Genomic DNA, 114,789 nt, shown 5'->3' on the forward strand with positions numbered 1-114,789 from the left:
TCCCTGGGACTTTGAGTCCCCTGAAGGGCCGTTGAAGACTACGACGTTGATAGGCTGGGTGTGGAAGCGTTGTGAGGCGTTGAGCTAACCAGTACTAATTGCCCGTGAGGCTTGACCATATAACTGATGCAACTGGATGTTGCGGATGGGTAAGCAATCGATAGAATACATACGATCATCAAATAACTTTACTTACCACCACCCTATTTAAGTCAATCAAGGCGCTCTTCAGATAAGAGGTAAGACCTTCGAACTTAAGCCAGTTTGGCTGACGACCATAGAGCTTTTGAACCACCTGATCCCATCCCGAACTCAGAAGTGAAAAGAAGCATCGCCGATGGTAGTGTGGGGTTTCCCCATGTGAGAGTAGGTCATCGTCAGCCTCCAAACAAAATCCCTCGGCACGAAGTGTCGGGGGATTTTTTTTTGGATACTAGGATCTAGTCTCTACTACAAAAGGGCCCATGTGACCTCCCCTGTATCGCAGGTACGGGGAGGGGGCGCCGAAGGGCGTCGCGAATCGATTGGAAGCGAAGCTTTCAACCCACTGTAGGTCATCGCCCGTGGTGTTCAAAAGTATACTATCCCGATCGTGGCGCACAGCCATGGGGGAGGCCCCTCCAGGACATGCACAAGTACATGGCCCAGGCCACCCTCTCTTCGAGCTGCGCTCGAATTCACCTTGTCCCTGTAGCTCTGCTGCGGCATCCATGCCGCAGACGGTCCTGGATGGGCCTCCCACACGTCTGTCCTTCAGTCCACAATCGGGTGTTTAAACCAAAGACAAACAAAAAGGGCGAGGTATTTCTACCTCGCCCTTTTGCATTCGTAGGTCCTACCGCCAAATGCTAAGCAAACGAAACTGCTTTTAGCACCCCTTCAAGTTCGGTGAGACTTGCAGGATCATCAATAGTGGAAGGAATCACATACTCTTCACCATTGGCAATCTGGCGCAGTGCTTTGCGGAGGATTTTACCAGAACGGGTTTTGGGCAGACGTTTGACCACCATTGCTGTTCTAAAGCTCGCTACCGCACCGATTTGATCTCGTACACTCTGGATCAATTCATGGCTGAGGTTCACTTCCTCAATGTCGACGTTGTCTTTCAGTACAACCAGACCAATAGGCTGTTGTCCCTTCAGCTCACAGTTAGCCCCGATAACGGCACATTCTGCAACCGCAGGATGGGCTGCCAGAACCTCCTCCATTTCGCCAGTGGAAAGACGATGCCCGGCGACATTAATCACATCGTCGGTACGCCCCATGATAAAGACATAGCCGTCTTCATCCTTGTAGCCTCCGTCACCGGACACGTAGTAGCCATCGAAGGTGCTCAAGTAGCTCTCCTTGAATCGCTCGATATCGCCCCAGACGGTTGGCAGACAGGCGGGTGGTAGCGGCAGTTTGATGGCAACGTGACCCTGCTCGTTAGGGCCCAGCTCAGTGCCGTCGTCAGAAAGGATTTGCACATCGAAGCCCGGGCTGGGTAACGTAGCGGATCCGGCTTTGCAGGGCTTGGGGTCCACACCCATCAGGTTACTGCAAATCCCCCAACCGGTTTCAGTTTGCCACCAGTGGTCAATAACGGGTCGGCCCAGAAGCTGTCTCACCCAATCGTAGGTGGGTGGGTCCAGGCGTTCACCCGCCATAAAGACAGTCTCAAGGGCGGAGAGGTCATAGTTACTGGCAGCAGTGCCCTCGGGATCTTCTTTCTTGATGGCACGGAATGCTGTCGGAGCGGCAAATAGTGCTTTTACTTTGTAATCCGCACAAACGCGCCAAAAGGCGCCGGCATCCGGAGTTTTAACTGGTTTGCCCTCATACAACACGGTGGACAGGCCACTGAGTAAAGGGGCGTAAACAATATAAGAGTGACCCACGACCCATCCGACGTCTGAAGCGGCCCAGAAAACTTCGCCTGGATTCATATCGTAGATCGCTTTCATTGAATAACGCATTGCCACTGCGTGACCGCCATTGTCCCGAACGACGCCTTTGGGTTTACCGGTGGTGCCAGACGTATAAAGGATATAAAGGGGGTCGGTAGCCTTTACGGCAATACAGTCAACCGCCTGGGCCTCTGAAGTGGCTTGCTCCCAGTCCAGATCTCTGTCTCCCTGCATGTCTGCCTGGGCTTGTTCGCGCTGGTAGACAATACAGCGTTCGGGTTTGTGGGCGGACAGTTCAATCGCCTTGTCCAGTAGCGGCTTGTATTCAATAACACGACTGATCTCAATGCCACAGGACGCGGACACAACCACCTTTGGTTCAGCATCCTCAATGCGCACGGCCAGTTCGTTGGCCGCAAAGCCTCCAAATACCACCGAGTGGACAGCGCCCAGGCGCGCGCAAGCCAGCATAGCGACAACAGCCTGCGGGATCATGGGCATGTAGATAAGGACCCGATCGCCTTTCGTCACCCCCTGCTGCTGCAGGGCACCGGCAAATACGGCGACCGTATCGGTGAGCGTCTGATAGCTCCAGGATTCCTGCGTGCCGGTGACTGGAGAATCGTAGTAGATGGCCACCTGATCACCCCGACCGGCTTTCACGTGGGCATCCAGTGCCATATGGCAGGTATTCATCTCACCATCCACAAACCAGCGGTCGATACCGTTTTCGTCCTTTTCCAGCACCTGGGTGGGGAATTGGAACCAGTCCAGTTGTTCGGCTTTGGTTAGCCAGAACTTTTCCGGTTGCTCGATGGAAGCCTGATATTCTTGTTCGTAAGTCATGCACGCCCTCCTGTTGCGCGATCTTGCAGACGCAGTGCGCTAGTTATTAAGTCTGTTTCTGAGACTAGCACCAATCAGAGCGTAGATAACTTCGACATTAGTCGCAGGCCGTCGCTGGTGTGTTCTAACGCTTGATGTGGCGCAGCATAAAACTCGGGATGATGGCGGCCAGAACCGCTATGCCCGCTATCAGAAAGGTATCCTGAAAACCCAATGACAGCGCCTGGCGATAGAGCTCCCGGCTCAGAATCCAGGCTGCGAGGGGCTCTTGCAGGGCTTGCTCGACCCCGGAATCGTGCAGTGCCGGGGTCAGTTGAGTCAGCATGCTGGTGGTCTGGGGGTTGGCAGCGTGCTGGGTGCTGGTAATGTAATCCATATGGTAGCTGGTGCTTCTGTCGAGATAGACCGAGGTCAAATTCACGCCCAGAGCACCGCCCATTTGCCGGATAAAGTTGCTGGTGGCGGAGGCTTGTGTGAGTTGATGTTGTGGCAGGGTGGAAAACGCCGCCACACTGAGAGCGGGCATTGCCATCGCCATCCCCACCCGGCTCAGCACCAGCCACCAGCAGATTAGTACAAATCCGGTAAATTGATCGGCCTGTACCATAACCCCGGTGCCGTACGCCATTAGCAACATGCCACTGATTAGCATCCAGTGCGGGGGCAGTCGGTCGCTCAGGCGTCCACTGATCGGGAAGGCAATAGTGAGTAACAGGCCCGCTGGCAGCATCGCCAGACCGGCTTTCGTGGCCGTCAGGCCCTGTATGGATTGCAGGAACAGAGGCACAATGTACATGCCGCTGAAGAGCGCCCCCCCAAACAGCGCTGACACATAGGCGGCAAGCCGGAAGTTACGATCCTTAAAGAGGGACAAATCCATCAATGGAGAGGCACTGCGTTGCTGCTGGTAGACAAATCCGAGACCAGCGATGGTTGCGACGGTCAGGCAAAATACGACCAGATCGGAGTTCCAGCCATACTTCTGACCATTGCTGAGACCCACCAGGAAGTGAATAATGCAGACAGACAGCCACCCAATTCCCACCCAGTCCAGATTCTGCTTCGGACTGTCTGCATCGCGACCGGGTAGGTACAGTAGTGCCAAAGGCAGGCTCAGCAATGCCATGGGCAAGGGGATATAGAAGACTGAGCGCCAACCGAGGGCATCTACCGCAAGTCCGCCAATGTAGGGTCCAATCGCTGGTCCCATGACCGCCAGAATACCGAAAATACCCATGCCCGTGCCCTGTTTGTCAGGTGGAAAAATACGAGCCATCAGATACATTGCCAGGGGCAGGAAAAACCCGTAACAGAATCCCTGCAGTGCCCGCGCCAGTATCAACAATTCATTGGTGTTGCTCATACCGGCGAGCAGGGAGGTAAGGATAAAAAAGAGGGTGGCACTGAAGAAGGTATTCTGAACACCAAAACGGGTGAGACACCAGGACGACATCAACATACTGACGGTGGAGCTGGCGAGATAGCCTGTGGACAACCACTGGGCCTCGTTCTGTCCTATGCCAAAGGAGCCCATGATTTCCGGGATGGCCACGTTCACAATCGTAGACATCAGCAGAACAGAAAAAGTACCCAGCCCGATGGTGGCCACAGCCAGCCAGCGGTAACCCTCGCCGTAGCGTTCAAACAATGATTGTACCGAAGGCTGGGAGGTATCGGCGCTTTTTGGCGGGGTCTTAGCTGCGGGTGTCAATAATCACCTCAACCATCATGCCCGGTTTTAACAGATCCTGCTGCTGATCAATCGACAGCTTGATTCTCAACCGCTGAGTGACTTTGGTGAAATTGCCACTGGGGTTGGGGTTGGGCAAAAGTGCAAATTCGCTGGTGGTGGCATGGTCAATGCTCGTGACCGATGCCTGAAACTCAAGATCGGGGTAAGCGTCCACACTGATCGATGCCTTCATGCCCGGACGCACGTGACGCAGCTCAGTTTCACGAATGTTGGCGTTGATCCATATATCCCTTGGGTTATGCAGCATCACCAGCCTGCGCCCCGGCGAGATAAACTCGCTGGCATGACCAAAGGTTTTGTCCACCACAGCATCAATCGGGCTGCGCAGTTGCCGGTCGTTGACATCCAGCCCCAATTGTTGCCTTTTGACTTTCAGGCGCTCCAGATCCTGCTGCATGATGGCGATTTTCCTCTCCAGCAGTTCTACGGAGATCATCTGCGCCTTGACCTTGCGCAGCTCTGACGTTTGCTGTTGCAGTTCAGACTTGGCCTGTTCGTGATTTTCCAGGGCTTGGGTCAGCTTGAGCTGATCCTCTTCCCACTGCCGCTTCGATACCAATTGCTTTTGAAGTAGCTGGTTGGTGCGACTGAAATTGCTCTGAGCCAGCTGCAGGGAAGATTCGGCTTTGTTGGCATTGGATCTGGCGCTGGCCAATCGGGCTTGTTGAGAAATCAGTCGGCTGGCCTGCTCTTCGCTGACCATGTTGCGTTCGCTGCGGGCACGCTCAATCTCCGCCGCTTTGGTCAGCACTTGAATGTCGACTTCCTGTATTGCCAGCTTGGCGGCGCGGTCGTCTATCTGCACGAGCAGGTCGCCGGCTTTGACCTGGCTGCCGCTGCCGACGGCGAAGCGTTCAATCCAGCCCGAACGGTTACTGCTGATCACAATCACATTACTGGCGATGCGAGCATCGTTGATCACCACCGTGTGGCTGCGGTGATAAACCCAGAGGCTGATTGAAAAGGTCGCCACCAACAGTAGGGTCCACTTCAGGTTGTCTCTGTGTAGACTCCGGCCATGCTCGGTATCCCGAAACAGAAAGGGAAAGAGGAAGTGGAGGAGCTTGTATGCAGTTTTAGCCACGGGGCGGCTCCTTTGGCGTTGAATCGGGCTGATCACCCAGAGGGGCGCGCAAGTCCTTGAGGTTATTGCGGATCTGGGCAAGCAGGCGATACAGGTCAGCTTGTTCTTCCGAACTGATGCCCCTGAAGGATTCTTCAGTGAGAGCGAGAGCCGTATCGTTGATCATTGGTAGCAGAGGTTCTGTGGCCGGGGTCAGGAACACGCGTTTGACACGGCGGTCTGTTGGATCCTGGCGCCTTTCCACCAGGCCGGCATCTTCCAGCTTGTCGATCAGGGTGCCTGTGGGGGCCTTTTCCATGAGCAGGCGATCGGCCAGTTCGGACTGCGTCAGGCCGTCCTTCATTTTCATGATCGCAATCATGCGCCACTGGGCACGGGTCAGGCAGATGCCCTCCGCCTTTAGCTGGCGATAGAAGCAGGTGCTGAACATTCTCTGGATGTCGGCCATCAGGCTGGCGAAATTCAATTCAACGGGTGGGGCACTCATCAGTCCAGCCATTTAATAATGTTAGTGAAGGTAATGTATGTTACTACTTTTCGGGTGTTGTGGAATAGGCCGTTTAGACCAATTCGGCGTCAAAGACCAAACTAACGCTGACTGCACAGTCGCAGAGGCTGCTGCCAGGGATTGAGGCGTCAATTAAAGGCGGCAGCAGCCTGGGTTTGGGAGATTCCTCCAAAAAAGGGTAAAATCGCCGTCCTTTTGCCGATCAATGAGTAATCCAGTTTGAACCCCAATGCTGCGACCTTTGAGCGCCGAGCCGTTCTTTCCCTGGCCAGTCTCTACGCCTTTCGAATGCTGGGCTTGTTTATGGTGCTTCCCGTGTTGGCGCTTTATGGCACCGAATATGAGGGCAGTACCCCTCTTCTGCTGGGGCTTGCTTTGGGGGCCTATGGTTTTACCCAGGCGATTCTGCAGATTCCCTTCGGTATGCTGTCGGATCGATGGGGCCGCAAACCGGTCATTGCGCTGGGATTGATTATCTTCGCGATAGGCTCTGCTGTGGCTGCTTATGCCGACACTATTTACGAGCTGATCCTAGGACGCTGCCTGCAGGGCGGCGGGGCGATTGCCAGTGCGATTATGGCGCTGGTTGCAGATTTGACCAGCGAGGAGGGCAGGACCAAAGCCATGGCGACCATTGGCGCCTCTATTGGCTTGTCTTTCTCCGTGGCACTGGTGCTTGGCCCGGCGTTGGTGGCGATCGGCGGCATGTCTTTGATTTTTTCCAGCACGGTTCTGTTGGCCCTCCTGGGCCTGGTTGTACTGGTGAAAGTAATTCCCACTCCCAGCGTTAGCGGTGTCCGGCACCGGGAGGCCGGGGCCGTACCTGAATTGCTATTGCAGACCCTCTTCAATCGTGAGTTGATTCGGCTCAACCTTGGAGTCTTTGTGTTGCACGCGGTCTTGATGGCTGCGTTTCTGGTGATGCCTGGAATTCTGGAACAGCAGCTGGGCATTGAGGGCACTAACCACTGGATGGTGTACCTGCCCTTGCTGGTACTGGCGTTTGCCACAATGATTCCGTTTATTATCGTGGCGGAGAAAAAACGACGGATCAAACCGGTATTCCTCGGGGCAATCGCTCTGTTGGGGCTGGCAACGCTGGCGATGTGGCACTGGCATCAAGGCAGTCTGTTTTTGCTTATGCTGTTCCTGTATTTTGTCGCCTTTAACCTGCTGGAGGCCACATTGCCTTCGTTGATGAGTAAGGTGGCTCCAGCTGGCGGCAAGGGTACCGCCTCGGGTGTCTATGCCACCTGCCAGTTCCTGGGAGCATTCCTCGGAGGAGTTGGAGGCGGATGGCTGTTGCAGGATTATGGGGTTGGAGGTGTATTTGCGGGAGCTGTCGGCCTGATTCTGTGTTGGTTGCTGTTTGCGTTTTCCATGGCGACTCCGCGTTTTCTGACCGGGGTGCAGATACCTCTGGGAGGTCAGGACATTGAACAGGTCAGGGGCCGACTCGCCGCTCTCCCCGGGGTCGAGGAAGTGGTCCTGATCGCGGAAGAGAAAACCGCTTACCTTAAAGTGGATCCTAACCTGTTTAGCCGCGAAGGCGTTCAAGACCTGGAGTTGGAATAAACCCCAATTTTGGTACTTTTTTCGGCTGGTTGTTCGTCCGGCGCTGGTGTAAGCTCGGTCCCCTGGCTGGTTTAAAATCCAGGTCTTTTGGCCGTATTCAGGCGACAGGCTACGGTAATTTACGGCAAGTTACGAATAGAATTGATCATATCAGCGGCTCTGCGCCCAAGAGGCAGAGTCAGCTGCAGACTATTAGGAGAAAAGGGTTATGGCGCGAGGCGTGAACAAAGTCATCCTGGTTGGCAATGTCGGTCAGGATCCGGAAATGAAGTATATGCCCAGCGGCAATGCCGTGACCAATCTGAGTGTCGCCACTTCGGAGAGCTGGAAAGACAAGCAGACCGGCCAACAGCAGGAGCGGACCGAGTGGCACCGGGTGGTGTTTTTCAATCGTCTGGGAGAAATTGCCGGGGAATATCTGCGCAAGGGCTCCAAGGTATATATCGAGGGGTCTCTGCGCACGCGTAAGTGGCAGGATCAAAGTGGTCAGGACCGCTACACCACTGAGATTGTCGCCAGTGAAATGCAGATGCTGGATAGCCGTGCCGACAGCGGTATGAATCAAGGCTATGGCCAACAGGCCAACCCGGGAATGGCGCCTCAGCAACCGGCGGCCATGCCCAATCAACCGATGGCTCCCCAGCAACCCGCGCCGATGGCTCCTCAGGCAGCCTCGGCACAGCCAATGACACAGCAGCCTCCCGCTCATCAGCCCCAACAGCCTCCCCAGCAGCCTCAAAGCGCCCCTCAGCCCGCTCCGGGCTTTGACAGTTTTGATGACGACATCCCATTTTAAGGGGTTGGCGGAATTGGTCGGATACACCGACCGGATATACCAAACACGGAGCAGATAGTTTTTAGTGGCCAGCAAGTTGTTGATTACTGATGCCTTCAACCCGATTGGGCAAGTCATCCACAGTGCATTTGAACAGGGCAGTCATTCCGTATTGACGCCCACCTCTCTCGACTGGAATCGTCCGGAAGATCTGCAGACCATCATTGAAGATCAGGGTGTGTCTGTAGTGATCAATACGGCCGGCTGGAGTGAACATCCAGACGTGGGGCAACAGTTGGAACTAGTGAGTGCCGCCCGTGCTGTGGCCAAAGCCTGTGCTGCAACGAACTGCGTGGCCATTCATTTGTCCTGCTATCGGGTCTTTGGTGGAGAAAACAAATCCTCCTACGACGAGCAGGATACTCCGCTCCCATTAGGTCCCGCAGGCAGGGCCTTTCTCGAGGCTGAGCGGGCTTTCGAGGCAAGTCTTGAGCACTACATATTACTTCGTGTCAGCTGGGTGCTGGATATTATCGGGGAGTCCGTATTTCGGCGTTTGCTGCAGGATCTGGTCACCGAAGGTCCCACTCTGGAAGTCACCCATCAGCGCCGAGGTTCTCCGATCAGCAGTCAGGAAATATCCAAAGTTATTTCAGCCATGGTAAACCAGGTGCTCTGTGGTGCTGACAACTGGGGTGTTTTTCATCTGGCTTCCGGCGATCCCTGTTCTTCAGCGGAATTTACAGAAGCGGTGGCAGAAATTCTGGATCGCGAAGGTGCACTGACCAGGCAATGGCGGGTAGAGTCTCTGACAGACGAAGAGTTGGCGGCGCAGGGCGAACCCGATAGTGCGGCGCTCACTGTGCGCCGCTGTCGTGACAACTTTGGTTATCAGGTCCGTAGTTGGCGCCAGGGTTTGACCAGTCTTATTCGCAATTGGCTGGAGACGCAGGACATCTCCCGCGGTGAAAGCCGAGATGTCAACCTGGAGGCGCACTAGAGTTCTAAGCGCTCTCCGTAAATGTACCGATATTCTTCAGCCGGTAGCTTGCTGCAGACTCGGCCAGCGTGTGCTGGTAGTTTCGCATCCAGTTGCCGGCTTCCAATCGGGACCTTACGCCCAACTTTTTATAAGCGGTGTATAAGTGGCTTTTAACCGTGTGCTCGCTCAGCGCAAGCTGGTGTGCGATTGCCTGATTACTGTGCCCAGCATAGAGCCCTTCCAGAACCTGATGTTCCCTTCGTGTTAAGTGGATTGGTGGCAGTAAAAAGCTGCTGTGCTTGGGAGGGTGTCGGCGTCGATTAAACAGCGGTTGCCATAGCTTTCGTGGCAGCTTCAGTTCACCCGATATGACTCGCTGCAGCCCGTCACCGAGCTCCGAAAGGCTGATGCCTTTATAAAAGATGCCTTGTAAGCTGGGCCACTCCACCAGCCGCTCGTGCAAACTTCCTTCACTGGTGTTGATCAAGCAAAATAAACGACCACATTTTCTCGACTGGAGATGCTGTAAGTTGAGATGTATTTTTTGTGCAGAGAGTTCCTGGCAGTCGTAGAGCACCAGGCTGTTGGGTGGCATCTGTTGCAGATTGGATCGGAGTTCGCAGCCAAGGTTCAGGCGCTTGGGAAGCTCCAGGGTGAGAATGGTGTTCTCTACGCTGCGAACGGGAGAGCAGAGCGCGAGTTTACGTATGGTGTTTTTCATCGTTATTCATCCTTGAAATTTGAGAGATGCCATTAACCAATCTGGCGGTCTGGTTGCGGCTTCAAGCATCCATTGCATTGCCGCAACCCCTAAAATGAAGAATAGTGGGATTCGGATGAAGAAATCAAGCTCTGTCTGTAATCTCATAATCCCCAATAGATTAAAGTGTGCGGGGATTGAACAAGCTTCAGACTTTATTGGGAAAGAGAGTGGTGGCCGGAGGGGTGGTCAGAGTAATGCAGTGCGCTCACCACCATCAGAGAGCGCGCCTGCATAACAGCACATTGAGTCGTTGTCAGTCGCCGTAGCGTTCAAACACCAAACTGGCATTGGTGCCGCCAAAACCGAAGCTGTTCGACATGACTCGGTTGAGGGTCACATCATCGCGGCGCTCTGTGACAATGTCCATTGCCGCTGCCTTCTCGTCCAGTTCTTCCACGTTGGCGGATGCGCAGATAAAGTCATTTTCCATCATCAGCAGGCTGTAAATAGCTTCCTGAACGCCGGTCGCCCCCAGGGAGTGGCCAGTGAGGGACTTGGTGGAACTGATGGCGGGAGACTTGTCGCCGAAGACTTCGGTAATCGCCTTCAGTTCAGCAACATCACCCACAGGAGTGCTGGTGCCATGAGCGTTGATGTAATCCAATTCACCCTCGATGTCTTGCAGCGCCTGACGCATGCATCGAGCAGCGCCTTCGCCGGACGGGGCAACCATATCGTAGCCGTCTGATGTGGCGCCGTAGCCGACCACTTCAGCGTAGATCTTGGCTCCACGAGCTTTGGCGTGTTCCAGTTCTTCAAGAACCAGGCAGCCACCACCACCGGCGATAACAAAGCCATCTCGGTTGGCGTCATAGGCTCGAGAGGCCTTCTCAGGCGTGTCGTTATATTTGGTCGACAGTGCACCCATGGCGTCGAATAAAGAGGTGAGGGTCCAGTGTTCTTCCTCGCCGCCACCGGCAAAGACGACGTCCTGTTTGCCCAGCTGGATAAGCTCCATGGCATTGCCCACGCAGTGGGCGCTGGTCGCACAAGCGGACGAAATGCTGTAGTTCACGCCCTTGATTTTGAATGGGGTGGCCAGACAGGCCGAAACCGTACTGCCCATGGTTTGCGTAACGCGGTAGGGGCCGACACGTTTGATACCTTTTTCACGCAGGATGTCAGCGGATTCCACCAGATTTTCTGAGGAGGCGCCGCCAGAGCCCATAATGATACCGGCACGCTCATTGGATACCTGGTCGTCGCTCAGGCCGGAGTCTTCAATAGCCTGCTTCATGGCTATATAGGCATAGGCAGCAGCGTTGCCCATGAAACGAAGGGTTTTACGGTCAATATGCTCCTTGAGATCTATATCGACACTGCCCGCCAAGTGGCTGCGGAAACCCATATCTTTGTAGGTTTCCTGGAATTTGATACCGGAGCGACCCTCCTTCAGGGCATCCAGCACAGTATTCTTGTCATTGCCCAGGCAGGAAACGATACCCATACCTGTCACTACAACGCGTTTCATAAGCTACCTCGAAGGTGTCGTTATTTGGGGATCAGAAGTTATCAGTGCTCTGGAACAGGCCTACACGCAAGTCCTTGGCGGTGTAGATCTCACGGCCGTCGACGCTGACACTGCCATCGGCAATACCCATCACCAGTTTGCGCTCGATCACTCGCTTGAGGTTAATCCGATAGGTAACCTTTTTCGCCGTCGGCAGAATCTGGCCTGTGAACTTCACTTCGCCGGCGCCGAGGGCGCGGCCCTTGCCTTTATTGCCCTTCCAGGCCAGGAAGAAGCCGACCAGCTGCCACATAGCATCAAGGCCCAGGCAGCCAGGCATAACCGGGTCACCCGGGAAGTGGCAATCAAAGAACCACAGATCGGGTCTGATATCCAGCTCCGCTACGATTTCACCCTTGTCAAATTCACCTCCCTCTGCACTGATGTGGCTGATTCTGTCCAGCATCAACATATTGGGTACCGGCAGCTGGGCATTGCCCTCGCCAAACATACGACCATGGCCGCATTCCAGTAATTCATCACGATTATAGGTGTTCTTTCTAGTGGTTAAATCCATAGGGGTGGCTCTGACTGACTCTAACTTCGGGCGGTTTCTTCGACCGACCCACAAAGGGAGCCCATTCTACCGGTTGCGGGGGGCATGTCCAGACTGGGCCTCCATCTTTGATGGGGTATAACGGCCAAACTGGGCTCTCCATATCGTCAGTATGGCAGAAATGGTCAGAAATGGTTGCGAAGCACACCTGTTTGGCCGGGAAATTGCTAACTTAAATATGCAATTAATGGTTTTAACCCGGAGTGGCTGATACTCCGGTGGTGCATTGCAATATTGCTGTAGTATCCTGCGGTGATTCTGCATAGAAGCATGAATACACAGAAAAATATCAAGGAAACCTCGATATGATCAAAAAATGTCTTTTCCCTGTTGCCGGCTACGGCACTCGCTTTCTCCCGGCTACCAAGGCCATGCCCAAGGAAATGCTGCCAATTGTCAATAAACCTCTGGTGCAGTACGGGGTGGAAGAGGCGATCGAGGCCGGACTGGTGGATATCGGTATGGTGACGGGCCGCGGCAAAAGGGCGATTGCCGATCACTTTGATATGAACTACGAGCTTGAGCACCAAATCTCCGGTAGCAGCAAAGAGCAGTATCTGGAATCCATTCGCAGTGTGATGGGCAATGCCCATTTTTCCTTTACCCGCCAGGTGGAAATGCGTGGGCTGGGTGATGCCATCCTCAATGGGCGCCGCTTGATTGGTGATGAGCCATTTGGTGTGGTGCTGTCCGATGATCTGTGTCTGTGCGAAGACGACGGAGTGATGTCGCAAATGGTGCAACTTTACAAGCAGTTCCGCTGCAGCATTGTTGCTATTCAGGAAGTGCCTGACGAGCTGATCCACAAGTTTGGGGTCATCAAGGGAGAGCAAATGAAAGACGGCATCTATTCGGTGACCGACATGGTTGAAAAGCCCAGTTTGGAAGAGGCTCCCAGTAATCTGGCAATCATTGGTCGCTATATCCTGACGCCGGACATCTTTTCCATCATCGAGAATACCCCACCGGGTAAAAACGGGGAAGTTCAGTTGACCGATGCTCTGCTGGCCCAGGCCAAGAACGGATGTGTGCTGGCCTACAAATTTAAAGGCCGTCGATTTGATTGCGGCAGCGTAGAGGGGTTTGTGGAGGCCACTAACTACGTCTACGAAAACATTTACAAACCGGAATAATTTACGCCACTTAAGGAAGCTCCATGAGCCAATCCCTGACCTGTTTTAAGGCATATGACATACGTGGGCGACTGCCCGATGAACTTAACGAAGATGTGGCCTACCGCGTAGGTCGCGCATATGCGCAATTTCTGCAGCCCAAGCGGGTAGTGGTTGGACATGATATCCGTCTGACCAGTGCAGATCTGACAACAGCCCTTGCCAACGGTCTACTGGATGCCGGTGTGGATGTGATCCACATTGGTCAATGCGGCACCGAGGAGGTTTATTTTGCCACCTTTCATCTGGGAGTGGACGGCGGTATCTGTGTAACGGCCAGTCACAATCCCAAGGACTACAACGGTATGAAGCTGGTGCGCGAGGGTTCTCGCCCCATCAGTGGCGATACGGGTTTGAATGAAATCAAACGTTTGGCCGAGGAGAATCAGTTCGGACCTGTAGGGCAGCGGGGAACGCTGATTCAGCAGGATACTCGTCCGGCCTTTGTTGAGCATTTGCTGGGCTATGTTGATCGAGATGCACTCAAGCCCCTGAAGGTGGTGGTCAATGCCGGCAATGGCGGCGCGGGTCTGGCTTTGGATGCCCTGGAGTCTCATCTCCCCTTCGAGCTGGTCAAGGTCCATCACCAGCCGGACGGCAATTTCCCCAATGGCGTACCCAATCCCCTGCTGGAGGAGAACCGAGGATCGACGATGGAGGCGATCAAGGCGTCTGGCGCGGATTTGGGGTTGGCTTGGGACGGTGATTTTGACCGCTGTTTCTTCTTTGATGCCAGTGGTCGTTTTATCGAAGGCTATTACTTGGTAGGTTTGCTGGCCGAAACCTTTTTGCTGAAGAATCCGGGGGCCAAAATCGTGCATGACCCGCGCCTGACCTGGAATACCCGGGCATTGGTGGCAAAGATGGGGGGTGAAGCGATTATGAGCAAAACCGGGCACGCCTTTATCAAGGAGCGTATGCGTTCCGAAGATGCCGTTTACGGTGGGGAAATGAGCGCACATCACTATTTCCGTGATTTTGCTTACTGCGATAGCGGCATGATTCCCTGGCTGCTGGTGACAGAATTGATGTGCCACAGTGGCAAATCTCTGGCCCAATTGGTGGATGAGTGTATGGCGGCTTATCCATGCAGCGGCGAAATCAACAGCAAGATCGAGGATCCTCAGGCGGCACTAAAAGCCGTCGAGCAACATTACTCGGATGCTGGGGCGGAACTGGACTATACAGATGGGCTCAGTATGAGCTTTGACAGCTGGCGTTTTAATCTGCGTATGTCCAATACTGAGCCGGTGGTGCGCCTGAATGTGGAAACCCGAGGAGATCAGGCATTGATGGAGGCCAAAAGGGACGAGCTCTTGGGGCTGTTAAGAGGTTGAGCCTGCACCTGGCAAAATAAAAAAGGCCGCTTAAGCGGCCTTTTTTGGGCTGGCCTGTGATGAGCAGGCCAGAGTTTATGCGCAGTTTTAGTGGCCTGCAGCGGTCGCCGGCAGATCACCCAGGCCGGCAAACACTGAGGAGGCGACCATGGCTTCATCGTAGCCGGCGCCAACCGCCATATCCTGTACCGCAGCGGCCAACATCGGGCGCTCGGCAACAACAGCCATGATCAGGTCATTAGCTGTGTCGGCATCTTTACCGTCCAAAACCTGGTCTAATTCGGCCAGCATTTGCATGTCGCTGACGCCATTAATGGTTTCGCTGGCACTGGCCAATGCAATGCTGACCTCGGCACTGGCAACGCTGGCAGCCAGCATATTGATGGCTTCCTGACCCTGGCCAAAGCGAATGGCATCGCCCGCATCTGCCAAGGCGATGCTCAGCTCGGCGCCGGCAATGCTGGCGGCCAGCATATTAACGGCCGCCTGGGCCTGTACGCCGCGAATGGCATGTTCAGCCTCTACCACGGAAAGTGTGAGCTCAGCGCTGGCAACACTGGCGTTCAGTGCATTGAGGGCGTCCTGTGCATCGTTCTTGGACTCGGCTTGGGCGCCTGCAAAGGGAAGTGCTAGGCCCAATCCCAGGGCTATCAGGGGGGTCTTGATGAACTTTTTCATACTTTCCACTCTTTGAACCGGATTATTCTGATTTAGCTATGCTTCAAATTCTGTAAGTTGGCCCAGTCTAATCGCAGGGCGAAAATGTTGCAATACGCGCCAACTGTTTATTTTGTCTACATTCTAATCATTATGCCTGAATTGAATAATTGCACCAGTCAATTGGCTCGTTCTGTGACAGGGTTCCAGAAAAAGTGTGACTGGGTTGGCGGTAGAGGTCTTGCGCGACCGAAATGCCAGTGATATTGGCGACATCGTGTCTTGAAACTCAAATTTGAGTGTGTATATCGCCTTCAGGGGGAGGCAGGTGCTGACGGCCATTGCTCCAACATACCCGCATCACGCAATGATGGAACAATCAGCTGCGAGCTGGCGTCGTTATCGAGGAGAAATACCGGTGGCTGACCCATTTCGGGTGTTCTCCTCAGGGTGACTGCCTGGTCGTAGACGCTGATGGATTCACCGCTCCACAGGTCAATCCAGGTGCCGGGTGGCAGGAATACACGCCTTGATACTTTCTCGTTACGAGGGGTCAGCATCGGCGCAACCATGATGCTGTCACCGAGCATAAACTGCAGTTCGTGGGGAGCCATTTGTTCAAAAACCGTCTGCTCCGGAAAATGCAGCAGAGGATGACGCACCAGTGGCCAGCCGCGAACGCTGGCTTCATCGATTAGGGTGCGGCGGTAGGGGAACAGAGCTTTGTGCAGTTGAGCAAATTTCGCGAAATGATCGCGCACTTCCTGGTCATAAACCTGTACGTTGATACCTGGAGACAGGCCCTCGTGGCTGCGAAAAACAGGCGTGAAGGCACTGACCTCAATCCATCGTTTCAGCAGGTTGCTTCTGCGATGTAGCGAAAACGCCGGAGAAGGTATACCGTTTGCACCGGGGATGCTTCGCTCGACAAACTCGTCAGGCATCACCCACGCCGCCAGTTGCGGAATTTGCTGGCGAATGGAAGTGTAGCCACCAATGTCCGCGTGATTTAACGTCATTCCACTGAGGCCGCTGTTGATAAGGCCAACCACTGCGCTCTGTAAGCCGTCGTGTATATCCCAGCTAGTGTTTTGGTCACCGAGCCAGAAAAGGGGAGTGATTGCGGGGCTGCGAGTGAAACCGGAGCGCATAAAGAACACGGCGTCTCCGCGCAAACCCAGTTCGCGCACAACCTCTGCATTAAGCCGCGCCCATTCCTGGGGGAACTGGTTGTGGAAAGAGAGAGCATCCTGACCACTGTGAAGCTCCACATCTGTCGGAAAGGCTTCACCAAAATCCGCCATCCAGCCGGAAAACTGATTGACGCTCACTTGTTCCTTGATGACGGACTTAAGCCAGTTAAAGGCTTTAGGGTTGCTTAAATCCACCAGCGAGGCACTAAAGTCGGTGTTCTTGACTTGATAAATGTCGCCTTGGGCATCGCGTATAAGGAATCCCTGGGATTTGGCTTCCTGGTATAGGTTTCTTTGTCTGCTGAGGTGCTCCGAGGTGTCCACCAAAAAAGGGTTGAAGTAGCCCATAATGCGAACGCCGTCTCGGTTGAGGCGGTTGACCATGTTGTGCCAGTCCGGATAGAGATCCTGATCCCGTTCCCAGTGCCACCACAGCTGGCGCCCATGGCCGTTCAGCGTGATGCGTTGTCCCACCCAGTCCTGGATCCACAGGGCGCTGATAGGGGTGTTGGCGGCTTTTAGTTGATCGTAAATCTCCATGACTCGTTGACCGCCACCCTGCAGGGCAACCACTGCTCCATTGTGAATCCACTCCGGCAATCTTCGCATCGGACCATTGATACGGGCATTGCTGGTAATGCAGTCGAGCAGTCGTTCGCAACTGGTGAAGCGCAACCTGAGCACCGGTGAGTATGCATGGATTTGTGTATTGTCAGGTTGCAGGAAGTCGAACTCGGAAAACTCAGGGTTTTCCAGGGCAATGCTGTAGCGGTGGCTGCTAAGGAATTGAGGCAGGGGCATATAGCTGCTCAGCTCGTGACCGGCTGCGCCCTGTGCCTGGCTGTTTACCAAAGTCGAAAGGGGTTCACGGCCGCGACCAACCCCCTGTTCCTGTACCCATACGGGAACCCGCTCAGACTTGAAGTTGAGTCGGCTGGTCTGGGCGCCAAAGCCCATTATTATTTCGTCCGATGGTGCGGAAAAGCCTAGGCTCAAATGGTTGAACTGCGGATTGGAAGTGGACGCAATTATTCTCAATCCGTCCTGATTGACCGATATCCGTATCGCAAAACGCAGCGCGCTGCACTCGCCCGGGCTGTCGAAATTTCCGGCAATGAGAAGCGAATGGCGTTGGGATTCCGCTTTGTCGATGAGGGGCTGAGTGCAGGTTTCATGAACCGTGATCTGATGTTGGTATGAGCCGTGGGACTCTGTGAATCGCAAATCAGTTCGATGTGCCTGCAGCAGTTGATTCATGGAGCTGTTCCAGATCAATATTCCCCGCTGGTGATCATATACTGAGAACTGACTGTCACTGACCTGAACCCGATAGCGGTCACTATCGAACGCGGCCGACATTGTAGCGAGAGAGTGCTCTTCACAACCTGACAGAGCAAGCCCGGCAAGAACCGTCAATACCCGCAAAACGCCGCTGGCGATCGACAGTGAGGGCATTTTGTCAAGACAGTGCGCTGAGTCTTTAGTGGGGCTCACCAATGCGAAATCCGTTGAAAGTGCTAACATGGCCGGGTTAATACGAACCATGGCATTAACCGGGGAGACGATCAACCGGATCTTGCCTGATTGCATGGGGAAATATATGCAAAACAATGTGATGAAAGCGTGCGTGTTCTGGCTTTGCTGGATGCTGGCCAATTGGACTCTTGCAGACACGGCACCCATTATCCGCTATGACAGCATTCACCATCCGCTGATTGGTGAGCAGGGCATGGTGGTTTCACAGCATCATCTTGCCTCGCAGGTCGGTGCGGAAATCCTGGAGCAGGGAGGCAATGCGGTGGACGCTGCGGTCGCTGTTGGCTTCTCTCTGGCGGTGGTGCTGCCAAGGGCCGGAAACCTCGGAGGCGGCGGATTTATGCTGGTCCACCTGGCCGAAGAAAACAAAACCCTGGCACTGGACTATCGCGAGATGGCCCCTGCTGCCGCGCATCGGGATATGTTCCTCAATGCCGAGGGCGCAGTGGATAAAAACCGCGTTCGTTTCAGCCATTCTGCCGCCGGTGTTCCGGGAACCGTTGCCGGTCTGGTGCATGCTCAACAGCGCTATGGCAAGTTGAAATTGAAGCAGGTCATGGCACCTGCCATCAAACTTGCCGACAAAGGGTTTGCAGTCACACATGATCTCGCGGACAAGCTGGCGGCGTACAAACACCTCAAACGCAATCCGGCGACGCTGAAAGCCTATTACAAGCCCGATGGCAACAGCTATGCCGCAGGGGAGGTGCTACGGCAAAAAGATTTGGCTTGGTCATTACGACAAATCCAGCGATATGGAGAGAGCGCTTTTTACCGGGGCAAAATCGCTGACAAAATCGTTGCGGAAATGGAGCGTGCGGGTGGCCTGATCACCCGTGAAGATCTTCTGGCCTACCGCGTGGTGGAGCGTCAACCGGTGGCGGGGAATTATCGCGGTTTGGGGGTGGTCTCAATGCCGCCGCCCAGCTCCGGCGGTGTACATCTATTACAGATGCTCAATACGCTGGAAACCTTCCCCATGGAAGAGGCCGGTGTCGGCAGCAGCCGTTCCATCCATTGGATGGTCGAGGCCATGAAGTGGGCCTACGCAGACCGCAGCAAATATCTGGGAGACCCCGACTTTGTGGACGTACCGGTCAAGGAGCTGATTGCCAAGGGTTATGGTCAGGCCATTGCCAGGCGCATTCATGGGGATCGGGCCACACCCTCTGCGCAAATTTCTCCGGGCCTTAAGGGGTCGGACGAAAGTCGTGATACTACGCATTACTCTGTTATGGACGCCGATGGCAATGCGGTCTCAAATACTTACACCTTGAATTTCTCCTTTGGTTCAGGGATCACCGTGCCGGGTACCGGGATCTTGCTCAACAATGAAATGGACGATTTCTCCGCCAAGCCGGGTGCGCCCAATGCCTACGGGCTAATAGGCGCCGAAGCCAACAGTATACAGCCGAAAAAACGCCCTTTGAGCTCTATGACCCCTACGATGGTGTTCAAGGATGGCAAACCGTTCCTGGTCACTGGGAGTCCTGGCGGGAGTCGTATCATAACCACAGTCTTACAGGTGTTGGTCAACGTTATGGACCACGGATTGAACGTGGCTGAGGCAGTGCATACGCCGCGGTTTCATCACCAGTGGCAACCCGACAAACTGTTTATGGAGCCGGGATTCAGTGTCGATACTCAGACGTTATTGACGCAAAAAGGACATGAAGTGCAGCGGGTACGCACTATGGGGAGCGCTCAATCGATTCTCTGGCAGAACGGCCTGTTTTATGGGGCGGCGGATCCGCGGCGACCCGATTCCGGTGCCGTGGCACCGAAGTAGCGAGGTCTAATGCTTGTGGTCCAGATGCAAATCGTAGTCACAAACGTGATGTTGGTATTCTGATGCGGGTGCCGGAGGGGTAAAGCCATATCGTTTCCCCTCCACGGCCAGGAAGCATTGGGCTTCGATAAACACTCGTACCACCTGTGAGTCCAGCATTCCGTCTTTGGCCTCAAATTCAAGAATGGACAGTGCTCGCTCTCTGGGCATGGCGGGTTTGTAGGGGCGGTCAGAGGCCGTCAGCGCATCGTAGATGTCACACACAGTCATGATGCGGGACTGGAAAGGAATCTGCTCGGCGGGTAATTGATTGGGATAACCCTTGCCATCCAGTTTTTCGTGGTGAGCACCGGCGATTAAGGGTACATGTTTGAGCGAATCTGTCCATGGAATCAACCGCAGGAAATCGATGGTGTGATTCACATGTGACTCGATTTCCTTGCGTTCTGCGGTACTGAGGCTGCCCTTGGGGATGCTGAGTGCCTGGAACTCTTCTTCGCTGATCAGCCCCCGCAGATTGCCATGACAGTCTTGAACCAGATGAGCCTTGATACGTTCGAGGTGTTCAAATGTGCCTTCGGCCAGCATGGTAGGTTCGTTGGCGGTCAGAATGGCTTCCAGATATTCATCCAGCTGACCACACTCAGTATCCCGCTCGCGTTCAATCTGACTGCGCAGCTCCGGTGTCAGACCATGTTTGGAGATGGCCAGGTTTAACAGCTGTTCCAATGACTGATTGTGGAGTTTGGATTTCGCCAGTGCCACCCGATAGCGCAGCATCTCGCAGCCCGCGGTCGAGAGCTTTTTGGCTTTGGTGAGTACATGCTCCCGCACGCCGACTTTGCCAAAATCATGGAGCAATGCGGCAAAGCGCAGCTCGCGAATCTGTTCCTCCCGAAAGCGAATGTGTTTGAATTCACCAGAAGCGTCAAAGCTGGCCGCCACCGACTCGCACAAGTCTGCCACTCGGAAAGAATGACCACTGGTGGTTGGGTCCCTTTGTTCGATCGCGAACACTGACGCCTGCACAAAACCGTCAAACAGGTTATGGACATCATTGAGCAGGCGTCGATTCTCAATCGCGACGGCGGCCTGGCTGGCCAGCGCCTGCAACAGGGACAAGGCCTCCTGATCAAACGGGTAGACCATGGATTCTGTCAGGGCCGGGATGGTTAATTTGCTGTCGGCTTCGCGTTTACGATTGATAAATTCCAGCACACCTACGATTTTCTGTTGCTGGTCGATCATGGGCAGCACCGCCATATTTACGGTGCGATAGCCCATGGCCAGATCAAAAGAGCGGTTAAACTGATAGGGCAGATCGTCATCCAGTGTATAAGCGTCATCGATTTTCAGGGTTTCCCCGGTAATGGCGCTATAGCCGGCAATCGAGGATTTATCCATCGGCATCCGATGTTCTTTGAAGGGGACGTCAATGGAGGCGTTGCGTGTAAGCTTAAACAACAGGCTGGCGGGTTCTTCACTGTGGTCAATTAAGAATAGTGAGGCAGCGTCGCAATCCAGCAGGCGCTGCCCTTCAGCAAGTATTTTTTCCAGTAATTGTTCAAGATCCGATTCGCCGGAAAGTGCTATGCCTACTTCGACCAATCGCTCCAGTCCCTCGCCTTTATTCTTCAGCTGTCGGTTGAGAGATGCATTTTGTTGTCTCAGACGGGTGTGTTCGGCGGCAAATCCAATGGCTTTCAGGGTCAGTTGGGGATCGGCGCCCCGCGGCAGCACTATGGTTTGTTTGTGGTTCTGCTCAGCAACTTCGCCGCCGCAGAGGGATTCTGGCAACACCAGTGTGCAGGGTAACTCGGACCAGCTGGCCAGCGAGTGGTGTTGGAGCAAATGGTGGTCCAGCAGGATCACCTCAGCGCGGTGTTGCTCCCATTGGTCCGGGGAGGTGATGGTAATACCGGCGATATGGGGGTGCCCGAGTTCCAGTAACGATGTAATCGCAAACTCGTGGCTGTGCGCCAGGGTGATCGCGTGTGCGTCCATAGGCGTCCTCTCGACAGGTGTGACCATGTGTATCCACTTTGCGCGCCGCAGGGCCCGAGGTCAATGGTCCCGGTGTGATGCCGGCCGCAATCCGCTCTCATCATAGCGGTATTTGGCGTTTAATGGCACATCGGCACAAAAGCTAGTAGAGATGCGGGCGCAGAAACTTCACTCGCTCCCAGTTCAGATCATGCCGACGGTAGATATCATGAACTTCGCCGTTGCTGATTAAGGCCTCCAACCCTTCATCGTAAAGCTCACTGAGGGCGTGACCGGATGCCTTGTTCTGAAATAGGGGGTAGAGATTACGCACCAAAATCACCTCTCGACGAAACTTCAGTTCCCGAGCTCCCGGCCGCATCATGGCGATACGGACATCGTCAAGGTCATCGATAAAGGCATCCAGCTTGCCTGAACTCACCATGCGGATTCCCTTCCAGCTGCTGTCGACGGTATCGAAGGTGTGTTGGCGCAAGTCCAGATATTGGTGGTAATCGTAGCCTTCGACCCAGGCCAGGCGCATCCCGGCGTCAGCAAGCAGCTCTTCCCAGTGGTAGGAACTCTTGTGCGGCATGAGGACCACGACATACTCGGTATCAATAGGAAAGAAGGGCGCGGTCAGCAATTTGGCCTGGATGGAAGCGTCCTGCTGCAGGTGGCGGGGATGCCACTCGGCCAACATAAGGTCGATGTTGCCGCGGTAGAGTGACCCCAGTGCCTCATCAATACCCATGCTGCTGGGCTCAATGCGGTAACCGTGGGGCTCATATATGCGCTTTAGCAAATCGAAGTAGGCACCGCCGCCTCCAGCCTCACTCTTTGTTGGCCAGTCGAAGGCGCCCACCTTCAGGATTTTGTCGTCTGCTACAGAGGTGCAACACAGCAGCCAGAAGAAAAAAATAGTGAAAGTAAGCGGGCGCATGGAGGCCTTCCGTCTAACAGGTTTTCCCCATTATAGACGAAACGCATATCACCATGCCCATGGTGTGGAATTACACCCGAAAATTCTTTTTCAGCTTCTTTTCCGCCATCACTTTTTTCAAGCGTGCGTATTGCGGAATGCCGTTCTTATAAGGAGGGTAGTCTTCACCCTGGATCAGAGGTTCAAAGTAAGCCCGGCCTTTTTCGGTAATACCAAATCCGTCTCGGGAGATATAGTCGCGGGGCATCATCTTCTCGACGTTGGCGATCTGTTCAAGCGGTGCTTCTTCGATGCTCCAGCTGTAGCGTTTACCTTTACCCCGAACAATCGCGGGCATAACTGCGTTCTTGCCCGCCAGCGCCATTTCCACGGCGGCCTGGCCAACGGCGTAGGCCTGTTCCACGTCGGTGCCGGAGGCAATATGGCGAGCCGCTCTCTGTAGATAATCCGCGAGTGCCCAGTGGTACTTGTAGCCCAGCTCGCTCTTGATCATGTTGGCAAGTGTGGGCGCCACGCCACCCAGTTGAGTGTGGCCGAAGGCGTCTACACTGCCGGAGTCTGCCAGGAAGCGTCCGTCTTTGTACCGAGCACCCTCGGATGCCACTATGGCGCAGAAGCCGTGTTTGCGAACGGTGGATTTCACCTTGCGGAGAAACTTCTCCTGGTTAAAGGCCACTTCCGGGAACAGAATAATGTGTGGCGCTTCGCCTTCACTCTCCGCGGCCAGGCCACCGGCGCCGGCAATCCAGCCTGCATGACGTCCCATCACCTCGAGGATAAACACCTTGGTAGAGCTGTCGCACATGGACGCTACATCCATAGCCGCTTCTTTGATGGATACCGCCACATACTTTGCTACCGAACCAAAGCCCGGGCAGTTATCCGTCAAGGGCAGATCATTATCCACAGTCTTGGGCACGTGAATAGCCTGGATGGGGTAACCCATAGTTTCTGACAGCTGGGAGATTTTCAGGCAGGTGTCGGCAGAGTCGCCGCCGCCGTTGTAGAAAAAGTAACCAATGTTGTGGGCTTTAAACACTTCGATCAGGCGTTCATACTCGGCTCGGTTTTGCTCCAGGCTCTTGAGCTTATAGCGGCAGGACCCAAACGCGCCAGAAGGTGTGTGTTTCAGTGCGGCGATTGTTTTGGCGCTTTCTTTACTAGTGTCGATCAGCTCCTCGCGCAGGGCACCGACAATGCCATTGTGGCCGGCGAATACTTTGCCGATGTGCTTCTTGTGTTGCCGGGCGGTTTCGATGACGCCACAAGCCGAGGCATTAATCACAGCGGTGACGCCACCGGATTGGGCGTAAAACGCATTCTTTTTGGCCATTGGATGGAAAACCTTGTCTCGTAAAAGGCGCGCATCATACGCCAGTCTGGTCGAAAATTCACCGCTTCGGTGAAGAAAGTTGCCCTGCAGCGCTCTGCAATAGCGGGCTTCTCCCCGGCCGTGATAAGCTGGAGCCAAATCCAGTCATTGTTCTTCTCTATGCACATTCATATTCTTGGGATCTGCGGCACCTTTATGGGCAGTCTGGCCCAGCTGGCCAAGTCCCTGGGTCACAGGGTCACAGGCTCTGATGCCAATGTTTATCCTCCCATGAGCACTCAACTGCAGGCGGCGGGGATCGACCTTATTGAGGGCTTCGACGTTGCCCAATTAAAGCCGCAACCGGATCTGGTGGTAATCGGCAATGCCATGAGTCGCGGCAACCCTGTGGTGGAGGAAGTCCTGGACCGTGGGCTGGCCTATACTTCGGGGCCTCAGTGGCTGTGTGATTATCTGCTGCAGGATAAATGGGTATTGGCGGTGTCCGGTACCCACGGTAAAACCACGACGGCCAGTATGCTGACCTGGGTGCTGGAATTTGCGGACATGGAACCCGGTTATCTGATTGGAGGCGTTCCCAAAAACTTCGACACCTCGGCGCGTCTGGGTGGCAGCCCGTTCTTTGTGGTAGAAGCCGATGAATACGACAGTGCATTTTTCGATAAACGCTCGAAGTTTGTGCATTACCGACCGCGCACCCTGATCATCAATAATATGGAGTATGATCACGCAGATATATTTCCCGATCTTGCGGCCATTCAAACGCAATTTCATCACGTGGTGCGGACGGTGCCCGGCAACGGCCTGGTTGTCTGTCCCCAAGGCGATAAAGCGATTGCAGCAACACTGGAGCGAGGCTGTTGGACACCCCAGGAAACCCTCGGCATTGAGGGACAATGCGCCCAGGACACCACTTGGCAGGCACGGCTCAGCAGCGACGATGGTTCGGGATTTGAAATCCTGCATCGGGGACAATCTGCCGGGGAAGTGAGCTGGGGGCACACCGGCCTCCATAATGTCTGTAACGCACTGGCGGCAGTAGCGGCAGCTCGCAACGTGGGGGTGATTCCGGAGCTGTCGGTGCAGGCGCTTTGCGCCTTTGAAGGTGTGAAGCGGAGGATGGAATGTCTCGGTTCGGTGGGCGGTATTAAGGTATACGATGATTTTGCCCATCATCCCACTGCCATCGCCACCACTCTGGAGGGGTTGCGGGCAAAGGTGGGCGAAGAACCTATCCTGGCCTTGATTGAACCAAGGTCCAATACCATGCGGATGGGCATTCATCGAGAAACCCTGGCTCAGTCTACGGCAGCAGCGGATCAGGTGATCTGGTATCAACCTCCCGGTGTCAATTGGGATCTTGGCTACTTGCAAGAACAGTCCCCCGTGCCCGCTCAGGTTCTGGGCGATATGGAGCAGCTGCTAAGCGCTTGCCTTGGGTCGAGCGATCGAGGGAGCGAGAGTGTCGCCCATATCGTTATCATGTCCAATGGCGGTTTTGGAGGAGTACACCAAAAACTGCTGCAGGCGTTAAGAAGCCGAGCCGATAAAGGGGCACATCATGGCTGAATTTCCGCATACCATTTCTCTGGCCATTACGGGTGCTTCCGGAGCCCAGTATGGTTTGCGGCTGCTGCAGTGTTTGTTGGCGGCCGATTGCCGAGTCTACCTGATGATTTCCCGGGCGGCTGAGGTAGTGATTGCTACTGAGACTCATATGACGCTGCCGGAAGAGTTGGAAGATCAACAGGCCATGCTGGAGGCGACCTACGGTGCACAACCCGGGCAGCTGACCCTGTTGGGGCGGGAGGACTGGTTTTCCCCGGTGGCCTCGGGCTCCAGTTCACCGGCAAAAATGGTGATCTGCCCGGCAAGCGGTGGGACGCTCTCGGCAATCAGCTGCGGAGCCAGCAATAACCTGATCGAACGAGCGGCTGATGTGGCTCTGAAGGAGCGGCGCCCGCTGATCCTGGTACCACGTGAGGCACCCTATTCTGAAATTCATCTGGAGAATATGCTCAAATTAACTCGTCTGGGCGCGGTGGTCATCCCGGCCAGTCCCGGCTTTTACCACCAGCCGCGAACCATCGAAGACTTGGTGGATTTCGTGGTGGGCAGGATTCTGGATCAGTGCCAAATACCCCAGGACATCATGCCCCGCTGGGGAGAAGAATGAGCGCGTGACAAAAAGCTGTAAGAGATAGTTGGTTATGTTTGAAGAGTTAGAACAGCCGTCCCGGGTTGTGCCCCTGGAGGGGGGAGTCAATTTTCGTGATCTTGGCGGCTACAAAACTGAGGATGGCCGGGAAGTTCGCTGGCGCAAATTGTTCCGCTGTGGTCACTTGGGCGATCTGACATCCCGGGATATTGATGCCTTGGCCCACCTGGATGTTTCCCAAGTGCACGATTTTCGTCGTCGCGAAGAGCAGGAGCGCACACCCAGCCAGGCGTTGAGGGCAACCGTCTACGCCGACTACGAAATGTTTGTCGGAAGCATGTCCAAATTCTGGGAGTTCATCACCACCCACCAGCTGAGTGCCGAAACGGCCCATGACCTGGTGGTGGGCTCTTATCGTGAGTGTATCGACGATGTCGCTCCCCACTATCGTCGGCTGTTCACCAGCCTGGTGCAAAACCGTGAACGCGCCAGCTTGTTTCACTGCTCTGCCGGCAAGGACCGAACCGGCATCGCAGCAGCCTTGATTCTCTCTGCCCTTGGTGTTTCTCGCGAAGTGGTTGTCGAAGACTACATGCTGACGCGGGAGCATTTCGACAGCGAACGCTTATTGGGCGTTGTGGAGCAGCATCTGCGCAACGCCGAGATCAAACACTGGGAACGCAGCTGGCTCGAACCCTATTGCGGGGTCCACCAAGACAATATTGAGGCGTTTTTTGAAGGCGTTGACAGCCGTTATGGTTCTGTTGGCGGGTATCTTCGGGACGCCCTGGGATTGAATGGCGCAGATTTGGAAATGTTGCAGAAGTCCTATCTGGCGCAATAAAACTCAGATAAACACGTAAGCCAGAACCCCGACAATGGCAACGCAGAGTGCGAGGCTCAGGGCCAACATCCACTGGGAGCCGCGCGGAGTTTCGGGCTCGATGCGATTGCCCGGCGAGGTGGGCTTGGTTATCCATTGTTTGGGTTCGTCGCTTACGGTTTTTCTGGCTACGGTGGGAGCTGCAACGGCGCGTCGAATCTGCGTTTTGTTGGCGTCTTTTTCGGGTCCGATCAGGCGGAAGCTGTAGACATCCAATCGCAGACGATCCCCGGGTCGGGCAATCCCCTCCTCAACGCGCTCTTCATTGATGTAGGTGCCGTTGGACGAAGCCAGATCGCGCACGTGCAGCATATTGCCCTTAACGGTCAGCTGAGCATGCTGACGCGACATGTGGGTGCCGGGGATAATGATATCGCATTGGCTGCCGCGGCCGATGATGGCACTGCGCGGCGGAATCTCAAACTCCTGACCGGAAAGCCAGCTGCTGTCAGCCACCAACGACCAGCGCTGGGGAATGGCGTTGTCCTCCAGAACTGCCTGGGTCAGGGATTCACGGGGGTCGAGAATTTCCAGCTCCAGAGTGCCCAGGCGTATGGTGTCCCCGGGCAACAGTTGTTTTTCGGTAATTCTCTGGTCGTTGACATAGCAGCCCTCGCGACTGTTATTGTCCTTTAAAAACAGCTGGTTATTCTTGGTTAACAGGCGGGCGTGGTGGGCGTCCAGTTGCTCCACTACCAAGTGGTTGTCTTCGGCGCTACCAATGGTATAGCGTTTCTCGATGATCCAGATTGGATTCTGTCGCCGGTCCTTGAACTGAATCTTCAGCATGTAAGCGTGTGCCTGTCGCTGTCCTGTCGTGATTGAGTGGAATACACTATTTGCGGCAGTATACAGAAAAGCACCGCGAGAGCTCCAGTGGTGGAGGGGGTTGCCAGGAATGCTACATTAAAGGCAGGATCAACACAGGTACTGTGTTGCCAACAGCGAGCTTAAGGCCAACTTTCGCACTTACGGAGAACCAAACACCTTGCAGATAGCATTACCCGGTTACGAATTCACTCGCAAAATCGGTGAGGGGGGCATGGCCACGGTCTATCAGGGGCAGCAGTTGTCCCTGCAGCGTCCCGTGGCGATCAAGGTTTTGAACTCACAGATGCAGGATCACACCGAGGTGCGCCAGTCATTTGAGCGTGAAGCGGTGATCATTGCAGGCCTCTCCCATCCAAACATCATTCCCGTGATCGACCGGGGCCTGAGTGAGCAGGGCACCCCATTTTTTATCATGGAATATGTAGATGGCGTGGATCTGGCGCGAGTAATGAGAGACGGTCAGTTGGGGCTGACCCGCAAGCTGGAGATCGTCCTGCAAATCGCCCGGGCCCTTGCCTGTGCACACCGCAACGGGGTGGTGCACCGCGATATCAAACCCGCCAATGTCATTGTGGACCGGGATTGGCACGTCCGTGTTGTCGACTTCGGTATCGCACTCCTCTATGCAGATGATCCGACCCAGACCAAATCGATAATGGGAACTGAGGCCTATATGGCCCCCGAAACCAAGCACTCGGTGACCAGCGCTACGGCCAGCAGCGATATCTATTCCCTCGGCGTTATCCTGTTTCAGCTGCTCACAGGGCGATTGCCCAGTGAAGGGGTGTGCGCGCCGTCCAGTATCAACCCGGAAGTGACACCTTCGCTCGACAAGCTCACACTCAGCTGCCTGGCGCCGCGCCCGCAGCAGCGCCCTCAACGGGCCGAAGAGGTCTGCGACAGTCTGTTGGAGCTTTTGCACGGAGCTCATCTCGACAGTCACCAGGCCGCCCGCGCCCAGGCTGCCCTGGGTAAAAAGCACTTTGAGCTGCTCGATATCTGGCGTGAAACGGCGCACGAGGCGATTTATCTGTTTAGTGAGCAGAAAAGCCGACGGCGCTATGTGGTGAAGAAAGCCACCCGCGAACATGGTGGCTACACCATGGGGCGGCGCCTGGCGGGACTTCAGCATCCCAACCTTATCAAATTGCACGGGGTGTCCAAGAGCGAGAACGCCTTTATTACGGTGATGGATCACGCCGCCGGGGGTAATCTGCAGGAGCGGCTGAGTCGCGTTTACACGCTTGATGAGATGCTGCCCCTGGCACGCCAGATTGGCTTGGGGTTGGCGTTTGCTCACCGTAACAACGTGGTGCATGGCAACCTGAGGCCCTGCAATGTGCTGTTCGATCAGAGCGATATCATCAAGCTGAGTGACTTTGGCTGGCCCTCTCACCGAGCACAGTCAGCCCAGGTCCAGGCCTTGAACGAGCGCTCTGGGTGGTATCCGTTGCCGCAGGAGCCGCCTTCGGTGCGAAGCGATATCTACGCCTGCGGTGTTATTTTCTATCGGTTGCTTGTGGGCGGCTTGCCTCGCTACCACGAGGGTAAGCTGGCGGTTGGTCGGGCCTTTAAACGACTGCCGGTGGGCATGCGCAGGTTGCTGCAGGCGATGCTGTCCCAGAATCCCCAGAGCCGCCCTGGTTCCATGGAGGAGGTGCTGCAAAGCCTTGAGGGCTTTAATGACGCTATGCCTACTCAGGTCTGGCAGCCACAGGCAACCGAGGCCACGGAGCAGCCGGCCGGGCAAGATGAGCCCAATAAGCGTAAAAAGCAGCTGCTGTTACTGCTGCTACTGGTGATTTTGCTGTTGGTGTTAATGAACGCAGGTGTGGTGGCGCTGTTTGAGGGAGGACGGGGGGCCTTGTCTTTTCTGCTGGCCGGACCCATTAAATACCCTCCGGATACTGGTAGAAAGCGAGCTAAACCAGTACCCCAGTGGTTTGACGCCTGGAAAACCTGAGGAGATGTCCGAAAAGATGTCTGTATTCGCCAGTTTCTATTCTTGCCACTTTTCACCATAATAGCCGCACTTGCGCCGTGTGGCCGGGAGGGCCGCCATTTTGTGTGCACAGGTCTGTTCAAGGCGAGGATATGTTCGAAACACTGGTTACACTCTACCGAGCTCTGGTCATAGAGCGCCCTAAACTTGCTCTGTTTGCAGTTCTGGTATTGGCTGTCTTTATGGCAATGGGATTGCCAAACTTTAAGCTGGATGCCTCCTCCGATTCCCTCACTCTTGAACATGACACTGATCTTGATTATTTCAGGGAGGTCAGCCAGCGCTACCAAAGCGGCGATTTTCTGATCGTTACCTTTCGGCCTCACGACGACCTGTTCTCGGATGCCTCACTGCAATTAATGCAGCAGTTGCGGGCCGAACTGGTGAAGGTGCCGGGAGTGGTCAGTACCCTCTCGATGCTGGATGCCCCCCTGTTGTATAGCCCCAAGCTGTCACTTAGCGATATCACCGCTCCGCGCACGCTGCTGACTCCGGGTGTAGATCGCGACGCGGCCAAACAGGAATTCTGGAACAGTCCCATTTACCAGGAAATGTTGCTGGGACCGGATGGTCAGACCACTGCCATGATGTTGAACCTGGAGGTGGATGAGCATTATCTGAAACTCGTGCGCCAGCGCGATGCGCTGCGTCTGAAACGAACCCAGGTTGGTCTGAGCGAAGCGGAAAACGCGGAGTTGGAACGGGTCAGTCAGGAGTTCCTGGATTATCGCACCATGACGGAGGCGCGCGGTCACCAGCGGGTGCAGCAAGTCAGGGAGATCGTCGAAAAATACCGTGACAGGGCCCAGTTGTTTGTTGGCGGCGCCACCATGATTACCGCGGATATGATCGACTTTATTCGCAGCGATCTGCGCGTATTTGGCATAGGCGTACTTGTTTTCATGATCGTTATCATGGCCGTCATTTTCCGCCAGCTGCGATTCGTCGTGTTGCCGATCATGACCTGTTTGACCGCGGTACTGTTGATGCTGGGTTTTCTCAGTTGGATCGATTGGCGCCTGACGGTGATTTCATCGAATTTTGTAGCCTTGCTGTTGATTATTTCCCTCGCAATCACTATCCATCTGGTGGTCAGGTATCGGGAATTCCATGCGGCCACACCAGAGGCTCCTCAGGCAGAGCTGGTGATGAGCACCGTCGCTTATATGGCGCGGCCGTGTCTCTATACGACCCTGACCAGTATGGTGGCCTTTGTTTCGCTGGTGGTGAGCGACATTCGCCCGGTGATCGATTTTGGCTGGATGATGACCATTGGCCTGGGGGTGGCTCTGTGCCTGGCATTTATCGTAATTCCGGCTGGATTGATGGTGTTGCCTAAAGGGCAACCCAGGGACAAGGGGGACAATTCCGCCGCCTTCACCACCGTGTTTTCCCGTTTTACTGAACACAATCGTGCCCTGGTCTTGTGGCTGAGCATTGCGCTCGCACTGCTCAGCGCCTATGGGATACGGCAATTGGAAGTGGAAAACCGGTTTATTGACTACTTCCATGACAGTACCGAAATCTATCGAGGTATGTCGGTGATCGATAAAAACCTCGGTGGCACCATCACGCTCGATATCATCTTGGATGTGGATCCGGAAGAGCTGCAAATGGAAACCGGCGTTGCCAGTGAAGATGATCCCTTTGCCGAGGCCGATCCGTTTGATGAGCCGGACCCCTTCGCCGAACCTGATCCCTTTGCCGAGGAAGACCCCTTTGGAGAGGCCGATCCGTTCTCAGAACAAAATCCGCAGTCGGGCAGCTACTGGTTTACTGTTGGTGGTATAGAAGACATTAAAGGCCTGCACGATTACCTGGATTCCCTGCCCGAAATCGGCAAAGTGCAGTCTTTGGCCACGGCTTATCAAGTGGCCAGCGATCTGAATAATGCGCCGTTGAACGACTTTGAGCTGGCCCTGGTTAAAAAGGCTCTGCCGCCTGAAATCAACAGCGTGCTGGTGGACCCCTACTTATCAGAGCCAGACAACCAGACTCGGATCACCCTGCGTGCCATGGAGACTGACCCCAATCTGCGACGTGGGGAACTGCTCGAAAAAATTCATCGCTACGCGGTAGAGGAACTGGGATTCAAGCAAGAGCAAGTGCATTTCTCCGGCCTGCTGTTGCTCTATAACAATATGCTGCAGAGCCTCTACACTTCCCAGATTGTTACACTGGGTGCGGTATTTGTCGGCATCATGTTGATGTTTATGGTGCTGTTCCGCTCCTTGCCCTTGGCATTGATCGCCATTATTCCCAATCTGCTGGCGGCGGCTGTGGTGTTGGGCGGAATGGGTATTGCCGGTGTGCCTCTGGATATGATGACGATCACCATCGCGGCCATCACTGTGGGCATCGGGGTGGATAACGCCATTCACTACCTGACACGTTTCCGACGGGAGTTCGCGGTTGATGGTGATTATGTGGCGGCCATGCATCGCTCCCACGGCTCCATCGGCCGGGCTATGTTCTATACCTCCGTGATTATTATTATGGGCTTTTCGATTTTGTCCCTGTCGAAATTTATACCCACCATTTACTTCGGATTGCTCACTGGCGCGGCCATGTTGGCGGCGATTCTGGCGGCGCTGACGTTATTGCCCCGACTGATTCTGCTGGTGCAGCCATTGGGAAAGCCGCAAGTGATCAGTGACCGTCTGCAGGCTCAGGCGGACGCCAGCGCGTGATCACCTATTGTTCGGTGGGGGTCAGTGGTTGAGGGGGAGGCGGACGCTGAACTCCGCGCCTCCCAGCTGTTCGCTGGCATCGACGGATAAGCTGCCACCGTAGGCGCTGACGATATCGGTGCTGACGGCCAGTCCAATACCCTGGCCCGGCCTGGCGGTATCCGCTCGGGCGCCACGCTGGAGAATTGTCTGGCGCTGCGGGGGCGCCACGCCCTCGCCGTCATCGCTTACCTGCAAGCATAGCTGACGATCTTCCAATGCAGCACTCACGCCTATCTGTTTGCGACCATACTTACAGGCATTTTCAATCAGATTGCCAAGCAGCTCGAACAGATCCTGTGAGGCGATGGGGAAGCTGAGGTGCTGGGGGATTTGAATATCAAATTGCAGGCCTTTATCCCGGTAAACCTTATCCATAGCGTTGCACAACCGCTCGACAACGGGGCGCAGGGGCAGCGCCTTGTGCATCTGCGGATCGGACTGTAACACGGCGCGCTGCAGTTGGTGACGAATAATACTCTCCATACGCTGCAACTGCTCGTCAATCACTCCGTCATTGCTGGGCTGGGTCATCTCGCCGCGAACAATCGCCAGGGGTGTTTTGAGGCTGTGGGCCAAATCGCTGAGTGTATTGCGATAGCGTTCACGCTGTTGTTGCTCATTGTGCAGCACCTGATTCAGACTGTCGGTAACCGGTTCAATTTCCAACGGGTATTGTCCCTGTAGTTGCCGCACCGGCTGCTGTGGCAATTTTCTCAAATCTCTCACCAGGCGTTTGAGGGGCTGTAAACCCCAGCGCATGATTAAAACCTGCACCACCAACAGGCCCATGGCGAGAATGCTGAGGCCATACCAAAGCTGTTGTCGGTAACTCTTAAGCTGGGCGAGAAAGGCGTCCCGGCGGTGATGAATCAGAAAACGCAGGGGCAGGTGTTCATCGTCAGCGGTTTCCCAGGTCAGGTCAAAGCTCAACTCGAAAAAATCACCCCGCTGCCGGAAGCCTTCCTCAAATGCTTCAGCGGACAGAACGTTAAACGGTGAGGATTGGGTGGGAAGCGGGGTGGACAAAAGCGCCGCCGACGGCGACTGCCAAATCAACCGGCTCCCGCTGCCGGTACTTTCCTGATCACTGGATCGAAACAACAGGATACTCGCATACAGCCCAGAGTCTGCCAGCGAGTAGCGGGGCTCGGGCAGTTGCTCGGGCATCCATAAGGGCTGTTGGGGCTCCTGCTCCTGCAATTCCGCCGCACCCAAAAGGATATAAAACTGGCTCTGCAATTGCTGTTGCTCGGCGGCCAGCAAATTGTCTTTGAAGGCCGCTTCCAGCAAGTAGCCACTGGCTCCGATAAACAGCGGCAGACACAACAGACTGGCGGCAATAAAACGACCGTGCAGAGATTTCAGGGCACGCAGGCTGCCACTGAAGGATTGCGGTTCAGGGGCGGTGCTCAAATCGATAGCCCTGACCGCGCACCGTGTGGATAAACTTGTCTCCGTTTTCCAGCTTTTTACGCAGCCGGCCGACAAACACCTCAATGGTGTTGCTGTCGCGCTCAAAATCCTGTGCGTACAAATATTCTGTGAGTTCAGATTTGGAGATCACTTTACCCTGGTGTCGGGCGAGGTACTCCAGAGTATTGAACTCGTAACTGGTCAATTCAACGGGAGCCTCGTTCAGGCGTACCTGTTTTTCCTCAAAGAAGATCTGCAGAGGACCAAACTGCCAGTGATTGCTGGCCTGTCCGGCGGAGCGCCGCAAAAGCGCCTGCACTCTGGCCCGCAGCTCTTCCTGGTGGAAAGGCTTGGTGAGGTAATCATCAGCTCCGGCTTCCAGGCCTTCTACCTTATCCTGCCAGTCGCCCCGGGCAGTCAGGATCAAAACGGGAAAGTTGCGGTCGTTCTCGCGCAGGCGACGTATCAGTTCTATGCCGTCGATTTCTGGCAAACCCAGGTCGATGATAGCGAGATCAAAGCGGTACTCCTCGCCAAAGTACAGGCCTTCGCGGCCATCTGAGGCTTTTTCGACGCTATACCCCAGCGCCAGCATTTGTTCTGCAATCTGTTGTTGCAGGAGGTTCTCGTCTTCGACGATCAGAATATGCATGGAGTCTCCATTCTTCCCTGGGGGCAGTTCTTCTGGCCGCTATTCGGCCTTGATGCTGATGTAGCGCACCCGGCCCTCGTGCAGCATCTTGACCTGAAAGTGTTTGTTTTTGCGTTTGACGCCCAGCACCTTGCCCGGGTGCAGGCGGCGGGCCATGGCGGCGGCCTGCTGAGGGTTTTGCGCCCCCTGGGTATGCAGTTGCTGCTTATTGGCGACGGGGCGGTGGTCTTTGGCTGCGACACCCGGCGGCAATGCCAAGGTGGGAAAGATCAGCAGCAGGGCTAGCAGCCACCTTGGTTTCATGGTCCAGGTCTCCCGGGTTGTATCAACTTACCCTGCATCATACCCCCGGTCGAACCGGACTCATACCGTTAATTTACACGTCTCTGCGCCTCCTGACAGGGGGCTCGGGTTACCTCCTGACCGGGGTCTCGGGTTACCTCCTGACAGGGGTCACATTGACCGCCACCTTAAGGCGTTTGCCGGGGTGATCATCCATGCGGGTGTGGTAGGTTTTGCCCTGGTAGCGATAAGTAACATGGTATCCCACCAGTCGTTCCTCGTATTCCACCCGCTCTTTGACCTCGCAAACCTCTTCTTCCACCGCCACTTCTTCGCGATGACGACTGTCATGATGGTGCTTGCTGTGCTGCCAGTCTCTGGCTACGCTGGCGCCAAGGACGCCGCCCACCACCGCACCGACTTTCTTGTTGGTGCTGCTGTGGCCCAGCTCATTGCCGATGGCACCCCCGATCAAGGTGCCGAGAATGGTAGGAGTGTGGGATTTATAGTGGTGGCCACCGGAGTGGCGGGGCACGTATCGGGTTTCGGTCCAGCAGCTGCGTTCGGGTATGCGATGGGTAATGGTTTTGTAGATCGGTTCCACTTCCGTCACCTTGGCGAAGTCGGTGTGGCGGTTGTGATGCTGGGATTTATGACCCGCCACCGCAGGGACGCTGATCAATCCCATTAACAGCAGTGGCAGCAGTTTACGCGAAATGTTCATCGCTTATCTCCTTGTCTCATTAGGTGCGGTTTTCGCAATGATGGAGATAGCTTACGCCCCTGAATCTGAATCCCAGCTGAAGCAAACTCTGGTAGCATGTGACCACTTTGTTGGAATGATCAAACATCGCTGGATTCCATTATGTCCGAAGAAAATATTCCGCTTTTCCCTCTGTCGAATATGCTATTCCCACAGCAGCGACTGGAATTGCAGATTTTTGAGCAACGTTATCTCTCGTTGGTGAGCGAGTGTCTGCGCCATGGCACGGGTTTTGGCGTAGTGCAAATCCGGGAGGGCAGGGAAGTCGGGCCAGCCGCCCAGGTGTTCCAGGTGGGGGTGGAGGCGACCATTGTCGATTGGACACAACGCCCCAATGGTCTTCTCGGCATCACCATTGAAGGGGGACGCAAGTTTCGTCTGCTGAGTACTGAGGTGCAGCCCGATGAGCTTATGCGAGCCCGGGTGCAATGGCTCGCGGATGAACCACAGATTGAGGTGCCTGAGCAGTTTTTGGGCTTACAGGAGCTGTGCCAGCAACTCAAGCAGCACCCAGCGGTTCAGGCGTTCAAGCTGCCACCTTTAGTCTGCAGCCGGGATCTCGGTTGGCAGCTGTGCCAGCTGCTGCCATTGTCAGCGGCGGATAAGGTCAATCTGCTGTCGCTGGACGACCCCATGGAGCGGTTGCAGCGACTGGCAGAGCAGGTCGCGAATCTCAGCCAAGAATAACCCCTTAGCCAACACGAGGTCCCACCCCGGAAGACCTATCAGCCGCGAGAATGCCCTTAACTCAGGAACACGCCAGGATGGGGCGCCAAGCAGTCCATCATCAGGTATAATGCCGCCTCTTTGGCCCCGGGAAAGCGCAATAACCGCCCGGAGCCCTGCCAACCGATTTCCCAATGGAACCGTTTGCATGAACGTAAAAGCCTATATGGCCGAGCTGGGTCGCAATGCCCGCACCGCTTCCCGTCTGGTGGCCGCTGCCTCCACCGGCGACAAAAATCGTGCCCTGCTGGCCACGGCGGAGGCGCTGAACGCCTCTCGTGAGCAACTGTTGGCTGCCAACAGTAAAGACATGCAGGCTGGCCGCGAGCAGCAACTGGATGAAGCGCTGCTCGATCGGCTGGAGCTGACACCTGCCCGCATTGACGCAATGATCGAGGGCCTGCAGCAGGTTGCCGCTCTACCGGACCCTTGTGGTGAGATCACCGATATGAGCTACCGCCCGACGGGTATCCAGGTGGGGCGTATGCGTGTGCCGCTGGGTGTTATCGGAATTATTTACGAATCCCGCCCAAACGTGACCATCGATGCTGCCAGCCTGTGCCTGAAGTCCGGCAATGCGACAATTCTGCGAGGCGGGAAAGAGGCGCTGCATTCCAACCAGGCTATTGCGGCCTGTGTCCGCGAAGGTCTGAAAGCCGCGGGACTGCCAGAGACGGCTGTGCAGGTCATAGAAACCACGGATCGCGAAGCGGTGGGTGAGCTGATCACCATGCCCGACTATGTGGATGTGATCGTACCTCGCGGTGGTAAGGGCCTTATCGAACGTATCAGCACCGACGCACGTGTGCCTGTGATCAAGCATCTTGATGGTATCTGTCATGTCTATATCGACGATCAGGCGGATCTCGACAAGGCGTTCAATATCGCCGTCAATGCCAAAACCCACCGCTATGGCGTCTGTAATGCCATGGAGACGCTGTTGGTTCATGCCGGAGTTGCTGAGGTAATCCTGCCCAAGTTGGCGGCGGCGTATGGTGAAAAAGGAGTTGAGCTGAGAGGATGTGAACGTACCAGGGCGTTGATTGAGGCCGGTGCGGCCAGTGAAGAGGATTGGGGCACGGAGTATCTGGCTCCGGTGTTGTCCATTAAGGTGGTGGACGATATGCAGGGGGCAATGGATCATATTGCCACCTACAGTTCTGCCCACACTGAATCCATTGTGACTGAGAACTACACCCGAGCCCGTCAGTTTTTGGCCCAGGTGGATTCCAGTTCAGTGATGGTCAATGCCTCTACCCGATTCGCCGACGGCTTTGAGTATGGGTTGGGCGCGGAAATTGGAATTTCCACAGACAAGATCCATGCCCGGGGGCCGGTGGGGCTTGAAGGCCTGACATCCCAGAAGTACGTGGTGTTTGGTGACGGACATATTCGTGACTAAAACCACGGACACTCCGGCGGCGCTCGAAAGGCATTGCGTCGGACTGTTTGGCGGCACCTTTGACCCCATACATTATGGTCATCTGCGCATGGCATTGGAGCTGAAGCAGGAGCTGGGCTTCGACGACATGCGGCTGCTCCCCTGCCACCTGCCACCGCACCGCCAAATGCCGGGCCGCAGCAGCGCCCATCGCGCGGCAATGGTCCGCCTGGCGGTAGAGGGGTGCGAATCGCTGGCGGTGGATGCGAGAGAGCTGAATCGCGAGCGCCCCTCCTACACGGTCGATACGCTGGAGGAACTGCGCGAAGAGCTCGGCGCTGAGGTATCCATCAGCTGGTGCATGGGCATGGATTCATTGGTGAATCTGAGTAAATGGCATCGCTGGCGGGAGCTTTCCCGTTTCGCTCACCTGGTGGTGGTCAGTCGCCCTGGCTGGGAGATTCCCTCCGACGGGGAGCTGGGCGCATGGGTCAGGGATCATCACAAAGCGCCCCAGAGCCTCAAGCGTGAGCCCTCGGGAAGCCTGGTGATTGTGCCGCTGAGCCTGCTGGAAATTTCGGCCACCCAAATCAGGGAGCAAATCGAAAGCGGTCGTTCACCGCGATTTCTACTCCCGGACCCGGTTTGGCACTATATTGAAGAGAAACAACTGTATTTAACGAGGAATAACACAACTGATGAGTCGTGAACTAAACCAGATCATTACTGACGCCCTGGACGATTTAAAAGGCAAGGACATTGTCAGCCTGGACGTCAGCGAGTTGTCCGACGTTATGGATACTCTGATTATCGCCAGCGGGACCTCCAATCGCCATGTCAAGTCGCTGGCGGAAAACGCCGTACAGGATGCCAAGGACGAGGGTATTGCCGCTATCGGAGTCGAAGGCCTGGAAACGGGGGAGTGGGTGCTGGCCGACTTTGGCGATACGGTATTGCACGTGATGATGCCAGCCACTCGCGATTTCTACGATCTGGAGAAGCTCTGGAGCATGGAGCCAGCCGGCCGCCACCAGGACGAAGAGCAGGAACAATAGAGCTGGCAGCCAGCAGGCTAGCGGGTAAAGGATCGACACCATGCGTTTCAAAATCATCGCGGTGGGCACCCGTATGCCCGGATGGGTGGAAGAAGGCTATCTGGATTACGCCAAACGGCTGCCGCGGGACTTTTCCGTGGAAGTGGTAGAGTTGCCACTGGGCCCACGTGGCAAAAACGCCTCAATTGAAAAGGCCATCGCTCGCGAGGGCTCGCAAATGCTCGCCGCTATTCCCAAAGGCGATAAAGTGATTGCGCTGGATGTGAAAGGTAAACCCTGGAGTACTGAGAAATTGGCCGACAATCTGGCCGCCTGGTCCATGGAGTGCAGCAATTACAGTATTTTGATTGGTGGACCGGATGGGCTGGCTCCGGAGTGTCTGGCCAGGGCCGATGCCAAGTGGTCACTGTCGGCTCTGACGCTGCCACACCCCCTGGTCAGAATCGTTCTGATCGAACAGCTCTATCGGGCCTGGTCAATCCTCAACCGCCATCCCTACCATAAATAATCACCGCCACTGAACTTTCGCACTATCCACAAAGTCAATACAATCAAGCACTAACCTCTATTTTCTAATACCGGGCATGAGACCCGTCCCCCCAAATGGCCGATCATCAACATCTCAAGGATCACTACCAGGAAGCGAGGATATTTTCCCATCGCCTGGTGGTGGCTGCATTGGCCATTGTGGGGCTGATGGGAGTGCTGATTGCGCGCCTGTACAACCTGCAAGTCATCGATTACCAGGACTATGCCACTCAGTCCGACCGCAATCGCGTCCAGGTGCAACCACTGCCGCCAACGCGTGGGCTGATTTTCGACCGCCATGGTTCCCTGCTGGCGGACAATCGACCCAGCTATACCCTGACGGTGATTATGGAGCAGGTTAATGACCTCGACGCGACTCTGGCGTTGTTGCAGCGTTTGGCGGGTGTTCGTGATGAAGAACTGGAGCGTTTTCACAAGCGCCTGACACAGCGTCGACGCCCTTTTGAGCCGGTACCACTCAGCTACCGGCTGAGTGAAGAGGAGATTGCCCGGGTTGCCGTCAACGAATACCGCTTGCCCGGTGTTGAGGTGTCTGCGCAGTTGGTGCGCGACTATCCCTTGAATGAGTTGTTCGCTCACACGGTGGGATATGTCGGCCGTATCAACGAACGTGAATTATCCACATTTGATGAAGAAACGGATCGCCGCTACAGCGGTACTGACTCCATCGGCAAAATTGGGTTGGAGCGGCAATACGAGTCTCAAATGCTGGGCGAGGTGGGATACCAATATGTGGAGACCAACGCCCGTGGACGCGTATTGCGGGTACTGGAAAGCGTGGCGCCCAAACCCGGCCAAAACCTGCAGTTGTTTCTCGATGCTGAAGTGCAGCGCGAAGCGGTGGCGGCGTTGGGAGAGCGGCGCGGAGCGGTTGTGGCTATCGAGGTGGATACCGGCGGAGTCTTGGCTATGGCCAGTACGCCGAGTTACGACCCCAATCTGTTTGTGACAGGTATCAGCTACAAGGATTATAAGAGACTGAATGAGTCACTGGACCTGCCCCTGTTCAACCGCACCATTCAAGGACAGTATCCGCCGGGATCGACAGTGAAGCCGATGTTGGGATTGGGTGGTCTGCATCACCGGGTAGTGGATATGCGTTATAAGGTCCGCGACCCCGGCTACTACCAGCTGGAAGGCGAAGAGCGTCAATATCGCGACTGGAAGCGCAGAGGGCATGGACACCGTGTGGATCTGATGCAGGCGATCACTGAGTCCTGCGATACCTATTATTACGATATGGCTTATCGTATGGGCATTGATCTCATGCACGAGTTTGGTGTTCAGTTTGCACTGGGTGATCGTACCGGCATTGATATTCCCAGTGAACGCAAGGGTATCTGGCCATCGCGTGAGTGGAAGCGCGGTGCGCGTGGACTGGCCTGGTATCCCGGCGACAGTCTTAATGTGGGTATCGGTCAGGGGGCTGCCTTGGCGACACCGCTGCAGTTGGCGGCGATGACGGCCACCTTGGCGAGTCGAGGTCGGCAACTTCAACCGCGACTGGTACGGCGGATGGGTGAGCTGGAAACACCGATGAATGTCTCCGAAGTGGAGCCTGTGTCGCAGCAACACTGGGACAATATTCACGCCGCTATGGAAAATGTGGTGCACGGCACCCGGGGTACCGCCAAGAGCATCAGCCGTAACCTCAAGTACCGTATTGCCGGCAAGACCGGTACCGCCCAAGTGGTTGGTATTGCCCAGGGTGAGGAATATGATTCCGAAGCGCTGATTGAGCGGCAGCGGGACCACGCCCTGTTTGTGGCATTTGCGCCACTGGAGCAACCCAAGATCGCGGTGGCAGTCATCGTTGAAAACGGCGAGAAGAGTTCCAAGGCAGCCAAAGTGGCACGCCGGGTTATGGACAAGTACCTGGCCATTGAATCCGAATTAGTGAGCGCAGTGCCATGAGCGGAACCGCAGACTTCCAAAGACGTATGCCCGAGGCCAGTCACGATCTGCGCAGACCGGTGAGCCTGCTGCAACGCTGGCATGTGGACCTGCCGTTGTTGATTGGTCTGCTGGCGATTACCGTTTACGGATTGATCGTACTCTACAGTGCCAGCGGACAGGACTGGCACTACCTGAAGCGTCAGGGAGTGTTTTTTCTGCTGGCCTACGGGGTGATGTTTACCGTTGCGCAAGTGCGCCTGCAGACGATGGAATATTGGTCGCCATGGATTTTTGCCGGCGGTGTGGTGTTGTTGGTGCTGGTGTTATATATGGGAGTTGGAGCCAAGGGGGCCCAACGCTGGCTCAGCATCGGTGGTTTCCGATTTCAGCCTTCAGAGATTCTCAAGCTGGCGGTGCCCTTGATGGTGGCGACCTATCTGTCGCGCCGATTACTGCCTCCAAAATTGCACCATGTGATAGCGGTTCTGGCGTTAATTGCCATCCCGACGTTGTTAATCATGCGCCAGCCTGACCTGGGCACATCGCTGTTGATCGCGGCATCAGGCTTATTGGTACTTTTTTTTGCCGGTCTTCGCTGGCGTTACATACTTTCGGCAATCGGGATTTTGTTGGCGGCGTCCTGGCCCATATGGAACTTTGTGCTGCGGGGCTACCAGAAGCAGCGCATACTGACGCTGTTTAATCCGGAAGAAGACAAGTTGGGGGCCGGTTGGAATATTATCCAATCCAAGACGGCGATCGGTTCCGGGGGGCTGTACGGTAAGGGTTGGACCAACGGCACCCAGTCGCAACTGAACTTTCTTCCGGAAAGCCACACGGACTTTATTATTGCCGTCCTGGCGGAGGAATTCGGTCTGACGGGGGTTTTGCTGCTGCTGGCGCTCTATGCCTGGGTGATCGTTCGAGGGCTCTGGATTGCCGCCAACGCTCAGGACACCTTTGGTCGCTTGCTGGCCGGCAGTATCACCTTTACCTTCTTTGTGTATATTTTTGTGAATATCGGTATGGTGTCAGGATTGTTGCCTGTGGTGGGGGTGCCATTGCCATTGGTAAGTCATGGTGGTACCTCAATTGTGACCCTGATGATGGGTTTCGGGATTCTGATGGCCATTAGTACGGAACGTCGACGGGTCAGTATTGGCTGAGCCACCGATTTCGGAGTGAAAAAATGAATTTTCAAAGCCTTGGTCTTTCACGTCTTCTGAAATTGGAAGGTATGGTGGTCGCCTTTTTGCTGGGTGGTTTCTGTACCCAGTTGATGGCCGGTTCTCAAGATTCAGTCCAAAACCCCGCTCAAGGCTCAGTCCAAACCCCCGCTCAGGGCTCAGTCCAATACCCCGCTCAAGGCTATTCCCAACACGCCAAAGCGCAGCGGTTGATGGATGAAATGGTGGAGCAGCATCAGTTCAAGCGCGAGGAACTTGAAGCCTGGTTTGCTCAGGCTGAGAGAAAACAGAATATTCTTGATGCCATTTCCCGCCCGGCGGAAAAGACCCTGACTTGGGGGCAATACCGTAATATCTTTCTTAAGGACTCCCGCATCCAAAAAGGTGTGGAGTTCTGGCGCCAAAACCGTGAGGCGCTGGAAGCCGCCGAAAACAAATATGGTGTCCCGCCCGCAGTTGTGGTGGCAATTATTGGTGTGGAAACCCGATATGGGCAGCACAAGGGTAAGCATCGTGTGTTGGATGCGCTTTCCACTCTTGCATTTGATTATCCCCGTCGCAGTAAGTTCTTTACCAAAGAGCTCAAGCAATTCTTATTGCTGGCGCGTGAGCAACAACGTGATCCACTGTCGTTGAATGGCTCCTACGCGGGTGCGATGGGGTACGGGCAGTTTATGCCCTCCAGTTACCGCGCCTACGCCACAGATTTTGATGGCGACGGTTTTGTGGATATCTGGAACAACCCCGTGGATGCCATTGGCAGTGTCGCCAATTATTTTGCCCGCCACGGCTGGCGACGCGGTGAGTCGGTGGTGCATCGAGTGAATCCGGCGGAGGATTACGAAGCTTCGGTGCTTAATCGCTCTCTCAAACCCTCCGAGACCATTGCCAGCCTGGGACAAAAAGGTTTTCGTACCGAACAGATTTTGCCTCCGCAAGCCAGTGCCACGGCCATGCGCTTGCGTGGTGAACAGGGCGACGAGTACTGGGTGGGCTTGAAGAACTTTTATGTAATCACCCGCTACAATCACAGCCGTCTCTACGCCATGGCCGTTTACCAGCTCAGCCAGAAAATTGAGCAGGCCGCCAGCGAGATGCAGTCGCAGGTGTTGACCGCTGCTCCACTCAACCACTGACGGAGAAGGGCCTATGTCGAGGATCTGCCTGCTTGTTGCGATTTTGTTGCTGACAGCCTGTGGCGCACCCGATGTTCGTGATAGCGGTCCGAGTCAGCCGGTGGATGTTTCCCATATTCCGGATGCGGTGCCCCGTTATGAAGAGCGCAGCCGCGCCGGTAATCACAGCCCATATACGGTGCTTGGCAAAACCTATCATCTGTTGCCCGACAGTTCAGGTTATGATGAGCGGGGTATTGCTTCATGGTACGGCAATAAATTTCACGGTCGGCAAACATCCAACGGCGAACTTTACGATATGTACGGCATGACCGCTGCCCACAAGACCTTGCCGATTCCCAGTTATGTCCGGGTGACGAATCTGAACAATGGGCGGCAGGTCATTGTTCGGGTCAATGATCGCGGGCCTTTTCACGAAAAGCGCATTATTGATCTTACCTACGCTGCGGCCAGCAAGCTGGGATTTCTGCAGCAGGGTACCGCGCCCGTTAGAGTGCAGGTGGTGGAGCCAAAATCATCAGCGCCGGCATCTGGTGAGGTAAAGCCCAGCTCAGCCGGATTCCGTCTGCCGGACAATACCTATTTGCAGGCGGGCGCCTTTTCCAGCCAGGAGGGGGCAAGACGACTGCAGGCGCAGCTGACGAGATTGACCGGGTTGCCAGTCAGCATTCATCAGTCACGTCGAGATCAACTGTATCGGGTTCGCATAGGCCCTATCACCGACAACAGGATTATGTCCCGGCTGCGCAGTGATATACAGTCCCAGGGGTTGCCCGCCCCTCACGTTATCTACGAGTGACGTGACCATGGATAACCGGCACCAGGTCACATAGTGACCACGAGCAATCCCGTCGGCCGTTGGACAGGCGGGCCGCGGCTGATACACTAACCGCCAATTTATAACTTCCCTACCCATCATTCATTTTTAGTGAAACTCATGTCTACTGTTTCCTTTGTTCGGCCATTTCTTCTGCTTTTGATTGCATCCCTGGCTTTTGCCGCCCATGCGCGCCAGGTCATCATTCCCGCGCCACCGCAGCTGGCCGCCTCCGCCTATTTGCTGCTTGACGCGGATACGGGCAAGGTGCTGGTAGAACACGAGTCGGATACGCAATTGCCGCCGGCCAGTCTCACCAAAATGATGACCAGCTATATCGTGTCTTCCGAGATCGAGTCGGGCAGTGTCAGCGAGGACGATCAGGTCAATATCAGCGTCAGAGCCTGGAAGATGGGTGGCTCCAAAATGTTTATTCGCGAAGGCACTCAGGTTGCGGTCAAGGATCTGCTGCGCGGCGTGATTATTCAGTCCGGCAACGATGCCAGTGTGGCACTGGCCGAGCATGTTGCAGGCAGTGAAGACGCGTTTGTGGATGTGATGAATCAGCAGGCAGCGCTGTTGGGCATGGATAACACGCTGTTTATGAACGCCACTGGCTGGCCAGCGGATGGTCATCTGACCACGGCAAGGGATCTGGCCCTGCTGGCTCGGGCGTTGATCAATGATTACCCGGAGCACTACAAGATTTACGCGGAGAAGTACTTCAAGTACAACGGCATCAATCAGCCCAACCGCAATCGTCTCCTGTTCCGCGACAGCAGTGTCGACGGCCTCAAGACCGGCCATACCGAAGAGGCAGGCTATTGTCTGGTGTCCTCAGCGAAAAAGAACGGTATGCGTCTGGTGGCTGTGGTGATGGGAACCCGTTCCGACGAAGCCAGGGCGGCAGAGTCCCAGAAGCTGCTGGCCTATGGTTTCCGCTACTTCCAGACGCACAAGGTCTACAGCGCCGGGCAGGAGCTGGGAGAGTCCCGGGTTTGGTCTGGTACCAGCGAGCAGGTCAAGCTGGGTATTGCCGACGATATCTATCTGACGATCCCGCGAGGGTCGGTGGATGATCTGCAGGCCAATTTGCACGTCGACGAAGAGATTCACGCCCCCTTCGCCAAGGGGCATGAGCTGGGTAATCTGACGGTACATCTGAATGATGAGCTGTTGGTGGATACGCCTTTGGTGGCCTTGTCACCTGTGGAGGAGGCTGGATTCTTTGCCCGTCTGATCGATGCTATCAAGCTGTTCCTGCTCAGTCTCTTCAGCTGATTTCGGTTGATTGCCGGGGTATAATGGCGCTTTTGTGGTACCAAAGCGCCAAATATGTCTGACTCTCAAGCCGGTTCCGGTCAGGAACCCCCAAAAATCGAATTCCCCTGCGAAGATTATCCCATCAAGGTTATGGGGGACTCCGGTTCGGAGTTCCATCAGTTTGTGGTCCAGGTGATGGAGCGCCATGCCCCTGGCCTGGATACCGCCAAGATTACCGTTAAAGACAGCCGCAATGGGCGCTTCCAGTCCATTACCTTTATGATCACCGCCACCGGTGAGGATCAGCTGCAAGCCCTGCACCAAGAGCTGATTGCCAGCCCCATGACCAAAATGGTGCTCTAGTGGGGGAATCGCCCAGTAAAGGTGGCCAGCTGAGGGTCCGCTATCTGGGGCTGCAGGATTATGAGCCCGTCTGGAAGGCTATGGCCAACTATACCGATTCACGGGAGGCAGACGCGGTCGATGAGCTATGGCTGGTACAGCACCCGCGTGTTTTTACCCAGGGCCAGGCCGGTAAGGCGGAACACGTGCTGATGCCGGGCGACATTCCTGTGGTGCAGACGGATCGTGGCGGCCAGGTCACTTATCACGGGCCAGGCCAGCTGGTGGGCTATCCGCTCATTAATCTGCGAAAGCGCGGTATTGGTGTCCGTGATCTGGTGACATTCACGGAAAACACTATAGTGGCGACGCTGGCTGAGCTGGGTATAGACGCTTATCCGAAGCCCGATGCGCCCGGTGTTTATGTCAAGCGTGATGGTGTGGAATCCAAGATTGCGTCCTTGGGTTTTCGCATTCGAAGAGGTTGCAGCTTTCATGGCCTGAGCCTGAATGTCGATATGGACCTGGAGCCCTTCCTGCGCATCAATCCCTGTGGTTATCAGGGGTTGCAGATGCTGCAAACGTGTGACTTGAGTGATGACCCCAGGGCCGGCTCTGTGCAGGCGCTGGAGCCTATGGTGGCGGAGCAGTTTGCCGCCCAGCTGGGTTATGATGAAATTATCCCCGTCAGTGAGACTGACGACCGACTACTTTCTGACCAATAAACGGAAACATTATGACTTCCAACGACCAGAGCATGGAACCGGTAAAACGTACCCGCCGCCTCAAGCAGGGGGAGAAGCTGCGCGATGCCGATAAGGTGGAACGGATTCCGGTAAAGGTCATCGCAACCGATGAGATGCAGCGTAAGCCGGACTGGATCCGGGTGCGGATGGGCAATTCTCCCGAGGTGGATCGGATCAAGAAGATCCTGCGTAAGAACAAACTCGCCAGTGTCTGCGAGGAGGCCAATTGCCCGAACTTGGGCGAGTGTTTCAGCGGCGGCACGGCAACGTTTATGATCATGGGTGAGATCTGTACCCGCCGTTGTCCGTTCTGTGATGTGGGGCACGGCAAGCCCAATCCCCTGGATCCCAATGAGCCCACGCATCTGGCGGAGGCCATTGCGGATATGGGTTTGAAGTATGTGGTGATTACCTCGGTGGATCGGGACGATTTGCGTGATGGCGGAGCGCAGCATTTTGCCGATTGTATTCGTGAGTCCCGTTTGCGTTCGCCAAATTTGCAGGTTGAGGTGCTGACTCCGGATTTTCGCGGCCGTATGGATGTGGCGCTGGATATTCTGGAGGCGGAGGCACCGGATGTGTTTAATCACAATCTGGAGACGGTACCCCGTTTGTATCGGGAAGCGCGGCCGGGGGCGAATTATAAATGGTCGCTGAAGCTGCTGCAGGAGTATAAGAAGCGTCGCGCGGATGTGCTGACGAAGTCTGGTCTGATGGTGGGGTTGGGCGAGACTAAGGAGGAGATTTTCGAGGTGATGCAGGATATGCGTGACCACGATATCGATATGCTGACGATCGGTCAGTATCTGCAGCCTTCGAAGGATCATTTGCCGGTGCAGCGTTATGTGCATCCCGATGAGTTTGATGAGTATACGGCGAAGGCCAATGAGTTGGGCTTTAAGCACGCGGCTTGTGGTCCTTTGGTGCGGTCTTCTTATCACGCGGATCGTCAGGCGCACGGGGAAGAGGTAAAGTAGGCCTCGGTGGTCGGTGGTCATCCGTTTGCGGCTGAGCTGAGGTTGGTGCCACTGGGTGAGTGTGCTCAGTGGTTGCCGCAGTTGGCGCGCTGGCATCAGCGGGAGTGGCCGCAGGATAGTATCAGTTGCCGCGAACAGGGTTTGCGGCAACATTTGCAGGGTCCGGTCCCGGTAACCCTGGTGCTCGTTCGAGCGTGTCGTCCTATTGGTAGTGTGAGTCTGGTGCGTTATCAGCGCATCGGCGGTCTTTCGCCCAGTCATTGGGTGGCGAATGTGTTTCTTTTGCCTGAGCATCGGAATCTGGGGTTTGGCCGGGTTTTGATGGCCGGCGTTGAGCGTTATGCCGGTGAGCAGGGGGTCGGGGAATTGTTGCTCTATGCTACGGATCGGGCGGATTTTTATCGGCACTTGGGGTGGGAGTTGGTGCGGCGGAAGAAGGTTGGCGGTAAGCCCGCTTTTATTTTTCGGCGGCAGTTGGGTAGCTTGGAGTAGGCGGTTTCCAGTTTTTTGCCTCAATTGGCATCAGGTAATCCGCTCTCGGGGTTTAAGTAAAGGGTGGTTCAGCTGAAAGAAGCCGGTCGTTGGGTGCCTCAATCGGCGGCTGGGGGTTCCGTTCTCTGAGCGAGTCGGCGCCCCTCCGGGGTTCCCTCAGTCACAAAAGAGCCCGGCAAAAAACGCCGGTCTCTTTTGCTCCTTCGGCGCTCGCCTTTTATGCTCAGATAACGAAACCCCCAGCCACCTTGGCTCTGTAGTTCTTGGGGGGCTGGTGCCTCAACATTTGTGCAATGGGGCTGTTGCGGTATTTCACGTATCAAGGGATCGCTTGAACGTCACTTCGTTAAGCTGATTGGCACTATTCCCCGTAGCAGCCCGCTCTGAGGGCGACTGGCTTTAGCAGCATAATTCAGGCCTTTGATATTTCTTTGTTGAGGTCCAGTACTCTTTGGGGATAGTCGGTAAATACGCCATCGACGCCCATTTCCATCATCCACTGCAAATCATCTATTTCATTGACGGTGTAGACCCAGACTTGAAAACCTCGGCGGTGGGCATCGTCGACCAGCGCCTGGTTGATGAAGTCGATGTTGGGGTGGAAGGACCAGGCATGCAGGGCTTCTCCGCAGGCGGCATAGTCCAGGGGGATGCCGAGGGTGAGTACACCAATGCGGACTTCGGGCAGGTGACTTCTGAATTGGTAGAGTTGGCGGTGATCGAAGCTGGAGATAACGTAGCTGTCGTAGTTGAGGCCGTGGTCGCTACAGTAGGCTTGGAGTGCCTGGGCGACAGGCGTGGCGCACCCCGGGCCCTTGAGTTCGATATTGAGCGTGACCCGATCGCCGAGCAGGGTCAAGACTTCTTGTAAAGTGGCGACGCGGCTGCCGCAGTCGAGTTCGAGGTTGCGAAGGTGGTCCGGATGGTATTCCAGCAGTCGACCTTGGCCCGGCAGGGTGTTGCCCAGGCGGCGGTCGTGGGTGACCAGGAGTTGTCCGCCAACCAGCCATACGTCGATTTCGATGGCGTCGACGCCCAGGGCCAGGGATTCCTCGAAGGCGTTGAGTGTGTTTTCGGTGTGACGCTGGCTGCCTCCGCGGTGAGCGATGCAGAACAGGGGTTTTTGCGGGCGGTTTGGGTTCATTGATGGTCAGTTCATCAGTTGGCGCAGTTGCTGGCGCACCTGTTCCAGGTAGTGGCCTCCGAAGAGGTTGGCGTGATTGATGAGGTGGTAGAGCTGGTAAAGGGGGCGTCTTCGGGGGTAGTCCGGGTCGATGGGGAGCACGGAGTCGTAGCCTTGGTAAAAGGGTTTGGGAAAGGCGCCAAACAGTTCGCTCATGGCCAGATCGGTTTCTGGGTCGCCGACGTAGGTCGCAGGGTCGAAGATGACGGGCTGTTGGTTATGAAAGCCTATATTTCCGCTCCAGAGGTCGCCGTGAACCAGCGCTGGTGTGGGTTGGTGATCATGCAGGCGGTGGCGCACGCTGTCTATGATTGCCTGGATGTCAGGGTGGTTTTTTTGGTGGCAGTTGAGCAGGGTGAGTTGGTGGCCAATGCGCTGTTCGGCGAAGAATTCCGCCCAATTGTCATGCCAGTCGTTGGGCTGGTAGGTGGTGCCGCAGTAGCTGGGCTGGTCGAAACCGTAACGTCTGCCGGCGGGGCGTTTGTGCATGGCAGCCAGTTGTTGGCCCGCCTGGTACCATTCGCCTTGCCTCTCCAGTTGCAGGCCTTCCAGAATGAGGTAACTGTGGTTCTTGAAGTGACCACAGCACAGCGGTGCGCAGGTGCCGATGGTGCCGCTGTCGGCTATGGCCTGCAGGCCGTGGGCTTCTGCCTGAAATTGGGTCAGCATGGCGCTGTCGTTGAGTTTGACGAAGAAGCTCGGGCCGTCGGTGTAAAGCATAAAGGCGTGGCTGATGTCACCGCCACTGACGGGGTGAAAATCGCGTACTTGCCAGTCGGGGCCGGCACGGGCGGGCTCTTGGGTGAGGGCGTGCGCGAACAGGGTGTTGAGGCTGGCCAGGGTTGGTTGGAGCATAGCGGCGTATATTTCAACAGGGTCTTATAGCGATAATAGTCCTCCCGACGGCAAGCGCAAGTGTCGGCCGATGGGGTAAAGAGGTTATTAAGCCATTGGTGCTGTTGCCCTTTTTAGGGTATAACTCCAGCGGTCATTAGCGCCGATTTTCAAGTGTAATACCCCTTTATTTGTGGGGGAATTGCATGGCCGGATGATCTGCTTGGTACAGAACAATACGATTCACACCGGAGCCACAAATACAGCCATAATCCGGTAAAACAGACACGAGATGATTGGGGGAAACTTTGCCCCAGGTGCATCAGGAGTAATTATGAGCAAACCGGAAGATCTTCTGGAAAACAACAAATCATGGGCTGCGGATGTGGAATCCGCCAATCCCGGCTATTTTAATTCCCTCGCTCAACAGCAGACTCCGGAGTATCTCTGGATTGGCTGTTCAGACAGCCGCATTGCCGCCAACCAGATTGTCGGTATGGAGCCTGGATCCATTTTTGTTCACCGCAATATTGCCAATGTGGTCGTACACACGGATCTCAATTGCCTGTCGGTCATTCAATACGCTGTTGAAGTACTGAAGGTTAAGCATATTGTTGTCGTCGGCCACTACGGCTGTGGCGGTGTGCTGGCCGCTCTGGGTGAGGCTAATAATGGCTTGATCGACAACTGGTTAGAGCATATTCGCGATGTCTATCGCAAGCACCAGACCGCTGTGGACAGTGCGGTGACTGAGAAGGAACGCGCCAATCGTCTGTGCGAGCTGAATGTGATCGCGCAGGTTGGGAATGTCGCGGAAACGACCATTGTGCGCAATGCCTGGCGTGCTGGACAGGATCTGACCCTGCATGGCTGGATCTATGGCCTGGAGGATGGCATTGTGCGGGACCTTAAAGTGACTCGGGATCAGTCTTCGCTCACTTGATTGAAGCTCCAGAGAATATTAACCAGAAAGGATAGTTAACATGCGTTTGCTACTTGCCCTGCTGTTGCCCTGGCTGCAGTTTTTTACGATTGGTCGCCCGTTTGCCGGTATTATCTGCCTGATATTACAGGTGACTTTGATCGGGTGGATCCCGGCGGCCATCTGGTCAGTTTACGCGCTGAGTCAGTACAAGACCGATAAGAAAATCGAGGAAGCATTGGGCGACAAGTAAGCTGTCCCGAGTGGGGTGCCGGTCTCGGCACCCCTGGCATGTCTTCACCATGTTATCCGCACACCCGCCTGAAACCCGCGGCAATAAAGGGAATCATGCGGTCGTAGGCGGCCTGGAAATCATCTGAACGGCACAGGCCATGGGACATTCGGTCGATACGGCCGGTGTTGGCAAAGGTGAGGGACATGGCCCCCGACATGTAGTGGTAGCACCAGTAGATGTCTTCGTCTTTTGAGCCCGGCAGTGCATGTCGCAGGGCCTCCACAAACACATCCACCAGATCATTGTAGTGCTTGCTCATCAGCAGCGGCCCCCAAACGGCCGAGTTGTTGACGTACGCCAATAGTGCGCAGTAGTTGCGCCAGCCCTCATCCTGGCTTTCCTGGGCCACCTCCAGTGGTCTGAGAAATGCCTCAATAATCTTCTCCACGGTCACCGCTTCCGGTGCCGCTTCAGATTTGGCCTGTTCCAGGGCGCTCAAGCGTTCCTGGTTGAGTATTTTGGCGCGTCGTTGGAAAACGGTGTCGAACAGCTGTTGTTTGGGGCCAAAGTAGTAGTTGATCAGGGCGACATCGACGCCGGCAGCATTGGCCAGAGTGCGTAGAGTGACTCCGTCATAGCCGTGCAGGGCAAACAGCTCTTCGGCCGCGTTCAGGATGCGCTCACCCCGTTCGGTCTTTTCGCGGTCGTCGCTGCGGGGGCGCCCGACCTTGCCGGTGGGTCTGTTTTCTGCAGTTTTGTTGTCTGAGGTCGCCATATTGTCGGAGTCGGGCAGGATTTGAGGCGCAATTTTACGCAAGGCTTGACAATTCAACAAGCGATGAATTTAAATAAGTGGCCACGGAGATCGAGAGTGACCAAATCATGTCTGCTGAATTGTTCAAGTATCTGGTGGTGGGTTTTTATGTCGGCCTGACCTTGTGGCTGTCCTGGATTGGGATGCGCAAGACCCAGGACATCAAGGGTTTCTCAATTGGCAACAAGGATATGAGCGCCTGGGTGATCGGGGTGACGATGGCCGCGTCGATTTCGTCGACGGCCACCTTTGTGATCAATCCGGGCTTTGTCTATGTCCACGGCGTCTCGGCGTTTGTTCACTACGCCATTGCCGGCACCGCGGGCATCATGACGGCATTTCTGCTGCTGACCCGTCGCTTTCGCCAGCTGGGCGATGAAAGTGGCGCCATTACCATCCCCGACTGGATATATCAGCGCTATCGCAGTCGTTCACTGAGTGTGTTTTTTGCGGTGATCAATCTGCTGTCAGTTGCCTTCGTGGTACTGATTCTGGTGGGTTGCAGTCTGTTGCTCAGCGAGCTGTTTCCAATCTCGCAGACGCTGTCGCTGACTCTGATTCTCCTGTTCGTGTTTTCCTATGTGCTGATGGGCGGCAGTTATGCTCATGCCTATACCAATACCTTTCAGGGGATAATGATGATTGGTGTGTCCCTGTTTGTGTTTGTACAGGGATATCATCACTTTCAGGGGGATATAGGCGCCTCCTTGTCAGGCATTGGCGAGCAATACGCTAGTGTGTTTAACGCCGACAGCAATCTCTATCATGATTTTTTCTCGGTATTTCTTAGCGGCTTTGTGATTACCTTTGCGCTGATGATGCAGCCTCATATTCTGACCAAAATGCTGTATCTGAAAAACGACCGTGATGTGAATCGTTTTCTGGTGACCACCTTCCTGGCCGGTGCCTGCTTTATGTTGATGCTTGCGGTGGGATTCTACGCGCGACTGAAGGGGTTGGAGATTGAACGTCAGGACGGCGTGGTAGTGAGTTACATCGCTTCGGAATTCGCCGCTTTTGACTGGGGACCTTACGCCTTGGTGTTTATTTCCATCACGTTGTTGGCAGCGGGCATGAGTACCCTGGACGGTATTTTGGTGTCGCTGTCGGCCATGGTGGTTAAGGATCTGTATTTGCCATTCAGTGGCAAAGAAGGCTTCGAGCAGGGCAGTGGTTTGATGCTGTCGAGAGTGGTGCTGGTGCTGGTGGGGCTTCTGGCTTACCTCGTGGCCCTGGATCCGCCCAAGTTGGTTGGCCTGTTTGCACAGAAAGGCGTATATGGTTTGGCGGCGGCCTCTCTGGTGCCGATTGTGCTTGGCACATTGTTGCCTCGCCAGCCTCCCATCCTTGTGGCCTGGGGGTCGGCGGCCACGGGTCTGGTGACACACTTGCTGGGAATTCTGCTGTTCGGAATAGAAAACCCGGCGGTAGCTGCAACCTATGCAATTTTTGCCTCGGCACTGGTGGCTGCAGCGTTGATGTTGTTCGGCTCCCCGACACCGACTGAAAGCGACCAGGCCTGCGCGCGGCTGGAATGAGCCCTCAGCGAAAGCTTGATTTAACAGCCCTCAGCGAAAGTTTGATTTAACAGCCCTCAGCGCAGGCTTAAATGGAGAGCAGTGAATGCCAGATTATTCAGATATTTTCTACGAGGTGCAGGACGGTCTGAAGCTCTACGCCCGGGATTATCCTTGTCGCGAAACGTCTTCCGCCCCGCCCGTTTTGTGCATGCACGGACTGACGCGCAACAGTGCGGATTTTGAGGATCTCTGCCCCCGGCTCAGTCACCTCTACAGAGTGATTGCGGTCGATCAGCGCGGGCGCGGACGCTCGCAGTGGGACCAAGACAGTCGTCGCTACCAACTCCACACCTATGTGCAAGATATGTGGCAGTTATTGGATCAACTCGACATCGATAAAGTGGCGATTATCGGCACCTCCATGGGCGGACTGATTGGCATGCTGATGGCCGCGCAAAAACCGGAACGTATTGCTGGGTTGGTGATCAATGATGTGGGCCCTGAAGTGGACCCGGCCGGTCTCGCCAGAATCCTGAGTTATGTCGGTAAAACGCAGCCCCCCAGAAGCTGGGAGCAGGCGATTGCCTTAACGCGCGAACTTAACCAGGTTTGTTTTCCAGGTTACACCGATGCGCAGTGGCGGACGATGGCCGGGCGTTTGTATCGCCAGGATGCTGATGGTATTCCGGTAGCCGCCTACGATCCTGCCATCGCCACTCCTTTTGATGCACCGGAAGAAACGCCCCTGCCGCCGGATTTATGGCCCTTGTTTGCGAGTCTGAGTGGGACTCCGGTATTGGCCGTGCGCGGTGCACTGTCCGATCTTTTGTCCGTTGTCTGCCTTGAGCGTATGCAACGGGAATTACCGTCAATGCGCGCCGTTGAGGTCCCCGGCGTGGGTCATGCGCCCATGCTGGATGAGCCCGAAGCGTTGTGTGCCATTAACGATTTTTTGCTTTTGATCCAGGAAGAGACTCAAATCCATGAATGAATTGTTACGTTCGAAAGTGGCTCTGGTAACGGGTTCGACCAGTGGCATCGGTCTGGGGGTGGCTGAGTCGCTTGCCGCTCAAGGTTGTCATTTGCTGTTAAACGGCTTTGGTGATGAGGAGGAGATCCTTACGTTGCAAAAGCGACTGTCCGAACAGTACGGTGTGGAGGTGTGTTATCACCCCGCAGATGTATCGAAGCACGAACAGGTGCTGAGCATGGTGCAGTATGCAGAGGAAACCCTCGGCACTGTGGATATTCTTGTCAATAATGCAGGTGTTCAACACGTCAGTCCGGTTGAGGATTTTGCACTTGAGCAGTGGGATCGGTTGCTGAGCATCAATCTCAGTGGCGTATTCTATGGTATTCAGGCCGTGTTGCCGGGAATGAAAACGAGGGGCTGGGGACGTATTGTCAATATTGCCTCGATTCATGGGCTGGTAGCATCGCCCTACAAGTCCGCCTATGTTGCTGCCAAGCACGGCGTACTAGGGCTTACAAAAACCGTCGCACTGGAGTGTGCCCGCGATGGGGTCACCTGCAACGCGATCTGCCCCGGTTATGTGTTAACGCCGCTGGTGGAAAATCAGATTGCCGATACGGCGCGCGCACGTGGCATCACCGAACAGCAGGTGATGGAAGATGTCTTGCTCGGGACTCAACCGACCAAGCGTTTTACCGATATCGCTGACCTGGGAGCCATGGCAGTGTTTCTGTGCGGGCCGAACAGCGGCAACATTACCGGTAGCGTACAGGTGCTGGATGGTGGTTATACGGCTGCTTGACCGGCATTCTACGTCTCAGAAATCGTGTTGGATGTTAAGGCTGACGGTACGCCCAAAGGGTGTATGCAGCGAACTCTCATAGCGCAGATCATCTTTGACATCCGGCGGAGCGGTGTTGGTGAGGTTGTTAATTGAGAGGCTCAGCTGTGAATTGCTATCGCTCCATTGATAGCGATAGAACAGATCCCAAGTGCGAAAGCTGCCCACAGTCTCCCTGGGCAGTGTATCGAGATTGAGTACCACCAGACCTTCATCGCGGTATGAATCCACGTAGTTCCAGCGCAGTTGCAATTGCTGTTGTTCCCATTCCAGTGACAGCCAGGTGGAGCCCTTCCAGCGTGGCAGTGGCTGTAAAAATGTGCCGGTATTAGAGCGGCCAGCAGCATCAAACCCTGCCCTTAACTCGCTGTCGTCCACTTTAAAGCGGTTTGTAAAACTGGCATCAACACCAAGCGTGGCATGTACCGGGCCGAAGCCACGGCTGGCCTTAAGTGCCAGGTCCGTTCCCTGCAGGGAAAGATCGGGACCATTGATATAGTGAGTGATGACGTGGGAAACCCGCTGTGCGCTGTCAAAAATAACCTGATTGGCGAAGCGGGAATCAGGATTGGCGACTACCTCATTCACAATGTCGTTGGCGCTTTGCTGGATGATGGGATCATGCAACTGCATGGTCCACAGATCCAGCGAAGCTCTCGCCGACCATCGATCACTCAGTTGGTCCAGCTCGTACAGCAGCCCCAGGTTAAAGCTGTTAGCGGTTTCCGCTTCCAGGTCCGGGTTGCCAATACGATAAATGGCCTTGAACACACCGGCATCGCCGATAAACTCCTGGCTGGTGGTATTTTGCCCGGTCTGATTTAAGGACGGCGCCCTGAAAGAGCTGCTGCCCGAAAGCCGCAGGCTCCAATGGTCGTTCAAGCGCCACAGCATGGCGATTTTGGGATCAAAGTTATGTCCAACGGATCGGTGGTAGTTTTCAAATCGCAATGCAGCCTGCACTTCCAGATTTTCAGTCAGAGGCAGCAATAATTCACCGAACAATGCCAATGTGCTCTGTTGCAAGTTGTCATTTTCGCCACCGGCAAAAAAGATCAGAGCATTTTTCGGCGCCTCCCCGGTATTCAGTTCGATACCATCGAGGCGCGACAAGCGGTTAAAGTGAATGTTCAGCTGTTCGTGGCGCAATTGTGCGCCGACGGCATAGTCGATTTCGAGATTCGACCAGGTTAGCTGGCTGGTCCATAGAGCGTCGAGGGTTGCCAGTCGCATGGTGTTGGTCTGCCTCGATTTGCCCTCCAGCCACGCCATTAATTCAGCGCTGTTGGCAAGTTCAGGTACAAAGCCGCTGGTGCCGGGATGGCTGTTGGAAAATGGATTGAAGTACTGACAGCCGTTGCCCCCTGGAGTATCTCCGCTGCAATTTGGGCCGCCCAATCCTATCAGCGACGCCTGCCAGCGCGCTTTCAGCGTATCGGGGATAATGACCTGCGCCCGATTTACCGCGTAAAGTAAGGATAGATCCAGCGCGCCATGGTCGCGCCACAGTTGCATGCCCGCCAGCAATCGGGCCGTGCGATAGTCCAGTGATTCCCGCCGTGCCCTGGCCTCTGGCCCGCCGACGGCGCGACCAACGTATAGCGCCCCGCCGCCGAAATCAGCGGCTGCACCGGACAGGGTTTGTGCATCCGGATGTGCCTCTCGAAATTGTTCCAGGGCCGGATGCGTGGGAGGCACATAAAAAGTGCCATCCGCTTCCTGCAAAGGAGCGTAGGAAGCCGACGTTTTCCATTGTGGCACGCTGGAGCGGCTCAGTAGCAGCTCACCATACAATTTCCGGTGTTCATCGAGCTGCCAGTCGGCACTCGTAAACCAGCGCAGGTGCTGCTCTTTTTCCACCAGGTTATCGAACCTGATGTAGTTGTAGCCACAGCGATTTTCACTCAGGGGAGTGCCCAGGCTTTCGGAGCATCCGGGATCGGCAACACGGTTTGCGGTTTGTGCGATCGATGCCAGTTCGCTCTCGGTGATCCCGTCCGCGGCGACTGCGGCGCTGATCGGAAGGAAATAACCTGGATTACCCACAGAGGACAACCCAAACACCACCCGATCACTGTCTGGTAAATCCACCCGTGGATTGGTGATTTCCAGCCGATCCGTGGTCGCCAGTTCATTGCGCTGCAAATATTCCAGGCTGCTCAGAATTTCCAGCTTCTCCCCGGCTGAACCCCAGCTGGCCGCCAGGTTCCAGTCTCCCTCGGATTCGTCCACGTGTTTGAAATGGCCGTCAAAGCGCCAGCCGTTTTCCGGGGTTCGGGTAATAAAGTTGACGACCCCGGCAACGGCGTCGGAGCCATAGGTGGCTGCGGCGCCGTCTTTGAGCAGTTCAATACGGTCCAGGGCTTGCCAGGGCAATGAGTTCAGATCGACATAGCTCTGGCCATCGTTGTGGGGTAGCGCACTGCTGACACTGCGGCGGCCATTCAGTAGCACCAGCGTGCGGCTGACGCCCAGTCCCCGCAGATTGATATTGCTGGTGCCTGCGGCAAAGTTATTGTCAAATTGGTTGGTTTGATTTTCTGTCCCGGACACTGAAGGCAAATAGGCAACCAGGTCCGCGGCGCTGACGGAGCCGTAACTCTCAAAGCGGGGGGCATTGATTACCGCAATATTGCTGGCACTGGGAAACCTCTGTCCCTGGGTCCAGGAGCCGGTAACCACCACTTCTTCCAGCACCGGTGGGGGCGCATCGCTGACGACGGTATGGTCGCCGTTGCTGGGGTGAATAAGGAAGTAGCCCTCTTTGGCGCTGGCCGCGAGGCCTGTGCCCGACAGCAGCCGGTCCAGGACCTGGGCGCTGTTGAGGTAGCCGCGCACCGCATTGGTGGGTATGCGTTTGTCGACCCCATCGGCGATCACCACCCCGGTTCCGGTCTGGCTGACAAAATCGATCAGTGCTTGCTGCAAGGGGCGAGAAGGCAGGCGTACCGAGCGACGCTGCTGTACATCCAGAGTGGATCGGGCGGCGAGATCGATATTGGGGGTGTCTGCGCCGGTCGATCCCAGAGGGGCCAGTACCAGCAGCAGCGCGCTGAGGGTCTTGCGATTGAGCATCCGGCAGTCTTGCAGCTGTTATTGTTGTAGGCGCTGTGTGATACCGGCAATGGTAGCGGAATTTGCTGCAATGGAAAACGCCGGATTCGGCGGTTTTCGGGGCGCGGCGGAGCAATTACCGCCGCGTCTGGATGATAATTTGTTGGTCCTGGTGCAGGAGCTCGATGGGCAGTACGTCTTGCAGCGACAAGAGCATTTTCTTCTGGTCATCCGCCGGGAAGATCGCCGTCACCGGCAGCCGGGCCAGACCTGAATCCGACAGCTGCAAAGGCTTGGGGCTGTGTCGATTAAAATCGGAGACCACATCGCTGAGAGGTGCGTCAATATAGAGACGCAGGCCATTGCGCCAGGCGCCGGACTGGTCTGCCTGGATGGTATGAATGGGTGCCAGGCCGGTGGTTTGACTGTCGACCACCTGTCCCGGCGTCAGTTCAACTCTTTCCTGGCTTGTCTGGTTTTCGACGGCAACCCGGCCATGAGCAACACTGACACGAGAATGATGGTTAAATCGATTGACGTTGAAGCGGGTGCCCAAGACGGTGACTTGGGTGTCCCCGGCACCGACCACAAACGGGCGACTCTTGTCAGGATGGACATCAAAAAAAGCTTCTCCGCGTCTCAGCTCCACCCTGCGCTTGTCAGCGCTCAGGTGTAATACTACGCTGCTGTCGCCTCCCAGGGTGATCACCGAGCCTTCAGGCAGGTAGACATCTTTGGTCTCGCCGATGGTGGTTGCGTAGATAACGGCGCTGGAGCCTGGTGCAGGGGCCTGATTAAACCAGAGGACCACTGCAAACATAAGTACACCTGCCAGGGCTGTGGGCATCCACAGGCTGTTGTTGAACGCGTCGCGGGGTTGCAGCCAGCCGAGCAATTTCTTCACCAGACCACTCCCGCGATGGGTCGAGCGCAGTCGATCGCTGTCTATCTGAGTCGCCTGTTGCCAAATGATCTCTGTTTCCCGCCAGGCTTGGCGGTTGGCTTCATCAATGGCAAGCCAGCGCTGAAACCGCTGTCGGTCAAGTGCCGTGGCGTTATCGTCATTCAATCGAACCATCCACTGGTGAGCCTGCTCTCTTGGGCTCGGGATCATCTGGGGTTCGTATTCTTCGTTGTATTGGTTCATGGTGGCTATCACTATTTGCGTGCTCGGCCGCGGTCTGTATCCCGGCTCAGAAACTCATGGCAGGCGTCGAGGGCGCGCATTACGTGTTTTTTAACTCCTTCAGTGGAGATGTTCATTTCTTCAGCAATTTCCCGGTAACTCAGCTGGTGCACCCGGCTCAGCACAAATGCCTGCTGCCGCTTGGCCGGCAATCGCTCAATCGCCTCCTGCAAAAGCGTGAGCTGCTGGCGTTGCAACGCGCAGGACTCCGGCGAGCGAAGGTCTTCCTGCTGGCTGAGGGCATACAGCGTATCCTGGCGCTCCCGTTTCACCTTGTCCCGGCGGCATTCATCAATCAGCAGATTTCTGGCCAGCTGGAACAGGTAAGCCCGTGGTTTTTCCACCTGGCCAGGGTCCGGAAGGCACAGCAGTCGCTCAAACGCCTGGTGTGCAATATCCTGTGCCTCATCGTCGCTCCGCTGCCACTGGCCTTTGATATAGTTGACCAGCTCGGCTTTGTGAGCATTGTAGAGGTCTGTCCAGACCTTTTCCTGGTTGTGCAACTCGGTTACCGTGGCGGCTATAGTGCTCGTTGCCTCGATTGTGTGCCCGCGCTCACCAATTGGCAAGGTTTGCGGGGGCTCGCTGCGGTCAGACTCAGTCATGCCAGGGTAATCTCTCGCTGTCCCGGGGTTGTATTATTGCTTTGTATAGGTAGACGGTTGGCAGCGCCCAGGGGGGACAGGGAACTCTGATTTTTTTTATCGGTCAGATTGGCTAATCCGGTTAAATCAATACCGCCACAGATGCTAAGGATACCCACGTGAACAATGCACTGACCGCCGCTGCCGGCTTTTACGACAGAGCCTTGTCGATGACTAAGCGGCTGGAGCCCCTGGGGCCTCTGGCCATTCGCCTTTATCTCGCCCCCGTATTTATCATCGCCGGGTACAATAAGCTGCAGTTGAGCGATGACAGTCTGGGCTTTTGGGAGAGCCTGACGGCCAATCCCGGGGTGGTTTCCTGGTTTGGCAATCCGGACTGGGGGCTGGGTTTGCCCGCGCCCGAGCTACTGGCTTTCCTGGCGGGCTGGACAGAGCTGTTGGGGGGATTTCTGCTGCTGTTCGGGCTGGCGACGCGACTGATCAGTCTGCCGCTGATTTTTACCATGATCATTGCTGCCACCACGGCTCATTGGCACAACGGCTGGTTTGCCATTGCCCCCAGCAATCCGTCTTCCAGCGCAGCCCAGCCATTGGCCTGGATCGGCATTGAAGCGGCCGAAGAGAGTCTTGAAAACAGTGTCGAGGTCGGTCGCCGGGTGCGGGCAATGAAGTCGCTGCTGGAAACCCATGGCAATACGGATTGGCTCTATGCCAAAGGCAGCATCGCCGTGTTGAATAACGGTATCGAGTTCGCGGTGACCTATCTGATCATGTTGCTGGTACTGCTCTTCCATGGCCCAGGCCGCTGGGTCAGTGCCGATCACTGGATTCGGACGTTCCTGGCGCGTTAACTACCACTTTAAGGTGTGGGTGTTATACTGGCTCAGTTTTGAACCACCAGAATGAGACCCACCCTTGATTGGCAACCTGATCCGCAAGATGTCCGGCGCTAAACCCGCTGAATCCGCCGCCCCCGCGAAAACGCCCAAACCCAAATCCGGGGGTAAAAGCGCCAGCCGTGGCGACAACGCCGCCAAGAAGTCCGGAGGCAAGTCCCAGCATCCACACGGGGGCAAGCGCCATCATCAGCGCAAGCGCAAATCCCCGCAGGAGCAGGCCAAGCCCTGGTCTCTGGATCAATTCAAGGTGGGGCCCCAGGAGGGCAAGACCCGCTTTCATGATCTGGACCTCCCGTTAGAGCTGATGCACGCCATTGCCGATCTCGGCTTTGAGTATTGCTCCCCGATTCAGGCCCAGTCCTTACCTCATACCCTCAACGGCCACGATATGGTGGGTAAAGCCCAGACCGGTACCGGCAAAACGGCGGCTTTTCTGCTTTCGATTATTGATGACCTGATGAAGCACCCCATCGAGGCTGAACGCTATGCGGGCGAGGCCCGAGCGCTGATCATTGCGCCGACCCGTGAGCTGGTGATTCAAATTGCCGACGATGCCAAGGCGCTGACCAAGTATACGGACCTGAAGGTGCATACCCTGGTTGGCGGTATGGACTACGGTAAGCAGCAGAAGCACCTGCAAGAGTCTCTGGTGGATATTCTGGTGGCCACTCCGGGACGTCTGTTGGATTTCTGTGGCAATCGCGATGTCTATCTGGACCAGATCGAAGTTTTGGTAATTGACGAAGCCGATCGTATGTTGGATATGGGCTTTATCCCCCAGGTCAAACGCATCATCCGCCAGACACCCAAGAAGAGCCATCGACAGACGTTGCTGTTTTCCGCCACCTTCACCGACGATGTTCTCAATCTCGCCGAGCAGTGGACGGACGAGCCGCGTCGGGTGGAAATTGAGCCGGAAAGTGTCGCTACAGATACCGTCACCCAGCACGTGTATCTGGCATCGACCGACGAAAAGTACAAGCTCCTCTATAACATCCTCAAGCAAGACGAAGTCGATAGCCTGATCGTGTTTGCCAATCGGCGGGACGAATGCCGCCGTTTGCACGAAAAACTGGAACGCCACGGTTTCAGTGCCGGGTTGTTATCCGGTGAGATTGCCCAGAACAAGCGTGTTAAAACTCTGGACGGGTTCAAGAGCGGCAAGCTTAAGGTTCTGGTGGCAACTGACGTCGCCGGTCGTGGGATTCACATTGATGGTATCAGCCACGTGGTTAACTACACCCTGCCAGAGGAGCCCGAGGATTATGTACACCGCATCGGTCGTACCGGTCGCGCGGGTAAGTCCGGCACGTCTATCAGCTTTGCCTGTGAGGATGACGCCTTCCGCCTGATGCCTATCCAGGAGCTGGTGGGCAGCCACTTGCGCTGTGAGCAGCCTCCCGAAGAGCTGCTGTCCAGCACCCCTGCCATGGCGCCTCGCCCTCGTCGTGAAGAGAGCTCCTCCCGTGACAACCGCGGGCGCGGAGGGCGCCGTGATGGCGGACGTCGCGAAGGAGGGCGTCGCTGATCAATGATCTGCCCGGTGGTTACCGGGACCAGGGAGGGTGTGTAACGAAACAATAACAATTAACAAATTCGCTGAGCACGAGAGCACCCAACGATGAGCCACATAAAAAAAGTCCTGGTGGTGGAAGACAGTCACATAGTTACCAAGGTCCTGCGCCACGTCATCAAGACGGACCCGGGTATCGAAGCCGTGTACGCGGCGAGCTTTGCCGAGGCGCGGGAGCGTTACCAACAGCATGGTGAAACCCTGTTTGCCGCACTGGTGGATCTGAATCTGCCGGACGCCCCGGATGGCGAAGTGGTGGATTACACCCTGAGCAAAAATCTGCCCACCATTGTTTTGACCGGCAGCTTTGATGAAGAGCGACGGGAGAAACTGCTCAGCAAGGGTATTGTGGACTATGTCAGCAAAGAAGGGCGCTTTTCCTATTCTTACGCGATCAACCTGGTGAATCGGCTCTACAAAAACCAGGACATTAAAGTGCTTGTGGTGGATGACTCCGAAACATCGCGCAATCTGATCTGTGACATGCTGGAGCGACACAAGTACCAGGCGCTGGCCGCCGTCGATGGCGTCGACGCCGTTCGCGTCCTGCTCAAGAACCCGGACGTCAAGCTACTGATTACCGATTATCAGATGCCCAATATGGACGGCTTTGAGCTGGTGCAGAATATTCGCGTCAAATACGAAAAGTCCGATCTGGTGATCATTGGGCTTTCCGCAGAAGGTCAGGGCAGCCTCTCCGCCAAATTCATCAAAAATGGCGCCAACGACTTTTTGCCCAAGCCTTTTAATCACGAAGAGTTTTATTGCCGCGTGATGCACAACGTGGAATCTCTAGAGCTGATCGAACAGATTCGGGACTCCATTAATCGTGATAATTTGACGGGTCTGTTCAATCGCCGATACTTTTTCGATCGCGGCGAAGAGCTCTATCGTCACGCCAGAGAGAGTGGCTCACCGCTGGCGGCGGTGGTATTGGATGTGGACTACTTCAAGCAAATCAATGACCGCTATGGGCATGAAGTGGGTGATGCCGCTTTGCAACAGTTTGCCACCTTGCTTGATGATACTCTGGGTCGTTTTGTTCTCGCTCGTGCCAGTGGACAGGAGTTTTTTGTTCTCTTGCCCGGGCTCAATAATGAGCAGGCAATATCGGTCATCGATAAGGTGCGCACGATTTCAACGGCGACGCCGATCCAGGCGGGCGATCATCGATTTTCGCTGACCTTCAGTGCCGGCGTCACCAATCAACTTTGTGATGATCTCGATGCTCAGCTGAACCTGGCCAATACTTATCTGCTGCGCGCCAAGGATGCCGGACGTGAACTGGTTATTGGGGACGAAGAGGAAGAGTAGCTCCCATTAAGAAGCCCCTGTCCTGTTTGCTCAGGCAGGGTCACCCGGCTGCTCCAGCTCATCGATCCAGAACAGCGTGCTCGCCACCACGGCAATGGGCATCACAAAAATATTGGCGATGGGGATCATGGTGCCGAGCATCACCAGACTGCCCAGAGAAAGGCTCGAGTACTTCTGTTGCCCCAGTCGTGCGCGGGATTCTGTAAAGGCAAGCTGATGGTTGTCTGCCGGGTAGTCGGTGTACTGGATGGCCATGCTCCAGGCTCCCCAGATAAATCCGATCAGCGGTACCAGTACATTCACCAAAGGAATAAAGGACAGCACCAGCATCACCAGCGCAATGGCGAGACCACGGGTGATAAAGTACCAGAGCTTGATCAATTCCCGTCGGATGGTTCGGGGAATCATGCTGCTGAGGGCTTCCGGTGCCGGCCCTTCGCCACGTACCAGCAGCTCTGTTTTCTCCGCCAGAATGCCGTAAAAGGGAGCTGCCAGAAGGTTGGTGATGAGGCTGAAGCTGTAGCCGTAGATCAATAGTACCAATCCGGCGAAAATGACCCAGGCAATCCAGGCGAGAAACTCCAGCCAGCCGGGGAGCCAGTCCAGCAGCCATTCCATGGCCACGCCAAACTGCTGGATCAGAAAGCTGGTGGCGATAAAGAACAGCACCAGATTGATCATCAGTGGCACCAGTACAAACCAGCGCAACTGAGGCTTTACGATCAACTCTGCGCCACGGGTCAGGTAATTCAGTCCATTGAAGGCATTGTTCTTCCTGGGCATTCCTTGTCTCCTCTAGCGTGGCAGCTCCAACCTGGTACTTATTGCGCGCCGGCGTCCTTAAGAACCCGTGCGTACTCAGCTCCCTGGCGGTGTTCGCTGACGATCTGCAGCAGGGTCTTGCCATCGCTGTTGGTGGCATTGATATCGCGGCCGGCCTCCAGGAAGAATTTTACCAGCGTGGCGAAGTTGTCTGCCTTCATGCCGCGGTAGGCCTTTTCCAGAACGTGGAAGTCCGCGTTCATGTCACCGTAGGGCTCGATATCCAGAAACGTTTTGATGCGCTCGTCGCTGAAGGTTTCACCGAGTACTTTTTGCTTGTCTTTTTTCAGGGCCATTACGAGGTACCTCTATTAATTTGTTGTCTGTTTCGAATTACAGCATGTCGTTAAGTTTTTTGGACAGAATCTGGTTAACCATGCCCGGGTTAGCCTGTCCTTTGGTGGCTTTCATGATTGGCCCCATAAACCCACCCATCTTCTTCTTGCGTTTTTTCTCGTCGGATGCGAGCCAGTCTTCCACCATGGCGGGGTTGCCGGCGATGACTTCATCGACGATTTTTTCCAGCTCACCGGTGTCCGACATTTGCTTGAGACCTTTGGCCTCGATAATGGCATCGGCGTCACCTTCGCCATTCCACATGGCCTCGAACACCTGCTTGGCGATCTTGTTGGAAATGGTGTTGTCTTTGATGCGTGCAATCAGACCGGCCAGCTGCAGAGCCGTAACCGGGCTGTCCTTGATGCCTTTTTCTTCGTTGTTCAGATGCGCGGAAACTTCGCCCATCACCCAGTTGGCGGCCAGCTTGGCATCGCCACACTGCTCGGTGGCGGTTTCAAAAAACTGAGCGGTGGCGGCATCGGCGGCCAACATTCCAGCGTCGTAATCGGACAGGCCGTGCTGCTCAACGAAACGTGCCTGGCGTGCATCCGGCAGTTCCGGCAGTTGTTGGCGAATCGCGTCGATATAGTCATCGTCGAGCTCAACAGGCAGCAGATCGGGGCAGGGGAAGTAGCGGTAGTCGTTGGCTTCTTCTTTGCTGCGCATGGAGCGGGCGGTTTTGGTCTCGCCATTGTAGAGGCGGGTTTCCTGAACCACCTCGCCGCCTTCCTCGATCAGGTCGATTTGGCGTTCCACCTCCAGCTTGATGGCGTCTTCCATAAACTTGAAAGAGTTGAGGTTCTTGGTTTCGGTGCGGGTGCCTAATTCCTCAGTGCCCTTCAGGCGTACAGAGACGTTCACATCGAAACGCATGGAGCCCTGTGACATTTCGCCGTCGCAGATGCCCAGAGACGTCACAATGGAGTGCAGCTTGCGGGCAAAGGCCACGGCTTCTTCGGAGCTGCGCATGTCTGGCTCGGACACGATTTCAATCAACGGAGTGCCGGCGCGGTTCAGATCGATTCCGGACATGCCATGGAAGTCTTCATGCAGGGATTTACCGGCATCTTCTTCCAGGTGCGCGTGGTGAATGCGTATCGATTTGGTACTGCCGTCGGCCAGCTGGATTTCGACATGGCCGGGGCCTACGATCGGTGCATCCAACTGGGTGGTCTGGTAACCCTTGGGCAGATCCGGGTAAAAATAGTTTTTGCGTTCGAACACGGAGCACTTGCCGATCTCGGCGTCGATGGCCAAACCAAACATCACCGCGTAGCGAAACGCCTGCTCATTGGGCACGGGCAGGGTGCCGGGCATGGCCAGATCAATGGCGCAGGCTTGGGTGTTTGGCGCTGCTCCAAAGGCGGTACTGGCGCCGGAAAAAATCTTGGTTTTGGTGGCCAGCTGCACATGCACTTCCAGGCCGATTACTGTTTCCCATTCCATCATCAGAGCCCTTACTCAATACCCGGTGCGGTTAATGTGTGAAAGTCCGTCGCCAGCTGGAACTGGTGAGCGGCGTTTAACAGCTTGGCTTCGGCAAAGAAGTTACCAATCAGCTGCAGGCCCACGGGCTTGTTATCCACCAGCCCACAGGGGATGGACAGCCCCGGTAGTCCCGCCAGGTTGGTGGCGATGGTGTAGATATCTTCCAGATACATGGCGACCGGGTCATTGCTCTTGGCGCCAAACTCAAAGGCAGGCGCTGTGGCAGTTGGGCCCATAATCACATCCACGTCCTGGAAGGCATCGACAAAATCCTGCTTGATCAGGCGACGGACTTGCTGAGCCTTGCGGTAGTAGGCGTCGTAATAGCCGGCGGAGAGGGCATAGGCGCCCACCATAATCCGGCGTTTGACCTCTTCGCCGAATCCTTCACCGCGTGAGCGCTTGTACAGGTCCGCCAGATCTTTGGGATCTTCACAGCGATAGCCATAGCGAACCCCGTCAAATCGAGACAGGTTGGCGGAGCATTCCGCCGGCGCGATGACGTAGTAGGCGGGCACGGCCAGGTGGGTGTGAGGCAGGCTGATTTCCTGTACCTGAGCGCCCAGCTTCTCATATTCGGCGATGGCGGCTTGAATGCGTTCTGCGGTCTGGGGGTTGAGCCCCTCGCTGAAGTATTCCTTGGGTACACCGATCTTCAGACCGGCAATACTGTCGTTCAAGCTGGCCGTGTAATCGCTCAGCTCATGGTCCACACAGGTGGAATCCTTGGCATCGAAGCTTGCCATGCTGTTGAGCATGATGGCGGCATCTTCGGCCGTTCGAGTCATGGGGCCGCCCTGGTCGAGGCTGGAGGCAAATGCAATCATGCCCCAGCGGGAGACCCGGCCGTAGGTGGGTTTCAACCCGGTCAGGCCGCACAAGCTGGCGGGCTGACGAATGGAGCCGCCGGTATCGGTTGCCGTTGCAGCGGGGGCCAACCGGGCAGCCACGGCTGCCGCAGAGCCGCCGGATGAGCCGCCGGGAACGCAGTTGGTGTCCCATGGGTTCTTCACCGCGCCATAGAAGCTGGTTTCGTTGGAGGACCCCATGGCGAACTCATCCATGTTGACCTTGCCCAGCATCACCGCACCATCGTTACGGAAGTTTTCCACCACTGTGGCGTCGTAGGGTGGGACAAAGTTGTCCAGCATCTTCGAGCCGCAGCTGGTGCGTACGCCATTGGTACAAAAGATGTCTTTATGAGCGATGGGGACGCCGCAGAGCGCCGGGGCCTCGCCCGCTGCCAGTCGCTTGTCTGCGGCTTGAGCCTGCTCAAGCGCAATATCCTCGGTGACACTGATATAGCTGTTATAGTTGCCATCAAGGCGCTGAATTCGGTTGAGGTAATGCCGGGTCAGCTCTTCGCTGGAAAAGTCCTTGTTGCCGAGGCCTTTAATCAACTCGGCAATGGTCAGGTTATGCATGGGTTGGTTGTCCTAAAATTCTGAAAGCTCGGGAGCGTGGGCGGGAGGAGCCGCCTGCGCTAGTCGATGACTTTGGGTACCAGGTAAAGGCCTTGTTCGGCGGCTGGAGCCTGGGTTTGGAATTGCTCGCGGCGATTGTCCTCGCTGACCTGGTCGGCGCGCAGCCGCTGGGTGGCGTCCAAGGGGTGGGCCATGGGGGCGACGCCCTCGGTGTCGGCTGCCTGCAACTGGTCGACCAGTGCCAGCACGTCGGTGATGCTCTTGGCTACCTCGTCGACCGTGGCCTCCGAGACTTCAATTCGTGCCAATTCCGCCAGTTTGGCAATGTCGGAACGATCCACAGTTTTCTCCGCTGTTGGGGCCTGCTCACCGGTGTTTGGATGGAATTAACCGGATCCGGAGGTGGCAGGCGGACTTGAGTCAGTTGAAAGGCGGTAAAGTTACCATATTTGCGCCTTGCTCTAAATCCCCGCCGTTGATAGAGTTCACACCAATTAATGGACACTGTCGAGTCTTGCCCGTTTGCACTTACTTACCACCGGTAGTTTGGCCTCTGTGCGCCGCTTGTGCGTATAGGGAAATCAGAACCGTCAGCATGCCAGCCAACAGAAAAAGACCCTGAATAAGGTCAACACAAGGTACTGCAAATTCAATGTTAAAACGCTTGCGTGGGGTATTCTCCAACGATTTATCCATTGACCTGGGAACGGCAAATACACTCATTTATGTGCGGGAACGGGGCATTGTGCTGGATGAGCCCTCGGTGGTTGCCATTCGACAGCACAATGGTCAAAAAATAGTCGAGGCGGTTGGTGTTGAAGCCAAGCGCATGCTCGGCCGCACCCCTGGCAACATCACTGCCATTCGCCCCTTAAAAGACGGCGTGATCGCCGACTTCCAAGTCACCGAAAAAATGCTTCAGCACTTTATCAAGAAGGTGCATGAAAACAGCTGGTTTCAGCCCAGCCCCCGAGTTCTCGTCTGTGTACCCTGCCTGTCTACTGAAGTGGAAAAGCGTGCAATCCGCGAATCTGCCCTGGGTGCCGGTGCGCGCGAGGTGCGCCTGATCGAAGAGCCCATGGCAGCGGCCATCGGGGCAGGCCTCAAGGTGGAAGAAGCCAGTGGCTCCATGGTGGTGGATATCGGTGGGGGCACCACTGAAATTGCCATCATCTCTCTGAACGGGGTGGTCTATTCCGATTCCGTACGGGTTGGAGGTGACCGCTTTGATGAAGCCATTGTCAATTATGTACGTCGCAATTACGGCAGCGTGATTGGTGATGCGACTGCCGAACGTATCAAGCAGGAAATCGGTTGTGCCTATGCCGGCAGCGAACTGCGCGAAATCGACGTTCGTGGCCGCAATCTGGCCGAAGGGGTTCCGCGTAGTTTCACTCTCAACAGCGACGAAATTCTTGAAGCCCTGCAGGAGCCGCTTGCGGGTATTGTTCAGTCTGTCAAAAGTGCACTGGAGCAGTCACCGCCGGAATTGGCCTCCGATATCGCGGAGAGCGGTATAGTTCTCACCGGGGGCGGTGCCCTGTTGCGCGATATTGACCGACTGATTGCTGAAGAAACCGGCCTGCCCGTCATTGTGGCGGAAGACCCCCTGACCTGTGTTGCCAGGGGGGGTGGCCACGCGATGGAACTGATGGATCGACGCAGTATTGATCTGCTCTCCAGCTGATCGTCCGTGAACACCACAATTCGGTGAGTTTTATAGGCCCTGACTTCTCATAGATCGGGGCTTTAGCGCATGTGAGCCCGGCATCTATCCGGTGGGAAACAGGGAACAGGAGTTTTCACCATCAAACCGCTGTTTACACAGGGCCCTTCAGCGGCTTCCCGGGTAATGACGCTCGGAGCCATCGCCCTGACCCTGATTTTGCTCAACGTCTACACTGATCTGCTCGATCCGGTGCGAGCTCGACTGGCCAATATCACCACCCCCGTCTATTGGCTGGTGGATCTGCCTGGCCGTGGCGTGGATTGGGTGCAAGAGAGTCTGGCGACCCGCTCCCGACTGCAAGAAGAAAACGCCGCCATGAAGGCGGAACTTCTGATTCACAAGCGCAAGCTCCAGCAAATGGCATCCCTGGCTGCCGAAAACGTTCGCCTCAGGCGCTTGCTCAATTCCGCTGAGAAGGTTCCTCATCGGGTGCTGGTGGCAGAGCTGATCGGAGTTTCCTCTGACCCCCTGACTCACCGGGTTGTCGTTAACAAAGGTAGCCGTGATGGCGTGTTTCTTGGGCAGCCACTGTTGGACGCGCAAGGATTGATGGGGCAGGTTGTGGAAGTGAGTGATTACTCTGCGCAGGTGCTGCTGATCACGGATGCCAGCCATGCCCTGCCGGTTCAGATCAACCGCAATGGTGTAAGGGCTGTTGCCGAGGGTACCGGCGATCTCTATCGTCTGGATTTGCGCCATTTGGCCAATACGGTTGATGTGCGCCAGGGGGATCTGTTGGTCAGCTCCGGCCTGGGGCAACGCTTCCCGGTCGGTTATCCCGTGGCTGAGGTAGTGGCGGTGATTCGCGATCCGGGCAAACCTTTCTCACGGGTTGAGGCACGGCCAATGGCCCAACTTAACCGTAGTCGTCATGTTCTGCTGGTGTTCAGCGGAGAAGAGGCGGCCGTTCCCCCCGCGCCGGCAGAGATGCCCTGATGGCCCTGGTCAAGGCCCACAACCGCTGGGTGATTCTGATGTCATTTCTGGCGGCACTGGTAGCAATGAGCTACCCCATCAGCACCACCGGCATCTGGTTGCGTCCGGAACTTATCCCGATGCTGGTGATTTACTGGATTATGGTCCTGCCCCAGCAGAGCAGTATCCTGCAAATTTGGTGTGTCGGGTGTATTCAGGACCTGTTGCAGGGGACTCCCCTCGGTTTGCACGCCATGGCGCTGATGGTGGTGGCCTACGTCTGCCTCTTGTCTTACCAGCGAATGCGCAACTATACGATCTGGCACCAGACATTTTTCGTTTTTGTGATTGTCGGTCTTCATCAGTTGGTGGACAGCTGGGTGCACAGCCTGCAGGGCAGTGCCGCCCAGACACTGGTGTTCTTGTTGCCGGCATTTACCAGTGCCCTGCTATGGCCCTTGCTCTGGATGGTGCTGGAGCGGCTCAGGGTCGGTTATCGGATCACCTGAGACAGCGGGCGCCGGTCCGCTAAACTGTTAATTAGTCATTGTTTTCCGGTAAGTTCCGGTTTGGAAGTCACTTTCATGTCACCCAGTTTGTACCTAGCTTCCCAGTCCCCACGTCGTCGCGAATTACTGAGCCAGATTGGTGTCTTATATGATGTCATCTCCGTCAGCGTGCCCGAACAGCATGAACCCGGAGAGCCTCCTGAAGACTATGTATCACGGCTGGCGGCGTCAAAATCTTCCGCCGGTTGGGAGGCCAGCCGACGGGACGCTCCCGTGTTGGGGGCGGACACCATTGTGGTGGCCGATGAGCGGATACTGGAGAAACCCCGTGATCGCGAAGAGGCGATTGCCATGTTGCTGGAACTCTCCGGTCGTGAGCATCGCGTGTTGACGGCAGTGGCCGTGACCTCCAATCAGGGACAGAGCGGGGTCATTTCCCAGAGCAAGGTCCATTTTCGCGACATCAGTCGTGAAGAGGCCGAACGCTATTGGGACAGTGGCGAACCCGAGGATAAGGCCGGCGGATATGCCATCCAGGGATTCGGGGCTGTGTTTGTAGCTTCTCTCCAAGGCAGTTACAGTGGTGTCGTGGGGCTGCCGCTTATGGAGACTCAGGCTATCCTGGCGGAGCACGGGGTAGCAGTCTGGAATAGGCCAACTATTAATTAGTACCCGCAAGGGCAATCAGAATCCACAAGGGAGTTTTGCAATGAGTGAGGAATTGCTGGTCAACGCCTCCCCCACCGAGACACGCACAGCGTTGGTGGAAAACGGTATGCTGCAGGAAGTGTATATCGAGCGCACCCAGCGCAAGGGGTACGTGGGCAATATCTTCAAGGGCAAAGTGGTGCGGGTGCTGCCGGGTATGCAGGCGGCATTTGTCGACATCGGTCTGGAAAGGGCTGGTTTTATTCATGCCGATGATATCGCGCCTCTGGGCGAGGACGGTATGGAAGACCGCCAGGCCGAGGTCGAGGATATTCGCAATATCGTAAGGGAGGGGCAGCCACTGATTGTTCAGGTGGTCAAGGATCCCATCGGTACCAAAGGCGCTCGATTGACCACGCATTTGTCGGTCTCCGGGCGCTATCTGGTTTATATGCCACAGACCCGACATATTGGTATCTCCACCCGGATTGAGGATGAAGATGAGCGCGCTCGCTTGAAATCCCTGGTGGAGACAACCGTTGAGCAATTCTCCGGCGATAATCCAGAGATTAATGTCGATGGTGGCTTTATTGTCAGAACAGTGGCAGAAGGGGTGCAGGGTGACGAGCTCTGTGCCGATATTCCCTTCCTCTACCGACTTTGGCAGGACTTGCTCGACAAGATCAACAGCGCTCCGGTGCGCACGGTTATCCATGAGGATTTGCCGCTTTATATGCGCACGTTACGTGATCTGGTGAAACCGAATATTGAAAAAATCCGGGTGGATTCCCGTGAAGTGCACGGCAAGATGGTGAGTTTTGCCAATAAGTACGCCCCGGAAATTGCCGATATTATCGAGCATTACCCTGGTGAGCGGCCCCTGTTCGAGCTCTATGGCGTAGAAGATGAGATACAGAAAGCGCTGGGGCAAAAAGTGCAACTCAAGTCCGGCGGCTACTTGATTATTGAACAGACGGAAGCGATGACAACGGTCGATGTGAACACTGGCGCTTTCGTCGGGCATCGAAACCTGGAAGAAACGATCTTCAAGACCAACCTCGAAGCGGCCACCGCCATTGCCCGTCAATTACGTTTGCGCAACCTGGGCGGGATCATCATCCTCGATTTTATCGATATGAAGGATTCTGAGCATCAGAGGCAGGTGTTGCGAACCCTCGAAAAAATGATGGAACGGGACCATGCCAAGACCTCCATCACCGGTGTGTCTGAGCTTGGTCTGGTGGAAATGACCCGCAAGCGCACAAGGGAATCCCTCGGGCAGGTCATGTGTGAACCCTGTACTGTCTGCCAGGGGCGGGGTACGTTAAAGTCTGCCGAAACAGTGTGTTACGAGATTTTCCGCGAAATCTTGCGCGAAGAGCGAGCCTACAACAATGAAAAGTATCTGGTGTTGGCCTCCCAGGTAGTCATTGAGCGGCTGCTGGATGAAGAGTCTTCCAATGTCGCAGATCTGGAGGAATTTATTGATTCCACCATTCAGTTTCAGGTCGAGAATATATACAGCCAGGAGCAGTACGATATTATTCTGGTATAGCGGGCAATGAGACAACAGATGAAAAGGCACATGGGGTGGCTGGCGCGCAGGTTCTGGAGTGCGCTGGCACTGCTGTGTATTTTCACGGCGGTTGTTGTGCAGCTGGGCCGAGAATTGGCACCGGTAATCTCTGATCAGCGCCAGGCACTTGCCGGATATGTGTCCGGCCTGTTGGGTGCCGAGGCCAGCTTCGAGAGTATCGAAGCCAACTGGACCGGGTTGAGACCGGAGTTGGCCTTTACCGGTTTCCAGTTGCAATCCCCTGCCGGAGAGAAGGTTGTTGAGGTCCGGCAGGCCAGGGCCACCCTGGATCTGCTGCAATCGTTGCTGGATTGGCGGCTTCGGATCTGGCAGGTCGAGTTCTCCGGTGTCAATGTGCACCTTCACCAATCCGATGAGGGGAACTGGAATCTCAAAGGATTTACACGTCGCCAATCATCAAGTGATCTGGATATGGGTAAGGCGGAACCCGCAGAGCTGTTTCTGGCCGGCCGACTGATTCAGCTTAATGATATCGATCTCCACTTTACCTTTCGCAGCGGTCGTGAGCACCAGCTGAGCCTCAGTCGTATGCTGCTTCAAAACGATGATGAATTTCATCGCGTGCAGGCTGGGCTGGATTTGCCTGACCGGCCCAATGTGGTTTCTCTGGTCTATGAAGGCATGGGGGATCCCGGCGACTGGCGGCAGTTCCGCGGCAATGGATATCTGCAGATCGATGACTATCCTCTGTCAGCATCTGTGGCCTTTGCCTCTGAGCAGTTCGCCAATCGGGCCGGGATCAGTGATGCCACTGCCAGCACCAAGCTATGGCTGACGAACCGCAGCGATGCACATTTGGGGTTGAAAGGCTGGATCAGTTACCAGCGTGATGGTCAGCCAAATGGGCCTTGGCCAGAAGAGATGCAGGTAACCCTGGACGGCGACTGGCATCCACAGGAAGGATGGCAGCTCCAGTTGCAGCAACTTTACGCTGCCTGGCAAGGTAAGCACAGTCAGTCTATTGACCTGGAGTTGGTCGGCGGGTTTGAGCGCCCGGCTATAGATGTTCGAGTGAGTAACATCGATCTGCAGCCTCTGTTAAAGCGAGCGCGTGCTTTGCCGGAGTTTCCCAAGGAGGTATCCCGTATCCTGGGAGAGCTGGACCCCGCCGGGAGCTTGCAAAATCTCCACGTCAGCGTGCCGTTGAATAATCCCAAGGACTTTCTGCTCAAGGCCAATTTGAGCCAGGTATCTGTGAATGATTGGAAGGGCGCTCCCCAAATTGGGCGCCTTGACGGCTATATTGAGGCCGGTGCGGCTAAAGGGTTTGTGGAGATTGACAGTCGTCAGGGTTTCGATATGCACTTCCCCCAGGTGTATCGACAGGCGTTCTCTTTTGAACAGGCCAGTGGACAGGTTGGCTGGGAGGTGTTGCCGGACGAAAATCAGGTCTGGGTGAATAGCGGACGCTTGGAGCTGACGGGTGAGCTGGGGCGGGCTAATGGTTATTTTTATCTCGATGTACCACTCAAGCGTGATTCCCGTCCGAGTGAGCTGATACTGCAGATCGGGTTGCAGGAGGGGCAGGTTCGTTACCACGATAAGCTGGTTCCTTATGTTTTGCCGCAGACGCTGTTGGAGTGGCTGGACAAAGCCCTGGTTGGTGGTCAACTGGACAATGGTGGTTTTGTGATGCAGGGCTACTTCGGCAAGCAGGCCAGCCGGGCGCGTTCAGTGCAGTTGGGCCTCAATTTATCAAACGCAACGCTTGACTACGATTCGCGTTGGCCCAGTGTGGACGCCTTCGATGGCTATGTGGAGGTGGATACCGATGAGGTGGACGCCAGGGTCGAGCGCGGGCAGTTTTTGCAGGCATCACTAAAGCCAACTCAGGTAAAGGTCACTGACGCCGCCAGCCTGGTTCTGATTAACGGTGGACTGAATGGCGATGCGGGTACGGCTCTGGAACTGTTGACTGCGACTCCAATTCGAGAGGCGCTGGGCCCGGCATTTGACAGCTGGAAGTTGTCCGGGCGCCTGGATGCTGATGTGGATCTGGCGGTGCCACTAAAAGCGGGAGGTCGCCAAAGTCAGGAGGTGAGTGCTCGTCTTGATGACGCCAATTTGCAGCTGACGGATTTGGATCTGACGATTGAGGCTATAACGGGCGATCTCAGGTATTCGTCGGTTCAGGGGCTGACGGCCCCCAAACTTGACGCCAGTCTCTGGGACCAGGCCTTTGAGGTTGTGATTGAGTCTAAGCTGCAGCAGGGTGAAGCTGCGGGATTGAGCACGGCAGTCAATTTCGATGGCATGGTGGATTTTGCTGAGTTGGCCAAGTGGATCAAACGACCGGAGGCATTGTTTGTCGAGGGATTGGCACCGGTGGCGGGCAGTGTGGCGGTGAGTGTTGGTGAGAACGCAGGTGTTGTTGTGTCGGCCGAGAGTGATCTGTGGGGAGCTGAGATTGATCTGCCCGCGCCGTTTGGCAAGCAGGCTGAGGAAGGGCGGCAGTTGAGACTGCAGGTGCCAGTCAGTCAGGAGGGGGTTGAGTATCAACTGCAGCTCGATGACTTGGTGGATGTGCATCTGAGTCAAAGGGACGATGTTCTCAGGGGAGTGATCGATGTCAGAGCGACGGAACCCTGGGGGGATTGGCCCGATGAGGCCGAGCGGAATGCGACCGCCATTTTGTTAAAGGGGTATCTGGAAGCGACGGATGCGCAACTCTGGTGGACGGTGATTGAGCGTTATGAGGCCTTCTCGCAGCAGCTAAAGTCCGATAATCCATCGGTGGAGAATGGATCGCAGCAACCGTCGCTAAACCTCGATTTGCATACGCCGTCTCTGTATTGGGGGAGCTGGCAATTGCAGGACCTCCATTTGATTGGAGGCCAGATGCCCGATGGTTGGCAAATAGCGATGGCTGCAGAGAATGTGAAGGGAGATGTCCGATGGTTTGATAGTGACCGGCCTATGGAGATCGATCTGGATTACCTCAAACTGGATAACCCTCTGGCAATGGCTTCTGCGGAAGGTTCTGAGGCGGTAGAAGCAGAGGGTGTGATACCGGAGTCAGAAGACTCCTTACACACGGATGTCTCTTTACAGGTTGATGATGCCTTGACGACTGAAGGCTCCTTAACAGCTGAGGGTTCTCTGCCCGCTGAAGGCTCTTTATCAGCTGAAGGCTCTTTATCAGCTGAAGGCTCTTTATCAGCTGAAGGCTCTCTACCCGCTGAAGGCTCTCTATCAGCTGAAGGCTCTCTATCAGCTGAAGGCTCTCTATCAGCTGAAGGCTCTATGATGCCGGCGGAGCCGGTGGTGGTTGCGGACGGGGACCCGCTTCGGAATTATGATCCCGCGATTCTCCCTGCGATGAATATTTCAGTGGCTCAGCTGCAGTTGGAAGATGCGGATTACGGCAGTTGGTCCATGCAGGTTCGTCCGACGGCGACCGGTGTCAATGTGGGAGATATTCGCGGGGCGGTTCGGGGCGTGGAGGTGTTGGGACATCGGGCGGATTCGAGTGGTGCGCAGTTGACCTGGACGAAGACAGAGACTTTGCAGCAGACGCGTTTTCGCGGGCGTTTTCACAGTGAAAATCTGGTGAAGGTATCCAAGGCCTGGGAGCTGCCGAAGTTTCTGGAGACGGAGTCGATGGATCTTGATCTCGATTTTACCTGGCCAGGGTCACCCGCCACGGTGTCGCTGTCGGCGTTGGCGGGTGAGTTGGATGTTGCTGTGGATCAGGGGCGCTTTTTCCGCAGCAGTGGTCAGGCGAGTAATGCATTTTTGCGTTTGGTAGGGCTGTTCAATTTTGACAGTTGGGTGCGGCGCCTGCAGTTGGATTTTTCGGATTTGTATAAGGGCGGTATGGCGTTCGACGAGATTGAGGGAACCATGACGTTTGATCGCGGCAAGCTTTATATGATGGAGCCGATCGTGGTGAAGACACCGTCTTCGAAGTTGCGAATGGGGGGGCAGATTAATCTGCAGGAGGAAACGTTGGATGCCTCTTTGGTGGCAACTTTGCCGGTCGGGGGTAATGCGACTCTGATTGCGGCCCTGGCGGCGGGTCTGCCGGCGGCGGCGGGCGTTTATGCGGTGAGTAAGATTTTTGAGAAACAGGTGGAGAAGGTGTCGAGCCTGAGTTATCGGATGGAGGGGCAGTGGGATCAGCCCGATGTTCGGTTTGATCGCTTGTTTGATGATAAGGCGGCGAGTAAGGCGGGTAAGAGCAGTCGTGAGGAGTCTCAGCAGGGGGAGTCTGCACCGGCGTTGGAGACTGGACCCGCTCCTGGGTCTGAACCGGTGCCTTCCGGGGGTGAGGCTGAGCCGCTGGATTCCGGGCGGTAGTTTCATTCGGTGGCCGAGACGACTTGGTTTGGAACATTTTCTGGCTTTGCGTGTGGTTGTTTGTAGCTTCTGGTCTTGTGCCTTAAGCGGCGGCTGGGCAGTTGTTTTCAGCAAATTTCTGTAGCTTCTGGTTTTGTGCCTTAAGAAGGCGGCTGGGCAGTTGTTTTCAGAGCGGTCGGGTGGCCCTCCGGGCTTCCCTCAGTCCCCAAAAAGCTCGGCAAAAAACGCCGGTCTTTTTGACTCCATCGGCACCCTCTTTGATGCTCTGAAAACAACTGCCCAGCCACCTTTTACACCGCGGTGCGTCAAGTTGGGTGCCTCAATGTTATTTTTTTGGGAATTTTCTTGTTTTGGGGCGCTCTAAGCTCTTGATATCAGTGAGACGGAAAACCCGATGAAGTTTTCATTACTTAAATCTCTATCGCTACTCTTGTTGCTGTTGATTGGTTCTCTTGGATTGCAGGCATCTGAGGGGCTGACTGTGGAAGAGGCGAGGGCGCGGATTGCTAATGGGACTGATTTGGAGTCCATTCCCAAATCTGTCTGGCGTCAGTTGTTAACCCCTCAGCAGTACAAGATTATGTGGAAGGCCGGAACCGAGCGTCCGTTTACCGGTGCTTTGCTTAATGAGAAAAGAGAGGGGGTGTTTGTAACGGCCGGCTGTGAAATCCCGGTGTTCAGCTCGGCTCACAAGTTTAAATCCGGTACCGGCTGGCCCAGTTTCTGGGAGGTGGTGGACAAGGGCAATATTATTCTCAAGGACGATTACAGTTGGCTTGGTATTAAACGGGTAGAAGTGCTCTCGAAGTGTGGCGAGCATCTGGGCCATGTGTTTGAAGATGGGCCGCGTCCTACCGGTTTGCGCTACTGCATTAACTCCGCGGCGCTCAAGTTTATTCCCGCCAATCAGGAAAGCCCGAAGCACAGCCCGGTTGAAAACAAGCAGCCCTGAGCATGATGAGCCTGTCCTGAAGACAATAGAGTGGTCTAGAATGGCACCGATTTCAGTGCTGGTTCAACGGGTCGCACTCGGAGATTCTACGGCAATTTTCAATGGCTCAATGCTCACCGTAGCAGCGCGCTCTGAGCGCGACCGGTGCAAGGTGCCAAAACCAGTCGCCCTCGGGCTGCTACAGAGAATAGTGCCAACTTGGCTTAAATAGACGCTATCCGACCGGCCTCTAGCTTCAGGCTTCGATCAATTCGCGAATATACTTAAACAGCTTGCGTGCGCTGCTGGGTGGTTTTTGCTGGCTGCGTTCTTTCTGTGCGTTGCGAATCAGCTGGCGCAGGTGTTGAACGTTGGCGGCGGGGAAATCGTTGATAAATCCCTGCAGAGCACTGTTGCCGTCATCCATAAGTTTGTCGCGCCATTGCTCGCACTGGTGTTGGATTTTGGTGTGCTCCTGGCCAATGTTCACAATTTTCTGATAGGCGGCACGAATGTCGTCGATGTTTTCCGCTTTGCGCATGAGTTTGCCAATAAATTGCAGCTGGCGACGTCTGCCTTCTCTGTGCTTCATGCCCCGGGCCTGGTGTATGGCTTCGGCCAGTTGGCCTTCCAGGGGAATTCTGGAGATGTACTTTTCGCTCAGTTCCACGATTTTGGTGCCCAGCTCCTGCAGCTCGGCCATCTCACGTTTGATTTCGGTTTTGGATCTGACAAATTCTTCTTCGTCTTCGGGGTATATATCGTCAAAGTCGGACATGGGTATTTCCAGATAAGTTGGCACTGGCTTCAGGCATAAAAATAGGTGGCGAGGCCGAGAAAGGCAAAAAAACCAACCACGTCGGTAACGGTGGTCAGCGCGACACTGCCCGCCAGTGCGGGATCGATATTGAGGCTGCGCAGGGTGATGGGCAGCAGCGCGCCCGCGATGGCTGCGGTGAGCAGGTTGATAATCATGGCCGCCGCGATAATCAGGGAGATGGTGGGGTCGTTAAACCAGGCTCCGGCGACACCCGCCATCAGTGCGGCCCAGAGCATGCCGTTGAGTAATCCCACGCGGAATTCCCGCGACAGCAGCCAGCTGATGTTGCTGCGGCCAATTTGACCCAGGGCCATGCCGCGAATGACGACGGTCAGGGTCTGGCTGCCAGCAACACCCCCCATGCTGGCGACGATGGGCATAAGGACGGCCAGGGCCACCACTTTGTCGATGGTGTCTTCAAAGATGTTGATGACTGCTGAGGCGATGATGGCGGTCAGCAGATTGACACCGAGCCAGACGGCGCGACGGGGCGCGGTGCGCATAACCGGTGCGAAGGTGTCTTCTTCTTCGTCGAGGCCGGCCATGCTCATCAGTGAGTGGTCGGCGTCTTCCCGGATCACGTCTACGACGTCGTCGATGGTGATCCGGCCCAACACGATGCCGTTGTCGTCGGTGACCGGGGCCGATACCCAGTCGTTGCGCTCAAACAGACTGGCGACTTCATTGTCCGGCATGGCGGCGGGAATCGCTTCTACGTCTGTCAGCATGACTTCGCGCACGGTGATGTTAGGTGCGGAGGTCAGGAGTTTGGACAGGGGCAGCAGCCCCACAAATTGGCCGCGGCGATTGACGACAATGAGATTGTCGGTTGAGGGCGGCAGTTCGTCGTGGCGGCGCAGATAGCGCAGTACCACGTCCAGGGTCAGTCGCGGGCGGACAGTAATGGTGTCTGTGTCCATCAGGCCGCCGGCAGTGTCTTCGTCGTAGGAGAGCACTTGCTCGACCCGCTGACGATCCTGAGCACTCATGGCGGAAAGTACTTCGCGAATGACGCGGTCAGGAAGTTGTTGCAGGATGTCGGCCAGGTCGTCGGCGTCCATGCCTTCGGTGATTTCAACCACCTCGGCGGTATTCATGCCGCGCAGGAATTGTGCCTGGATGTCGTCTGACAGTTCCTGCAGGACATCACCTTCCATTTCTTTGTCAACCAATTGCCATAGCACGCGGCGTGACGGCGGTGGTGATGATTCGAGAAGGTGGGCAATTTCCGCAGCTTGCAGGCCATTGAACATGCGCCTGACCTGGCGGAAGGTACCGCTATTGAGGGCCTCGTTGATTTCGCCGAGCTGTGCCTGGGTCAGGTCGAGCAGTTCTTCGGCGTTGTGAGGCATAGGCAGTCGCTCGCATTTGGGTGGGGTGGCTCAGATGGCGTGTATTCTAATGGTGCAGCCTCCGGGATTCCAGCGTCGCCGGGTGGTTATCGTCTTCTCGCACGCTTTTTCATTCTTCTTCATTGAAGCGATTGTTGATCAGTTCAACAATGGCCTGCATGGCTTCTTCCTGGTCACTGCCGTCCACTTCGAGATGCACCTCGCAGCCTTTATTGGCCGCCAGCAGCATCAACGACATAACGCTCTTGGCATCGACGGATTTGCCGTTGAGGCCGACTTTGATCTGACTGGAGTAGCGCCCGGCAGTGCTGGCAAATAGGGCAGCAGCCCGGGCATGGAGGCCAAGCTTGTTGATGATGGTTACGGTTTCGGTCAGCATTCAGACTCTCCCTTTAAGGCCGCCGGTGATTATTTTCTTACGCCACCAGCGGTATCGCTCCAGGCTGAAATCTGGTGGGTCTGGCGATCCAGTTCGCGGTGGCGAACCTGGGTGTTGCCTATTTTTCCCCTGAAACGATGAAACAGTTGTTCGCAAAGGTATACCGAGCGATGCTGGCCACCGGTACAGCCAATGGCGACTGTAAAGTAACTCCGATTGTTGGCAATAAACCGTGGTAGCCAGCGATCCAGGTACTCACCGATGTCGTTGAGCATCTGTTGCACGTCTTCCTGTGCGGAAAGAAATTCAGCCACTTTGGGGTCGCGTCCGGAATAACCCCTCAGATGGGGTTTCCAGTAGGGATTGGGTAAACAGCGCACATCAAAGACGAGGTCGGCATCGACCGGGATGCCACGCTTAAATCCAAACGATTGAAACTGCAGGGCAATGCCGGGCGATCGATCGGGAACGACTCGTTGTTTAATCAGGTCCCGCAGCTGGTGCAGGTTGAGATCGGTGGTGTCTATGGTGAGGTCGGCTGAGCTGGAAATAGGCTCCAGCAGCTCGTGTTCCAGAGCGATGGCTTCTTTCAGATCTGTGGTCTGATCGCTGAGTGGGTGTCTGCGACGGGTTTCACTGAATCTCTGGATCAATGTCGAAGTGCGGGCATCCAGGAACAGGATTTCGCACTTGAGTCCGGGAATTTTTGCTTGCGACAGTAACGTCGGAAACTGCTGCAGCTCCTGCCAGGTGTTGCGGGCATCAATGCTTACGGCAAACGACTGGCTTTGAGGGTGCTGGTCCAGCTGCTGTACCAGCGCTGGCAGCAATGAGGCCGGCAGGTTGTCAATGCAGGTGAAACCGACATCCTCCAGCACGTGTAGCGCTGTACTCTTGCCCGATCCTGAGCGACCGCTGATGACCACAAGACGCATGCTTTACCTATACTGTCGAAAATTCCAGTGTCAAAGGTACCCTAAATCCCGGTAATTACAAACTAATGACGCAGGATTTCTGTTTATAGGGGTAAGCAAGAAACCTCATAGGTAAGCGAGTGTTCAGGGGGTGTCCAGTGACACTGCGGCCTCGTAGAGCTGCGAGTCGCTGCCCGCCAATCTCAGGGCCTCAAGGTAAGTGGGGTGGTTCAGGCGCTCCGCCAGTGACGCCAGAGTTTGCAGGTGGGCGTCGTGGGCCTCTTCTGGCACCAGCAGGGCAAAGAGAATATCAACCGGCTGATCGTCGATGGCTTCGAAGTCCACTGGTGTGCGCAGCTGGATCAGGGCTGCAATGGTCCCGGCGCAGTTTTTGATGCGGCAGTGGGGGATGGCGATTCCCTGGCCCAGGCCTGTGGAGCCGAGTTTTTCGCGGCCGATCAGGTTAAGAAATATATCATCTGGGTTGAGGCTGGGCTGGTCAGCGGCAATCAGTTGCGACAATGCTTGCAGTGCGCGCTTTTTGCTGCTGGCCTCAACACCGCAGGAGACGCGGTGTTGGGACAGAAATGATTGGACTTGCATGGATCAGCGGTGGTGATTTCGCGTCTTTTCTTTGTGTTTAATGAGCTGGCGATCGAGTTTGTCGGTCAGTAGATCAATGGCCGCATACAGGTCTTCGGATTCGCTGTCGGCGTAGAAGTCTTTGCCGCTCACATGAATATTGGCTTCCGCCTTTTGGCGTAGTTTATCAACAGATAGGATGACGTTGGTACTGGTAATTCGGTCATGGTGCCGTTCGAGTCGGTCGAACTTGGTATTGACGTAGTCTTTGATGGATGAGGTCAATTCAACGTGATGGCCACTGATGTTGATTTGCATGTGATGCTCCTTTGTTATGGATAGACCGCTTTGAGCCGAGGCTCGGCGGCAGTGAAAGCCGGCACCATGTCGGCTTTCGGTTAGTATCCTAGGGCAATGCCGGCCATCATCCATTGATTTGGATCAGACCAGGCGTTTGCGCTCATTGGATGCCGGAATTCCCAGAGATTCTCGATACTTGGCGATGGTACGCCGGGCGACCTTAATGCCCTGCTCGGCCAGCAGTGTGGTGATCTTGCTGTCGCTGAGGGGCTTTTTGGGGTTTTCTGCCGCCACCAGTTTTTTGATGATGGCCCGAATCGCCGTGGATGAGCATTCACCACCGGAGTCGGTGCTGACATGACTTGAGAAAAAGTACTTGAGCTCGAAAATACCCTGGGGAGTGTGCATAAACTTTTGCGTGGTGACGCGCGAGATGGTGGACTCGTGCATGCCGACCACTTCGGCCACATCATGCAGTACCAGCGGCTTCATGGCTTCTGCGCCAAAATCGAGGAAGCCTCGCTGCTTTTCTACAATACAGGTGGCCACCTTGAGAAGGGTCTCATTGCGGCTCTGCAGGCTTTTGAGGAACCATCGGGCCTCCTGCAGGTTGTCGCGCAAGAAGGTGTTGTCGCTGCTGGAATCCGCCCGCTTGACCATAGAGGCGTAAGTGTCATTAATACGCAGTTTGGGTGCAATGTCCGGATTCAGGTTCACAGTCCAGCGGTCATCCTGTTTGGTCACAAAAACATCGGGCACTACGTACTCGGTTTCGCCGCTGTCGATCTGGTCGCCAGGGCGGGGGTTGAGCGTCTGGATTAATACGATGGCATCTCGCAGCTGTGGTTCCTTAAGCTTGGCTTTTCGCATCAGCTGCTTGTAGTCACGGCTCCCCAAGAGTGGTAAGTGATCCCTGACTATCAGTTTAGCATCTCTCAGCGAAGGCGTATCCGCAGGTAACTGATTAAGCTGAATAAGCAGGCACTCGCTTAGATCCTGGCTCGCCACTCCGGCAGGGTCGAACTGCTGAATGCGATGGAGTACAGCGATGACTTCGTCCAGATCCAGTTCTTCCAGCTCGCTTTGCAGACCGTGGTGAATTTCATCCGCCGTCAGGCTCAGCATGCCGGAGTCCTGGATGGCATCGATAATCGCCATGGCAATGATCTGATCCCGTTCGGACATAGGTGTCAGGTTTAGCTGCCAGAACAGATGTTGATGCAGGGACTCGCCTCCGCCCCGCCTGGATTCGAAATCGCTATCATCGTTCTCAGGGGCTGCCAGGCCGGTTCCGGTGGGGGCGGACTGATAGACATCATCCCAGCTGGTGTCAACGGGCAGATCCTCTGGAATGGCATCGTTCCAGTCTCCATCGGCAGCCGCCACTTCTTCCCCCCCTTCGCTGGATTCTGCACTTGCCGTGACGTCAGAGGGTGTGGTTTCAATGTTCTCGGGACTGGTGTCTGCGGCGGATTCGTCTGCGGCAGGCGCTTCCTGCTGGGAGTTGGCTTCAGTTTTGGTCTCTTCCCGGGCCTCTTCTTCGGATACCTCCAGCATGGGGTTGGAGTCCAGTGCCTCCTGGATTTCGGCCTGAAGGTCCAGTGTGGAAAGCTGCAATAGGCGAATGGCCTGCTGCAGCTGGGGGGTCATGGTAAGTTGTTGGCCGAGTTTAAGTTGTAGTGATTGCTTCATGAATGGTACGACAGTTGACAGCTCTTGGTGGCGCTGGGGCTGGGCTCTCTCTCATTGACGTGACGAGCGTACTGAGTGCTGTCTGCGGAGGTGGTGCCAGGGTGCCCTGTGTTGATAGCGCCTCGTTTGACTTGAGTGTAGTCAGGTTAACCGAGGAGGGCAAATTTAACAAGCAAGAAATGTGCCTAAATCCTCAGGTGATTGAGGCAGGTCAACAAGGGGGGGAGTGGCTAACTATAAGCTGAATTGGTGGCCCAGGTAAACCTCTCTCACCTTGCGATTGGCGAGTACGGTCTCGGGGGTGCCTTCAGCAATGATATGACCTTCACTGACGATGTAGGCCTTTTCGCAGATGTCGAGGGTTTCCCGCACATTGTGGTCCGTGATCAATACACCAATGCCTCGCTCTTTGAGGTGCTGGATGATCTGTTTGATGTCGTTTACCGAAATGGGGTCGACGCCGGCAAAAGGTTCGTCCAGCAAGATAAAATCCGGGTCAGTTGCCAGGGCCCGGGCAATTTCCACACGACGGCGTTCACCGCCTGAGAGTGCCATTCCCAGGCTGTTGTGGATATGAGTGATGTGGAATTCCCGCAGTAACTTATCGAGCTTTTCCAGCCGCTGCTTGCGCTTCAGGTCCTTGCGGGTTTCCAGGATAGCCAGAATGTTCTCTGATACCGTCAGTTTGCGGAATACAGAGGCTTCTTGAGGCAGGTAGCCGATGCCAGCCCTGGCGCGTCCGTGCATTGGCAGGTGAGTAAGCACTTTGTCGCCTATTCTGACAGTGCCCTGGTCCGCCTCAATAAGCCCGGCAATCATATAAAAGCAGGTTGTCTTGCCCGCTCCATTAGGGCCCAGCAAACCGACAATCTGCCCGCTGCTGACAGACAGTGAAACGTCGATAACCACCTGGCGGCTCTTATAGCTTTTCGCCAGGTGCTGGGCTCGAAGTGTAGGCATGGCTGGATAAACTTCCGGTTGTGGCGGGTTAGGTAGGGCTGATAGTGGCCGGCTACTGGCGTTCGCTCTTGGCGGGAATCACCATATGGATGCGGTCAGGTTTGTTGTTGGCGGTGCTGTTGCTATCACCCTCGGCCTTCACCACCGATTCTTTAATATCGTAATTGATACGCTTGCCGGTCATGGTGGTGCCGTCGTCTTGACGCAGGGAGGCGTTTTCGATCAGATGGATCTTTTCACCGTCGATCATGTACTCAATAGTGTTGCCAGTGGCGATGACCAGTTGTTTTTCCTGAGAAGGCTGCTGCTGGTAGTGCGCCGGTTTTCCAGTGGCCACAATCTTGGAAACCTGATTGTCGATACTGTGGATGACCACCTTGTCGGCCAAAATGCGCAGGCTGCCCTGATCCATTTGTACTGAGCCTGAGTAGACGGTCATACCTTGCTTGTCATTGCGTTCGGCGCGATCGGAGCTGATGTGAATGGGTTGATCTTTATCGCTCGCCAATGCCGCAACGGTAGCGGAAAAAAAGCAGGTAAGCAAAGTGGTGACGGCAATGGCAAATTTAGTGGGGTTCATGGGTGCCTCTAACACGGGAGAGCAGCTGAATTCTGTCTTCTTTTAAGTATGCCTTCATGCCGACGGCCTGAGTGGTGCTGCCGGCGGACGTAATCATAACAGGTTTGTCGGTCTCCGCGTATTGTCTCTCCGGCTCTACAATCAGGAACGGCGTGGTGAATTCCGACAGTTTGTCCTGGTCTGTTTGCCAGATGCGAACTTTGCCCCATAACAGAATCCGGTCTCCCTGATCTTCGGCCTTGCCTTCTTCGGCAACAATATGCCAGGGGGGGGCATCTTCCCCGAACAGGGTCAGTTCCGGTTTGCTGAGTTCTGCATAGTCAGAGCTGGTTGGGCCGCGACGACTGATCTGGAAATATCGGGTTTCGCTGGCGGTAAACATGGACACAAGGCGCCCTTCTGCATTGAAACGCCGGTTGACGTTGTTAATCAGAATGTTATTGGGTACGAGAGCCTGGTTGTCGTTTGGCTGCTGAGAGCGGAAAGCATCCGGAGGGGATTCCCACAATAATAGAAACATCAATGTCAGGCCGATAATGGCCAGTGGGGGCAGCCAGTTGCGCATCGTTTTTTACATCACTCCGGCACGGAGAATGTCGTGCATGTGGATCACGCCGGCAGCACGGCCGCTATCATCCTGGACAATCAGGGCGGTGATTTTTCGGTCTTCCATAATGCCCAGTGCTTCTGCTGCCAGCATGCTGGCGCTGACTGTCTTGGGGTTTTCAGACATAACCTCGCCAATATTGGCGTTACTCAGATCCACTCCGTGATCGACGCTGCGACGCAAATCACCATCGGTAAATACCCCCAGGAGTTGATCCTCGTCTCCCACAATGGTGGTCATGCCAAAGCCTTTTTCAGTCATTTCAACCAGCGCCTGGCTAAGGGGTGTGCCAGGGCTGACGCGAGGCACTTCGCCGTCTTTGTGCATGATATCCTCCACCTTCAAGAGCAGCTTGCGGCCAAGCGCGCCTCCCGGATGCGAGAAGGCAAAGTCCTCAGCGGTAAATCCACGGGCCTCCAGCAGGGCAACAGCAAGCGCGTCTCCCATTGCCAGAGTCACGGTGGTGCTGGTGGTTGGGGCCAGATTGAGAGGGCAGGCTTCGGTTTCAATGCTGATGTCCAGGTGTACGGTGGCAGCTTGTGCCAGTGGGGAATCCGCATTGCCGGCCATACTGATCAGAGGAATGCCCATACGCTTGAGCAGTGGAAGCAGCGTCACCACCTCAGCTGAGGAGCCTGAATTGGAGATGCCGATCACGACATCGTTGCGAGTGATCATACCCAGGTCGCCATGGCTGGCTTCACCAGGGTGCACAAAGAAAGCAGGGGTGCCGGTACTGGCCAGGGTGGCGGCGATCTTATTGCCGATATGGCCGGATTTGCCCATGCCGGTCACGATAACCCTGCCTTTGCAGTTGAGCAACAGGCGGCAAGCCTCGACAAATTTGGCGTCAATCCGGGTTGCCAGGGCAGTTACTGCCTTGGCCTCGATCTCAATCGTGCGAGTGCCCGACTTGAGAAGTTGATCGGCAGGGATCTCGCTGGGTGTTTGTGTCATTCTTGGCCAACTCAATTAAACAGAAGGTAATAATAGGCGACATAGCCCGCCAGCAACAGGGTGCCTATGCGGCGTCCCAAGCGTGCCGACGGCGCGCTGCCATGGGATTGGCCGCGAAACCGGTAATCGACGATTATGGCAACGGCAAGTAACAGGGTGACACCGGACATGGCGGCGAAATCCCGCATGAACACCTCTGCCTCCATTGAAGGAGGGTTGATCAGCCCCGGCAGAGACATCACTGCCAGAATATTAAAGATGTTGGAGCCGATAATGTTGCCAAGGGCCATTTCATGGTGACCTTTAAGGGCACTCATGACTGAAGCGGCCAGCTCAGGCAGGCTGGTGCCTACGGCGATTACTGTCAGGCCGATGATCAGAGGGCTCACGCCAAAGGCGGTTGCAACCGTCTGGGCTCCCCAAACCAGCAATTCAGAGCTGCCCACGAGAATGCAGAGGCCTACCATAAACCAAAGGGTTGCATGTAGGTTACCCATGTTTGGAATGTCGGCTTCTTCCTCTTCTTCTGGATGCTCCACCCGGTTTTTGGTCATATAAAAGAGAAGGGGTACCAAGGCGCCGAGAAGAAACAAGCCTTCAAGGTTTGAGATTCTGGCATCGAAGAGTACTGCTCCGGCCGCCGCTGTCACCAGTAGCAGGATGGGGATTTCCTGTACGATCAGGTGGCGCTGGATGGGCATGGGGGCAATCAGGGCGGTAATTGCCAGTACCAGGCCGACGTTGGCCAGGTTGGAGCCCAGGGCATTGCCGACTGCCAGGTCGCCGCTGCCTTTTAGGGACGCGCTAATGGAGACCACGATTTCCGGCGCGGAGGTGCCGAGCGCGACGATGGTCATGCCAATCACAAGTCGGCTGACGCCCAGGTTTTTGGCAATGGCGGCGCTGCCTCCGACAAATCGATCGGCGCTCCAGATAAGGCCGACAAAGCCGCCGAGAATGGCTGCCCAGGCTAGCCAGAGTTCTGACATGGTATACCCCGAGGGTTGCGTTGGATGGTGCAGTTAAAAGCTGGCAGATGGTATAGTGACCGGCTTGGCTTGTCAGCTGCAAATTGCGATTTTTACTTTGACTGCCGTTTCGCCAGCGGTGAAGTAAAACCTTTTTCTCAATTTGTGATCAAAGTCACCGGCTGAAACAAGAAGTGCCACTAGAATGGCACCATTCAGAGAGACTCGAGAACAATGGCCGCAGTCTGGCCCTAAGGAAAGAAAACATGAACCAAGTCACATACCCAAGATCCCCCCTCGGATCATTTTTAGCTATTGCTTCAATGGCCTGGCTGATATTTTTTGGTGCTGCTGCCCAGGCGCAGCAGCTGGCGGCCTCCACTTCGGAGTCCCCCTATGCTGTGGTGGAGCGGGTCACCGGCCAGGTATTGGAGGTGGTGACCGAAAAGAGACACCTGTTGGATGAGGAGCCGGAACTGTTTTATCAGGCCGTGGGTGACGTATTGTCTCCGGTAGTGGCCTTTGACTACATTGCCCGTGGTGTGATGGGTCGCTATGCCAAACAGGCATCAACCGATCAAAAGAAGCGCTTTGCTCAGGCCTTCCAGAGCAATTTGATCAGCACCTATGCCAAGGGTATGGCCGTTTACGGCAATCAGGAGGTTGTGGTCGTCCCTCCCGATGGTGATATCGGCAGCCGCAAGCGTGTCAGCGTCGTACAGAAGGTGCGCGGGGAGGATGGCGAGAACACCGTGGCATACACCATGGGCAAAAGCCCGAGTTCCGGCGAGTGGAAACTGCTGAACGTGGTTATTAATGGGGTCAATTTGGGCCACACCTTCCGTTCTCAATTTGCCCAGGCAATGAAGAAAAAGGTGATCTGGATCTGGTGATCGATACCTGGTCCGCCGGCTGAGCCCTAAGGCGCGATCCTCCCACCATTTAAAGGCTGGTTAAGCGCCCCAAGTAATGCGCTGACCGGCCTTTTTCATTAAACTATGCCGCCTTTCAAATGATGTCGCCCACGAACGAGGATTGGCTATGCAGCCCGAAGAAATCAAGGCCCTCTTGCAGGAACAGATCGCCGACAGCCAGGTGGAGGTCAATGTTGAGGGCAGCCACGTCAATGTGGTTGTGGTCAGCCCGGCCTTCGAGGGCCTGACACCCGTGAAGAAACAGCAACTTGTATACGGAGTGTTATCCGACCAGATCGCCAGCGGCGCCATCCACGCGGTTAATATGAAAACCTATACCCCGGAGCAGTGGGCGAAACAGGGCTGATTGCCAATCCATGGATAAATTACTCATAACCGGCGGGAATCCCCTGGCCGGTGAAGTCCGTATTTCCGGTTCCAAGAACTCCGGTTTGCCGATTCTGGCGGCAACACTGCTGGCGGATTCGCCCATGCACGTGTGTAATCTGCCCCATCTTAACGACATCACCACGATGCTGGCGTTGCTTCGCTGCATGGGGGTTGGCGTTACCATCGATGAAAAGATGTGCGTTGAGGTGGACCCCTCCAGTATTAATGACTATACGGCGCCCTATGATCTGGTTAAGACCATGCGCGCTTCGATTCTGGTGCTGGGACCCATTCTGGCGCGGCACGGTGTTGCCAATGTGTCGTTTCCCGGTGGTTGCGCCATCGGTTCGCGCCCGGTGGATATCCATTTGCGTGGCCTCGAAGCGATGGGTGCAGAGATCACTGTCGATGAGGGTTATATTCGAGCCCGCTCAGACGGTCGCCTGAAGGGTGCGCATATCTTTATGGACACCGTTACTGTAGGTGGCACCGAGAACCTGCTCATGGCAGCGGCGCTGGCTGACGGCAAAACCGTGCTGGAGAATGCCGCGCGGGAACCGGAGGTGGTGGATCTCGCCAATTGCCTGGTGGCCATGGGGGCCAATATCGAAGGTATTGGCACAGACACGCTGACCATTCACGGGGTTGAGCGCTTGCAGGGCTGTACCTTCTCAGTTATGCCCGATCGCATTGAAACGGGTACCTTCCTCACCGCTGCAGCGGCAGCCAGAGGTCGGGTGTTGTTAAAAGACACCGATGCTCACATGCTCGAGGCGGTGTTGCTGAAGCTTGAAGAGGCGGGAGCACATCTGAATACCGGGCCGGACTGGATTGAGCTTGATATGAAGGGCAATCGCCCCAGGGCCGTCAATCTGAAAACGGCGCCTTACCCGGCATTCCCCACGGACATGCAGGCACAGTTCACGGCCATGAATGCAGTGGCCGAAGGAACGGGCACAGTGATCGAAACGATCTTCGAGAACCGTCTGATTCAGATTCATGAACTCAATCGCATGGGTGCCGATATCAAGCTCGAGGGCAATACAGCGATTGTCACCGGTGTTGAGGTGCTCAAGGGTGCTCCGGTTATGGCCTCGGATCTGCGAGCGTCCGCCAGCCTGGTGATCGCCGGCATGGTGGCGCAGGGAGAGACGGTGGTGGACCGTATCTATCATATTGACCGCGGATATGAATGTATCGAGGAAAAACTGCAGTTAATCGGCGCCAACATTCGCCGTGTACCCAGCTGACAGTGAAACTTTCTGAACAAATTTGAGCCACAGGCAACCAAAACCTATGTCACAGATGTTGACCATTGCCCTGACCAAGGGCCGAATCCTGAAGGAAACCCTGCCCCTGCTGGCGGCAGCGGGCGTTGAGCCGGCTGAGGATATCAGCAAGAGCCGCAAACTGATTTTCGCCACCAATCAGGCGGATGTTCGCTTGCTGATTCTGCGCGGCAGTGACGTGCCGACCTATGTTAAATTCGGCTCTGCCGATATGGGCATTGCCGGCAAAGACACGCTGATGGAAAGCGGCAGTGAAGGTCTCTATGAGCCCGTTGATCTGGGCATCGCACGCTGCCGTTTGATGACGGCGGCGGTGAAGGGAGTGACAACCCCTCCCGGCCGTATCAAGGTGGCAACCAAGTATGTGAACGTGGCCAAGCGCTATTACGCCGCCCAGGGACGCCAAGCTGACATCATTAAGCTCTATGGTGCTATGGAGCTGGCACCAATTATGGATTTGGCTGATGAAATTGTGGATATTGTCGACACCGGCAATACACTGCTGGCCAATGGCCTTGAGCCGCGTGAGCACATTGCGGATATCAGCTCCCGTTTGATCGTCAACAAAGCCTCCATGAAGATGAAGCACGAACACATCCAGCGCGTGATCGAAGCCGTTAAGACTGCCCTGTAAATTTATCGTTAATACCCGTAAGAGCAAAACCCATGACTACAGCAACGCCCATCAAACAACTCAATGCCAGCAGCCCGGATTTTGAGTCCCGCTTGGAGCATCTGCTGGCTTGGGAATCGGTGTCGGATGATGCTGTCGCACAAACCGTCTCTGCCATTCTTGCGGAGGTAAAGTCTGAGGGGGATGCGGCGTTGCTGCGGTATACCAATCGCTTTGACCGACTTGACGCCGACAGTGTTGGGCAGTTGGTTGTGCCCCGGGAGCGGCTGCAGCAGGCGTTGCAACGTATCACAGAAGAGCAGCGTCAGTCGCTGGAAGTGGCGGCGCAGCGGGTACGCAGTTATCACGAGCACCAGAAGCAGTCCTCCTGGAGCTATACAGAAGAAGACGGTACCGTGCTTGGCCAGCAAGTCACTGCGATGGAGCGGGTGGGATTGTATGTGCCAGGGGGTAAAGCGTCTTATCCGTCGTCGGTACTGATGAACGCCCTGCCCGCCAAGGTGGCGGGTGTGGATGAAATTATCATGGTGGTACCCACGCCGGGCGGTGAAATCAATGAAATGGTGTTTGCTGCGGCAGCGATTGCCGGTGTGGACAAGGTGATCACCGTCGGTGGTGCGCAAGCTGTTGCGGCGCTGGCCTATGGTACCGAGACCGTGCCCAAGGTGGACAAGATCGTGGGGCCAGGCAACATTTTTGTGGCCACTGCCAAGCGTTCTGTGTTCGGTACTGTTGCTATCGACATGATTGCCGGCCCGTCCGAAATTCTGGTGGTCTGCGATGGAGGCACCGATCCGGACTGGATCGCCATGGATCTGTTTTCCCAGGCGGAGCACGACGAGCAGGCGCAATCTATCCTGGTGAGTCCCGATGCTGATTTTCTGCAAAAAGTACAAGCCAGTGTCGATAAGCTGCTGCCCACTTTGCAACGCGAGCAGATAGCCCGCCAGTCACTGACTGAGCGTGGGGCGTTTATCCTGGTCAAGGATCTGCAGCAGGCCGCCGAAGTGGCCAATCGAATCGCTCCGGAGCACCTGGAGTTGTCAGTGGAGGATCCGCAGGCTCTATTGCCCAGTATTCGTCATGCTGGCGCCATTTTTATGGGGCGTTACACAGCTGAGGCTTTGGGAGATTATTGTGCGGGGCCCAATCATGTGCTGCCGACTTCCGGCACTGCCCGTTTTTCATCGCCACTCGGGGTTTACGACTTCCAGAAGCGCAGTTCCATCATCAATTGTTCGCCGGCAGCGGCGTCCTCGCTGGGGCAGGTTGCTTCCGTACTGGCAAGAGGCGAGTCTTTGGAAGCTCACGCCCGTTCTGCGGAATATAGAGTTGTGGCAGAGGACTGATTAACCCGCTGAGGGGATTTAACTGTTGTTGGGCTTAACGCCCAGCACGCCCTGTACAACCAGCGGCTTGCCATTGCGCAGCACTTCAATCTCAATGGCGTCACCCGGACGACCCTGGGCAATCTGATTCATGCTCAAACGGCCATCACTTACCACGATATTGTTCATGCGGCGGATAATGTCACCCGGGCGCAAGCCGGCTTTGTGTGCCGGCCCATTGTTGTAGATGGCGGTGATGATGACGCCGTGAGGAGTGTCGAGGTTAAACGACTTGGCCAGCTCCTGAGTCATTTGTTGTGCCTCGATGCCGAGCCAGCCACGCACCACCTGGCCATAGCTGACGAGATCCTGCATCACCTTAACGGCGGTGTCGGCAGGGATGGCAAACCCAATACCGACGGAAAATCCGGTCTTGTCCAGAATGGCGGTATTAATGCCCAGCAGGTTGCCATGAACATCCACCAGCGCGCCTCCGGAATTGCCCGGGTTGATGGCGGCGTCTGTCTGTAGATAGTTCTCATATTTGTTGATGCCGAGGCCATAGCGCCCCGTCGCGCTGATAATGCCCTGGGTGACCGTCTGTCCCACGCCGAAGGGGTTGCCAATCGCGAGCACCACGTCCCCGATCTTCACGTTGGCGGGCTCGCCCACGTTGATAGCCGTCAGGTTGTCTAGCTCGACCTTTAACACTGCCAGATCGCTTTCGGGATCCGTACCCACCTGTATGGCCTTAGCCTCACGCCCGTCCTGCAGTAACACCAGAATTTCGTCGGCCCCTTCGATAACATGGTTGTTGGTCAGCAGATAGCCATCCGGACTGATAATCACTCCCGACCCCAGGGCGGATTCCATGCGTTCCTGTTGAGGGCGATCGGACAGATTAAAGAAGTGTCGAAACAGAGGGTCGTCCAGCAGAGGGTGGTGGCGGCGCTTGAGCTTCTTGCGGGTGTAGATGTTGACCACCGCGGGAGCGGCATTGGCAACGGCCTCTGAGTAGGAAGCAACGCCGTTGCCGCCATGATCCGGGCTGAGTTCTCCCAGCTGCAGATCGTTAGCGAGCGGGGAGGATTGTTTCGCCGTCTGGTTCTGGTTCCACAGGATGATGGTCATTCCCAGCAGCAAACCCGTAATCACGGGCCAGCCGGCAAATTGTGTCAGGCGTGCGAGAGACAAGAATTACCCCGTTTGGCGCTGTTGAAAACAAGGAATTATAGGGGGCAAAGGCAGGCTGTGAACAGGCCCACCGTTTTGAGGTTCACGGTGGGTGTCATCGAAAGTGTCAAAACAGGTTCTAGGGGGTGATCTTTTCTTCTTCCTGGTGATTGGGTTCGAGGCCAAAATCTTCACTCAGCTGGCCTTTCTCCCCCGGTGCTTTAGGGGCCCAGTCGCGAGGGGCTTCAGGAGTGCTCTCCTCAGCGGCTACGTTGGTGTCGTTAGCGATCAGCTTGCCGTCGCCGGCATCGATCAGTTGGCGGCTGATATCCGGGTTGGTCAATTTCAGTGCGCTGTTGGCCAGGTATTCGTGCACTTCCTTGTAGCTCTGGGTCAAATTGTTAACCAGCTGTGATGTTTCAGCGAAGTGTTCGGACACTTCCTGCTGATAGTCTGTCAGTTTGTTTTCGGCTTTTTGCAAACGGCTTTCCAGCTCCCGGTTCTGTTGTTCCTGAGGGGCAAGCGATTTAAACAGTAATGCACCAATGGCGCCGCCGGCGACCAGTGCAACAATGGCGGTGAGGATAAGAGTGCTGAGTTCAAACACAGTGATCTCCTGTACAAATGTTTGAATTGGGGGTGCTATATCGCTTTTTGGTATTATAAGCGCTTTCCATGTGCCTGTGCCCTTAATTTTAGGTCGAATTGGCCACTCAAGCCGGGTAATGTGAACAGGCGCAAATCCAGTCCGGCAGAGGTCAATTCCAGCTGTCGTAAATCCAGAGGAGATGTATGGCCACCCATATTGGTGAATTTACTGAACGAGAGAGCCGTATGCTGCTGTCGGGCCCGGCCGGTCATCTTGAGGCGGTGGCGGCCGCGCCGGCGCCGGGCGGCACCTTGGTGGCATCCGGTTTTGTTGCCGTGGTGTGTCATCCCCACCCCCTTCATGGCGGCACTATGGACAATAAGGTGGTGACAACCCTGGCCAGAACCTATCGTGATCTGGGAATTCCCGTGGTGCGATTCAACTTTCGCGGCGTCGGGCGCAGCGAAGGGCAGTTTGATGATACTGTCGGAGAGGTTCAGGATCTTCTCGCCGTCGTCGATTGGGCAAGGGCCTGTTATCCCGGCCGGCACCTTCTGCTGGCGGGTTTTTCTTTTGGGTCGTCCGTCGCCGCTCAGGCCAGTCATAAGCTTGCCGGTGATCTCCATCATCTGGTGCTGGTTGCACCTCCGGTGGAACGTTACTCCTACGATGTGGAGGGGAGCTTTCCCTGCCCGGTTGCCGTCATCATGGGCGAGCAAGATGAACTGGTCGATGTCGCTGGTGTTTTCCATTGGGCGCAAAATCTGAAGCGGCCTGCGGTGGTGTTGCGCTATCCGGAGGCGACCCACTTTTTCCACGGTGTTCTGGTAACGGTCAAGCAGGACTTGACCGATCATTTGAGGCGGGCGCTTGGCTGACCGGGTGTTGGCGTGCTTGCGCATCCCGGGGTGTGAGGCTACAGTGTGCGCCGATTTCGATCGCCGAGCCTGACGAGGATGCCTGATCATGAGTGGAACACCGCTGGAGCGTTACCAGAAAGACTTGCAGCGTGAAGGGTTTAACCATGATCCCGCTCAGGAGATGGCGGTTCGGCACTTGCAAGACCTCTATGACCGGCTGGTGGCCGACTGGCAGGTTGAGCAGCGACCCTCCGGCGGTCTGATCAGCCGCTTGAAACAGGCATTTTCCGGTCCTTCTCCACGCAAACTGCAAAAGGGTCTCTACTTCTGGGGTGGCGTCGGGCGTGGCAAGACCTACCTGATGGACAACTTCTATGAGAGTCTGCCCTTTAAGCAAAAGATGCGTGCGCATTTTCACCGCTTTATGCGGCGGGTTCATCAGGAGCTGAAATCCCTCGACGGGCAGAAAAATCCACTTGAAACCGTCGCCGATCGCCTGGCCAATGAGGCGCGGGTCATTTGCTTTGACGAATTCTTCGTCTCTGATATTACGGATGCCATGATTTTGGCCAATCTGATCCAGGCGCTGTTTGATCGTGGCGTTTCTCTGGTGGCCACCTCCAATATTGTCCCCGACGGCCTTTACAAGGACGGTCTGCAGCGGGCCAGGTTCCTGCCGGCCATCGATATGCTGAATCAGCACACTCTGGTGGTGAATGTGGATGGTGGAGTGGATTATCGTCTTCGTGCCCTTGAGCAGGCCGAGCTTTATCATTTTCCGCTGGATGATGCCGCTGACGCCAGTTTGCTGAAGAGCTTTGAAAGCCTGGTGCCCGATAAAGAGGAAATCAGGGCCAATGTGGATATCGAGGTGGAAGGGCGGCCCATACAGGCACGGTTTGAGGCGGAAGACGTTGCCTGGTTTGATTTTATGGCGCTCTGTGACGGACCGCGCTCTCAAAACGACTATATTGAGCTGGCCAAGGAGTTCCATGCTGTACTGGTGGCCAATGTGCCGGAGCTCAATCGGGACACCGATGATCAGGCCCGCCGCTTTATCAACATGGTGGACGAATTCTACGATCGTAACGTCAAGCTGATTATTTCGGCGCAAAAGCCTCTGGCAGAGATCTACGCCGGCGGCAAGCTGAACTTCGAGTTTGAGCGTACCACCAGTCGATTGCTGGAAATGCAGAGCCACGATTACCTGGCAGAACCCCATCGCCCCTGAGGCCCCTGGTTTTGGGGAGTGGACAGGCTTCAAGATTCGCTTGAAATCCTGGAATCGATTCTATAGACTTCGCGCTCCCGTTTTTCGGGGATGTATCTAACACGTCGAAGGCAAATACAACATGAAGACTATTAGTGCCAAACCGGAATCAGTCCAGCGCGACTGGTACGTAATCGACGCAGAAGGCAAGACTCTGGGCCGTATGGCCACCGAGATCGCCACCCGTCTGCGCGGTAAACACAAGCCTGAGTTCACCCCTCACGTTGATACTGGCGATTACATCGTCGTGATTAACGCTGAGAAAGTGCGCGTTACTGGCAACAAAGCCAAAGGTAAAATCTACCACAGCCACACCGGCTACCCTGGTGGTCTGAAGTCCATCAGCTTCGAAAAGCTGATTGAGAAGGCGCCTGAGCGCACCATCCAGAGCGCGGTTAAGGGCATGCTGCCCCGCGGTCCCCTGGGTCGTGCAATGTTCAAGAAGCTGAAAGTTTACGCCGGCACCGAGCATCCGCATGCTGCTCAACAGCCCAAAGAACTGAACATCTAATCAGGAGCGGATCATAATGGCTGCAACTCAATACTACGGTACTGGACGCCGTAAAACCTCCACCGCTCGTGTGTTCATCACCCAGGGCAGTGGTAACATCTCCATCAATGACAAAAGCCTGGACGACTACTTTGGTCGTGAAGTGGCTCGCATGATTGTGCGTCAGCCTCTGGAGCTGGTCGAGATGGTGGACAAGTTTGACATCAAGGTCACCGTTAAAGGTGGTGGTAGCTTCGGCCAGGCCGGTGCTATTCGTCACGGCCTGACCCGTGCTTTGATGGAATACGACGAGAGCCTGCGTCAGCCTCTGCGTGCTGCCGGTTACGTTACCCGCGATGCTCGTGAAGTTGAGCGTAAGAAAGTGGGTCTGCGTAAGGCGCGTAAGAAGCCTCAGTTCTCGAAGCGTTAATTCGCTTCAGCTGGCGTCCTTTATGGTGCGCCATGCGCAAATTGGCCCAGATTGGAATTCAGTCTGGGCTTTTTTTTGCCCAAAGCTTGCCAATAGCCCCATATGCCAAAAGGTTATGCCTTGAAAGGGGTATCCAACTTCTTTAATATGTGGCGATTTTTAGAATCTGTCTGAAGCAACCGTAAACCTTTAAAATTCAGTGAGTTACTGTCTGTTTTGTGTGCAATTTGAGCATGGGCGGCGGTGGCGCTGTTATGGGAGAAAAACGTCATGAGCAATGGCGGAGTAAATGAAGGAAGGCGCCGTTTTCTGACAGCCGCTACCTCCGTGGTAGGTGCTGCCGGTGTGGTAGGGGCCGCCGTTCCTTTTGTGGGTTCCTGGAACCCGAGTGCCAAGGCGAAAGCCGCTGGTGCCCCTGTTAAAGCCAATCTGGGCAAGATCGAGCCCGGTCAGATGATCATCGTCGAGTGGCGCGGCAAGCCTGTTTACGTTGTACGTCGCACCGCTGAAAGCATTGCCGATCTCGAAAAATTAAACGACCAGGTACGCGATCCCAATTCCGCCGAGCCGCAGCAACCGGAGTATGTGAAGGGTGTTGCCCGGACCATTCCCGGCAAGGAAGAGTTTCTGATCCTTCTGGGCCTTTGTACGCATCTGGGCTGTGCACCGATGTACCGCCCTGAAGTGGGTGCGGCAGATCTGGGTGGCGCTGACTGGCTGGGTGGCTTTTTCTGCCCCTGCCACGGTTCCAAATTCGATCTGGCCGGCCGCGTGATGAAGGGTGTACCTGCTCCCATTAATCTGGAAGTTCCCCCCCATTCATATGAAACCGACAGCGTGATCGTTATCGGTGTGGATCAGGAGGCTTGAACATGAAATGGATGACTGATCTGGTTGAGTGGGTAGATACCCGATTGCCTGTTGTGCGGGCGTGGGATACTCACATGGGCAAGTACTATGCCCCCAAGAATTTCAATTTCTGGTACTTCTTTGGTGTTCTGTCTCTGCTGGTTCTGGTTAATCAGCTGCTGACCGGCATCTGGCTGACCATGAACTATACCCCCAGCGCTGAAGAGGCCTTTGCCTCTGTAGAATACATCATGCGTGATGTGGACTACGGCTGGCTGCTTCGCTATATGCATTCAACGGGTGCATCGGCGTTCTTTGTGGTGGTCTACCTGCACATGTTCCGCGGTCTGATGTACGGCTCCTACAAGGCGCCTCGCGAGCTGGTGTGGATCTTTGGTATGACCATCTACCTGATCCTGATGGCAGAAGCCTTTATGGGTTATGTACTGCCCTGGGGCCAGATGTCCTACTGGGGTGCGCAGGTGATTGTATCCCTGGTGGGTGCGATACCCGTTGTGGGTGAAGATCTGGTGCAGTGGGTGCGTGGTGACTTCCTGATTTCAGGCGCGACCCTTAACCGCTTCTTTGCGCTGCATGTTGTGGCGCTGCCGATTGTCTTGCTGGCTCTGGTGGTTCTGCACATTCTGGCACTGCACGAAGTGGGCTCCAACAATCCTGACGGCGTTGAAATCAAGAAAAACAAGGATGAAAATGGCATTCCCAAAGACGGGGTTCCGTTCCACCCCTTCTACACTGTTCACGATCTGGTGGGTGTGACTGTCTTCCTGTTTGTCTTCTGCTTCGTGATGTTCTTTATGCCGGAGATGGGCGGTTTCTTCCTGGAGTACGCCAACTTTGAAGAGGCCAACGGCCTGAAGACTCCGCCGCATATTGCACCAGTCTGGTACTTCACGCCTTTCTACGCGATTCTGCGTGCGGTGACCTTCGATATTGGGCCCTTGAGCTCCAAGTTCCTTGGTCTGGTTGCCATGGGTGCCTCAATTGCCATCCTGTTCGTACTGCCGTGGCTGGACAAGAGTCCGGTTAAATCCATGCGTTACAAAGGTAACTTCAGCCGTATCGCCATGCTGGTGTTCGCTGCCTCCTTTGTGATCCTGGGTTACCTGGGTGTTAAATCACCGACTCCGGGTCGTACCATCCTGGCCCAGGTTTGTACCATTATCTACTTTGCCTACTTCCTCACCATGCCTTACTGGAGTGCCCGTGAGAAGTGTCAGCCTGAACCTGAGCGTACCCAGGACAAAGGTTTGCCGGCGACCATGGTGTGGGGTGGATTCATTTTGTTCGTCCTGTTGACCGTGATCCCCATCAAGGCGGTTGGTGCTGAAGGTGCTTTTAAGTGTGGCTCCATGCAGTGTGACGAGATGGTTCCGGACCTGCATGATAAAGAGTCTCTGCAGAGCGGCGCCAAATGGTTCGCCAACTACTGCATGGGCTGCCACTCCGCCAAGTTCTCCCGCTATGAGCGTGTGGCCGACGACTTGGATATTCCTCATGAGCTGATGATGGACAACATTGTCTTTGGCGACGAGAAAATCGGTGCTCTGATGGATATCCCCATGCAGCCGGACCAGTCCAAGGCCTGGTTTGGAGCCACGCCTCCGGACCTGACTCTGGTGGCTCGTTCCCGTTCTCCGGAATGGCTCTACACTTATCTGCGTAACTTCTACGTAGACGACACCCGCCCCACCGGTGTGAACAACAAGGTGTTCGACAAAGTCGCCATGCCCCATGTGATGATGGAGCTGCAGGGTCTGGCTGAATGTGCCCCCGGCCCGGTACTTGACAGCCATGGTAAAGTGGTTCGTGATCCTGTGACCGGCCAGGCTGTGGCGGAAGCCCCCTGTGGCAGCCTCAAGGTTGGTGACGTCAAAGGTTCCATGACCGAGGAAGAGTTCGACAAGGCCATTTATGACCTGGTGAACTTTATGGAGTACATGGCCGAGCCCATTGCCGTAGAGCGTGAGCGTATCGGTACTTATGTGCTGCTGTTTCTCTGTGTGCTGTTTGTATTTGTATATCTGCTGAACCGCGAGTACTGGAGAGATATCCACTAAGTCGCGCTGACGTTCAGCTGATCGGGCGGGCTGCCTTGGAAAGGGCAGCCCGCCCGTTTGTGTTTCTAAATTGCTATAGATTAAGGTGAAGCTGATGGGCGTAGTTGCCAAGCGATCTTCCATGACTTACTTTTCAGACGCGCGTGACCATTATAGTCACCGTGTGCGTATCGTCCTGGCCGAAAAGGGTGTGTCGGTCGATATCATCGACGTTGATCCGAAGAACAAGCCGGAAGAGCTTGCGGAACTGAATCCCTATAACAACCTGCCGACTCTGGTTGACCGCGAGCTTTCCCTGTACGAAACCAAGGTGATGATGGAGTATCTGGATGAGCGTTTCCCGCATCCTCCGCTGCTGCCGGTTTACCCTGTCGCCAGGGCGCAAAGCCGCCTGTGGATGCATCGCATCGAGAAGGACTGGAGTCCGCTTGTCGACATCATCCTTAATGGCAAGAATAAGGAAGAGGCGGCCAAGGCGCGCAAGGACCTGAAAGAGAGCCTGCTGACCATTGCCCCTATTTTTTCCGAGTTGCCTTTCTTTATGAGTGAGGAATTCACTATTGTCGACTGCTGCCTGGGTCCGATACTCTGGCGCTTGCAGGAGATGGAAATTGAACTGCCGAAAACCAAGCAGTCAAAACCTCTGCTGGATTATATGGATCGTCTGTTTGCACGAGAGTCTTTCCAGGAAAGCCTCACGGAAATGGAAAAAGAGATGCGCCTGTAGCGCCGGCCGGGAGAAGACACAACGATGGGCATGACTTCTAGTCGACCTTATATGATCCGGGCGCTGTATGACTGGATTGTAGACAATGACTGCACCCCCTATTTGCTCGTGGACGCGCACGCAGAGGGGGCTGAAGTGCCTCAGCAGTATGTCAACAAGGATGGTCAAATTGTGCTCAATATCGCCCCGACGGCGGTGGTTGGGCTATCCATCGAGAATGCCAGTATCAGCTTCAATGCGCGCTTTGGTGGTATTCCCACCAATATCTATGTGCCCAGCTCAGGTGTGCTGGGCATCTATGCTCGGGAAAATGGGCAGGGTATGATTTTTGAGCCCGAACCGGATCAGGATCCGGAGCCGCCCAAGCCCGGCCCTGCGGAAAAGCCAGAGAAAAAAGAAGAAGGCAAGCGCCCGAGCTTGAAGGTCGTTAAATAACAGCCCTGAGCGCGGTTAAATAAACAGCCCTGAGCGGGGTTAAATAACAGCCCTGAGCGGGGTTAAATAACAGCCCTGAGCGGGTAGATTGAACGCCCTGGCCTGTACAGATAACAGCCGTCTTCGGGGAGTCATTGGATCTGACTTCGACTCCCCTCGCTTATCTTTTACTGTTGTAGTTCTTTCTCGCCAAACTCACCGGCAAAGAGAATGCTGGACAAATAGCGTTCTCCGGAATCCGGCAATACCACCACGATATTCTTACCGGCATTCTCCGGCTTTTCGGCCAGGCGAATGGCCGCACACATGGCTGCGCCTGAAGAAATGCCGGCCAGGATGCCTTCTTCCTTCATCAGTCGGCGTGCCATTTCCACGGCGTCTTCGTTACTGACTTGCTCGGTGCCGTCTACCAGGCTCAGATCCAGGTTGGCAGGAACAAAGCCGGCACCGATACCCTGAATTTTGTGGGGAGATGGCGCAAGCTCTTCGCCGGCAATGGTCTGACTGATGACAGGAGAGGCCACGGGTTCTACCGCGATACACTGAACCGCCAGGCCCTTGGTGTTCTTCAGGTAGCGTGCAGTGCCGGTAATGGTGCCTCCTGTGCCTACTCCGGCGACAAAGATGTCGACCTTGCCTTCGGTGTCTTCAAAGATTTCCGGGCCAGTGGTCTTTTCATGGATTTCGGGATTGGCGGGATTGTCGAACTGGCGCGGCAAAAACGTATTGTCGGGATCGGCGGCGGCAATGGCTTCGGCCTTTTCAATGGCCCCCTTCATGCCTTTTTCGCCGGGGGTCAGCTCCAGTTCGGCCCCGAGCGCCTTGATCATCTGCCGGCGTTCCAGACTCATGGTGTTTGGCATGGTCAGGACCAGCCGATAGCCCTTGGCGGCACAGACAAAAGCCAGGGCAATACCGGTGTTGCCACTGGTGGGTTCGACCACGGTCATGCCCGGCTTGAGTACACCGCGCTTCTCTGCGTCCCAGATCATATTGGCGCCAATGCGGCATTTCACGGATGTGGCCGGGTTGCGAGCTTCCAGCTTGGCAAAAATATTGGCGTCACTGAGACGATTGATCTTTACCAGCGGCGTCTTGCCGATGGTTTGGGAGTTGTCTTCGAAGATGGCGCTCATCAAAAGCTCCTTGCTTTGGCGGGTCAAACTCCGCATTGAACCTCACAACGGTGGGGGCTTCAAGCCTATTCGCGGGATCTTCAGTGATTTTTTCTATATAGCTAATCAAAATTAACGGAAATTTCATAATTCCGAAATCTTATTGGTGCAGAGAGGTCAACTCAATAATACTGAGGGTGTAAACCGTACAAAACATAATGAAAAGAGTTAAAAAAGGAGTGAAGTATGGCCATTTTGGAACATACCCTCGGGATTCTTCTGCACCCAGATAGTGAGTGGAAAGCCATTCGAAATGAGCGCCATTCCTTTATGCAGGTGTTTTTCAGTCACGTGCCGTTTCTCGCACTGATACCAACCCTGGCGGCCTATTACGGCGTAACCCAGGTGGGTTGGACAATCGGTTCGGGGGATCCGGTTAAACTCACGTCAGCAAGCGCAATGAGCCTCTGCGCTATTACTTATGTGGCTCTGTTAGCCGGTGTCTTTATCCTCGGCGAATTTATCAACTGGATGGCCAAGACCTACGGTGTTGCCGACTCTGAAGAGAAGCGCCACTATGAGGGCACTGCTCTGGCCGTCTACGTGACCACCCCGGTATTTCTGGTGGGCATCTTCAGTCTCTACCCGGACATGTGGCTTAATGCCATAGCGACCATTGCCGCCGGCGCCTATGCCGTGTATCTGGTCTATGAAGGTATTCCCATCCTGATGAACATTCCCAAAGAGCGCGCCTTTATGTACGCCACCTCAGTGGTTACCGTTGGGCTGGTTCTGATGGTTGTGGTTCGAGTGGGTTCGGTTCTCGTATGGGGCATGGGCATGGGGCCCGTCTACGTGGATTGACGACGCTCAACTGACATCGCTGGATTCTTTTTACTCCCTTAATCGGGAGCTTCCTGAAGGCCGCTAAGCGGCCTTTCTTATTTTAAGACAATGGTGGTACCGGGCAGTCGAGGCAATCCGCCACAGCGCGGAACAACTCAAGCTCTGATCGACTCACAACACCGTCATGCTGAATGCAGGTCATCATCGCTTTGAGTAAAGCAGGTTTCTGCAGAGGCTTTAGTCGGTTTAGATCGCGTACCGCTCTGTCCAATATCTGAAACGATGGTTTTCCGCCGCTCAGGCCACCGTCTCCCAGCAGCGCCAGGTCTTTCAAACCGAGCTGGTTGATAGCGGCGTTATAGGCATCTTCGGCATCTTTGTATTGTGTATGACCCACCCAGGTCAGGGTGCTCAACAATTGCTGACAAGCCGAACCGAGATTGGTTAACGATTGATTGCCTGAAACCGGTTTTCGAGGTTCAAGGGCGTGAACCAGAATCCGATAAAGGGCCCATTCAAACACCTCCACCTCGCGGTCAGCCTTGATTAATTCCGTGAGGTTTTTCTTAAACAATCGGTATTGGGGCTCTGAAAGACTCTTTAACGCCGGCACGCTCAGCTCCAGCAGCGGCAGTTTTTGATCCGGAGACAGCTGCTGTATTTCCTGGTGAACGGTTTGCAAGTGTTTAAAGACAACCGGGTGTGCCCGTTGCTTAAGCTGTTGCCATTGTTTCTGCCCGTGCTCGTTGTCGTGAATCAAGAGGGCGTAGACCACCGCTCGGGCAGAAAAAGGATCTCGGGCGGCATCTTTAAGAAATTCCGGAATGACCTGCAGTAGGGCTCTGGCTTGTTGCAGATGTTGTGCAGAGGGATTTCCGATGCTGTCCATTAATTGGATAGCTTCGGCATTAAAGCTCTCATGCATCCCGGACGTAGATACAGGAGCCAGCCCGCTGATGGCTTCTGTTGAAGGTGCCTTGGTGTCAGGGGCTATGGTTTCAGGGGCTATGGTTTCAGGGGCTATGGTTTCAGGGTCAGGGGACTCTGAGGTCAGAGGCCCATCCGGTTCGGCGCTTATCCAGCCGCCACTCCAGCCAGGTTCAATGCGCTTGATTCGATCCTGCAGCGGCGGGTGTGTTGCCATCCATCCGCTCATGGCAGAACGAATTCCGGCGCCAAAATACATATGGCTGAACTCCGCCGCATTGCCGTGACCTAACCGTGAGCCATGACTATAGCCACCAATTTTTTGTAACGCCTGGCTGATGCCCCCCGGATTACGGGTAAATTGAACCGCCGAGGCGTCGGCCAGAAATTCACGCTGACGGCTGACGGCAGATTTGATCAGGTTACCAAAAAACGTTCCAACGTAACCGATTACCACCAGTCCAAGACCCAGCACCATATTACCGGCGGCATTTTTATCTCTGGAGCTGGCTGAATGGCGATGGTGGTGATGGCGGTGACTTCCGCTGCGAAGAATCATCTGTCCAATCAGACCAATGACCATGATTCCGTGCAACACGCCGATCAGACGAATATTGAGTCGCATATCGCCATGCAGGATATGGCTGAATTCGTGGGCAATCACACCTTGGAGCTGGTTTCGATCAAGTTGTTCCATGCAGCCTCTTGTAACCCCAATCACTGCATCACTGGGACTGTAACCGGCGGCAAATGCGTTGATGCCTTGTTCTTCCATGAGGTAAACCGGAGGTACCGGGGTTCCGGAAGCAATTGCCATTTCCTCGACCACGTTAAGCAACTTGCGTTCCTGCGGCTCTCTGCTGTCCGGAGAGACCAGTCGGCCACCCAAACTGGCCGCCACCCGATCTCCGCCACCCGATAGCTGCATCAGCTTATAGAAGCTGCCGATTGCCACCACCGCCAGGATGACGACAGCGATGGCGCCAACCAGTTCGGGTGTCAGCAGTTGCAGGATATTACTGGTCTGGCCGCCATCGACTCGATCGATCGCCACAAAACGCTGCTGGTTATGGTGCTCGAAATAGTAGATTAACCCTGCGATAAACGCTGTAGTTATAGCGATCAGAGCAACAATGGCGAGACTGAACAGTATCACCAGCTTGCGAGTGTTACTGCGTGCCTGGTCTTGGTGTTCGAAGAAATTCATAGGTGTCCTGGCAGCCGCGTCAGAAAGTCATTGGCAGGGCAATCACAAAAGACTCTGCTTTGTAGAGTGCCCTGAATAATTAGAATGAAACTTTGGGGGCGGCCTGGATCTGGGCGGAATCCTCGAATTCCAACAGGCTGGCATCGTCTCGATGGCCGAAGAATCCGGCAAAAAATACCGGTGGGAAGCTCTGTTTATAGGTGTTATAGGAGGTAACCGCATCATTAAACGCTTGTCGGGAAAACGCCACTTTGTTTTCCGTGCTGGTTAGCTCTTCGGAAACCTGCATCATATTCTGATTGGCCTTCAAGTCCGGATAGGCTTCCATCACAACGTTCAGCTTTCCCAGCGCGCCTGACAGCGCACCTTCCGCTCCACTAAGCTGTGCCATGGCGCCACCGTCGCCTGGCGCGCTGGCCGCGGCCTTTAATCCCGCCAAAGCCGTATTGCGAGCGCTGATAACCGCCTCAAGGGTTTCCCTCTCGTGCTTGAGATAGCCCTTGGCGGTTTCCACCAGGTTGGGGATCAGATCATAACGCCGCTTAAGTTGTACCTCGATTTGAGAAAAACCGTTTTGGTAGCGGTTTTTGAGGGTGACCAATTTGTTGTAGATGTTGATCACATAAAAGATTGCGCCAATGATGACGACCCAGGTAATAATGGATGAAATGTCCATGGATCAGAATCCTTTGAATTTGTCGGGAATTACCACTCGAAAATACTAGCACGGTTTAATCACGATGACTGCTGGGGACGATCTTTCGGTGTTTATGGTGCGAATCTTGAATGGCTTTGCCCAGGTTGCAAAAATCCGTACAATTCAACGCTTGTTGATTTGTGGTTGAAGGTTCAATCCGCTTTAGTGGGAGCAAAATATGTCAGATCCAGTGGTCATTGTAGGTATGGCGCGTACCGCCATGGGTGGTATGCAAGGTATGTTCAGCGGCCTTTCGGCGCCCCAATTGGGTGCCGAGGCCATCAAGGGCGCGTTGGCGGATGCCGGCTTGGATGCCGATACGGTTGACGAAGTGCTGATGGGATGTGTTCTTCCGGCCGGTACAGGGCAGGCTCCGGCTCGACAGGCGGCTCTGGCAGCCGGCGTCTCCAAAAACGTACCCTGCACCACTCTGAACAAGGTCTGCGGTTCCGGGATGAAGACGGTCATGATGGCACACGATGCCATTTTGGCGGGCAGCGCGGACATCATTGTGGCAGGTGGTATGGAAAGCATGACCAACGCCCCGTACCTGATGCCCCAAGGTCGTGCGGGCTACCGCTTTGGTCACGCAGAGATTTTTGACCACATGCTCTACGACGGACTTCAAGATGCCTATTCTGGCGGGCCTATGGGCAGCTTTGGTGAGGTGTGTGCCGAAAAATACGACTTTACCCGGGAGCAGCAGGACAATTATGCCATTGAGTCCCTGGCGCGAGCCAACAAGGCGATCGAAGAGGGCAAGTTTGAACGTGAAATCGTGCCGGTGACCATCAAGTCCCGCAAGGGTGAATCGGTGATTAACACCGATGAACAGCCTGGCAACGCGCGTCCGGACAAAATCCCGTCTCTGCGTCCGGCCTTTAAAAAGGATGGAACCATTACCGCGGCCAACGCCAGCTCCATCTCGGACGGCGCTGCGGCTCTGGTGCTGATGCGACAGTCCGAAGCCGAGAAACGGGGTCTCCAGGTGATCGCGACTATCAAAGGTCACTCCCAAAACGCCCAGGAGCCCGAGTGGTTTACCACGGCGCCGGTGGGGGCTATGCAAAAACTGTTGCAGCGTCTCGGCTGGAGCACCGAATCTGTTGACTTATATGAGGTCAACGAGGCGTTTGCGGTTGTCACCATGGCAGCCATGAAGGAATTGAACCTGCCCCATGAAAAAGTAAACGTGCACGGAGGCGCCTGCGCGCTGGGTCACCCATTGGGAGCTTCCGGTGCCCGCATTCTGGTCACATTGCTGGGGGCAATGCAAACCTATGGCAAACAGACGGGGGTAGCCAGTCTCTGCATCGGAGGTGGGGAGGCCACCGCCATTGCCGTTGAAATGTAACTGACTTGAGGTTGTTATTGGCAGCCGGCGTTGTTCACCGAGCCGGCTGCGTTACCCTTCTTCCTGCGCCACCACTTGACCTGGTACTACAACAGCTCCTTGTAATTGTCTTCCTGGACAGCGATGCTTGCGGTTGAGGCGAACTTGTACGTCTATATCAAAAGCATGGGACGATAACGATAATCCAGGAGAGCTCAGTGAGCAGCAATTCAGCCGAATCCGCCGATTTCATGGCACAACCCGACACCTCCATCTCTCTGTGGGTCGCCAGCCTGCCGTTGTTGTTAATGGTGTGCCTTCTGAGCCTGAATGTTTATATCTTTGGTGACGATGCCATCAGCGGCTCCAACCAGGTGATTCTGATGTTGAGCTGTGCCATTACCGCGGCACTGGCCGGTCTCCAGGGCATCTCCTGGCAGCGCATCCAGGAAGGCATCAGTCATAGCCTGAATATTGCCATTCCCGCCATGTTGATTTTGCTGATGGTCGGCGCCCTGTCGGGAACCTGGTTGTTGTCCGGCATTATCCCGACCATGATTTACTACGGACTCCATATCCTCGATGCCAGCTGGTTTCTTGCCTCGTCAGTCATTATCAGTGCCATCGTCGCGCTGTTTACCGGCAGTTCCTGGACCACATCGGCAACCATTGGTATTGCCTTGATGGGCATTGGACAGGTGATGGGTATCTCCCCGGGGCTTATCGCCGGTGCGGTTATCTCCGGTGCGTATTTTGGTGACAAGATGTCGCCTCTGTCCGACACCACAAATCTGGCAGCCGCGACTACGGGCACCGAGCTGTTTACTCACATCCGCTACATGATGGTCACCACTTTTCCGTCTATTACCATCGCGTTAATCATATTCGCAGTGCTGGGAGCAGGAGGTGCAACCGGTGGTGGTTCCACTGAAGAAATCGCACAAGTACTGCAAAACAGTATCAATATCACCCCCTGGTTATTACTGGTGCCTCTCGCGGTCGTGGTGATGATTATGAAGCGGGTGCCCGCCTTGCCGGCAATTTTTGGCGGATCATTGTTGGGTGGTCTGTTTGCCCTGGTGTTTCAACCCGAACTGGTGAGTAAGATTGGCGGCGGTGGGGAGTTCGCTATTTACAAAGGTCTGATGCAGGCGTGCTTTGGTGATATTGCCGTGGTAACGGGCCATCCCATGCTGGACGATTTGCTAACGGCGGGTGGGATCAGCGGCATGTTGGGAACCATTTGGTTGATTATTTCCGCGATGATGTTTGGCGGGGCCATGGAAGCTTCGGGATTCTTGCAACGCATTACACAAGCCCTGATGAGCCGAGCCAAGTCTGTGGTGGGTCTGGTCGGGACTACGGCGGGTACCTGTTTGTTCAGTAACGCCACCACGTCCGATCAGTATTTGTCGATTGTGGTTCCCGGCCGCATGTTTGCGGACAGTTTCAAGGAGCGGGGATTGCAGCCGCAGAATCTCAGCAGAACACTGGAGGATACGGGTACAGTGACGTCGGTTCTGGTGCCCTGGAATACCTGCGGTGCTTATCATGCTTCGGTGCTGGGTGTCGCCACTCTGGCCTATGCTCCGTTTGCGTTTTTCTGTTTGATTAGCCCGCTGATGACGCTGTTGGTTGCCGGAAGTGGCTATCGTTTGGCGAAAAAGTCTTAGCGCGCATGGTTAATAGTTATCCCAGTCGGTTCGAGGATCGGTGGGTTTAAGTTCAGCCGCTTTGAGCAGTTCTACCACCTCCAGCAGACTTTCCGAGTGCAGCGATGAGCTGCTGTAGCAGGCGTGTACGTCTCGACTGATGCTTTCCATATCTCCCACCTGGTGCAGTCGCGCCTCTTCAAGGTAAGGTTGTACCATTGCTTTTGGCAGGAACGCCACGCCGCCGCGGGATAACAAAAACTCCAGAGCGATCTGGCTTTGTGCCGTGTGCAGAACCGGTACGACTGCCTGTGGCAGCAGTTTTGCCTGCTGCAGATTAAAAGCCGTGCCCCAGTCCACGAACACGTGCCCGATCTTGGCGATATCTTCGAGCTGGGTGTGGGCTCCACTGCTGACCAGCACCAATTCAATTCTACCAATACGAGCGCTCGATACCTCTGCCAGCTGGGGAGGGTCCAGGAGAACCATCAAATCCAATCGACCGGCTAACAGGGCCCGGGTTAACTGTTGTGGCGAAGAGATTTCCGTGCGCAGGTAGAGCCCTGGAATATCGTTGGCCAGCTCCGGCAGCAGTGCTTGCAGAAAGGTGTCCCAAAGATTGGAGGTTCCGCCCAGCGCCAGTTGTGTCTGGTGCTGCTCCGATACGGCCACGTCCTGAATGGCAACCTGCCAGGATGCGAGAATGTTCTCGGCATGGGGCAGCAGGCGCTCCCCGGACGGGGTCAGCCGGATATTGTTGCGTTCGCGGGTCAGTAGAGGGACGCCAACGGTATCTTCCAGTTGCTTGATTCTGAAACTGACCGCGGACTGGGTCAGAAACAGGTTCTCTGCCGCCTGGCCAAAATGGCGGGTGCGTGACACCTCCAGGAAGGTTCTTAAGAGCTCGGTATTCATGACGATAAAATATTTTGATCGAAACCAGAAAAAAATGTCATTTTACAGGCAAGTCGGCCCTGATGATAATCGCCGAAATTGGGTATTCAGCCATTGGTGTCATCCGCGATGAGTGCAGATAACAACAGCTTTGACCAGCAGGGCCGCATATATTGGGGTACCGAGCACTTCCCCTACGGACTTGCCAAAAGTGGACAATTTACGCGCCAGCAGGTCGAGTTATTGGAGCGGCATGGCTACGCCTACGAGGCACTGGCTAGCGGCGAGCGCACCCCAATTACCCCTGAAGAGAAGTCTTTCCTACAATTTTGCCAAGGCGAGCAGGAGCCCGACAGCGCTCATGAAAAAGCCTGGGATCGCTATCTCAGGGAAGTGAGCAAAACCGGTATCGTGGTCACCTCTTCGGCCAGCCAGGCCGATGCGTCCTCAGGCTACAACGACGCCCTGGACCTGGACGAGCTCTGAGCCCAGACGGGCCCGTACCAGGCCCAGCTCCTGTATAAAATTATCTTATCAATGTTTCAAAACTGTTTCCGGAGGGTGCTGTTATGAAGCTGTGTTTTTTGATGTACCCCTGGGAACGTGTCGAGCCGGACGGTGATTCCACCCTTAGGCTGATTCACGAGGCGGCTTCCCGCGGGCTGACGGTTGCGATTACGACGCCCAACAACTTGACCGTTCGCGACAGTGTCGCTCATGCATTTTGCAACGTTTTGAAGAAAACACCCAAAGTGTCCTCGAATGTAGGCTCCTTTTACCAGCGGGCTGAGTTCAAAAGGTGCAAGCTACCGTTGGCCGGTTTTGATGCCATTATCCTGCGCACCAATCCGCCTCTGGATACTGTGGCACTGAATTTTCTTGATTCGGTGCGCAACGACACCTTTATCATGAACAGTCTGGATGGGCTGCGGGTCGCCAACAACAAGCTATATCCGGCTTCCTTTACTGGCGATGCCAGTCGTTATGTGCCGTCCACCCATGTTTCCAAAAGCCGCGAATACCTTGAGCAGGTGTTGCTTGATTCGCCCCGTGAAAAAATGATCTTGAAGCCTTTGAATGGCTTTGGTGGCCAGGGCGTCATTGTGGTCGAGAAAAATGCGCGTCAGAATTTCCGGTCTCTGCTGGATTTCTACATCGGAGCGGAAAACAGTTCTAACTACGTTATCCTGCAAGACTATGTCGACGGTGCCGACGAGGGGGATGTGCGCATCCTGATGCTCAATGGTGAACCGATTGGCGCCATGAGGCGGGTGCCGGCAGAAGGTGAGTTGCGATCAAACATACATGCCGGAGGACGGGAAAAAAAGCATATCCTCACTCGCGAGGAGAAGGCATTATGCCGGGCCGTAGGGCCACAGCTTGTGCGTGATGGACTCTATTTTGCCGGACTGGATGTCATCAACGGAAAACTCATTGAGGTCAATGTGTTAAGCCCGGGAGGCATTACCCGGATAAACAGGCTCAACCGCGTCAAGTTGCAAGCGCAGATCATCGACTTTGTTCAAAATGTGGTGTCAGCAAAGAATCTGGTGGCTGAGCGCAAGAATGCATTCCGCAAGGCGATTGAAGATGCTGAAATTATCTGAGGCGGGCATCGTCGAGCGGCTGAGGTCGGGAGAACCCTTCGAGGCGACGCTGCTGGATGGATCATTCAGCCTGAAAATTGAGGAGTACGCTCCAGTCATTTGTTCAGCCGTACATGCCGGCGGAAATTTTCGTTCCTCGTTGCAAACTTACTGTGCCCTAAACGAACAAGAGCGTTACTACGAGGAAGACCCGCACACGGATGAACTGATTCAGTCCATGCCCATCACAATTGTGGGTCATGATTCGCGCTACGCCTACGATCTCAATCGCCCTCTGGCCAGATGTATTTACTCGAAAGCCTGGGGAAAGGACGTCTGGGGCAAGAAGCTTCCCGTAAAGGAGCGGCGCCTCAGTACCGAACGACATCGTGCGTTTTATAGAATCCTGGATGTTCTGGTCGAGGTCATTGAAGAGCGTTATGGCGCCTGTCTGGTCCTGGATCTGCATTCCTACAATTTCCAGCGAATACCCGGCGATACTCCCGACTTTAACCTGGGGGTGGAGCAAATTGATATGGACCGTTGGGCTGGAGTCGTGTCCCGGTTACAAAAAAACCTGAGTCGAATTCGGGTGCAGGAGCAAACGACCAGGGCGGCCGTTGACGAGGTTTTCTACGGCCGGGGTTATATGATTTCTCATATTAACAGTCGCTTCGAGAATACTCTGGTGATTCCCATGGAAGTCAAAAAGATTTTTATGGATGAATCAACGGGAACGCTTTACCCATTAGTGTTGAGTGAGCTGAAACAGGGTTTGAAGCAGAGCTACTCAGATACGGCGGCCTACTTCGCTCGACAATTTACCCGACAGAAGAAAACCCGCCGGTCGGACATCTTATCCTCGCAATTGGATTCGGCTCTGTTGAAAGTGGATAAGAAGCTCTATCGGCTGGCCAAGGGTTTGGAGACACTGCAATATATTAATCCAACCAATTTATTGCAGGAGCGAAAGCGTTTCCTGGCGAGGAGAGGTAATTATATCCCGTGCTTCCGTTACCGCCCTTTGGATATCGATCCCTATCAGTTTCGGGAGCAGCTTTATCGTTTGCCGGTTGATGAGATTCGCGATCCGGGGATACAGCAGCTGTATAGAGATGTGGTTGACGGCCTGGCCGCCAAGATCGATCTGCTGGTAAACGCGGGGCAGCCTGAATTTATCTATAGCTCTCTAAAGTACTATGGCGAACCCAGTGTAGTGGACGAGCGCAATGCACGTTTTTTGCTGCACGCAAGGCAATTCGAGTCTGAAGAAGAGCCTTCGATTGATGCTGAAGAGCTAGGCCGACGCTTCAAGCTCCAGGCGCAAATGCAGCAGATGCAATGCAGAATTGAGGTGTCATCCAAACTGGTGGCCGCGGCTATGGTTTCAAACCGCAAGAAAACGGTATACATCAATAAAAGTACTCTGATGTCAGAGCGCCAGGCCGCCGCATTGATGCATCATGAGTTGGGTGTCCATATGGCAACGACGTTGAATGCCATTTCCCAGCCGCTCAAGGTTTTTTCTTTGGGGCTGCCAGGTAATACCATGACTCAGGAAGGTTTGGCGATTCTCAATGAGTATCAATCGGGCAACATGCTACTCAGCCGCATGCAGGTGTTGGCATTGAGGGTGCTGGCTGTGCGCGAAATGCTAGACCATGGAGACTTTCGCCACACTTTTTCCTATCTGCGTGAAGAACAGGGGTTAAGTGATAACGATGCTTTCCAATTGTCAACGCGGGTGCATCGCGCCGGGGGATTCACCAAGGATTATCTCTACCTGAAGGGTGTGGGTAAGGCGCTGGCACTCAGAAGGCAGGTGAGTCTGGCGCCTCTGTTTG

Annotated in this window: 105 protein-coding genes and 2 rRNA genes (1 of these 107 only partly in view); 61 read left to right on the forward strand and 46 right to left on the reverse strand. The window is 55.3% G+C overall.

Features of this window, described 5'->3' with window-relative positions; all coding sequences use genetic code 11:
* Positions 1–119, forward strand: a 23S ribosomal RNA gene (locus HBA55_RS19420); the annotation flags it as partial.
* Positions 120–267: 148 nt separating this feature from the next.
* Positions 268–383, forward strand: a 5S ribosomal RNA gene (gene rrf, locus HBA55_RS19425).
* Between the two features lie 465 nt (positions 384–848).
* On the opposite strand, the gene HBA55_RS19430 is transcribed toward rrf, so the two are convergent.
* The 4 genes from HBA55_RS19430 to HBA55_RS19445 all read right to left on the reverse strand — a co-directional run bounded on the left by HBA55_RS19430 (position 849) and on the right by HBA55_RS19445 (position 6,059).
* Complete coding sequence (locus HBA55_RS19430) at positions 849–2,735, reverse strand: propionyl-CoA synthetase (RefSeq protein WP_166994897.1); 1,887 nt, start codon at positions 2,733–2,735, stop codon at positions 849–851.
* Between the two features lie 124 nt (positions 2,736–2,859).
* The gene (locus tag HBA55_RS19435) at positions 2,860–4,446 is read right to left on the reverse strand and encodes a DHA2 family efflux MFS transporter permease subunit (protein WP_166994899.1); all 1,587 of its coding nucleotides are present in this window, start codon (positions 4,444–4,446) and stop codon (positions 2,860–2,862) included.
* Positions 4,430–5,572, reverse strand: a complete 1,143-nt coding sequence (locus tag HBA55_RS19440) for an HlyD family secretion protein (protein WP_166994901.1) — start codon at positions 5,570–5,572, stop codon at positions 4,430–4,432. The genes HBA55_RS19435 and HBA55_RS19440 overlap by 17 nt, the downstream gene beginning before the upstream one ends.
* The gene (locus HBA55_RS19445) at positions 5,565–6,059 is read right to left on the reverse strand and encodes a MarR family winged helix-turn-helix transcriptional regulator (RefSeq protein WP_166994903.1); all 495 of its coding nucleotides are present in this window, start codon (positions 6,057–6,059) and stop codon (positions 5,565–5,567) included. Before HBA55_RS19445 ends, HBA55_RS19440 begins: the two co-directional genes overlap by 8 nt.
* A 240-nt stretch (positions 6,060–6,299) precedes the next feature.
* On the opposite strand from HBA55_RS19445, the gene HBA55_RS19450 reads away from it, so the two are divergent.
* The 3 genes from HBA55_RS19450 (at position 6,300) to HBA55_RS19460 (ending at position 9,430) form a co-directional block, all read left to right on the forward strand.
* A complete protein-coding gene (locus HBA55_RS19450; RefSeq protein WP_240946178.1) occupies positions 6,300–7,655 on the forward strand; it encodes an MFS transporter in 1,356 nt (451 codons plus the stop codon).
* 208 nt (positions 7,656–7,863) lie between these two features.
* Positions 7,864–8,451, forward strand: coding sequence for a single-stranded DNA-binding protein (gene ssb, locus HBA55_RS19455; protein WP_166994906.1), 588 nt, complete (start codon positions 7,864–7,866; stop codon positions 8,449–8,451).
* 64 nt (positions 8,452–8,515) lie between these two features.
* Positions 8,516–9,430: a sugar nucleotide-binding protein gene (locus HBA55_RS19460; protein ID WP_166994908.1), complete on the forward strand. Its 915-nt coding sequence runs from the start codon at positions 8,516–8,518 to the stop codon at positions 9,428–9,430.
* A gap of 4 nt (positions 9,431–9,434) precedes the next feature.
* Here the strand turns inward: HBA55_RS19460 and HBA55_RS19465 are convergent, their stop codons facing one another.
* The 3 genes from HBA55_RS19465 to fabA all read right to left on the reverse strand — a co-directional run bounded on the left by HBA55_RS19465 (position 9,435) and on the right by fabA (position 12,202).
* Positions 9,435–10,133, reverse strand: a complete 699-nt coding sequence (locus HBA55_RS19465) for a LuxR C-terminal-related transcriptional regulator (protein ID WP_166994910.1) — start codon at positions 10,131–10,133, stop codon at positions 9,435–9,437.
* Positions 10,134–10,428: 295 nt separating this feature from the next.
* Entirely contained in the window at positions 10,429–11,646 is a 1,218-nt protein-coding gene (gene fabB / locus HBA55_RS19470; RefSeq protein ID WP_166994912.1) for a beta-ketoacyl-ACP synthase I, read from the reverse strand.
* A gap of 31 nt (positions 11,647–11,677) precedes the next feature.
* Positions 11,678–12,202 carry a 3-hydroxyacyl-[acyl-carrier-protein] dehydratase FabA gene (gene fabA / locus HBA55_RS19475; protein ID WP_166994914.1) on the reverse strand — a complete coding sequence of 175 codons (525 nt, stop codon included), beginning with the start codon at positions 12,200–12,202 and terminating at the stop codon, positions 11,678–11,680.
* 344 nt (positions 12,203–12,546) lie between these two features.
* Here fabA and galU point away from each other — a divergent pair, with 344 nt between their 5' ends.
* Complete coding sequence (gene galU / locus HBA55_RS19480) at positions 12,547–13,374, forward strand: UTP--glucose-1-phosphate uridylyltransferase GalU (protein ID WP_166994916.1); 828 nt, start codon at positions 12,547–12,549, stop codon at positions 13,372–13,374.
* 23 nt (positions 13,375–13,397) lie between these two features.
* A complete protein-coding gene (locus tag HBA55_RS19485; protein ID WP_166994918.1) occupies positions 13,398–14,750 on the forward strand; it encodes a phosphohexomutase domain-containing protein in 1,353 nt (450 codons plus the stop codon).
* 87 nt (positions 14,751–14,837) lie between these two features.
* Here the strand turns inward: HBA55_RS19485 and HBA55_RS19490 are convergent, their stop codons facing one another.
* On the reverse strand, positions 14,838–15,428 hold the full coding sequence (locus HBA55_RS19490; protein WP_166994920.1) for a hypothetical protein: 591 nt from the start codon (positions 15,426–15,428) through the stop codon (positions 14,838–14,840).
* A gap of 293 nt (positions 15,429–15,721) precedes the next feature.
* Positions 15,722–18,190 carry an alpha-glucosidase gene (locus tag HBA55_RS19495; protein ID WP_166994922.1) on the reverse strand — a complete coding sequence of 823 codons (2,469 nt, stop codon included), beginning with the start codon at positions 18,188–18,190 and terminating at the stop codon, positions 15,722–15,724.
* A gap of 10 nt (positions 18,191–18,200) precedes the next feature.
* On the opposite strand from HBA55_RS19495, the gene ggt reads away from it, so the two are divergent.
* A complete protein-coding gene (ggt, locus tag HBA55_RS19500; protein ID WP_240946179.1) occupies positions 18,201–19,925 on the forward strand; it encodes a gamma-glutamyltransferase in 1,725 nt (574 codons plus the stop codon).
* A 6-nt stretch (positions 19,926–19,931) separates the two neighbouring features.
* Here the strand turns inward: ggt and HBA55_RS19505 are convergent, their stop codons facing one another.
* The 3 genes from HBA55_RS19505 to HBA55_RS19515 form a co-directional block, all read right to left on the reverse strand.
* Entirely contained in the window at positions 19,932–21,929 is a 1,998-nt protein-coding gene (locus tag HBA55_RS19505; protein ID WP_166994926.1) for an HD family phosphohydrolase, read from the reverse strand.
* 142 nt (positions 21,930–22,071) lie between these two features.
* Positions 22,072–22,851, reverse strand: a complete 780-nt coding sequence (locus tag HBA55_RS19510) for a substrate-binding periplasmic protein (RefSeq protein WP_166994928.1) — start codon at positions 22,849–22,851, stop codon at positions 22,072–22,074.
* Positions 22,852–22,921: 70 nt separating this feature from the next.
* Positions 22,922–24,184 (reverse strand): 6-phosphofructokinase, encoded by a 1,263-nt coding sequence (locus HBA55_RS19515; RefSeq protein ID WP_166994930.1) that lies wholly within the window; start codon positions 24,182–24,184, stop codon positions 22,922–22,924.
* A gap of 159 nt (positions 24,185–24,343) precedes the next feature.
* Here HBA55_RS19515 and mpl point away from each other — a divergent pair, with 159 nt between their 5' ends.
* From mpl to HBA55_RS19530, 3 genes are read left to right on the forward strand one after another with little or no spacing between them, the layout of a single operon-like run.
* A complete protein-coding gene (gene mpl / locus HBA55_RS19520; protein ID WP_166995525.1) occupies positions 24,344–25,753 on the forward strand; it encodes a UDP-N-acetylmuramate:L-alanyl-gamma-D-glutamyl-meso-diaminopimelate ligase in 1,410 nt (469 codons plus the stop codon).
* Positions 25,746–26,360 (forward strand): flavin prenyltransferase UbiX, encoded by a 615-nt coding sequence (locus HBA55_RS19525; RefSeq protein ID WP_166994932.1) that lies wholly within the window; start codon positions 25,746–25,748, stop codon positions 26,358–26,360. The genes mpl and HBA55_RS19525 overlap by 8 nt, the downstream gene beginning before the upstream one ends.
* A 34-nt stretch (positions 26,361–26,394) precedes the next feature.
* A complete protein-coding gene (locus HBA55_RS19530; RefSeq protein ID WP_166994934.1) occupies positions 26,395–27,186 on the forward strand; it encodes a tyrosine-protein phosphatase in 792 nt (263 codons plus the stop codon).
* Positions 27,187–27,189: 3 nt separating this feature from the next.
* Here HBA55_RS19530 and HBA55_RS19535 read toward each other — a convergent pair whose 3' ends face one another.
* Positions 27,190–28,014 (reverse strand): FHA domain-containing protein, encoded by an 825-nt coding sequence (locus HBA55_RS19535; RefSeq protein ID WP_166994936.1) that lies wholly within the window; start codon positions 28,012–28,014, stop codon positions 27,190–27,192.
* 199 nt (positions 28,015–28,213) lie between these two features.
* Here HBA55_RS19535 and HBA55_RS19540 point away from each other — a divergent pair, with 199 nt between their 5' ends.
* Both HBA55_RS19540 and HBA55_RS19545 read left to right on the forward strand, forming a co-directional pair.
* Positions 28,214–30,019: a protein kinase domain-containing protein gene (locus HBA55_RS19540; protein WP_166994938.1), complete on the forward strand. Its 1,806-nt coding sequence runs from the start codon at positions 28,214–28,216 to the stop codon at positions 30,017–30,019.
* 131 nt (positions 30,020–30,150) lie between these two features.
* Entirely contained in the window at positions 30,151–32,748 is a 2,598-nt protein-coding gene (locus HBA55_RS19545; RefSeq protein WP_166994940.1) for an efflux RND transporter permease subunit, read from the forward strand.
* 21 nt (positions 32,749–32,769) lie between these two features.
* On the opposite strand, the gene HBA55_RS19550 is transcribed toward HBA55_RS19545, so the two are convergent.
* From HBA55_RS19550 to HBA55_RS19565, 4 genes are all read right to left on the reverse strand, one after another.
* A complete protein-coding gene (locus HBA55_RS19550; protein WP_166994942.1) occupies positions 32,770–34,203 on the reverse strand; it encodes an ATP-binding protein in 1,434 nt (477 codons plus the stop codon).
* Positions 34,187–34,855, reverse strand: a complete 669-nt coding sequence (locus HBA55_RS19555) for a response regulator transcription factor (RefSeq protein ID WP_166994944.1) — start codon at positions 34,853–34,855, stop codon at positions 34,187–34,189. Before HBA55_RS19555 ends, HBA55_RS19550 begins: the two co-directional genes overlap by 17 nt.
* A gap of 39 nt (positions 34,856–34,894) precedes the next feature.
* On the reverse strand, positions 34,895–35,158 hold the full coding sequence (locus HBA55_RS19560; protein ID WP_166994946.1) for a hypothetical protein: 264 nt from the start codon (positions 35,156–35,158) through the stop codon (positions 34,895–34,897).
* Between the two features lie 133 nt (positions 35,159–35,291).
* Positions 35,292–35,861, reverse strand: coding sequence for a glycine zipper 2TM domain-containing protein (locus HBA55_RS19565; protein ID WP_166994948.1), 570 nt, complete (start codon positions 35,859–35,861; stop codon positions 35,292–35,294).
* 141 nt (positions 35,862–36,002) lie between these two features.
* On the opposite strand from HBA55_RS19565, the gene HBA55_RS19570 reads away from it, so the two are divergent.
* From HBA55_RS19570 to HBA55_RS19635, 14 genes are all read left to right on the forward strand, one after another.
* Positions 36,003–36,587, forward strand: coding sequence for an LON peptidase substrate-binding domain-containing protein (locus HBA55_RS19570; RefSeq protein ID WP_166994950.1), 585 nt, complete (start codon positions 36,003–36,005; stop codon positions 36,585–36,587).
* Positions 36,588–36,696: 109 nt separating this feature from the next.
* Positions 36,697–38,028 (forward strand): glutamate-5-semialdehyde dehydrogenase, encoded by a 1,332-nt coding sequence (locus HBA55_RS19575; RefSeq protein WP_166994952.1) that lies wholly within the window; start codon positions 36,697–36,699, stop codon positions 38,026–38,028.
* Entirely contained in the window at positions 38,021–38,716 is a 696-nt protein-coding gene (gene nadD / locus HBA55_RS19580) for a nicotinate-nucleotide adenylyltransferase (protein ID WP_166994954.1), read from the forward strand. The genes HBA55_RS19575 and nadD overlap by 8 nt, the downstream gene beginning before the upstream one ends.
* Positions 38,706–39,062: a ribosome silencing factor gene (gene rsfS / locus HBA55_RS19585; RefSeq protein ID WP_166994956.1), complete on the forward strand. Its 357-nt coding sequence runs from the start codon at positions 38,706–38,708 to the stop codon at positions 39,060–39,062. The genes nadD and rsfS overlap by 11 nt, the downstream gene beginning before the upstream one ends.
* Positions 39,063–39,102: 40 nt before the next feature.
* The gene (gene rlmH / locus HBA55_RS19590) at positions 39,103–39,570 is read left to right on the forward strand and encodes a 23S rRNA (pseudouridine(1915)-N(3))-methyltransferase RlmH (protein ID WP_166994960.1); all 468 of its coding nucleotides are present in this window, start codon (positions 39,103–39,105) and stop codon (positions 39,568–39,570) included.
* A gap of 95 nt (positions 39,571–39,665) precedes the next feature.
* On the forward strand, positions 39,666–41,525 hold the full coding sequence (mrdA, locus tag HBA55_RS19595) for a penicillin-binding protein 2 (protein WP_166994963.1): 1,860 nt from the start codon (positions 39,666–39,668) through the stop codon (positions 41,523–41,525).
* Positions 41,522–42,673, forward strand: a complete 1,152-nt coding sequence (gene rodA, locus HBA55_RS19600; protein WP_166994965.1) for a rod shape-determining protein RodA — start codon at positions 41,522–41,524, stop codon at positions 42,671–42,673. The genes mrdA and rodA overlap by 4 nt, the downstream gene beginning before the upstream one ends.
* A 23-nt stretch (positions 42,674–42,696) precedes the next feature.
* Positions 42,697–43,830 carry a lytic murein transglycosylase B gene (gene mltB, locus HBA55_RS19605; protein WP_240946181.1) on the forward strand — a complete coding sequence of 378 codons (1,134 nt, stop codon included), beginning with the start codon at positions 42,697–42,699 and terminating at the stop codon, positions 43,828–43,830.
* Positions 43,831–43,843: 13 nt separating this feature from the next.
* Complete coding sequence (locus HBA55_RS19610) at positions 43,844–44,629, forward strand: septal ring lytic transglycosylase RlpA family protein (RefSeq protein ID WP_166994967.1); 786 nt, start codon at positions 43,844–43,846, stop codon at positions 44,627–44,629.
* A gap of 138 nt (positions 44,630–44,767) precedes the next feature.
* Positions 44,768–45,928, forward strand: a complete 1,161-nt coding sequence (locus HBA55_RS19615; protein WP_166994969.1) for a D-alanyl-D-alanine carboxypeptidase family protein — start codon at positions 44,768–44,770, stop codon at positions 45,926–45,928.
* A gap of 54 nt (positions 45,929–45,982) precedes the next feature.
* Positions 45,983–46,273, forward strand: a complete 291-nt coding sequence (locus HBA55_RS19620; RefSeq protein WP_166994971.1) for a YbeD family protein — start codon at positions 45,983–45,985, stop codon at positions 46,271–46,273.
* Positions 46,273–46,977: a lipoyl(octanoyl) transferase LipB gene (gene lipB, locus HBA55_RS19625; protein WP_166994972.1), complete on the forward strand. Its 705-nt coding sequence runs from the start codon at positions 46,273–46,275 to the stop codon at positions 46,975–46,977. Before HBA55_RS19620 ends, lipB begins: the two co-directional genes overlap by 1 nt.
* A gap of 11 nt (positions 46,978–46,988) precedes the next feature.
* On the forward strand, positions 46,989–47,975 hold the full coding sequence (gene lipA, locus HBA55_RS19630; protein WP_166994974.1) for a lipoyl synthase: 987 nt from the start codon (positions 46,989–46,991) through the stop codon (positions 47,973–47,975).
* A 6-nt stretch (positions 47,976–47,981) separates the two neighbouring features.
* Entirely contained in the window at positions 47,982–48,467 is a 486-nt protein-coding gene (locus HBA55_RS19635; protein ID WP_166994976.1) for a GNAT family N-acetyltransferase, read from the forward strand.
* A gap of 412 nt (positions 48,468–48,879) precedes the next feature.
* On the opposite strand, the gene HBA55_RS19640 is transcribed toward HBA55_RS19635, so the two are convergent.
* Together HBA55_RS19640 and HBA55_RS19645 are read right to left on the reverse strand one after the other, a co-directional pair.
* Positions 48,880–49,611: a glycerophosphodiester phosphodiesterase gene (locus HBA55_RS19640; RefSeq protein ID WP_166994978.1), complete on the reverse strand. Its 732-nt coding sequence runs from the start codon at positions 49,609–49,611 to the stop codon at positions 48,880–48,882.
* Positions 49,612–49,617: 6 nt separating this feature from the next.
* A complete protein-coding gene (locus HBA55_RS19645; RefSeq protein ID WP_166994980.1) occupies positions 49,618–50,505 on the reverse strand; it encodes a fructosamine kinase family protein in 888 nt (295 codons plus the stop codon).
* Positions 50,506–50,818: 313 nt separating this feature from the next.
* Between HBA55_RS19645 and can the strand changes: the two genes are divergently transcribed.
* Entirely contained in the window at positions 50,819–51,427 is a 609-nt protein-coding gene (gene can / locus HBA55_RS19650) for a carbonate dehydratase (protein WP_166994981.1), read from the forward strand.
* A gap of 40 nt (positions 51,428–51,467) precedes the next feature.
* Positions 51,468–51,659, forward strand: a complete 192-nt coding sequence (locus tag HBA55_RS19655; protein ID WP_166994983.1) for a YqaE/Pmp3 family membrane protein — start codon at positions 51,468–51,470, stop codon at positions 51,657–51,659.
* Positions 51,660–51,711: 52 nt separating this feature from the next.
* On the opposite strand, the gene HBA55_RS19660 is transcribed toward HBA55_RS19655, so the two are convergent.
* Positions 51,712–52,458: a TetR/AcrR family transcriptional regulator gene (locus tag HBA55_RS19660; protein ID WP_240946182.1), complete on the reverse strand. Its 747-nt coding sequence runs from the start codon at positions 52,456–52,458 to the stop codon at positions 51,712–51,714.
* A gap of 65 nt (positions 52,459–52,523) precedes the next feature.
* On the opposite strand from HBA55_RS19660, the gene HBA55_RS19665 reads away from it, so the two are divergent.
* The 3 genes from HBA55_RS19665 (at position 52,524) to HBA55_RS19675 (ending at position 55,750) form a co-directional block, all read left to right on the forward strand.
* Positions 52,524–53,993, forward strand: a complete 1,470-nt coding sequence (locus tag HBA55_RS19665; RefSeq protein WP_166994985.1) for a sodium:solute symporter family transporter — start codon at positions 52,524–52,526, stop codon at positions 53,991–53,993.
* Between the two features lie 85 nt (positions 53,994–54,078).
* On the forward strand, positions 54,079–54,966 hold the full coding sequence (locus HBA55_RS19670; RefSeq protein ID WP_166994987.1) for an alpha/beta fold hydrolase: 888 nt from the start codon (positions 54,079–54,081) through the stop codon (positions 54,964–54,966).
* On the forward strand, positions 54,959–55,750 hold the full coding sequence (locus HBA55_RS19675; RefSeq protein WP_166994989.1) for a 3-hydroxybutyrate dehydrogenase: 792 nt from the start codon (positions 54,959–54,961) through the stop codon (positions 55,748–55,750). The genes HBA55_RS19670 and HBA55_RS19675 overlap by 8 nt, the downstream gene beginning before the upstream one ends.
* Before the next feature lie 15 nt (positions 55,751–55,765).
* On the opposite strand, the gene HBA55_RS19680 is transcribed toward HBA55_RS19675, so the two are convergent.
* The 3 genes from HBA55_RS19680 to HBA55_RS19690 all read right to left on the reverse strand — a co-directional run bounded on the left by HBA55_RS19680 (position 55,766) and on the right by HBA55_RS19690 (position 60,634).
* On the reverse strand, positions 55,766–58,864 hold the full coding sequence (locus HBA55_RS19680) for a TonB-dependent receptor domain-containing protein (RefSeq protein WP_166994991.1): 3,099 nt from the start codon (positions 58,862–58,864) through the stop codon (positions 55,766–55,768).
* A gap of 115 nt (positions 58,865–58,979) precedes the next feature.
* Positions 58,980–59,990 (reverse strand): FecR family protein, encoded by a 1,011-nt coding sequence (locus HBA55_RS19685; RefSeq protein ID WP_166994993.1) that lies wholly within the window; start codon positions 59,988–59,990, stop codon positions 58,980–58,982.
* Between the two features lie 11 nt (positions 59,991–60,001).
* The gene (locus HBA55_RS19690) at positions 60,002–60,634 is read right to left on the reverse strand and encodes an RNA polymerase sigma factor (protein WP_166994995.1); all 633 of its coding nucleotides are present in this window, start codon (positions 60,632–60,634) and stop codon (positions 60,002–60,004) included.
* A 158-nt stretch (positions 60,635–60,792) separates the two neighbouring features.
* Between HBA55_RS19690 and HBA55_RS19695 the strand changes: the two genes are divergently transcribed.
* The 3 genes from HBA55_RS19695 to HBA55_RS19705 all read left to right on the forward strand — a co-directional run bounded on the left by HBA55_RS19695 (position 60,793) and on the right by HBA55_RS19705 (position 64,420).
* Positions 60,793–61,485, forward strand: coding sequence for an HvfX family Cu-binding RiPP maturation protein (locus HBA55_RS19695; protein ID WP_338109427.1), 693 nt, complete (start codon positions 60,793–60,795; stop codon positions 61,483–61,485).
* An 88-nt stretch (positions 61,486–61,573) separates the two neighbouring features.
* Positions 61,574–63,061: an ATP-dependent RNA helicase RhlB gene (gene rhlB, locus HBA55_RS19700; protein WP_166995533.1), complete on the forward strand. Its 1,488-nt coding sequence runs from the start codon at positions 61,574–61,576 to the stop codon at positions 63,059–63,061.
* Positions 63,062–63,154: 93 nt separating this feature from the next.
* Complete coding sequence (locus tag HBA55_RS19705) at positions 63,155–64,420, forward strand: response regulator (protein WP_166994997.1); 1,266 nt, start codon at positions 63,155–63,157, stop codon at positions 64,418–64,420.
* Positions 64,421–64,450: 30 nt separating this feature from the next.
* Here the strand turns inward: HBA55_RS19705 and cysZ are convergent, their stop codons facing one another.
* The 5 genes from cysZ to gatC are packed head-to-tail and all read right to left on the reverse strand — an operon-like array spanning position 64,451 to position 68,834.
* A complete protein-coding gene (gene cysZ / locus HBA55_RS19710; RefSeq protein ID WP_166994999.1) occupies positions 64,451–65,203 on the reverse strand; it encodes a sulfate transporter CysZ in 753 nt (250 codons plus the stop codon).
* Positions 65,204–65,241: 38 nt separating this feature from the next.
* Positions 65,242–65,538, reverse strand: a complete 297-nt coding sequence (locus HBA55_RS19715) for a PA4642 family protein (RefSeq protein WP_166995001.1) — start codon at positions 65,536–65,538, stop codon at positions 65,242–65,244.
* Between the two features lie 37 nt (positions 65,539–65,575).
* Positions 65,576–67,027 (reverse strand): Asp-tRNA(Asn)/Glu-tRNA(Gln) amidotransferase subunit GatB, encoded by a 1,452-nt coding sequence (gatB, locus tag HBA55_RS19720; RefSeq protein WP_166995535.1) that lies wholly within the window; start codon positions 67,025–67,027, stop codon positions 65,576–65,578.
* 11 nt (positions 67,028–67,038) lie between these two features.
* Positions 67,039–68,493, reverse strand: a complete 1,455-nt coding sequence (gatA, locus tag HBA55_RS19725; RefSeq protein ID WP_166995003.1) for an Asp-tRNA(Asn)/Glu-tRNA(Gln) amidotransferase subunit GatA — start codon at positions 68,491–68,493, stop codon at positions 67,039–67,041.
* Positions 68,494–68,552: 59 nt separating this feature from the next.
* Positions 68,553–68,834, reverse strand: a complete 282-nt coding sequence (gene gatC, locus HBA55_RS19730; RefSeq protein ID WP_166995005.1) for an Asp-tRNA(Asn)/Glu-tRNA(Gln) amidotransferase subunit GatC — start codon at positions 68,832–68,834, stop codon at positions 68,553–68,555.
* Positions 68,835–69,145: 311 nt separating this feature from the next.
* Between gatC and HBA55_RS19735 the strand changes: the two genes are divergently transcribed.
* The 7 genes from HBA55_RS19735 (at position 69,146) to msrB (ending at position 79,142) form a co-directional block, all read left to right on the forward strand.
* Positions 69,146–70,180: a rod shape-determining protein gene (locus tag HBA55_RS19735; protein ID WP_166995007.1), complete on the forward strand. Its 1,035-nt coding sequence runs from the start codon at positions 69,146–69,148 to the stop codon at positions 70,178–70,180.
* A gap of 165 nt (positions 70,181–70,345) precedes the next feature.
* Positions 70,346–71,158 (forward strand): rod shape-determining protein MreC, encoded by an 813-nt coding sequence (mreC, locus tag HBA55_RS19740; protein ID WP_206019886.1) that lies wholly within the window; start codon positions 70,346–70,348, stop codon positions 71,156–71,158.
* A complete protein-coding gene (gene mreD / locus HBA55_RS19745) occupies positions 71,158–71,646 on the forward strand; it encodes a rod shape-determining protein MreD (protein WP_166995009.1) in 489 nt (162 codons plus the stop codon). The genes mreC and mreD overlap by 1 nt, the downstream gene beginning before the upstream one ends.
* Positions 71,647–71,721: 75 nt before the next feature.
* The gene (locus HBA55_RS19750; RefSeq protein ID WP_166995011.1) at positions 71,722–72,315 is read left to right on the forward strand and encodes a Maf family protein; all 594 of its coding nucleotides are present in this window, start codon (positions 71,722–71,724) and stop codon (positions 72,313–72,315) included.
* 40 nt (positions 72,316–72,355) lie between these two features.
* On the forward strand, positions 72,356–73,849 hold the full coding sequence (gene rng, locus HBA55_RS19755) for a ribonuclease G (RefSeq protein WP_166995013.1): 1,494 nt from the start codon (positions 72,356–72,358) through the stop codon (positions 73,847–73,849).
* An 18-nt stretch (positions 73,850–73,867) separates the two neighbouring features.
* On the forward strand, positions 73,868–78,190 hold the full coding sequence (locus HBA55_RS19760) for a YhdP family protein (protein WP_166995015.1): 4,323 nt from the start codon (positions 73,868–73,870) through the stop codon (positions 78,188–78,190).
* Between the two features lie 394 nt (positions 78,191–78,584).
* Positions 78,585–79,142 (forward strand): peptide-methionine (R)-S-oxide reductase MsrB, encoded by a 558-nt coding sequence (gene msrB, locus HBA55_RS19765; RefSeq protein ID WP_166995017.1) that lies wholly within the window; start codon positions 78,585–78,587, stop codon positions 79,140–79,142.
* Positions 79,143–79,377: 235 nt separating this feature from the next.
* Here msrB and yjgA read toward each other — a convergent pair whose 3' ends face one another.
* The 12 genes from yjgA to HBA55_RS19825 form a co-directional block, all read right to left on the reverse strand.
* Positions 79,378–79,899: a ribosome biogenesis factor YjgA gene (gene yjgA / locus HBA55_RS19770; protein WP_166995019.1), complete on the reverse strand. Its 522-nt coding sequence runs from the start codon at positions 79,897–79,899 to the stop codon at positions 79,378–79,380.
* A gap of 29 nt (positions 79,900–79,928) precedes the next feature.
* The gene (gene mgtE / locus HBA55_RS19775; RefSeq protein ID WP_166995021.1) at positions 79,929–81,293 is read right to left on the reverse strand and encodes a magnesium transporter; all 1,365 of its coding nucleotides are present in this window, start codon (positions 81,291–81,293) and stop codon (positions 79,929–79,931) included.
* Between the two features lie 109 nt (positions 81,294–81,402).
* Positions 81,403–81,672, reverse strand: a complete 270-nt coding sequence (locus tag HBA55_RS19780; RefSeq protein WP_166995023.1) for an HPr family phosphocarrier protein — start codon at positions 81,670–81,672, stop codon at positions 81,403–81,405.
* Positions 81,673–81,701: 29 nt separating this feature from the next.
* Positions 81,702–82,607, reverse strand: coding sequence for an RNase adapter RapZ (gene rapZ, locus HBA55_RS19785; RefSeq protein ID WP_166995025.1), 906 nt, complete (start codon positions 82,605–82,607; stop codon positions 81,702–81,704).
* Between the two features lie 123 nt (positions 82,608–82,730).
* Positions 82,731–83,189 (reverse strand): PTS IIA-like nitrogen regulatory protein PtsN, encoded by a 459-nt coding sequence (gene ptsN / locus HBA55_RS19790; protein ID WP_166995027.1) that lies wholly within the window; start codon positions 83,187–83,189, stop codon positions 82,731–82,733.
* A 3-nt stretch (positions 83,190–83,192) separates the two neighbouring features.
* Positions 83,193–83,486 (reverse strand): ribosome hibernation-promoting factor, HPF/YfiA family, encoded by a 294-nt coding sequence (gene hpf / locus HBA55_RS19795; protein WP_166995029.1) that lies wholly within the window; start codon positions 83,484–83,486, stop codon positions 83,193–83,195.
* A gap of 123 nt (positions 83,487–83,609) precedes the next feature.
* Entirely contained in the window at positions 83,610–85,160 is a 1,551-nt protein-coding gene (locus HBA55_RS19800) for an RNA polymerase factor sigma-54 (RefSeq protein WP_166995031.1), read from the reverse strand.
* 234 nt (positions 85,161–85,394) lie between these two features.
* Positions 85,395–86,120: an LPS export ABC transporter ATP-binding protein gene (gene lptB, locus HBA55_RS19805; RefSeq protein WP_166995033.1), complete on the reverse strand. Its 726-nt coding sequence runs from the start codon at positions 86,118–86,120 to the stop codon at positions 85,395–85,397.
* A 52-nt stretch (positions 86,121–86,172) separates the two neighbouring features.
* Positions 86,173–86,700 carry a lipopolysaccharide transport periplasmic protein LptA gene (gene lptA, locus HBA55_RS19810; protein WP_166995035.1) on the reverse strand — a complete coding sequence of 176 codons (528 nt, stop codon included), beginning with the start codon at positions 86,698–86,700 and terminating at the stop codon, positions 86,173–86,175.
* On the reverse strand, positions 86,687–87,265 hold the full coding sequence (lptC, locus tag HBA55_RS19815) for an LPS export ABC transporter periplasmic protein LptC (protein ID WP_166995037.1): 579 nt from the start codon (positions 87,263–87,265) through the stop codon (positions 86,687–86,689). Before lptC ends, lptA begins: the two co-directional genes overlap by 14 nt.
* 6 nt (positions 87,266–87,271) lie before the next feature.
* Positions 87,272–88,243: a KpsF/GutQ family sugar-phosphate isomerase gene (locus HBA55_RS19820; protein ID WP_420821507.1), complete on the reverse strand. Its 972-nt coding sequence runs from the start codon at positions 88,241–88,243 to the stop codon at positions 87,272–87,274.
* A 32-nt stretch (positions 88,244–88,275) separates the two neighbouring features.
* Positions 88,276–89,253 (reverse strand): calcium/sodium antiporter, encoded by a 978-nt coding sequence (locus HBA55_RS19825; RefSeq protein WP_166995041.1) that lies wholly within the window; start codon positions 89,251–89,253, stop codon positions 88,276–88,278.
* Between the two features lie 245 nt (positions 89,254–89,498).
* Between HBA55_RS19825 and HBA55_RS19830 the strand changes: the two genes are divergently transcribed.
* From HBA55_RS19830 to hisD, 5 genes are all read left to right on the forward strand, one after another.
* A complete protein-coding gene (locus HBA55_RS19830; protein ID WP_166995043.1) occupies positions 89,499–90,125 on the forward strand; it encodes an MlaC/ttg2D family ABC transporter substrate-binding protein in 627 nt (208 codons plus the stop codon).
* A 148-nt stretch (positions 90,126–90,273) separates the two neighbouring features.
* A complete protein-coding gene (locus HBA55_RS19835) occupies positions 90,274–90,513 on the forward strand; it encodes a BolA family protein (RefSeq protein WP_166995045.1) in 240 nt (79 codons plus the stop codon).
* Between the two features lie 10 nt (positions 90,514–90,523).
* Positions 90,524–91,786 carry a UDP-N-acetylglucosamine 1-carboxyvinyltransferase gene (gene murA / locus HBA55_RS19840; RefSeq protein ID WP_166995047.1) on the forward strand — a complete coding sequence of 421 codons (1,263 nt, stop codon included), beginning with the start codon at positions 90,524–90,526 and terminating at the stop codon, positions 91,784–91,786.
* 46 nt (positions 91,787–91,832) lie between these two features.
* Positions 91,833–92,459, forward strand: coding sequence for an ATP phosphoribosyltransferase (hisG, locus tag HBA55_RS19845; RefSeq protein ID WP_166995049.1), 627 nt, complete (start codon positions 91,833–91,835; stop codon positions 92,457–92,459).
* Between the two features lie 32 nt (positions 92,460–92,491).
* Positions 92,492–93,808 (forward strand): histidinol dehydrogenase, encoded by a 1,317-nt coding sequence (hisD, locus tag HBA55_RS19850; RefSeq protein WP_166995051.1) that lies wholly within the window; start codon positions 92,492–92,494, stop codon positions 93,806–93,808.
* Between the two features lie 18 nt (positions 93,809–93,826).
* Here hisD and HBA55_RS19855 read toward each other — a convergent pair whose 3' ends face one another.
* Complete coding sequence (locus tag HBA55_RS19855) at positions 93,827–94,918, reverse strand: trypsin-like peptidase domain-containing protein (protein ID WP_166995539.1); 1,092 nt, start codon at positions 94,916–94,918, stop codon at positions 93,827–93,829.
* A gap of 181 nt (positions 94,919–95,099) precedes the next feature.
* On the reverse strand, positions 95,100–95,567 hold the full coding sequence (locus HBA55_RS19860; RefSeq protein WP_166995052.1) for a ZapG family protein: 468 nt from the start codon (positions 95,565–95,567) through the stop codon (positions 95,100–95,102).
* A 185-nt stretch (positions 95,568–95,752) separates the two neighbouring features.
* On the opposite strand from HBA55_RS19860, the gene HBA55_RS19865 reads away from it, so the two are divergent.
* From HBA55_RS19865 to HBA55_RS19900, 8 genes are all read left to right on the forward strand, one after another.
* Entirely contained in the window at positions 95,753–96,427 is a 675-nt protein-coding gene (locus HBA55_RS19865; RefSeq protein WP_166995053.1) for an alpha/beta hydrolase, read from the forward strand.
* Between the two features lie 88 nt (positions 96,428–96,515).
* Entirely contained in the window at positions 96,516–97,640 is a 1,125-nt protein-coding gene (gene zapE, locus HBA55_RS19870) for a cell division protein ZapE (protein WP_206019887.1), read from the forward strand.
* A 121-nt stretch (positions 97,641–97,761) separates the two neighbouring features.
* Positions 97,762–98,190 (forward strand): 50S ribosomal protein L13, encoded by a 429-nt coding sequence (gene rplM, locus HBA55_RS19875; protein ID WP_166995054.1) that lies wholly within the window; start codon positions 97,762–97,764, stop codon positions 98,188–98,190.
* A 16-nt stretch (positions 98,191–98,206) separates the two neighbouring features.
* Positions 98,207–98,599: a 30S ribosomal protein S9 gene (rpsI, locus tag HBA55_RS19880; protein WP_166995055.1), complete on the forward strand. Its 393-nt coding sequence runs from the start codon at positions 98,207–98,209 to the stop codon at positions 98,597–98,599.
* A 270-nt stretch (positions 98,600–98,869) separates the two neighbouring features.
* A complete protein-coding gene (petA, locus tag HBA55_RS19885; protein WP_166995056.1) occupies positions 98,870–99,469 on the forward strand; it encodes a ubiquinol-cytochrome c reductase iron-sulfur subunit in 600 nt (199 codons plus the stop codon).
* Between the two features lie 2 nt (positions 99,470–99,471).
* Positions 99,472–101,526, forward strand: coding sequence for a ubiquinol-cytochrome c reductase (locus tag HBA55_RS19890; RefSeq protein WP_206019888.1), 2,055 nt, complete (start codon positions 99,472–99,474; stop codon positions 101,524–101,526).
* A 94-nt stretch (positions 101,527–101,620) separates the two neighbouring features.
* Entirely contained in the window at positions 101,621–102,253 is a 633-nt protein-coding gene (gene sspA / locus HBA55_RS19895) for a stringent starvation protein SspA (RefSeq protein ID WP_166995058.1), read from the forward strand.
* A 24-nt stretch (positions 102,254–102,277) separates the two neighbouring features.
* Positions 102,278–102,688 carry a ClpXP protease specificity-enhancing factor gene (locus HBA55_RS19900; RefSeq protein WP_166995059.1) on the forward strand — a complete coding sequence of 137 codons (411 nt, stop codon included), beginning with the start codon at positions 102,278–102,280 and terminating at the stop codon, positions 102,686–102,688.
* A 167-nt stretch (positions 102,689–102,855) separates the two neighbouring features.
* Here the strand turns inward: HBA55_RS19900 and cysK are convergent, their stop codons facing one another.
* The gene (gene cysK, locus HBA55_RS19905; protein ID WP_166995060.1) at positions 102,856–103,824 is read right to left on the reverse strand and encodes a cysteine synthase A; all 969 of its coding nucleotides are present in this window, start codon (positions 103,822–103,824) and stop codon (positions 102,856–102,858) included.
* A gap of 225 nt (positions 103,825–104,049) precedes the next feature.
* Between cysK and HBA55_RS19910 the strand changes: the two genes are divergently transcribed.
* A complete protein-coding gene (locus tag HBA55_RS19910; protein WP_166995061.1) occupies positions 104,050–104,667 on the forward strand; it encodes a Yip1 family protein in 618 nt (205 codons plus the stop codon).
* Positions 104,668–104,749: 82 nt separating this feature from the next.
* Here HBA55_RS19910 and HBA55_RS19915 read toward each other — a convergent pair whose 3' ends face one another.
* Together HBA55_RS19915 and HBA55_RS19920 are read right to left on the reverse strand one after the other, a co-directional pair.
* On the reverse strand, positions 104,750–106,783 hold the full coding sequence (locus HBA55_RS19915) for a M48 family metallopeptidase (protein WP_166995062.1): 2,034 nt from the start codon (positions 106,781–106,783) through the stop codon (positions 104,750–104,752).
* Between the two features lie 79 nt (positions 106,784–106,862).
* A complete protein-coding gene (locus HBA55_RS19920; RefSeq protein WP_166995063.1) occupies positions 106,863–107,459 on the reverse strand; it encodes a LemA family protein in 597 nt (198 codons plus the stop codon).
* A 199-nt stretch (positions 107,460–107,658) separates the two neighbouring features.
* On the opposite strand from HBA55_RS19920, the gene HBA55_RS19925 reads away from it, so the two are divergent.
* Complete coding sequence (locus HBA55_RS19925) at positions 107,659–108,834, forward strand: acetyl-CoA C-acyltransferase (protein ID WP_166995064.1); 1,176 nt, start codon at positions 107,659–107,661, stop codon at positions 108,832–108,834.
* Between the two features lie 197 nt (positions 108,835–109,031).
* Entirely contained in the window at positions 109,032–110,486 is a 1,455-nt protein-coding gene (locus HBA55_RS19930; RefSeq protein WP_338109428.1) for a Na+/H+ antiporter NhaC family protein, read from the forward strand.
* A gap of 9 nt (positions 110,487–110,495) precedes the next feature.
* Here the strand turns inward: HBA55_RS19930 and hdfR are convergent, their stop codons facing one another.
* The gene (hdfR, locus tag HBA55_RS19935; protein WP_166995065.1) at positions 110,496–111,380 is read right to left on the reverse strand and encodes an HTH-type transcriptional regulator HdfR; all 885 of its coding nucleotides are present in this window, start codon (positions 111,378–111,380) and stop codon (positions 110,496–110,498) included.
* Positions 111,381–111,488: 108 nt separating this feature from the next.
* Between hdfR and HBA55_RS19940 the strand changes: the two genes are divergently transcribed.
* The 3 genes from HBA55_RS19940 to HBA55_RS19950 form a co-directional block, all read left to right on the forward strand.
* Positions 111,489–111,845, forward strand: a complete 357-nt coding sequence (locus HBA55_RS19940; protein WP_166995067.1) for a MaoP family protein — start codon at positions 111,489–111,491, stop codon at positions 111,843–111,845.
* Between the two features lie 83 nt (positions 111,846–111,928).
* A complete protein-coding gene (gene gshB / locus HBA55_RS19945; RefSeq protein WP_166995069.1) occupies positions 111,929–112,966 on the forward strand; it encodes a glutathione synthase in 1,038 nt (345 codons plus the stop codon).
* Positions 112,950–114,789: the 5' portion of a flavohemoglobin expression-modulating QEGLA motif protein gene (locus HBA55_RS19950; protein WP_166995071.1), read on the forward strand. 236 nt of this gene lie beyond the right edge of the window; the window shows 1,840 of its 2,076 coding nt (coding positions 1–1,840); it begins with the start codon at positions 112,950–112,952; its stop codon lies off the right edge, out of view. The genes gshB and HBA55_RS19950 overlap by 17 nt, the downstream gene beginning before the upstream one ends.

The sequence above is a fragment of the Pseudomaricurvus alkylphenolicus genome (assembly GCF_011683955.1).
Classification (GTDB): domain Bacteria; phylum Pseudomonadota; class Gammaproteobacteria; order Pseudomonadales; family Cellvibrionaceae; genus Pseudomaricurvus; species Pseudomaricurvus alkylphenolicus.

Excerpts from the sequence above, each read along its gene's own strand:
- HBA55_RS19825 (WP_166995041.1), bottom strand. The coding sequence starts at position 89,253 with ATGTCAGAACTCTGGCTAGCCTGGGCAGCCATTCTCGGCGGCTTTGTC.
- HBA55_RS19505 (WP_166994926.1), bottom strand. The coding sequence starts at position 21,929 with ATGGACGCACACGCGATCACCCTGGCGCACAGCCACGAGTTTGCGATT.
- ptsN (WP_166995027.1), bottom strand. The coding sequence starts at position 83,189 with ATGCAAGTCCAATCATTTCTGTCCCAACACCGCGTCTCCTGCGGTGTT.
- can (WP_166994981.1), top strand. The coding sequence starts at position 50,819 with ATGAGCAAACCGGAAGATCTTCTGGAAAACAACAAATCATGGGCTGCG.
- sspA (WP_166995058.1), top strand. The coding sequence starts at position 101,621 with ATGGGCGTAGTTGCCAAGCGATCTTCCATGACTTACTTTTCAGACGCG.
- HBA55_RS19735 (WP_166995007.1), top strand. The coding sequence starts at position 69,146 with ATGTTAAAACGCTTGCGTGGGGTATTCTCCAACGATTTATCCATTGAC.
- HBA55_RS19750 (WP_166995011.1), top strand. The coding sequence starts at position 71,722 with ATGTCACCCAGTTTGTACCTAGCTTCCCAGTCCCCACGTCGTCGCGAA.
- ssb (WP_166994906.1), top strand. The coding sequence starts at position 7,864 with ATGGCGCGAGGCGTGAACAAAGTCATCCTGGTTGGCAATGTCGGTCAG.
- HBA55_RS19565 (WP_166994948.1), bottom strand. The coding sequence starts at position 35,861 with ATGAACATTTCGCGTAAACTGCTGCCACTGCTGTTAATGGGATTGATC.
- rng (WP_166995013.1), top strand. The coding sequence starts at position 72,356 with ATGAGTGAGGAATTGCTGGTCAACGCCTCCCCCACCGAGACACGCACA.
- mrdA (WP_166994963.1), top strand. The coding sequence starts at position 39,666 with ATGGCCGATCATCAACATCTCAAGGATCACTACCAGGAAGCGAGGATA.
- HBA55_RS19430 (WP_166994897.1), bottom strand. The coding sequence starts at position 2,735 with ATGACTTACGAACAAGAATATCAGGCTTCCATCGAGCAACCGGAAAAG.
- HBA55_RS19865 (WP_166995053.1), top strand. The coding sequence starts at position 95,753 with ATGGCCACCCATATTGGTGAATTTACTGAACGAGAGAGCCGTATGCTG.
- HBA55_RS19670 (WP_166994987.1), top strand. The coding sequence starts at position 54,079 with ATGCCAGATTATTCAGATATTTTCTACGAGGTGCAGGACGGTCTGAAG.
- hisD (WP_166995051.1), top strand. The coding sequence starts at position 92,492 with ATGACTACAGCAACGCCCATCAAACAACTCAATGCCAGCAGCCCGGAT.
- fabB (WP_166994912.1), bottom strand. The coding sequence starts at position 11,646 with ATGAAACGCGTTGTAGTGACAGGTATGGGTATCGTTTCCTGCCTGGGC.
- HBA55_RS19655 (WP_166994983.1), top strand. The coding sequence starts at position 51,468 with ATGCGTTTGCTACTTGCCCTGCTGTTGCCCTGGCTGCAGTTTTTTACG.
- HBA55_RS19645 (WP_166994980.1), bottom strand. The coding sequence starts at position 50,505 with ATGCTCCAACCAACCCTGGCCAGCCTCAACACCCTGTTCGCGCACGCC.
- mltB (WP_240946181.1), top strand. The coding sequence starts at position 42,697 with ATGAATTTTCAAAGCCTTGGTCTTTCACGTCTTCTGAAATTGGAAGGT.
- HBA55_RS19465 (WP_166994910.1), bottom strand. The coding sequence starts at position 10,133 with ATGAAAAACACCATACGTAAACTCGCGCTCTGCTCTCCCGTTCGCAGC.
- cysK (WP_166995060.1), bottom strand. The coding sequence starts at position 103,824 with ATGAGCGCCATCTTCGAAGACAACTCCCAAACCATCGGCAAGACGCCG.
- HBA55_RS19665 (WP_166994985.1), top strand. The coding sequence starts at position 52,524 with ATGTCTGCTGAATTGTTCAAGTATCTGGTGGTGGGTTTTTATGTCGGC.
- rplM (WP_166995054.1), top strand. The coding sequence starts at position 97,762 with ATGAAGACTATTAGTGCCAAACCGGAATCAGTCCAGCGCGACTGGTAC.
- HBA55_RS19545 (WP_166994940.1), top strand. The coding sequence starts at position 30,151 with ATGTTCGAAACACTGGTTACACTCTACCGAGCTCTGGTCATAGAGCGC.
- HBA55_RS19940 (WP_166995067.1), top strand. The coding sequence starts at position 111,489 with ATGAGTGCAGATAACAACAGCTTTGACCAGCAGGGCCGCATATATTGG.
- petA (WP_166995056.1), top strand. The coding sequence starts at position 98,870 with ATGAGCAATGGCGGAGTAAATGAAGGAAGGCGCCGTTTTCTGACAGCC.
- HBA55_RS19715 (WP_166995001.1), bottom strand. The coding sequence starts at position 65,538 with ATGGCCCTGAAAAAAGACAAGCAAAAAGTACTCGGTGAAACCTTCAGC.
- cysZ (WP_166994999.1), bottom strand. The coding sequence starts at position 65,203 with ATGCCCAGGAAGAACAATGCCTTCAATGGACTGAATTACCTGACCCGT.
- HBA55_RS19830 (WP_166995043.1), top strand. The coding sequence starts at position 89,499 with ATGAACCAAGTCACATACCCAAGATCCCCCCTCGGATCATTTTTAGCT.
- lptC (WP_166995037.1), bottom strand. The coding sequence starts at position 87,265 with ATGCGCAACTGGCTGCCCCCACTGGCCATTATCGGCCTGACATTGATG.
- HBA55_RS19485 (WP_166994918.1), top strand. The coding sequence starts at position 13,398 with ATGAGCCAATCCCTGACCTGTTTTAAGGCATATGACATACGTGGGCGA.
- ggt (WP_240946179.1), top strand. The coding sequence starts at position 18,201 with ATGCAAAACAATGTGATGAAAGCGTGCGTGTTCTGGCTTTGCTGGATG.
- gatA (WP_166995003.1), bottom strand. The coding sequence starts at position 68,493 with ATGCATAACCTGACCATTGCCGAGTTGATTAAAGGCCTCGGCAACAAG.
- HBA55_RS19925 (WP_166995064.1), top strand. The coding sequence starts at position 107,659 with ATGTCAGATCCAGTGGTCATTGTAGGTATGGCGCGTACCGCCATGGGT.
- HBA55_RS19515 (WP_166994930.1), bottom strand. The coding sequence starts at position 24,184 with ATGGCCAAAAAGAATGCGTTTTACGCCCAATCCGGTGGCGTCACCGCT.
- fabA (WP_166994914.1), bottom strand. The coding sequence starts at position 12,202 with ATGGATTTAACCACTAGAAAGAACACCTATAATCGTGATGAATTACTG.
- HBA55_RS19920 (WP_166995063.1), bottom strand. The coding sequence starts at position 107,459 with ATGGACATTTCATCCATTATTACCTGGGTCGTCATCATTGGCGCAATC.
- HBA55_RS19675 (WP_166994989.1), top strand. The coding sequence starts at position 54,959 with ATGAATGAATTGTTACGTTCGAAAGTGGCTCTGGTAACGGGTTCGACC.
- HBA55_RS19530 (WP_166994934.1), top strand. The coding sequence starts at position 26,395 with ATGTTTGAAGAGTTAGAACAGCCGTCCCGGGTTGTGCCCCTGGAGGGG.
- HBA55_RS19910 (WP_166995061.1), top strand. The coding sequence starts at position 104,050 with ATGGCCATTTTGGAACATACCCTCGGGATTCTTCTGCACCCAGATAGT.
- galU (WP_166994916.1), top strand. The coding sequence starts at position 12,547 with ATGATCAAAAAATGTCTTTTCCCTGTTGCCGGCTACGGCACTCGCTTT.
- yjgA (WP_166995019.1), bottom strand. The coding sequence starts at position 79,899 with ATGTCCGACTTTGACGATATATACCCCGAAGACGAAGAAGAATTTGTC.
- HBA55_RS19575 (WP_166994952.1), top strand. The coding sequence starts at position 36,697 with ATGCCGCCTCTTTGGCCCCGGGAAAGCGCAATAACCGCCCGGAGCCCT.
- HBA55_RS19570 (WP_166994950.1), top strand. The coding sequence starts at position 36,003 with ATGTCCGAAGAAAATATTCCGCTTTTCCCTCTGTCGAATATGCTATTC.
- HBA55_RS19620 (WP_166994971.1), top strand. The coding sequence starts at position 45,983 with ATGTCTGACTCTCAAGCCGGTTCCGGTCAGGAACCCCCAAAAATCGAA.
- HBA55_RS19490 (WP_166994920.1), bottom strand. The coding sequence starts at position 15,428 with ATGAAAAAGTTCATCAAGACCCCCCTGATAGCCCTGGGATTGGGCCTA.
- HBA55_RS19680 (WP_166994991.1), bottom strand. The coding sequence starts at position 58,864 with ATGCTCAATCGCAAGACCCTCAGCGCGCTGCTGCTGGTACTGGCCCCT.
- HBA55_RS19615 (WP_166994969.1), top strand. The coding sequence starts at position 44,768 with ATGTCTACTGTTTCCTTTGTTCGGCCATTTCTTCTGCTTTTGATTGCA.
- HBA55_RS19800 (WP_166995031.1), bottom strand. The coding sequence starts at position 85,160 with ATGAAGCAATCACTACAACTTAAACTCGGCCAACAACTTACCATGACC.
- msrB (WP_166995017.1), top strand. The coding sequence starts at position 78,585 with ATGAAGTTTTCATTACTTAAATCTCTATCGCTACTCTTGTTGCTGTTG.
- HBA55_RS19900 (WP_166995059.1), top strand. The coding sequence starts at position 102,278 with ATGGGCATGACTTCTAGTCGACCTTATATGATCCGGGCGCTGTATGAC.
- HBA55_RS19760 (WP_166995015.1), top strand. The coding sequence starts at position 73,868 with ATGAAAAGGCACATGGGGTGGCTGGCGCGCAGGTTCTGGAGTGCGCTG.
- murA (WP_166995047.1), top strand. The coding sequence starts at position 90,524 with ATGGATAAATTACTCATAACCGGCGGGAATCCCCTGGCCGGTGAAGTC.
- zapE (WP_206019887.1), top strand. The coding sequence starts at position 96,516 with ATGAGTGGAACACCGCTGGAGCGTTACCAGAAAGACTTGCAGCGTGAA.
- rapZ (WP_166995025.1), bottom strand. The coding sequence starts at position 82,607 with ATGCGTCTTGTGGTCATCAGCGGTCGCTCAGGATCGGGCAAGAGTACA.
- gshB (WP_166995069.1), top strand. The coding sequence starts at position 111,929 with ATGAAGCTGTGTTTTTTGATGTACCCCTGGGAACGTGTCGAGCCGGAC.
- rhlB (WP_166995533.1), top strand. The coding sequence starts at position 61,574 with ATGTCCGGCGCTAAACCCGCTGAATCCGCCGCCCCCGCGAAAACGCCC.
- mpl (WP_166995525.1), top strand. The coding sequence starts at position 24,344 with ATGCACATTCATATTCTTGGGATCTGCGGCACCTTTATGGGCAGTCTG.
- rsfS (WP_166994956.1), top strand. The coding sequence starts at position 38,706 with ATGAGTCGTGAACTAAACCAGATCATTACTGACGCCCTGGACGATTTA.
- HBA55_RS19445 (WP_166994903.1), bottom strand. The coding sequence starts at position 6,059 with ATGAGTGCCCCACCCGTTGAATTGAATTTCGCCAGCCTGATGGCCGAC.
- hpf (WP_166995029.1), bottom strand. The coding sequence starts at position 83,486 with ATGCAAATCAACATCAGTGGCCATCACGTTGAATTGACCTCATCCATC.
- hdfR (WP_166995065.1), bottom strand. The coding sequence starts at position 111,380 with ATGAATACCGAGCTCTTAAGAACCTTCCTGGAGGTGTCACGCACCCGC.
- HBA55_RS19855 (WP_166995539.1), bottom strand. The coding sequence starts at position 94,918 with ATGACCATCATCCTGTGGAACCAGAACCAGACGGCGAAACAATCCTCC.
- HBA55_RS19835 (WP_166995045.1), top strand. The coding sequence starts at position 90,274 with ATGCAGCCCGAAGAAATCAAGGCCCTCTTGCAGGAACAGATCGCCGAC.
- lptA (WP_166995035.1), bottom strand. The coding sequence starts at position 86,700 with ATGAACCCCACTAAATTTGCCATTGCCGTCACCACTTTGCTTACCTGC.
- HBA55_RS19495 (WP_166994922.1), bottom strand. The coding sequence starts at position 18,190 with ATGCAATCAGGCAAGATCCGGTTGATCGTCTCCCCGGTTAATGCCATG.
- mgtE (WP_166995021.1), bottom strand. The coding sequence starts at position 81,293 with ATGCCTCACAACGCCGAAGAACTGCTCGACCTGACCCAGGCACAGCTC.
- lipA (WP_166994974.1), top strand. The coding sequence starts at position 46,989 with ATGACTTCCAACGACCAGAGCATGGAACCGGTAAAACGTACCCGCCGC.
- HBA55_RS19890 (WP_206019888.1), top strand. The coding sequence starts at position 99,472 with ATGAAATGGATGACTGATCTGGTTGAGTGGGTAGATACCCGATTGCCT.
- HBA55_RS19560 (WP_166994946.1), bottom strand. The coding sequence starts at position 35,158 with ATGAAACCAAGGTGGCTGCTAGCCCTGCTGCTGATCTTTCCCACCTTG.
- HBA55_RS19525 (WP_166994932.1), top strand. The coding sequence starts at position 25,746 with ATGGCTGAATTTCCGCATACCATTTCTCTGGCCATTACGGGTGCTTCC.
- rodA (WP_166994965.1), top strand. The coding sequence starts at position 41,522 with ATGAGCGGAACCGCAGACTTCCAAAGACGTATGCCCGAGGCCAGTCAC.
- HBA55_RS19690 (WP_166994995.1), bottom strand. The coding sequence starts at position 60,634 with ATGACTGAGTCTGACCGCAGCGAGCCCCCGCAAACCTTGCCAATTGGT.
- gatB (WP_166995535.1), bottom strand. The coding sequence starts at position 67,027 with ATGGAATGGGAAACAGTAATCGGCCTGGAAGTGCATGTGCAGCTGGCC.
- rpsI (WP_166995055.1), top strand. The coding sequence starts at position 98,207 with ATGGCTGCAACTCAATACTACGGTACTGGACGCCGTAAAACCTCCACC.
- HBA55_RS19610 (WP_166994967.1), top strand. The coding sequence starts at position 43,844 with ATGTCGAGGATCTGCCTGCTTGTTGCGATTTTGTTGCTGACAGCCTGT.
- HBA55_RS19640 (WP_166994978.1), bottom strand. The coding sequence starts at position 49,611 with ATGAACCCAAACCGCCCGCAAAAACCCCTGTTCTGCATCGCTCACCGC.
- HBA55_RS19685 (WP_166994993.1), bottom strand. The coding sequence starts at position 59,990 with ATGAACCAATACAACGAAGAATACGAACCCCAGATGATCCCGAGCCCA.
- HBA55_RS19535 (WP_166994936.1), bottom strand. The coding sequence starts at position 28,014 with ATGCTGAAGATTCAGTTCAAGGACCGGCGACAGAATCCAATCTGGATC.
- HBA55_RS19510 (WP_166994928.1), bottom strand. The coding sequence starts at position 22,851 with ATGCGCCCGCTTACTTTCACTATTTTTTTCTTCTGGCTGCTGTGTTGC.
- hisG (WP_166995049.1), top strand. The coding sequence starts at position 91,833 with ATGTCACAGATGTTGACCATTGCCCTGACCAAGGGCCGAATCCTGAAG.
- HBA55_RS19555 (WP_166994944.1), bottom strand. The coding sequence starts at position 34,855 with ATGCATATTCTGATCGTCGAAGACGAGAACCTCCTGCAACAACAGATT.
- HBA55_RS19705 (WP_166994997.1), top strand. The coding sequence starts at position 63,155 with ATGAGCCACATAAAAAAAGTCCTGGTGGTGGAAGACAGTCACATAGTT.
- HBA55_RS19780 (WP_166995023.1), bottom strand. The coding sequence starts at position 81,672 with ATGCTGACCGAAACCGTAACCATCATCAACAAGCTTGGCCTCCATGCC.
- mreC (WP_206019886.1), top strand. The coding sequence starts at position 70,346 with ATGACGCTCGGAGCCATCGCCCTGACCCTGATTTTGCTCAACGTCTAC.
- lptB (WP_166995033.1), bottom strand. The coding sequence starts at position 86,120 with ATGCCTACACTTCGAGCCCAGCACCTGGCGAAAAGCTATAAGAGCCGC.
- HBA55_RS19915 (WP_166995062.1), bottom strand. The coding sequence starts at position 106,783 with ATGAATTTCTTCGAACACCAAGACCAGGCACGCAGTAACACTCGCAAG.
- mreD (WP_166995009.1), top strand. The coding sequence starts at position 71,158 with ATGGCCCTGGTCAAGGCCCACAACCGCTGGGTGATTCTGATGTCATTT.
- rlmH (WP_166994960.1), top strand. The coding sequence starts at position 39,103 with ATGCGTTTCAAAATCATCGCGGTGGGCACCCGTATGCCCGGATGGGTG.